Origin of the sequence: Streptomyces sp. NPDC057428 (assembly GCF_042803195.1) — a bacterium.
Taxonomy (GTDB): domain Bacteria; phylum Actinomycetota; class Actinomycetes; order Streptomycetales; family Streptomycetaceae; genus Streptomyces.
The window spans coordinates 1-113,302 of sequence record NZ_JBHVCT010000009.1 but is presented as its reverse complement, the minus strand read 5'-3'; the positions used below and the strand labels follow the sequence as shown (position 1 = coordinate 113,302).

105 protein-coding genes and 4 pseudogenes (1 of these 109 cut by a window edge) are annotated in these 113,302 nt (G+C 70.5%); 55 read left to right on the top strand and 54 right to left on the bottom strand.

The features are described from left to right. From ACFU5K_RS06160 to ACFU5K_RS06135, 6 genes are all read left to right on the top strand, one after another. Positions 1–126, top strand: partial view of an ROK family protein gene (locus ACFU5K_RS06160; protein ID WP_384057501.1) — the final stretch only. The gene continues 1,074 nt to the left of window position 1, outside the view; 126 of the gene's 1,200 nt are visible here — the last part of the coding sequence; its start codon lies off the left edge, out of view; it ends in the stop codon at positions 124–126. 119 nt (positions 127–245) lie between these two features. Further along, the gene (locus ACFU5K_RS06155) at positions 246–1,355 is read left to right on the top strand and encodes a sugar ABC transporter substrate-binding protein (RefSeq protein WP_384057500.1); all 1,110 of its coding nucleotides are present in this window, start codon (positions 246–248) and stop codon (positions 1,353–1,355) included. 197 nt (positions 1,356–1,552) lie between these two features. Continuing rightward, positions 1,553–2,341: an ATP-binding cassette domain-containing protein gene (locus ACFU5K_RS06150; RefSeq protein ID WP_384057498.1), complete on the top strand. Its 789-nt coding sequence runs from the start codon at positions 1,553–1,555 to the stop codon at positions 2,339–2,341. Then, entirely contained in the window at positions 2,338–3,615 is a 1,278-nt protein-coding gene (locus ACFU5K_RS06145; protein WP_384057497.1) for a sugar ABC transporter permease, read from the top strand. The genes ACFU5K_RS06150 and ACFU5K_RS06145 overlap by 4 nt, the downstream gene beginning before the upstream one ends. Before the next feature lie 173 nt (positions 3,616–3,788). Next, a complete protein-coding gene (gene dxs / locus ACFU5K_RS06140; protein ID WP_384057495.1) occupies positions 3,789–5,702 on the top strand; it encodes a 1-deoxy-D-xylulose-5-phosphate synthase in 1,914 nt (637 codons plus the stop codon). Between the two features lie 145 nt (positions 5,703–5,847). Further along, positions 5,848–7,350 (top strand): amino acid permease, encoded by a 1,503-nt coding sequence (locus ACFU5K_RS06135; RefSeq protein WP_384057493.1) that lies wholly within the window; start codon positions 5,848–5,850, stop codon positions 7,348–7,350. 5 nt (positions 7,351–7,355) lie between these two features. Here the strand turns inward: ACFU5K_RS06135 and ACFU5K_RS06130 are convergent, their stop codons facing one another. Both ACFU5K_RS06130 and ACFU5K_RS06125 read right to left on the bottom strand, forming a co-directional pair. After that, positions 7,356–7,769 (bottom strand): NTP pyrophosphohydrolase, encoded by a 414-nt coding sequence (locus tag ACFU5K_RS06130; protein ID WP_384057491.1) that lies wholly within the window; start codon positions 7,767–7,769, stop codon positions 7,356–7,358. Positions 7,770–7,789: 20 nt separating this feature from the next. Continuing rightward, positions 7,790–8,854, bottom strand: a complete 1,065-nt coding sequence (locus tag ACFU5K_RS06125) for an LCP family protein (RefSeq protein WP_384057489.1) — start codon at positions 8,852–8,854, stop codon at positions 7,790–7,792. A gap of 189 nt (positions 8,855–9,043) precedes the next feature. Between ACFU5K_RS06125 and galE the strand changes: the two genes are divergently transcribed. The 6 genes from galE to ACFU5K_RS06095 all read left to right on the top strand — a co-directional run bounded on the left by galE (position 9,044) and on the right by ACFU5K_RS06095 (position 18,602). Beyond that, the gene (galE, locus tag ACFU5K_RS06120) at positions 9,044–10,048 is read left to right on the top strand and encodes a UDP-glucose 4-epimerase GalE (RefSeq protein ID WP_384057488.1); all 1,005 of its coding nucleotides are present in this window, start codon (positions 9,044–9,046) and stop codon (positions 10,046–10,048) included. Positions 10,049–10,192: 144 nt separating this feature from the next. Then, the gene (locus ACFU5K_RS06115) at positions 10,193–11,302 is read left to right on the top strand and encodes a hypothetical protein (RefSeq protein ID WP_384057486.1); all 1,110 of its coding nucleotides are present in this window, start codon (positions 10,193–10,195) and stop codon (positions 11,300–11,302) included. 231 nt (positions 11,303–11,533) lie between these two features. Then, on the top strand, positions 11,534–13,333 hold the full coding sequence (locus ACFU5K_RS06110) for a stealth family protein (RefSeq protein WP_384057484.1): 1,800 nt from the start codon (positions 11,534–11,536) through the stop codon (positions 13,331–13,333). Next, a complete protein-coding gene (locus tag ACFU5K_RS06105) occupies positions 13,330–14,286 on the top strand; it encodes a hypothetical protein (protein ID WP_384057483.1) in 957 nt (318 codons plus the stop codon). The genes ACFU5K_RS06110 and ACFU5K_RS06105 overlap by 4 nt, the downstream gene beginning before the upstream one ends. Next, a complete protein-coding gene (locus ACFU5K_RS06100) occupies positions 14,283–17,156 on the top strand; it encodes a stealth conserved region 3 domain-containing protein (RefSeq protein ID WP_384057479.1) in 2,874 nt (957 codons plus the stop codon). The genes ACFU5K_RS06105 and ACFU5K_RS06100 overlap by 4 nt, the downstream gene beginning before the upstream one ends. A 54-nt stretch (positions 17,157–17,210) precedes the next feature. Beyond that, entirely contained in the window at positions 17,211–18,602 is a 1,392-nt protein-coding gene (locus ACFU5K_RS06095; RefSeq protein ID WP_384057476.1) for a GDSL-type esterase/lipase family protein, read from the top strand. A 91-nt stretch (positions 18,603–18,693) separates the two neighbouring features. On the opposite strand, the gene ACFU5K_RS06090 is transcribed toward ACFU5K_RS06095, so the two are convergent. The 5 genes from ACFU5K_RS06090 to ACFU5K_RS06070 form a co-directional block, all read right to left on the bottom strand. Then, complete coding sequence (locus tag ACFU5K_RS06090; RefSeq protein ID WP_384057473.1) at positions 18,694–20,823, bottom strand: 3-hydroxyacyl-CoA dehydrogenase NAD-binding domain-containing protein; 2,130 nt, start codon at positions 20,821–20,823, stop codon at positions 18,694–18,696. After that, positions 20,820–22,049: a thiolase family protein gene (locus ACFU5K_RS06085; RefSeq protein ID WP_384057470.1), complete on the bottom strand. Its 1,230-nt coding sequence runs from the start codon at positions 22,047–22,049 to the stop codon at positions 20,820–20,822. The genes ACFU5K_RS06090 and ACFU5K_RS06085 overlap by 4 nt, the downstream gene beginning before the upstream one ends. Before the next feature lie 271 nt (positions 22,050–22,320). After that, a complete protein-coding gene (locus ACFU5K_RS06080) occupies positions 22,321–23,598 on the bottom strand; it encodes an HRDC domain-containing protein (RefSeq protein ID WP_384057468.1) in 1,278 nt (425 codons plus the stop codon). A gap of 115 nt (positions 23,599–23,713) precedes the next feature. Next, the gene (locus tag ACFU5K_RS06075; RefSeq protein WP_033300087.1) at positions 23,714–24,376 is read right to left on the bottom strand and encodes a response regulator transcription factor; all 663 of its coding nucleotides are present in this window, start codon (positions 24,374–24,376) and stop codon (positions 23,714–23,716) included. A gap of 219 nt (positions 24,377–24,595) precedes the next feature. Beyond that, entirely contained in the window at positions 24,596–25,255 is a 660-nt protein-coding gene (locus ACFU5K_RS06070; RefSeq protein WP_384057464.1) for a DUF3000 domain-containing protein, read from the bottom strand. Between the two features lie 158 nt (positions 25,256–25,413). On the opposite strand from ACFU5K_RS06070, the gene hemE reads away from it, so the two are divergent. Further along, positions 25,414–26,457 carry a uroporphyrinogen decarboxylase gene (gene hemE, locus ACFU5K_RS06065; protein ID WP_384057511.1) on the top strand — a complete coding sequence of 348 codons (1,044 nt, stop codon included), beginning with the start codon at positions 25,414–25,416 and terminating at the stop codon, positions 26,455–26,457. A gap of 10 nt (positions 26,458–26,467) precedes the next feature. Here hemE and ACFU5K_RS06060 read toward each other — a convergent pair whose 3' ends face one another. Both ACFU5K_RS06060 and ACFU5K_RS06055 read right to left on the bottom strand, forming a co-directional pair. After that, positions 26,468–27,862: an FAD-dependent oxidoreductase gene (locus tag ACFU5K_RS06060; RefSeq protein WP_384057461.1), complete on the bottom strand. Its 1,395-nt coding sequence runs from the start codon at positions 27,860–27,862 to the stop codon at positions 26,468–26,470. Between the two features lie 55 nt (positions 27,863–27,917). Next, complete coding sequence (locus ACFU5K_RS06055; RefSeq protein ID WP_384057459.1) at positions 27,918–28,892, bottom strand: DUF4349 domain-containing protein; 975 nt, start codon at positions 28,890–28,892, stop codon at positions 27,918–27,920. A 127-nt stretch (positions 28,893–29,019) separates the two neighbouring features. Here ACFU5K_RS06055 and hemG point away from each other — a divergent pair, with 127 nt between their 5' ends. Next, a complete protein-coding gene (hemG, locus tag ACFU5K_RS06050; RefSeq protein WP_384057457.1) occupies positions 29,020–30,495 on the top strand; it encodes a protoporphyrinogen oxidase in 1,476 nt (491 codons plus the stop codon). 4 nt (positions 30,496–30,499) lie between these two features. Then, positions 30,500–31,213, top strand: a complete 714-nt coding sequence (gene hemQ, locus ACFU5K_RS06045; RefSeq protein WP_384057454.1) for a hydrogen peroxide-dependent heme synthase — start codon at positions 30,500–30,502, stop codon at positions 31,211–31,213. Between the two features lie 306 nt (positions 31,214–31,519). Here hemQ and ACFU5K_RS06040 read toward each other — a convergent pair whose 3' ends face one another. From ACFU5K_RS06040 to ACFU5K_RS06030, 3 genes are all read right to left on the bottom strand, one after another. Beyond that, positions 31,520–32,290 (bottom strand): TIGR04222 domain-containing membrane protein, encoded by a 771-nt coding sequence (locus tag ACFU5K_RS06040; protein WP_384057451.1) that lies wholly within the window; start codon positions 32,288–32,290, stop codon positions 31,520–31,522. Between the two features lie 185 nt (positions 32,291–32,475). Beyond that, positions 32,476–33,501 (bottom strand): TIGR04222 domain-containing membrane protein, encoded by a 1,026-nt coding sequence (locus ACFU5K_RS06035; protein WP_384057449.1) that lies wholly within the window; start codon positions 33,499–33,501, stop codon positions 32,476–32,478. 5 nt (positions 33,502–33,506) lie between these two features. Next, the gene (locus tag ACFU5K_RS06030) at positions 33,507–34,799 is read right to left on the bottom strand and encodes a DUF692 domain-containing protein (protein ID WP_384057446.1); all 1,293 of its coding nucleotides are present in this window, start codon (positions 34,797–34,799) and stop codon (positions 33,507–33,509) included. A 152-nt stretch (positions 34,800–34,951) separates the two neighbouring features. Here ACFU5K_RS06030 and ACFU5K_RS06025 point away from each other — a divergent pair, with 152 nt between their 5' ends. Beyond that, complete coding sequence (locus tag ACFU5K_RS06025) at positions 34,952–36,145, top strand: RNA-guided endonuclease InsQ/TnpB family protein (protein WP_384057443.1); 1,194 nt, start codon at positions 34,952–34,954, stop codon at positions 36,143–36,145. Positions 36,146–36,332: 187 nt separating this feature from the next. Here ACFU5K_RS06025 and ACFU5K_RS06020 read toward each other — a convergent pair whose 3' ends face one another. Both ACFU5K_RS06020 and ACFU5K_RS06015 read right to left on the bottom strand, forming a co-directional pair. Further along, a complete protein-coding gene (locus tag ACFU5K_RS06020; protein WP_384057509.1) occupies positions 36,333–37,085 on the bottom strand; it encodes a DUF4142 domain-containing protein in 753 nt (250 codons plus the stop codon). Between the two features lie 175 nt (positions 37,086–37,260). Continuing rightward, a complete protein-coding gene (locus ACFU5K_RS06015; RefSeq protein ID WP_384057441.1) occupies positions 37,261–38,031 on the bottom strand; it encodes an aminoacyl-tRNA hydrolase in 771 nt (256 codons plus the stop codon). Between the two features lie 73 nt (positions 38,032–38,104). Here ACFU5K_RS06015 and ACFU5K_RS06010 point away from each other — a divergent pair, with 73 nt between their 5' ends. Further along, entirely contained in the window at positions 38,105–38,782 is a 678-nt protein-coding gene (locus ACFU5K_RS06010; protein WP_384057438.1) for an AIM24 family protein, read from the top strand. A 120-nt stretch (positions 38,783–38,902) separates the two neighbouring features. Here the strand turns inward: ACFU5K_RS06010 and ACFU5K_RS06005 are convergent, their stop codons facing one another. Beyond that, positions 38,903–39,547: a dihydrofolate reductase family protein gene (locus ACFU5K_RS06005; RefSeq protein WP_384057435.1), complete on the bottom strand. Its 645-nt coding sequence runs from the start codon at positions 39,545–39,547 to the stop codon at positions 38,903–38,905. A 204-nt stretch (positions 39,548–39,751) separates the two neighbouring features. Between ACFU5K_RS06005 and ACFU5K_RS06000 the strand changes: the two genes are divergently transcribed. From ACFU5K_RS06000 to ACFU5K_RS05990, 3 genes are all read left to right on the top strand, one after another. After that, positions 39,752–40,120 carry a YciI family protein gene (locus ACFU5K_RS06000; RefSeq protein WP_384057432.1) on the top strand — a complete coding sequence of 123 codons (369 nt, stop codon included), beginning with the start codon at positions 39,752–39,754 and terminating at the stop codon, positions 40,118–40,120. Next, positions 40,117–41,373, top strand: a complete 1,257-nt coding sequence (locus ACFU5K_RS05995; RefSeq protein WP_384057430.1) for an RNA polymerase sigma factor — start codon at positions 40,117–40,119, stop codon at positions 41,371–41,373. Before ACFU5K_RS06000 ends, ACFU5K_RS05995 begins: the two co-directional genes overlap by 4 nt. Positions 41,374–41,522: 149 nt before the next feature. After that, positions 41,523–41,702 (top strand): hypothetical protein, encoded by a 180-nt coding sequence (locus tag ACFU5K_RS05990; protein WP_384057428.1) that lies wholly within the window; start codon positions 41,523–41,525, stop codon positions 41,700–41,702. Between the two features lie 34 nt (positions 41,703–41,736). Here ACFU5K_RS05990 and ACFU5K_RS05985 read toward each other — a convergent pair whose 3' ends face one another. The 4 genes from ACFU5K_RS05985 to zapE form a co-directional block, all read right to left on the bottom strand. After that, positions 41,737–42,669 (bottom strand): polysaccharide deacetylase family protein, encoded by a 933-nt coding sequence (locus ACFU5K_RS05985; RefSeq protein WP_384057508.1) that lies wholly within the window; start codon positions 42,667–42,669, stop codon positions 41,737–41,739. 144 nt (positions 42,670–42,813) lie between these two features. Then, on the bottom strand, positions 42,814–44,190 hold the full coding sequence (locus tag ACFU5K_RS05980; RefSeq protein WP_384057425.1) for an alkaline phosphatase PhoX: 1,377 nt from the start codon (positions 44,188–44,190) through the stop codon (positions 42,814–42,816). Positions 44,191–44,325: 135 nt separating this feature from the next. After that, on the bottom strand, positions 44,326–44,751 hold the full coding sequence (locus tag ACFU5K_RS05975) for an OsmC family protein (protein WP_384057423.1): 426 nt from the start codon (positions 44,749–44,751) through the stop codon (positions 44,326–44,328). Positions 44,752–44,833: 82 nt separating this feature from the next. After that, on the bottom strand, positions 44,834–45,925 hold the full coding sequence (zapE, locus tag ACFU5K_RS05970; RefSeq protein ID WP_384057420.1) for a cell division protein ZapE: 1,092 nt from the start codon (positions 45,923–45,925) through the stop codon (positions 44,834–44,836). A gap of 59 nt (positions 45,926–45,984) precedes the next feature. Here zapE and ACFU5K_RS05965 point away from each other — a divergent pair, with 59 nt between their 5' ends. The 4 genes from ACFU5K_RS05965 (at position 45,985) to msrB (ending at position 49,227) form a co-directional block, all read left to right on the top strand. Continuing rightward, positions 45,985–46,755: a pyrimidine reductase family protein gene (locus ACFU5K_RS05965; protein WP_384057417.1), complete on the top strand. Its 771-nt coding sequence runs from the start codon at positions 45,985–45,987 to the stop codon at positions 46,753–46,755. A 158-nt stretch (positions 46,756–46,913) separates the two neighbouring features. Further along, positions 46,914–47,366 carry an indole-3-glycerol phosphate synthase gene (locus ACFU5K_RS05960; RefSeq protein ID WP_384057414.1) on the top strand — a complete coding sequence of 151 codons (453 nt, stop codon included), beginning with the start codon at positions 46,914–46,916 and terminating at the stop codon, positions 47,364–47,366. Between the two features lie 49 nt (positions 47,367–47,415). Then, positions 47,416–48,810 carry a UDP-N-acetylmuramate--L-alanine ligase gene (murC, locus tag ACFU5K_RS05955; protein WP_384057411.1) on the top strand — a complete coding sequence of 465 codons (1,395 nt, stop codon included), beginning with the start codon at positions 47,416–47,418 and terminating at the stop codon, positions 48,808–48,810. A gap of 9 nt (positions 48,811–48,819) precedes the next feature. After that, on the top strand, positions 48,820–49,227 hold the full coding sequence (msrB, locus tag ACFU5K_RS05950; protein WP_327113231.1) for a peptide-methionine (R)-S-oxide reductase MsrB: 408 nt from the start codon (positions 48,820–48,822) through the stop codon (positions 49,225–49,227). Between the two features lie 143 nt (positions 49,228–49,370). On the opposite strand, the gene ACFU5K_RS05945 is transcribed toward msrB, so the two are convergent. After that, positions 49,371–51,560: an MMPL family transporter gene (locus ACFU5K_RS05945; protein ID WP_384057408.1), complete on the bottom strand. Its 2,190-nt coding sequence runs from the start codon at positions 51,558–51,560 to the stop codon at positions 49,371–49,373. Positions 51,561–51,600: 40 nt separating this feature from the next. Beyond that, positions 51,601–52,149, bottom strand: coding sequence for a TetR/AcrR family transcriptional regulator (locus ACFU5K_RS05940; RefSeq protein WP_384057406.1), 549 nt, complete (start codon positions 52,147–52,149; stop codon positions 51,601–51,603). A 285-nt stretch (positions 52,150–52,434) separates the two neighbouring features. Here ACFU5K_RS05940 and ACFU5K_RS05935 point away from each other — a divergent pair, with 285 nt between their 5' ends. Continuing rightward, positions 52,435–54,015: an IS1182 family transposase gene (locus ACFU5K_RS05935; RefSeq protein ID WP_384057403.1), complete on the top strand. Its 1,581-nt coding sequence runs from the start codon at positions 52,435–52,437 to the stop codon at positions 54,013–54,015. Positions 54,016–54,081: 66 nt separating this feature from the next. On the opposite strand, the gene ACFU5K_RS05930 is transcribed toward ACFU5K_RS05935, so the two are convergent. After that, positions 54,082–54,558 (bottom strand): hypothetical protein, encoded by a 477-nt coding sequence (locus ACFU5K_RS05930; protein WP_384057401.1) that lies wholly within the window; start codon positions 54,556–54,558, stop codon positions 54,082–54,084. 123 nt (positions 54,559–54,681) lie between these two features. Then, on the bottom strand, positions 54,682–57,093 hold the full coding sequence (locus tag ACFU5K_RS05925; protein WP_384057399.1) for a GTPase-associated protein 1-related protein: 2,412 nt from the start codon (positions 57,091–57,093) through the stop codon (positions 54,682–54,684). A 196-nt stretch (positions 57,094–57,289) separates the two neighbouring features. Between ACFU5K_RS05925 and ACFU5K_RS05920 the strand changes: the two genes are divergently transcribed. The 5 genes from ACFU5K_RS05920 to ACFU5K_RS05900 all read left to right on the top strand — a co-directional run bounded on the left by ACFU5K_RS05920 (position 57,290) and on the right by ACFU5K_RS05900 (position 61,837). Beyond that, on the top strand, positions 57,290–58,126 hold the full coding sequence (locus ACFU5K_RS05920) for an alpha/beta fold hydrolase (protein WP_384057396.1): 837 nt from the start codon (positions 57,290–57,292) through the stop codon (positions 58,124–58,126). A 141-nt stretch (positions 58,127–58,267) separates the two neighbouring features. Further along, positions 58,268–58,393, top strand: coding sequence for a hypothetical protein (locus ACFU5K_RS05915; protein WP_384057513.1), 126 nt, complete (start codon positions 58,268–58,270; stop codon positions 58,391–58,393). Between the two features lie 242 nt (positions 58,394–58,635). Continuing rightward, on the top strand, positions 58,636–59,664 hold the full coding sequence (tdh, locus tag ACFU5K_RS05910; protein ID WP_384057394.1) for an L-threonine 3-dehydrogenase: 1,029 nt from the start codon (positions 58,636–58,638) through the stop codon (positions 59,662–59,664). Between the two features lie 44 nt (positions 59,665–59,708). Continuing rightward, positions 59,709–60,902, top strand: a complete 1,194-nt coding sequence (locus ACFU5K_RS05905; protein WP_384057391.1) for a glycine C-acetyltransferase — start codon at positions 59,709–59,711, stop codon at positions 60,900–60,902. A 29-nt stretch (positions 60,903–60,931) separates the two neighbouring features. Next, positions 60,932–61,837, top strand: a complete 906-nt coding sequence (locus tag ACFU5K_RS05900; protein WP_384057388.1) for a LysR family transcriptional regulator — start codon at positions 60,932–60,934, stop codon at positions 61,835–61,837. 4 nt (positions 61,838–61,841) lie between these two features. On the opposite strand, the gene ACFU5K_RS05895 is transcribed toward ACFU5K_RS05900, so the two are convergent. Beyond that, positions 61,842–62,393, bottom strand: a complete 552-nt coding sequence (locus ACFU5K_RS05895) for a hypothetical protein (protein ID WP_384057386.1) — start codon at positions 62,391–62,393, stop codon at positions 61,842–61,844. Between the two features lie 46 nt (positions 62,394–62,439). Beyond that, complete coding sequence (locus ACFU5K_RS05890; RefSeq protein WP_384057384.1) at positions 62,440–62,826, bottom strand: VOC family protein; 387 nt, start codon at positions 62,824–62,826, stop codon at positions 62,440–62,442. An 85-nt stretch (positions 62,827–62,911) separates the two neighbouring features. Here ACFU5K_RS05890 and ACFU5K_RS05885 point away from each other — a divergent pair, with 85 nt between their 5' ends. Both ACFU5K_RS05885 and ACFU5K_RS05880 read left to right on the top strand, forming a co-directional pair. Beyond that, positions 62,912–63,535, top strand: a complete 624-nt coding sequence (locus ACFU5K_RS05885; RefSeq protein WP_384057382.1) for a nucleoside/nucleotide kinase family protein — start codon at positions 62,912–62,914, stop codon at positions 63,533–63,535. Between the two features lie 89 nt (positions 63,536–63,624). Then, entirely contained in the window at positions 63,625–64,755 is a 1,131-nt protein-coding gene (locus tag ACFU5K_RS05880; RefSeq protein WP_384057380.1) for a M24 family metallopeptidase, read from the top strand. Positions 64,756–64,812: 57 nt separating this feature from the next. Here the strand turns inward: ACFU5K_RS05880 and treZ are convergent, their stop codons facing one another. Beyond that, positions 64,813–66,570 (bottom strand): malto-oligosyltrehalose trehalohydrolase, encoded by a 1,758-nt coding sequence (gene treZ, locus ACFU5K_RS05875; protein ID WP_384057377.1) that lies wholly within the window; start codon positions 66,568–66,570, stop codon positions 64,813–64,815. Positions 66,571–66,772: 202 nt separating this feature from the next. Between treZ and ACFU5K_RS05870 the strand changes: the two genes are divergently transcribed. Beyond that, positions 66,773–68,167, top strand: a complete 1,395-nt coding sequence (locus tag ACFU5K_RS05870) for a GH1 family beta-glucosidase (protein WP_384057375.1) — start codon at positions 66,773–66,775, stop codon at positions 68,165–68,167. A 228-nt stretch (positions 68,168–68,395) separates the two neighbouring features. Beyond that, a complete protein-coding gene (locus tag ACFU5K_RS05865; protein ID WP_384057372.1) occupies positions 68,396–68,962 on the top strand; it encodes a DUF1707 and FHA domain-containing protein in 567 nt (188 codons plus the stop codon). A gap of 98 nt (positions 68,963–69,060) precedes the next feature. On the opposite strand, the gene treY is transcribed toward ACFU5K_RS05865, so the two are convergent. After that, entirely contained in the window at positions 69,061–71,466 is a 2,406-nt protein-coding gene (treY, locus tag ACFU5K_RS05860) for a malto-oligosyltrehalose synthase (protein WP_384057369.1), read from the bottom strand. A gap of 96 nt (positions 71,467–71,562) precedes the next feature. After that, entirely contained in the window at positions 71,563–73,725 is a 2,163-nt protein-coding gene (gene glgX / locus ACFU5K_RS05855) for a glycogen debranching protein GlgX (protein WP_384057366.1), read from the bottom strand. A gap of 380 nt (positions 73,726–74,105) precedes the next feature. Between glgX and ACFU5K_RS05850 the strand changes: the two genes are divergently transcribed. Both ACFU5K_RS05850 and ACFU5K_RS05845 read left to right on the top strand, forming a co-directional pair. Continuing rightward, positions 74,106–75,338 carry an SAV2148 family HEPN domain-containing protein gene (locus ACFU5K_RS05850; RefSeq protein WP_384057363.1) on the top strand — a complete coding sequence of 411 codons (1,233 nt, stop codon included), beginning with the start codon at positions 74,106–74,108 and terminating at the stop codon, positions 75,336–75,338. A 78-nt stretch (positions 75,339–75,416) separates the two neighbouring features. Further along, entirely contained in the window at positions 75,417–76,130 is a 714-nt protein-coding gene (locus ACFU5K_RS05845; RefSeq protein WP_384057360.1) for a 3'-5' exonuclease, read from the top strand. Between the two features lie 81 nt (positions 76,131–76,211). On the opposite strand, the gene ACFU5K_RS05840 is transcribed toward ACFU5K_RS05845, so the two are convergent. The 7 genes from ACFU5K_RS05840 to ACFU5K_RS05810 form a co-directional block, all read right to left on the bottom strand. Next, positions 76,212–76,568 (bottom strand): DUF4333 domain-containing protein, encoded by a 357-nt coding sequence (locus ACFU5K_RS05840; RefSeq protein WP_384057358.1) that lies wholly within the window; start codon positions 76,566–76,568, stop codon positions 76,212–76,214. Between the two features lie 98 nt (positions 76,569–76,666). Further along, on the bottom strand, positions 76,667–77,179 hold the full coding sequence (locus tag ACFU5K_RS05835) for a hypothetical protein (RefSeq protein WP_384057356.1): 513 nt from the start codon (positions 77,177–77,179) through the stop codon (positions 76,667–76,669). Between the two features lie 61 nt (positions 77,180–77,240). Then, positions 77,241–77,738: a hypothetical protein gene (locus ACFU5K_RS05830; protein ID WP_384057354.1), complete on the bottom strand. Its 498-nt coding sequence runs from the start codon at positions 77,736–77,738 to the stop codon at positions 77,241–77,243. A 58-nt stretch (positions 77,739–77,796) separates the two neighbouring features. Further along, on the bottom strand, positions 77,797–78,093 hold the full coding sequence (locus tag ACFU5K_RS05825) for a hypothetical protein (protein ID WP_384057351.1): 297 nt from the start codon (positions 78,091–78,093) through the stop codon (positions 77,797–77,799). After that, the gene (locus ACFU5K_RS05820) at positions 78,059–78,667 is read right to left on the bottom strand and encodes a hypothetical protein (RefSeq protein ID WP_384057349.1); all 609 of its coding nucleotides are present in this window, start codon (positions 78,665–78,667) and stop codon (positions 78,059–78,061) included. Before ACFU5K_RS05820 ends, ACFU5K_RS05825 begins: the two co-directional genes overlap by 35 nt. A 39-nt stretch (positions 78,668–78,706) precedes the next feature. Then, positions 78,707–79,114: a hypothetical protein gene (locus tag ACFU5K_RS05815; RefSeq protein ID WP_384057346.1), complete on the bottom strand. Its 408-nt coding sequence runs from the start codon at positions 79,112–79,114 to the stop codon at positions 78,707–78,709. Between the two features lie 97 nt (positions 79,115–79,211). After that, positions 79,212–80,078 carry a phosphotransferase enzyme family protein gene (locus ACFU5K_RS05810; RefSeq protein WP_384057343.1) on the bottom strand — a complete coding sequence of 289 codons (867 nt, stop codon included), beginning with the start codon at positions 80,076–80,078 and terminating at the stop codon, positions 79,212–79,214. A gap of 125 nt (positions 80,079–80,203) precedes the next feature. Here ACFU5K_RS05810 and ACFU5K_RS05805 point away from each other — a divergent pair, with 125 nt between their 5' ends. The 4 genes and pseudogenes from ACFU5K_RS05805 (at position 80,204) to mgt (ending at position 84,598) form a co-directional block, all read left to right on the top strand. Then, positions 80,204–81,142: a carbohydrate ABC transporter permease gene (locus ACFU5K_RS05805; protein WP_384057341.1), complete on the top strand. Its 939-nt coding sequence runs from the start codon at positions 80,204–80,206 to the stop codon at positions 81,140–81,142. Then, the gene (locus ACFU5K_RS05800; protein WP_384057338.1) at positions 81,139–81,978 is read left to right on the top strand and encodes a carbohydrate ABC transporter permease; all 840 of its coding nucleotides are present in this window, start codon (positions 81,139–81,141) and stop codon (positions 81,976–81,978) included. The genes ACFU5K_RS05805 and ACFU5K_RS05800 overlap by 4 nt, the downstream gene beginning before the upstream one ends. Then, positions 81,978–83,276, top strand: coding sequence for an ABC transporter substrate-binding protein (locus tag ACFU5K_RS05795; protein WP_384057336.1), 1,299 nt, complete (start codon positions 81,978–81,980; stop codon positions 83,274–83,276). Before ACFU5K_RS05800 ends, ACFU5K_RS05795 begins: the two co-directional genes overlap by 1 nt. Before the next feature lie 79 nt (positions 83,277–83,355). After that, positions 83,356–84,598, top strand: a pseudogene (gene mgt, locus ACFU5K_RS05790) (macrolide-inactivating glycosyltransferase). Between the two features lie 83 nt (positions 84,599–84,681). Here mgt and ACFU5K_RS05785 read toward each other — a convergent pair. Beyond that, positions 84,682–85,083 (bottom strand): hypothetical protein, encoded by a 402-nt coding sequence (locus tag ACFU5K_RS05785; RefSeq protein WP_384057332.1) that lies wholly within the window; start codon positions 85,081–85,083, stop codon positions 84,682–84,684. Between the two features lie 897 nt (positions 85,084–85,980). On the opposite strand from ACFU5K_RS05785, the gene ACFU5K_RS05780 reads away from it, so the two are divergent. From ACFU5K_RS05780 to ACFU5K_RS05760, 5 genes and pseudogenes are all read left to right on the top strand, one after another. Then, positions 85,981–87,129 (top strand): S8 family peptidase, encoded by a 1,149-nt coding sequence (locus tag ACFU5K_RS05780; RefSeq protein WP_384057329.1) that lies wholly within the window; start codon positions 85,981–85,983, stop codon positions 87,127–87,129. Positions 87,130–87,232: 103 nt separating this feature from the next. Further along, entirely contained in the window at positions 87,233–87,781 is a 549-nt protein-coding gene (locus ACFU5K_RS05775) for a DUF1697 domain-containing protein (RefSeq protein WP_384057326.1), read from the top strand. Then, a pseudogene (locus ACFU5K_RS05770) lies at positions 87,774–87,949 on the top strand (DUF4440 domain-containing protein); the annotation flags it as partial. The gene ACFU5K_RS05775 and the pseudogene ACFU5K_RS05770, both read left to right, overlap by 8 nt. Before the next feature lie 597 nt (positions 87,950–88,546). Beyond that, positions 88,547–89,461 (top strand): S1 family peptidase, encoded by a 915-nt coding sequence (locus ACFU5K_RS05765; RefSeq protein WP_384057323.1) that lies wholly within the window; start codon positions 88,547–88,549, stop codon positions 89,459–89,461. Between the two features lie 126 nt (positions 89,462–89,587). Then, positions 89,588–89,860: a hypothetical protein gene (locus ACFU5K_RS05760; protein WP_384057320.1), complete on the top strand. Its 273-nt coding sequence runs from the start codon at positions 89,588–89,590 to the stop codon at positions 89,858–89,860. On the opposite strand, the gene ACFU5K_RS05755 is transcribed toward ACFU5K_RS05760, so the two are convergent. From ACFU5K_RS05755 to ACFU5K_RS05690, 14 genes are all read right to left on the bottom strand, one after another. Then, a complete protein-coding gene (locus ACFU5K_RS05755; protein WP_384057318.1) occupies positions 89,857–90,621 on the bottom strand; it encodes a sirohydrochlorin chelatase in 765 nt (254 codons plus the stop codon). The two genes, ACFU5K_RS05760 and ACFU5K_RS05755, sit on opposite strands and share 4 nt — an antisense overlap. 6 nt (positions 90,622–90,627) lie before the next feature. Then, positions 90,628–91,506 (bottom strand): ABC transporter permease, encoded by an 879-nt coding sequence (locus ACFU5K_RS05750; protein ID WP_384057315.1) that lies wholly within the window; start codon positions 91,504–91,506, stop codon positions 90,628–90,630. Then, a complete protein-coding gene (locus ACFU5K_RS05745) occupies positions 91,493–92,284 on the bottom strand; it encodes an ABC transporter ATP-binding protein (protein WP_384057312.1) in 792 nt (263 codons plus the stop codon). Before ACFU5K_RS05745 ends, ACFU5K_RS05750 begins: the two co-directional genes overlap by 14 nt. A gap of 49 nt (positions 92,285–92,333) precedes the next feature. After that, positions 92,334–93,449, bottom strand: a complete 1,116-nt coding sequence (locus ACFU5K_RS05740) for an aliphatic sulfonate ABC transporter substrate-binding protein (protein ID WP_384057309.1) — start codon at positions 93,447–93,449, stop codon at positions 92,334–92,336. Between the two features lie 273 nt (positions 93,450–93,722). Beyond that, positions 93,723–95,060, bottom strand: a complete 1,338-nt coding sequence (locus ACFU5K_RS05735) for a sulfate adenylyltransferase subunit 1 (protein WP_384057306.1) — start codon at positions 95,058–95,060, stop codon at positions 93,723–93,725. A 2-nt stretch (positions 95,061–95,062) separates the two neighbouring features. After that, positions 95,063–95,998 carry a sulfate adenylyltransferase subunit CysD gene (cysD, locus tag ACFU5K_RS05730; protein ID WP_384057304.1) on the bottom strand — a complete coding sequence of 312 codons (936 nt, stop codon included), beginning with the start codon at positions 95,996–95,998 and terminating at the stop codon, positions 95,063–95,065. After that, positions 95,995–96,564 carry an adenylyl-sulfate kinase gene (cysC, locus tag ACFU5K_RS05725; RefSeq protein WP_384057301.1) on the bottom strand — a complete coding sequence of 190 codons (570 nt, stop codon included), beginning with the start codon at positions 96,562–96,564 and terminating at the stop codon, positions 95,995–95,997. Before cysC ends, cysD begins: the two co-directional genes overlap by 4 nt. Further along, the gene (locus tag ACFU5K_RS05720; protein ID WP_384057298.1) at positions 96,564–97,280 is read right to left on the bottom strand and encodes a phosphoadenylyl-sulfate reductase; all 717 of its coding nucleotides are present in this window, start codon (positions 97,278–97,280) and stop codon (positions 96,564–96,566) included. Before ACFU5K_RS05720 ends, cysC begins: the two co-directional genes overlap by 1 nt. Then, a complete protein-coding gene (locus ACFU5K_RS05715) occupies positions 97,277–97,456 on the bottom strand; it encodes a hypothetical protein (RefSeq protein WP_384057296.1) in 180 nt (59 codons plus the stop codon). Before ACFU5K_RS05715 ends, ACFU5K_RS05720 begins: the two co-directional genes overlap by 4 nt. Beyond that, positions 97,453–99,150, bottom strand: a complete 1,698-nt coding sequence (locus ACFU5K_RS05710; protein WP_384057293.1) for a nitrite/sulfite reductase — start codon at positions 99,148–99,150, stop codon at positions 97,453–97,455. Before ACFU5K_RS05710 ends, ACFU5K_RS05715 begins: the two co-directional genes overlap by 4 nt. A 113-nt stretch (positions 99,151–99,263) precedes the next feature. Beyond that, a complete protein-coding gene (locus ACFU5K_RS05705) occupies positions 99,264–99,347 on the bottom strand; it encodes a putative leader peptide (protein WP_349817346.1) in 84 nt (27 codons plus the stop codon). Between the two features lie 132 nt (positions 99,348–99,479). Next, the gene (locus tag ACFU5K_RS05700) at positions 99,480–100,073 is read right to left on the bottom strand and encodes a GNAT family N-acetyltransferase (protein WP_384057291.1); all 594 of its coding nucleotides are present in this window, start codon (positions 100,071–100,073) and stop codon (positions 99,480–99,482) included. 46 nt (positions 100,074–100,119) lie between these two features. Then, positions 100,120–101,412, bottom strand: coding sequence for a GAF domain-containing protein (locus ACFU5K_RS05695; RefSeq protein ID WP_384057288.1), 1,293 nt, complete (start codon positions 101,410–101,412; stop codon positions 100,120–100,122). A 257-nt stretch (positions 101,413–101,669) separates the two neighbouring features. After that, positions 101,670–103,307: an acyl-CoA dehydrogenase family protein gene (locus ACFU5K_RS05690; protein ID WP_384057285.1), complete on the bottom strand. Its 1,638-nt coding sequence runs from the start codon at positions 103,305–103,307 to the stop codon at positions 101,670–101,672. Between the two features lie 17 nt (positions 103,308–103,324). Here ACFU5K_RS05690 and ACFU5K_RS05685 point away from each other — a divergent pair, with 17 nt between their 5' ends. After that, positions 103,325–104,455, top strand: a complete 1,131-nt coding sequence (locus ACFU5K_RS05685; protein ID WP_384057283.1) for a YihY/virulence factor BrkB family protein — start codon at positions 103,325–103,327, stop codon at positions 104,453–104,455. 9 nt (positions 104,456–104,464) lie between these two features. Then, the gene (locus ACFU5K_RS05680) at positions 104,465–105,226 is read left to right on the top strand and encodes a helix-turn-helix domain-containing protein (protein WP_384057280.1); all 762 of its coding nucleotides are present in this window, start codon (positions 104,465–104,467) and stop codon (positions 105,224–105,226) included. Here ACFU5K_RS05680 and ACFU5K_RS05675 read toward each other — a convergent pair. The 3 genes and pseudogenes from ACFU5K_RS05675 to ACFU5K_RS05665 form a co-directional block, all read right to left on the bottom strand. After that, positions 105,163–105,558 carry a VOC family protein gene (locus ACFU5K_RS05675; protein ID WP_384057277.1) on the bottom strand — a complete coding sequence of 132 codons (396 nt, stop codon included), beginning with the start codon at positions 105,556–105,558 and terminating at the stop codon, positions 105,163–105,165. The genes ACFU5K_RS05680 and ACFU5K_RS05675 overlap by 64 nt on opposite strands. 99 nt (positions 105,559–105,657) lie before the next feature. Then, a complete protein-coding gene (locus tag ACFU5K_RS05670) occupies positions 105,658–107,190 on the bottom strand; it encodes a 3-hydroxyacyl-CoA dehydrogenase (RefSeq protein ID WP_384057275.1) in 1,533 nt (510 codons plus the stop codon). Positions 107,191–107,286: 96 nt separating this feature from the next. Beyond that, positions 107,287–107,646, bottom strand: a pseudogene (locus ACFU5K_RS05665) (hypothetical protein); the annotation flags it as partial. 98 nt (positions 107,647–107,744) lie between these two features. On the opposite strand from ACFU5K_RS05665, the pseudogene ACFU5K_RS05660 reads away from it, so the two are divergent. Continuing rightward, positions 107,745–107,912: pseudogene (locus tag ACFU5K_RS05660) on the top strand (LysR family transcriptional regulator); the annotation flags it as partial. Positions 107,913–107,983: 71 nt separating this feature from the next. Continuing rightward, positions 107,984–109,210, top strand: coding sequence for an acetyl-CoA C-acetyltransferase (locus tag ACFU5K_RS05655; protein ID WP_384057272.1), 1,227 nt, complete (start codon positions 107,984–107,986; stop codon positions 109,208–109,210). Between the two features lie 87 nt (positions 109,211–109,297). Here the strand turns inward: ACFU5K_RS05655 and ACFU5K_RS05650 are convergent, their stop codons facing one another. Then, positions 109,298–110,080 carry a chaplin gene (locus ACFU5K_RS05650; protein WP_384057269.1) on the bottom strand — a complete coding sequence of 261 codons (783 nt, stop codon included), beginning with the start codon at positions 110,078–110,080 and terminating at the stop codon, positions 109,298–109,300. Between the two features lie 275 nt (positions 110,081–110,355). On the opposite strand from ACFU5K_RS05650, the gene ACFU5K_RS05645 reads away from it, so the two are divergent. From ACFU5K_RS05645 to ACFU5K_RS05620, 6 genes are all read left to right on the top strand, one after another. Continuing rightward, entirely contained in the window at positions 110,356–110,760 is a 405-nt protein-coding gene (locus ACFU5K_RS05645) for a rodlin (protein ID WP_384057266.1), read from the top strand. A 221-nt stretch (positions 110,761–110,981) separates the two neighbouring features. After that, entirely contained in the window at positions 110,982–111,215 is a 234-nt protein-coding gene (locus ACFU5K_RS05640) for a chaplin (protein WP_384057264.1), read from the top strand. A gap of 175 nt (positions 111,216–111,390) precedes the next feature. Continuing rightward, positions 111,391–111,687: a hypothetical protein gene (locus ACFU5K_RS05635; protein ID WP_384057261.1), complete on the top strand. Its 297-nt coding sequence runs from the start codon at positions 111,391–111,393 to the stop codon at positions 111,685–111,687. A gap of 186 nt (positions 111,688–111,873) precedes the next feature. Further along, positions 111,874–112,284: a rodlin gene (locus ACFU5K_RS05630; RefSeq protein ID WP_384057257.1), complete on the top strand. Its 411-nt coding sequence runs from the start codon at positions 111,874–111,876 to the stop codon at positions 112,282–112,284. Between the two features lie 169 nt (positions 112,285–112,453). Next, a complete protein-coding gene (locus ACFU5K_RS05625; protein WP_384057254.1) occupies positions 112,454–112,666 on the top strand; it encodes a hypothetical protein in 213 nt (70 codons plus the stop codon). 128 nt (positions 112,667–112,794) lie between these two features. Beyond that, positions 112,795–113,202, top strand: coding sequence for a rodlin (locus ACFU5K_RS05620; protein ID WP_384057251.1), 408 nt, complete (start codon positions 112,795–112,797; stop codon positions 113,200–113,202). Positions 113,203–113,302: the final 100 nt, after the last annotated feature.

Sequence of the window (113,302 nt, the reverse complement as noted above, 5' to 3'; positions counted from 1 at the left end):
GTGCTCCCCGGTGCGCTCGGAGCGCGGGCCGAGGTGCTGGGCGCGCTCGCCCTCGTGCTCAGTGAAATGGGTGATTCGACCCTTTTGGAGAGCACCCTTCCCTCGGCGACGCCCGCCTTCACTTAGATAACGAATGGCACCGTTGTCATCTCGTTAAGTATTTACTCCTTGACGCTGGCGGCGCGGCCGAGTTGACTTCCAGCCACCTCGGCCGCAACGTCGCGGCCTCGTCAGGGAGGTTCGAAATGAACACGCGTATGCGTCGTGCCGCCGTTGCCGTTGCAGCCACCACCATGGCCGTCTCGCTCGCTGCTTGCGGGAGTGCCAAGGAGTCGGGCGACAAGGCCTCCACGGACTCGGGCAAGAAGGGCGACGCGGTCAAGATCGGCCTGCTCCTTCCCGAGAACGTCACCGCCCGTTACGAGAAGTTCGACAAGCCGGTCATCGAGAAGAAGGTCAGCGAGCTGACCGGCGGCAAGGCGGAGGTCGTCTACGCCAACGCCAAGCAGGACGCCACGCTGCAGGCGCAGCAGGTCGACACCATGATCACGAACAAGGTCGACGCGCTCATCATCGACGCCGTCGACGCCAAGGCCATCGAGAACAGCGTGAAGAAGGCCAAGGACGAGGGGATTCCCGTCGTCGCCTTCGACCGCCTCGCCGAGGGCCCGATCGACGCCTACACCTCCTTCGACAACGAAGAGGTCGGCCGCGCGCAGGGCAAGGCCCTGCTGGAGGCGCTGGGCGACGCCGCCAAGCCCACCATCGTGATGATGAACGGCGCGATCACCGACCCGAACGCCGCGCTCTTCAAGAAGGGTGCCAAGTCGGTGCTCGATGGCAAGGTGACGTACGGCAAGGAGTACGACACCAAGGAGTGGAAGCCGGAGAACGCCAACGCCAACATGGAGGGTGCGATCACGGCCCTCGGCAAGGACAAGATCGCCGGCGTCTACTCCGCCAACGACGGCATGGCGGGCGGCATCATCCAGGCCCTCAAGTCCGCCGGTCTCTCCAAGCTCCCGCCGGTCACCGGCCAGGACGCCGAACTCGCCGGCGTGCAGCGCATCGTCACCGGTGAGCAGTTCATGAGCGTCTACAAGCCCTACCCGCAGGAGGGCGTCGTCGCCGCGGAGATGGCCGTCGCGCTCGCCAAGGGCGAGAAGCTCGACACCATCGCCACGTCCAAGATCGACAATGCCGGCACCAAGGGCATCCCGACGGTCATCGTCCCGGTCATCTCGCTGACCAAGGCGAACATCAAGGACACCGTCATCAAGGACGGCATCTGGACGCTCGACGAGATCTGCTCGGCCAAGTACAAGGACGCCTGCGCCGCCGCGGGCCTGAAGTAGGCCCCAGCCGTCCGGCAAGGCCCTCCAGGGCCGGGCCGGGCGGCACCCCGAGCCTGTCCGGCGCCCGGTCCACCAACTGTCCCGCTACCGGGCCGGGCGCCGGACGGAATGCTTCGGCTCTTCTCTCACTCTTCTGCTCAACCACCGCGCCTCCCCCCAGAGGTGCGGTATCCCCGCCGGGTCAGGCGGCGAAGGAGATGGTTCACGTGTCCGCTACGCCCGTGTTGGCGTTGCGAGGGGTCTCCAAGCGATTCGGTGCCGTCCAGGCGCTCACCGACGTCGAGCTTGAGGTCCACGCCGGTGAGGTGGTCGCCCTGGTGGGTGACAACGGCGCCGGTAAATCAACGCTGGTGAAGACGATCGCAGGTGTGCACCCCATCGATGACGGAGTCATCGAGTGGGACGGCCGCCCGGTCCAGATATCCAAGCCGCACGATGCCCAGAACCTGGGGATCGCGACCGTCTACCAGGACCTCGCGCTCTGCGACAACATCGACGTCGTCGGCAACCTCTACCTCGGCAGGGAGCTCCGCAGGTTCGGAATCCTCGACGAGGTCGAGATGGAGCGCCGCTCGCGCGAGCTCCTCAGCACGCTGTCGATCCGCATCCCCAGCGTCCGCATCCCGATCGCGTCCCTGTCCGGCGGTCAGCGCCAGACGGTCGCCATCGCGCGTTCGATGCTGGGCGAGCCCAAGCTGGTCATCCTCGACGAGCCCACCGCCGCGCTCGGCGTCGAGCAGACCGCACAGGTCCTCGACCTCGTCGAGCGGCTGCGCGAGCGCGGCCACGCGGTCATCCTCATCAGCCACAACATGGCCGATGTGAAGGCCGTTGCCGACAAGGTCGCCGTGCTCCGGCTCGGTCGGAACAACGGGGTCTTCGACGTGAAGACGACCTCGCAGGAAGAGATCATCTCCGCTATCACGGGCGCCACGGAGAACGCCGTGACCCGTCGTGCGGCGCGCAACGCGGAGGCCCAGAAGTGACAACCGACAAGACGTCCACCGCAGTGGTCAACCCGGAGGCGGCCAAGGGCGCCGACACCGTGGTCGACCCCCGGCTGCTCGTCCGCGAGCAGGGCCTCGCCGGATACCTCACCGAGTTCAAGCGCAAGATGCGCGGCGGTGACCTCGGCTCGATCCCGGTGATCCTCGGCCTGATCATCATCGCCGTCGTCTTCCAGAGCCTGAACTCCGAGTTCCTCTCCGCGAAGAACGTCAGCGACATCGCGGTCACGATGGTGGCCACGGGCATGATGGCCGTCGGCATCATCTTCGTGCTGCTGCTCGGCGAGATCGACCTCTCGGTCGGCTCGGTCAGCGGTGTCGCCGGCGCGGTCGTGGCCGTGCTCAGCGTCACCCACGGGGTGAACGAGTGGCTCGCCGTCCTCATCGCGATCGCCAGCGGCGCGGTCATCGGCGCGATCCACGGCTTCTTCTTCGCACGGATAGGCGCCCCCGCCTTCGCCGTCACACTCGCCGGTCTGCTCTTCTGGCTGGGCTTCATGCTCCAGCTGCTCGGCGACACCGGCACCATCAACCTGGACAGCGACGGCGTCATCGGCAAGCTGACCACGTACTACTTCGCGGACGTCGCCGCCGCCTACGGCCTCGCGGCCGTCGCGGTGATCGGCTACTTCCTCTCCGCCTTCCTGGACACCCGCCGCCGTGAGGCCGCGGGCGTCCCGTCGCGGCCCCTCGTCGACATCGTGGTGCGCACCGTCATCCTGGCGCTGTTCTCCTTCGGCGCCGCGTTCATGTTCAACCAGTACCGAGGCCTCCCGCTGGCCCTGGTCCTCTTCCTCGTCGTCCTGGTCGGCACGGACTTCGTCCTGCGCCGCACCTCCTACGGCCGCAAGATCTTCGCGCTCGGCGGCAGCGTCGAGGCGTCCCGCCGTGCGGGCATCAACGTCACCGCGATCCGGATCTCGGTCTTCGCCATCGCCGGCACCTTCGCGGCGATCGGCGGCCTGTTCTGGGCCTCCAAGATCGCGGCGGCCAACCAGGGCTCCGGCGGCGGTGACCTCCTGATGAACGTCATCGCGGCGGCCGTCATCGGCGGCACCAGCCTCTTCGGTGGCCGGGGCCGCACCTGGAACGCCCTGCTCGGCGTCATGGTGATCGTCTCGATCCAGTACGGCTTGGCTCTCGAAGGCATCGCCACGCCGATCAACTACATGATCACCGGCGCTGTTCTTCTCATCACGGTCGTCATCGACTCCATCAGCCGCAAGACGCAGAAGACCGCAGGCCGCGCCTGACCTTCGCACCTGCGGACATGTGCCCGGCATCCTCCGTGATGCCGGGCACACGCGTATCCGGCGCGACCCGGCGCGGCAGGGCGGAATGCGCCGCCCGATGACCGGGCCCGCCGGCGGAACATTAGACTCGTCGGATCGACACGCTCGACCAGCTCTTACGCAAGGAGGCACGGGTGGACCTGCTGACCCGCATCGGGGGACCGCGCGACCTGGACCGGCTCGGCCTCGAGCAGCTCGACCAGCTCGCCGGGGAGATCCGCACCTTCCTCGTCGAGGAGGTGTCCAAGACCGGGGGCCACCTCGGCCCGAACCTGGGTGTGGTCGAGATGACCATCGCCCTGCACCGGGTCTTCGAGTCCCCGCAGGACAAGGTCCTCTTCGACACCGGTCACCAGAGCTACGTGCACAAGCTGCTCACCGGCCGGCAGGACTTCTCGAAGCTCAAGAGCAAGGGCGGACTCTCCGGATACCCGTCCCGCGCCGAGTCCGAGCACGACGTCATCGAGAACTCGCACGCCTCGACGGTGCTCGGCTGGGCCGACGGCCTCGCCAAGGCCAACGAGGTCCTGGGCAAGGACGACCACGTCGTCGCCGTCATCGGTGACGGCGCGCTCACGGGCGGCATGGCCTGGGAGGCGCTGAACAACATCGCCGCCGCCAAGGACCGCCCGCTCGTGATCGTCGTCAACGACAACGAGCGTTCGTACGCCCCGACCATCGGCGGCCTCGCGAACCACCTCGCCACCCTGCGCACCACCGACGGGTACGAGCGGTTCCTGGCCCGCGGCAAGGACCTCCTGGAGCGCACGCCGGTCGTCGGCAGGCCGCTCTACGAGACCCTGCACGGCGCCAAGAAGGGCCTCAAGGACTTCATCGCCCCGCAGGGCATGTTCGAGGACCTCGGGCTGAAGTACGTCGGCCCGATCGACGGCCACGACATCGAGGCCCTGGAGTCCGCGCTCCAGCGGGCCAAGCGCTTCGGTGGGCCCGTCATCGTGCACTGCCTCACCGAGAAGGGCCGCGGCTACACCCCCGCCCTCGAGGACGAGGCGGACCGCTTCCACGCCGTCGGCAAGATCCACCCGGACACCGGCCTGCCGATCTCCACCTCCGGCCTCGACTGGACCTCGGTCTTCGGCGAGGAGATGGTCAAGCTCGGCCACGAGCGGGAGGACATCGTCGCCATCACGGCGGCCATGCTCCAGCCCGTCGGCCTCGGCAGGTTCGAGGAGGCCTTCCCGGACCGCATCTACGACGTCGGGATCGCCGAGCAGCACGGTGCGGTCTCCGCGGCGGGCCTGGCCACAGGTGGGCTGCACCCCGTCTTCGCGGTCTACGCGACCTTCCTCAACCGGGCCTTCGACCAGGTCCTCATGGACGTCGCCATGCACAAGTGCGGCGTCACCTTCGTCCTGGACCGGGCCGGCATCACGGGCACGGACGGCGCCTCGCACAACGGCATGTGGGACATGTCGATCCTGCAGTGCGTGCCCACCCTGCGCATCGCCGCCCCGCGCGACGCCGACCAGGTCCGCGCCCAGTTGCGCGAGGCCGTCGCCGTCGACGACGCCCCCACCGTCGTCCGCTTCTCCAAGGGCGCCGTGGGCCCGGCGGTCAAGGCGGTCGGCACGGTGGGCGGCATGGACGTCCTGCGCTCGGCGGGTACGGACAAGCCCGACGTCCTGCTGGTCTCCGTCGGCGCGCTCGCCCCGATGTGCCTGGAGATCGCCACGCTGCTGGACGCCCAGGGCATCTCCACGACGGTGGTCGACCCGCGCTGGGTCAAGCCCGTCGACGAGGCGCTCGCCCCGCTGGCCGCGGAGCACCGGGTCGTCGTCACCGTGGAGGACAACAGCAGGGCAGGCGGTGTCGGCTCGGCCGTCGCCCAGTCCCTGCGCGACGCGGACGTGGACGTGCCGCTGCGTGACTTCGGCATCCCGCCGGTCTTCCTCGACCACGCCTCGCGGGCCGAGGTCATGGCCGAGATCGGTCTGACGGCGCCGGACATCGCCCGCCAGGTCACCGGTCTGGTGGCCAAGCTCGACGGACGGTACGAGAGCCGGGCGGCCGAGCCCGTCCGCGACTGATCCACCGCACGGCCCGTTGGGCCGGTCGGCCGCTCCGCACGAGTGGTCCGACCGGCCCATTCGCGTGAAACAGGGCCGGGCGGAGCGTGCCGGGGCGGCCGGGTTCGAATCATGGCGTGCACGACGAGTGCGTGGAGGTACGCCGGTGAGCACGCAACATGACACGCCCCCCAGCGGAGGAGGGCTGTTCCGGACCAAGACGGTCGAACAGTCCATCCGCGACACCGAAGAGCCGGAGCACGCGCTCAAGAAGTCCCTCTCCGCTCTGGACCTCACGGTGTTCGGCGTGGGCGTCATCATCGGTACCGGGATCTTCGTCCTCACGGGCAAGGTCGCCAAGGAGACGGCGGGCCCCGCCACCGCCCTCGCCTTCGTCGCGGCGGGCATCGTCTGCGCGCTCGCCGCGCTCTGCTACGCCGAATTCGCCTCCACCGTGCCTGTGGCCGGATCCGCGTACACCTTCGCCTACGCCTCGCTCGGTGAGCTGGTCGCCTGGATCATCGGCTGGGACCTGGTGCTGGAGTTCGCGCTGGGCACGGCGGTGGTCGCGGTCGGATGGTCCGGCTACATCAGGTCGCTGCTGGACAACGCCGACTGGACGCTGCCCGACGAACTCTCCGGCCCTGACGTGGCGAGCGGCTTCGGGTTCGACATCCTGGCCTTCGCACTGGTGCTGGTGCTGACGGTCATCCTGGTCCTCGGGATGAAGCTGTCGGCCCGGGTGACCACGGCCGTCGTCGCCATCAAGCTCGCCGTCGTCCTCATCGTGATCATCGCCGGCCTCTTCTTCATCAACTCGGCCAACTACTCGCCCTTCATCCCCGAGGCCCAGAAACAGGAGGGCGGCTCGGGCCTGAACGCCCCGCTGGTCCAGCTGATCTTCGGCTACGAACCGACGAACTTCGGCGTCATGGGGATCTTCACCGCGGCGTCCGTCGTCTTCTTCGCCTTCATCGGCTTCGACGTCGTGGCCACCGCGGCCGAGGAGACCAAGCTCCCGCAGCGTGACATGCCGCGCGGCATCCTGGCCTCGCTGATCATCTGCACCCTGCTCTACGTCGCGGTGTCCATCGTGGTCACCGGCATGCAGAACTACACCGAACTCTCCGTCAGCGCCCCGCTCGCCGACGCCTTCAAGGCGGTCGGGCACCCCTTCTACGCCGGAGTCATCAGCTTCGGTGCGGCGATCGGCCTGACCACGGTCTGTATGATCCTGCTGCTGGGCCAGACCCGCGTGTTCTTCGCGATGAGCCGCGACGGACTGCTGCCGCGGTTCTTCTCGGTGACGCACCCGCGCTTCGGCACCCCGTACCGCCCGACGATCCTGCTCGGTGTGATCATCGCGATCGTCGCCGGCTTCACCAGCATCAACGAGTTGGCGACCCTGGTGAACATCGGGACGCTCTTCGCGTTCGTCGTCGTCGCCCTGGGCGTGATCGTCCTGCGCCGGACCCGGCCGGAGCTCCACCGCGCCTTCCGCACGCCGTGGGTGCCCGTCCTGCCCATCGTCTCGGTGGCCGCCTCGGTCTGGCTGATGCTGAACCTGCCGGCCGAGACCTGGCTCCGGTTCGCGATCTGGATGGCGATCGGCGTGATCATCTACTTGGCGTACGGGCGCCGCAACAGCCGCATGGTCAAGGGACGCTGAGCCGGTCAGTTCCGACGCGACCACGGCGGCGGACGTACCGCACGCGGGCCCGCGCACCTCGCCCCGAACGCCTCGACCCGTTGCCGCAGTCCGCGGTCGGCGGTGACCACCACACAGTCGCGCCGGCCGGCCCGGTCGTCCGCCCAAGCCGCGACCAGGGCCACGACCAGGTCGTCACCGCTGCCCGGAGCCGCCTCCACGCGGACTCCCGGCACGGACACGACCGCACGGGCAGCGCCCTCCACGACGAGCACCAGCTCGGCGGGACCGGGGACGCCGGGCGGCCCGTCGACGGCGTACGGGACCAGCGAGTCCCGCAGCCGTTCGGCCGCACCGCGCCGGTCCCGCCACCACCGGTCCGGGACGGACCCCACGACGTTGGCGGCGTCGATGATCACCAGAGCCCGTTCGTTCGTCACCCCGCCAGGGTGACACGCGCTCAGCCCCCGGTCGCGGGGGACTTCTTCGCGGACTCCGGGATCGCGGCGCCCGACCGGATCGCCTTCCAGAGGTCGCCGGCCTGCGGCTGCGCCGCCACCACGCGGTTGGGGTCCCGCTTGTCGTACGCGACCGGAAGCATGATCGTCTCCATGGACGAGGGGTCGACGCCGTTCATCGACCGGGCGAACTCGGTGAGGGACGTCAGTGAGGCCAGCCCCTCGTCGGTGGTGAGCGACTTGGTCGCCGAGTTGGCGATCTTGAAGGCCGTCGTCGGACTGCCCAGCAGGTCCTGCGACTTGATCTCGGTCAGCAGCGAGAACAGGAACTGCTGCTGCAGCCCGATCCGGCCCAGGTCACTGCCGTCCCCGATGCCGTGCCGGGTCCGGACGTAGGAGAGGGACTCGGTGCCGTCGAGCTTGTGCGTACCGGCGGTCAGCTCGAGCCCGGACGCCTTGTCGTGGATCGGCTCCTCGACGTCGACGGTGACGCCGCCTATGGCGTCGACCAGGTCCTTGAACCCGGCGAAGTTGATCTCCATGTAGTGGTCGATGCGGACCCCGGACATCTTCTCCACCGTCTTCACCACACAGGCCGGACCGACCTGCGAGTACACGGAGTTGAACATGACCCGCTCGGCGGAGGCCATCGTCGAACCGTCGGACTTGGCGCACTCGGGCCGCGTCACCAGGGTGTCACGCGGGATGGACACGGCGACTGCCTTGGTCCGGCCCTCGGGTATGTGCACCACCATCGCGGTGTCGGAGCGCGCCCCGCCGATGGCGCCGCCCCCGCCCAGCTCCTGATTCTCCGCCCCGGCGCGCGAGTCGGAGCCGAGGACGAGGAGGTTCTGGCCGGCGGTGGGCAGCTTCTCCGGGCGGTCCTCACCGAGCGCCTTGTCGATGTCGACACCCTTGATGTTGCCGTCGAGGTCCTGGTACATCCAGTAGGCACCGCCGCCGGCGGCGAGCAGCAGGACCAGCAGGACCCCAAGCGTGATCTTGAGGCCGCGGCGGCGTTTGCGCGGCTTGGGCGCCCGTCTGGAGGGAGTGCTGTCGTGGCTCATCGTGCGTGAGTCCTCAATCTCGTTGCCCGGGGCGGACAGGGGAGTGCGTGGGACTCGGGTGGGGGGTGTGACCGGTCCGTAAAACGTCGACTGACCGAGCACTATAGAACAGGCAAGCGCTAGAACGTGTGAACCGGGTGAACGGATGCCCGGTGATGCGTGGAACGTGTGCCGATCTACTATTCGCGCATGACTTGGTTGATCACGGGTGGGGCGGGCTTCATCGGGGCGCACGTCGTCAGGGCGATGACGGAGGCCGGCGAGCGGGTTGCGGTGTACGACGATCTTTCGACGGGTGACCTTTCCCGTGTTCCCGCGGGCGTCCCGTTCGTGCACGGATCGACGCTCGACGGAGATGGCCTGCGACGCGCCATGGCGGAACTCTCCGTGCGAGGGATCGTGCACCTTGCGGCGAAGAAGCAGGTGGGGGAGTCAGTGGAACGTCCGCTGTACTACTACCGCGAGAACGTGCATGGTCTCCAAGTTCTTCTGGGCGCTGCTGCGGACAGCGGAGTTCGCGCGTTCCTCTTCTCCTCGTCCGCAGCTGTCTACGGCATGCCCGACGTCGAACTGGTGACGGAGGACACGCCCTGCGCCCCGATCAATCCGTACGGCGAGACGAAACTCGCCGGCGAGTGGCTGGTCCGCGCGGCGGGAAGGGCGCACGGAATGGCGACCGCTTCGATGCGTTACTTCAACGTAGCCGGCGCGGCGACGCCGGAGTTGGCCGACACCGGTGTCTTCAACCTCGTTCCGATGGTCTTCGAGAAGCTCACACGGGGGGAGGCCCCGTTGATTTTCGGCGAGGACTACGACACCGCGGACGGCACATGCGTGCGGGATTTCATCCACGTCGACGACATCGCTTCGGCGCACCTCACCGCGGCGCGTGCCCTGCTCGTCCGGGAAGCCGGTACTGACCTGACCGTCAACATCGGGCGCGGTGAGGGCGTGTCGGTTCGCGAGATGATCAACCTCATCGGTGAGGTGACCGGGTACGGCGCCGATTCCGCTCCAGTCTCGGTCGCGCGCAGGCCCGGTGATCCGCACCGGGTGGTCGCCTCGGCGGCACGCATCCGAGCCGAGCTCGGGTGGTCAGCCCGCCGCGATCCGCGGGACATGGTGACCTCGGCCTGGGCGGGCTGGTGTCTCCGGCACCCGACGGCACGACGGGGACAACGCCAGAAGGCCTGAGAGGCCGCCGTGAACGACACGTGGAGCTTGTGGCAAACTTTCGCATCGTCGAGTTGCCGGCCATCCGATGGTGCGGAATCGGCCTGGTGTCGGCGAGTGGTGGTCGCGCCGGACGGCGACGCAGGGAAGAAACGAAGGAACTTGATGCGAACGAGGGCGGGGCGGGGCGCTGCGCGGACGGACGCCTCTGCGCTCGCCGGGCGCGCGGGGGAGTCATTCCGTCTGGTCGGCGAGCACGGGGTGCAGCTCTTCATGGGCAAGGACAACCGGCTGACCGCGTTCGCCCGCGCGGAAGGCGGACTCGTGCGCTGGACGCAACGTCGGGCCGGGGTGGCGGACTGGGGCGAGCCCGAGCTGTTGCCCGCTCCTCGGCTGACCCACCTGTCGATGACCCAGGGAGCCGACGGGTTCGTGCACTTCGTGGGCAGGCGCGTGTCGGCTGACGGTAATTCCGTGGCGGTCGTGCAAGCCGTCCAGTACCAGACGGGCCGCCCTCTCACCCAGTGGCACACGATAGGCAATCCGCACAAGGACCCGGAGCGGGCCCGTTCGGTGACCGGTCCCGGTGCTGCGGTGAGTGCTGTGGGGCGTCTCCACGTTTTCCTGGCAAGGGCCGACGGCGGTGTGATGATGCGGCAGGAGGCGGCCAACGGCCGGTGGCCTGCCTGGAAGGGCCTGAAGGGGCAGCTGGCGCAGGAAGGCGCGGTGGCCGTGGCATCGGCTTCCGGCCGCATCGAACTGCTGGTTCCGGACACCGCGGGCCGCGCGATGCGCTGGCGGCAGTCCGAGCCGGACGGTGAGCTGGAGCGGTGCCCCAATATCCACATCGCGCCGACGCCAGGCACGCTGACCGGGCTCGAGACGGCAGTCGACCGCATCACCTATTACTGGGCCGACGCCGCTACCGGGGGCGTCTTCGCCCATCGCCCCGACAGCTGGGTCATCCCCCTCGGCGGAGGGCCGGTCAGTGGGCGCATCCAGGTGCTGCGCATGGCGCTTGACGGCTACGACTGCACGGTGCTGGCCTACCGAAGTGCCGACGGCGACGTGATGCTGGCGGCGTGCGCGACGGAGAACGAGTCTGCGGGCCTCTGGTGGGCTCCGACCGGTGAACGGTGTATGGGGCCTCCGGCTCTGATCCGGGACGTGTACGGGCGCCTGGTCATCGCCGTACTCGGCGAGGAAGGCGATCTGCGCATTGCCGAGCAGGCCCCGGCGTCGGGCCTGGTCATGGGCCCCTCGGTGCGCGTCTGACGAGCAACATCTCGACTCTTTCCGTTTCCACAGGCGGCGCAGCCTGCCGATTGCATGTGTGTAACAGATAAGTCGGTCCATCGATCAAAGATGGACATTGAATGTTCAAGCTGTGAATATTCTGTGGCGCCCACCTGTCTCCGGTGATGGGGTCGTGGAGCAGGGTCTGCTCTACGGATGAAGGCGCGGGGCTCAATTGCCCCCTGGGTGTATGGATGGTGCGGTAGTTCTGTGGCCGGCGTGACTAACCCTGAGACCAGTGCACTCGTTTCCACCTACCGGTCACTCGTTCCCGTCCGGGCGCGACGTCGCATCGTCAGCCGAGTGCCGGTCCCTCTGCGCAACGTGGTCATGCACCTCCTGGCCACCTTCGACTCCGCTCGCTCCGCAGTCGTCGTAAGGGCTCTGGGCGGCCGTCGCAATCCCGCCCGGCACAGCCTGGACGCTTCGCTGCGTGTGGTCCGCATCCAGGGCAAGCACGTCCGGGCCGCCGTGGTCAAGGGTGCCACCGAGTGGGCGGCGCGGGCGAGGAGCCTGCACATGGTGGTTGCCATCCTGGAGGACGCGGAGATCGAGTACTTCGCGGTCCGCGGTACCGGCAAGGACATTCCATGCGTCGCTGTGTCGTCGCGGTACCGCGGTGACGTCGAGGAGGTCCTGCAGATCGCTTTCGGGCGCAACCCCGGCTACGTCCGTGACGTCTCAGGCGGGCAGTTGCGGCCCGGAGCGTCGGCGAGGACCTGGAACAGGCTCCGGTCGAGCGAGGTCCTCCGGCTGACCTGGAACGTCTGCGACCCGACCGGGGGACTGGTCTTCGGTCCGGAATCAGGCTGTGACCTGGAGTTCTGGGCGGAGAGGGACGGCCAGCTGGTGGCTCCCAGGCCCAACGCCGTGGTCACGGAACTGCCTGCGGATCCGGAGTTCCGCGTCGTGGAGCAGAGGGTGTTCAGTGCGGTCCCCAACCCCTACCACACCGGCTACGCCCGTACGGTTTCCGAGTTCACGGCCCGGCTCCCAGGCGACCACATGTACCCGATCGACGTCGTCTACACGTGGGTCGATGACGCGGACCCGGTCTGGCGCGCGGGCAAGGACGCCGTCCGGCGCTCCCGCACACCCGACACGACGGAGCGACTGCACGAACAGGCAGACAACGATGCCCGGTACACCAGCAGGGACGAGCTCAGGTTCTCCCTGCGCTCCATCCACCAGTACGCACCGTGGGTGCGGAACATCTACCTGGTGACGGCAGGTCAGGCTCCCGGCTGGCTGAACACGGAGCACCCGGGTCTGCGTGTCGTGGACCACCGCGAGATATTCTCCGACCCCAATGCGCTGCCGACGTTCAACTCCCACGCGATCGAAAGCCAGTTGCATCACATAGGTGACCTGGCGGAGCACTTTCTCTACCTCAACGACGACGTCTTCTTCGGTAGACCGGTCGGACCTGGCCACTTCTTCCACCCCAACGGCCTGACTAAGTTCTTCACCTCGAAGGCCCTCATCCCGTCCGGGCAGATCACCCCGGACGACCTGCCGGTCAACGCCGCCGGGAAGAACAGCCGGGGACTGATCGCCCAGCAGTTCGGCACCGTCATCTCCCAGAAGATGAAGCACACGCCCCACGCGCTCAGCCGTTCTGTGCTCGCCGAGATCGAGCAGACCTACGAGCGGGCCCACTGGGTGACACAGCACTCCCGGTTCCGTTCACCGCACGACATCCCCATCGCTTCCTCGCTCCACCACTACTACGCGTACCACCAGGCCCGTGCGACCCTCGGCAACCTTCGGTACGTGTACGTCGACATCGGTGACGCGCTGGCCCAGCGGAGGCTGGACCGGCTGGTGGCCCGGCGTGACTTCGACACTTTCTGCATCAATGACACCATCGTCCCGGCCGACCCGGACGCGCAGGAGCGAATGGTGAAACGTTTCCTCAACGACTACTTCCCCGTCCCGAGCCCCTTTGAGCTCCCCGGAGCCGAAGGCCTGCCGACGCGGCGCACCGCAGAACTGGGAGCAAGCCGATGATGCCCCGCCGAAGGCACCTTGCAGCCGTACGCAGCCGACTGACCACACGTGCGTTCCCGCTCCGCGCCTGGCTCATGCGACGTTTCTTCGTGCCCCTGCGCTCCCGCCGGGCGGCACGTCTCGTCTATGCGGCGGTCCTCGACGGCCAGACGGTGAACCTGCACGCCGTACTCCCGGATGCGGCGCGTCTCCCCGAGGAGGCCGAACTGCTCATCAGGCGCGGACGACGACGGTACGAGAGTCCGGCACGCGTGTACGAGGACCGCGACGGCCGCCTCCTCATGGATGCCGCGGTTCTGCTGGGGGCGGAGGCCGGTGGCGTACCCGTGGACGACGGGCGCTGGAAGGTCGTGCTGACCACCCGGACGGGGCGCAGGTCCACCCGTTTCCCGCTGCTTCTTCTCGAGCCGCCGAAGCCGTACGGCGGGCCGACCATGCCCATGTCCGTCTCGCCGGTCAGCGGCAGGCGGTACCGGTTGGGGCGCACGGTCACGGGTCACCTCCGGGTGGTCAGTTCCCGGGCCCGGCCGTCCGCCGAGGTCGTGAAGGTCAAGCTCTTCCACACGGGGCTCATCGTCGACTTCCGGGTCCTCGGGGCCGAAGCCGTCGAGCCGTGGACCGAGTTCATTGCCTCCGGCCGCAGGATCCAGCAGCCGGTCACCGAAGTCGGCGACGGGATGTGGCGCACGGTCGTGCCGCTGGAACAAATGACGCCGGAGCGCAGGGCGACCGAACACTGGGACGTCACCTTCTGCGCGCCGGGCATGCGCAGCATGCGCCTCGGGCGACGCCTTCACGACGTCCGTAATCCGCTCCGAGTATTTGCCATGACGCAGGCGAGTGTGGCTCCGCGGGGCCAGAGCCCCCTGCTGGTCCACCCTCGCTACACACCTGCGGGCAACTTCCGCGTGACGTGCAGCCGTATGCCTGAAGCCGGGCGGAGAAGCACATGAAGATCACCTTTCTGCTGACCACTGCTGACGCCGTGGGCGGTACGGAGCGGGCGGTGTTCAACCAGGCGGCGGAACTCGCCGAGCGCCATGACGTCCGGGTCCTGAGTGTCTTCAAGAGCAAGGCCGAACTCTTCTTCTCACCTGACGAACGCATCCGGGTGGATTACCTCGTCGACATGACCGCGCCTGTCCAGCGCCCGCTGCGCAGAGCGGATCTCGAGGACTCGGTATACGCGGCGTTGGCGGCGCAGCCGAGCAGCCTGGTCGACCGCGCCTGGGAAGCGGCATTCAACAGGCTGTCCGACGTCGAACTGGGCCTCGCGCTGGAGCACACCGACACCGACGTCCTCATCACCACCACCCCGGCGCTCATGGCCCTGGCCGTGCAGTTGGCGCCCGCTGCGGTGATCACCGTGCACCAGGAACATCGTGTCTCGGAGCTGCGTGGCACGAGTGGAGAGCCCCTTCTGCGTTACTCGGCACGCCTTGACGCCCTCGCGGTGCTCAGCGATCGCACCCGGGACTGGTTCGCCGAAACGCTCGGAGCGACCGCCCCGCGTATCGAGGTGGTGCCCAACGCACTGCCGGCCGGTTTCCGGCCACGCTCGACGCTGGAGACCAGGACCGTCGTGACAGCCGGCCGGCTGGTGGGCGAGAAGCAGCTCGATCACGCCCTTGAAGCATGGGCGCTGCTTGCGCCCCACCACCCCGGCTGGACCCTGAAGATCTTCGGGGACGGCCCCATGAGCGGGGCGCTGCGACGGCAGATAGCTCAACTGGGGCTGCAGGACTGTGTCCAGCTGAACGGGAACTCGCCGCATCTCGCGGAGGAGTGGGCGAAGGCCAGCATCGCGCTGATGACATCGAAGAACGAGGCGTTCCCACTCGTCCTGATGGAGGCGCAGGCGGCGGGCGTCCCCGTGGTGTCGTACGACTGTCCGAACGGTCCCAGTGAGATCATTCTTGACGGGCAGTCGGGTGTCCTGGTGCCGCCGGGCGACGTGGAGGCACTGGCGGGGCGGCTGCACCAGCTCATGACGGACGGCCCGTTGCGCCACCGGATGGGCGCGGCGGCGGCTGAGTCGATCACCAGGTTCGCGCCGCCCCTGGTCACCGCACGCTGGGAGTCCTTCTTCCAGGGCCTGGTCGGCGAGCGGGAACACGGCGGTCGGGCTGCGGCGAAGGCCGACCGGTTGGCGCTGCACGCCGCGTACAGCGGCCCGGACGGCGCCGCGACGGCGGCCGCCCCCGCACCGCCGAGCCAGATCCGGTCCGGCGCACACCGGCAGCAGGAACAGCAGGTCGCCAAGCGCAGGCCCGAGCTGGTGAAGGACGGCGGGCAGTTGTGCCGCGTCACCGACTCGGAGTCGCCCTTCGACATCGTGCAGGCCAACCTTTCCCTCGCCGCAACGGCGCTCGAGGCCGCGGACGTCCCCTACCTCGTCGTGAGGGACACGATGGTGCGGCAGACCGTGGCCGTGCACGGTTCGTACCGCGAGACGGTACTCAAGTCGCTGGCCAGCCAGTACCGGCACGAGGGCGTCTACGCCGGTCTCCTCAACGACCGCCAAAACCCCGTCGTCACCGTTCTCGCAGGGCTGCTCGGGGAGTACACCGACCAACAGTGCTCGGGTGTCCGGATCTATCAGAACGTGGTGTCGACCTCGCGCACGCTGCGCCTGGGGGCGGTGTACGGGTGCACGATCTCCTTCTGGGACAACGACCCCGAAGAGAGCGACATCCTTGTGTCGCCCACTCGCACGCTGATCGGTGACCGCATCTCCCAGCATTCCATGCGGCAGACGACGACAGTGCTCTCCGGGCGAACCTACCCGACCATCGCTCCGTTCGCGGAGGCGCTCCACGGAGACGTGGGGTTCCCCGTGGACGCCGTATACACCTGGGTCGACGGCTCGGATGTCCAGTGGCTGGAACGGAAGAACCAGGTGCTCTCATATCTGGGCCTGGAGACGGTGGACGCGGCAGCCAGCGCCGCCCGGTTCCGTAGCCGGGACGAGCTCCGTTTCTCGCTCCGGTCCATCGACATGTATGCCCCATGGATCCGGAACATCTACATCGTGACGGACCGGCAGGTCCCCTCCTGGCTGGACCAGTCCCACCACCGGGTACGAGTCGTGGACCACACCGATATCTTCGGCGACCAAGGTGCGCTGCCCACGTTCAACTCGCACGCCATCGAAAGCCGGCTCCACCACATCGACGGACTTGCCGAGCACTTTCTCTACTTCAACGACGATTTCTTCATCGGCCGTACCGTACTGCCGAGTCTTTTCTTCCTGGGTAACGGCCAGGCGAAGCACTTTGTGTCGCCGACAGCAGTACCCATGCTGCCGCCGCTGGCTAGCGACGACTTCAACATCAGTGCCGCCAAGAACAATCGCGAGCTGATCGCTGCCCGCTTCGGTCAGACACTCACGCACTCTTTCCTGCACGCGCCGTACGTGCTCCGCAAAAGCGTGATGGAGGATTTGGAGCGCGCCTACCCGCAGCAGGTCGCCCGGACCTCCGCGAGCAGGTTGCGCAGCCACAGTGACGTGTCCATCGCTTCTTCGCTCCACCACTACTTTGCCTTCCACACAGGCAGAGGTGTGCCCGGAACCATTTCGTGCGGCTTCGTCAATGTCGGTCTCAGTGAGCACAGGGCCCGTCTGAACAGGCTGCTGACCAGTCGCCCCAACGATGTCTTCTGCCTCAATGACTTCCATGACGGTGACGTGCCCGAGGAGGAACAGGACGCGATCCTCGCGGCGTTCCTCCCCAGTTACTTCCCTGTCGCCAGTCAGTTCGAGTACGGCGCGCCACGTAATCAGCGTTACCACGCCGGCCTTATTCCGGAGTGGCCGCTCTAGAGGAGAAGTGGTACCCGACTGGAACTCGAAGGGCGACGGGGCGAGGAGAGGTAAATGAGCAAGCTCTGCATCATTGGCAATTCAGTGGCCGCATCGCGGCAGGCCGAGGAGCGGCCGTTGGCTGGGTGGGGGCAGTTTCTGGGTGACTTCCTGACTCCGCATTTTGAGGTACGCAACTACGCGCGCGACGCGATGACGGCTCGCGCCTACTACACCGACCGTTTTGTTTCGCTGCTGAATCTTCTGAGCCCCGGAGACGTCGTCGCCATCGATTTCGGCGGGGTCGAACAGCGAATTGATAATCCGATCCGCTACCACGGGTACCGTGAGTTCAAGGAGTTCCTGTACCTGTACCTTGCCGCTATACGGCAGGAGGGATCGATTCCGCTCCTCATGACCCCGGTCGCGCGCTGCGTCTTCGAGCCTGACGGATCGGTGGCCGAAACCCGCGACGGCTACCCGCAGCTGATCCGGGAGGTGGCGGCCGAGACCGGTACACCTCTCGTGGACCTCAATCAGCTCACCACAGGGATGCTTCAGGAGTTGGGGCCGCAGCGTGCGAGGCAGTTCTACCGCTGGGTCGACGCGGGTGAGCACCCGAATCATCCCGACGGTCTCATCGACGCCTCCCACTTCAATGAGTCGGGCGCCCGCGAGGTTGCGAGACTTGTTGCGATCGGCCTGGACAACGCGGTCGGTCTCCCGTTCGGGATGGTCGACCGGGCGGCCGTGTCCGTCCCCTCCGCGTACCCGCCGGTCGCTTCCGAGTTCACGGTCGAGGCCCCGGAATACGCCCTACACAGCGAGGCACGCGTCGGTTCCGCCCCTGTGTTCAGCGGCCCGCGCAGCGGACAGGTCGTGAGCGGCCTGCAGAAGTTCTCGGGCACGGCGGACCCTGGGACCTCGTACATCCTGTTCTTCGAGCGCGGTACGTACATCGGAGGTACGCACGTCGGCGCCGGGGGTAAGTGGATCTGGCGAAGAGTCTTCAAGTGGGCGGCGGGAGAGCAGCTGATCCATGCAGTCGGTCTCACCGAGCACGGGGTGTCTCCGGCGGCGGGTGTGGACTTCACTGTCGTCGACACCGTCGAGCCTCCCGTGGTACTGGGTCCGCGGGAGGAGAAACTGAGCGGTCCCCGGCCCCGGTTCTCCGGAACCGCGATGCGGGGTGCCTCTCAGGTGGCGATCATGGAGAACGGGCGGATGATCGCGAGTGCCCCGGTCCAGAAGGACGGCACGTGGAAGGTCGCGCATGCGCACGACTGGAAGCCCGGAACCCACATCCTGGAGTTCGTCACCGTCTTCAGCGCTCTTCACTCGGCTCCGACCCAGCACAGGCTGCGCGTACACGGGATACCCGAAGGCAACTGGATCAGGGAGTCGACGATGTCCAGGGAGCCGTGTGCCGACAAGTGCGAGCACCTTCCGTTCGCCGGCCGGTGGTAGCGACATCTGACCCTGCGGATGTGATGCACGCGCGCGGGCCGCACAGAAAGAGATCCTGTGCGGCCCGCGCGTCGTTCGTCGGGTCGGGGTGTTACGCCGGCACGCTCGCCACGCCCGGCTCCAGGAACCGCTTGCCGTTGACGCGCTCCGAGACGCCCTCACGGTCCAGGTACGGCGTGATGCCGCCCAGGTGGAAGGGCCAGCCCGCGCCGGTGATCAGGCAGAGGTCGATGTCCTGGGGCTCGGCGACGACGCCTTCGGCGAGCATCAGGCCGATCTCCTGGGCGACCGCGTCCAGAACCCGGTCGCGGACCTGCTCCTCGCTCAGGACGGTGTCGCCCTGCTTGAGGAGGGCGGCGACCTCCGGGTCCAGCTCGGGCTTGCCGGAGTCGTAGACGTAGAAGCCGCGCTTGCCCGCCTTCACGACCGCCGCGAGGTTCTCGGAGACCGTGAAGCGGTCCGGGAACGAGCGGTTCAGGGTCTCGGAGACGTGCAGGCCGATGGCCGGGCCGACCAGCTCCAGCAGCACCAGCGGGGACATCGGCAGGCCGAGGGGCTCGATGGCCTTCTCCGCCGTCCCGACTGGGGTGCCCTCGTCGATGATGTTCTGGATCTCGCCCATGAAGCGGGTGAGGATGCGGTTGACGACGAACGCCGGGGCGTCCTTCACCAGCACCGCGGTCTTCTTCAGCTTGCGGGCCACGCCGAAGGCCGTGGCCAGCGAGGCCTCGTCCGTCTGCTCGCCGCGGACGATCTCCAGGAGCGGGAGGATCGCGACCGGGTTGAAGAAGTGGAAGCCGACGACCCGCTCGGGGTTCTTCAGCTTCGACGCCATCTCGGTGACCGAGAGGGACGAGGTGTTCGTGGCGAGGATCGCGTGCGCCGGGGCGACCGCCTCGACCTCCGCGAACACCTTCTGCTTGACACCGATCTCCTCGAACACGGCCTCGATGATGAAGTCGGCGTCGGAGAAGCCCTCCGCCTTGTCCAGCACACCGGAGACCAGGGCCTTGAGGCGGTTGGCCTTGTCCTGGTTGATGCGGCCCTTGCCGAGCAGCTTCTCGATCTCGGCGTGGACGTAACCCACGCCCTTGTCGACGCGCGCCTGGTCGATGTCCGTGAGGACGACCGGGACCTCCAGGCGGCGCAGGAAGAGCAGCGCGAGCTGGCTGGCCATCAGGCCCGCGCCCACCACGCCGACCTTGGTGACCGGACGGGCCAGGGCCTTGTCCGGAGCACCGGCGGGACGCTTGGCGCGCTTCTGGACCAGGTTGAAGGAGTAGATCCCGGAGCGCAGCTCGCCGCCCATGATCAGGTCCGCGAGGGCCTGGTCCTCGGCGTCGAAGCCGGCGCCCAGGTCACCGTTCTTGGCCGCGGCGATGATCTCCAGCGCGCGGTAGGCCGCCGGGGCCGCACCGTGCACCTTGGAGTCGGCGATCGCCTTGCCGCGGGCGACGGCCTGGTCCCAGGCGTCACCGCGGTCGAGCTCGGGTCGCTCGATCGCGATCTCGCCCTTGAGGACGGCCGCGGTCCAGATCAGCGACTGCTCGAGGAAGTCCGCGCCCTCGAAGATCGCGTCGGCGATCCCGAGCTCGAAGACCTGCTTGCCCTTGAGCTGGCGGTTCTGGTTGAGCGAGTTCTCGATGATCACCGAGACGGCGCGGTCGGCGCCGATCAGGTTGGGAAGCAGCGCGCAGCCGCCCCAGCCGGGGACCAGGCCGAGGAAGACCTCGGGCAGGGAGAACGCGGGGATCGCGGTGGAGACCGTGCGGTACGAGCAGTGGAGCCCGATCTCGACGCCACCGCCCATGGCCGCGCCGTTGTAGTACGCGAAGGTCGGGACCGCGAGGCCGGAGAGGCGGCGGAAGACGTCGTGGCCGCCCTTGCCGATGGCCAGCGCGTCCTTGTGGTCCTTGAGGAGCTCGACGCCCTTGAGGTCCGCTCCCACCGCGAAGATGAACGGCTTGCCGGTGACACCTACGCCGACGATCGAACCCTCGGCCGCCTCCGTCTCGACCTGGTCGACGGCGGCGTTCAGGTTCGCCAGCGACTGCGGGCCGATGGTGGTCGGCTTGGTGTGGTCGAAACCGTTGTCCAGCGTGATGAGGGCGAAACGGCCCGCGCCGCCGGGAAGGTCGAGGTGGCGTACGTGCGCCTGCGTGACGACCTCACCGGGGAACAGCTCGGCCGCACCCTTCAGAAGCTCGGTGGTGGAGCTCACTTGCTGCCTCCGGCTGCGTTCTCGAAGTTCGGGTTCTCCCAGACGACCGTCGCGCCCATGCCGAAGCCGACGCACATGGTCGTCAGGCCGTAACGGACCTCCGGCTGCTCCTCGAACTGGCGGGCCAGCTGAGTCATCAGGCGGACGCCGGAGGAGGCGAGGGGGTGGCCGTAGGCGATGGCGCCGCCGTACTGGTTGACGCGCTGGTCGTCGTCGGCGATGCCGTAGTGCTCCAGGAAGGCCAGCACCTGCACGGCGAAGGCCTCGTTGATCTCGAAGAGACCGATGTCCTCGATGGAGAGGCCGGCCTTGGCCAGAGCCTTCTCCGTCGCCGGGATCGGGCCGTAGCCCATGACCTCGGGCTCGACACCCGCGAAGGCGTACGAGACGAGGCGCATCTTGACCGGGAGGCCCAGCTCGCGGGCGGTCTCCTCGGAGGCGAGCAGCGAGGCGGTGGCACCGTCGTTGAGCCCCGCGGCGTTACCGGCCGTCACGCGGCCGTGGGCGCGGAACGGGGTCTTCAGGCCGGCCAGGGACTCCATCGTGGTGCCCGGGCGCATCGGCTCGTCGGCGGTGACCAGGCCCCAGCCCGTCTCGCCGACGGCCGGGTCGGTGCGGCGCACGGAGACCGGCACCAGGTCCTGCTGGATCTTGCCGTTGGCGTACGCCTTGGCGGCCTTCTCCTGCGAGCGGACCGCGTACTCGTCGGCGCGCTGCTTGGTGATCGTGGGGTACCGGTCGTGCAGGTTCTCCGCGGTCATGCCCATGAAGAGGGCGGACTCGTCGACCAGCTTCTCCGACACGAGGCGAGGGTTCGGGTCCACGCTCTCGCCCATGGGGTGGCGGCCCATGTGCTCCACGCCGCCCGCGATGACGACGTCGTACGCGCCGAAGGCGATGGAACCCGCCGTCGAGGTGACGGCGGTCAGGGCGCCCGCACACATGCGGTCGATGGAGTAACCGGGCACCGACTGCGGCAGGCCCGCCAGGATGCCGGCGGTGCGCCCGAGGGTGAGGCCCTGGTCACCGATCTGCGTGGTCGCCGCGATGGCGACCTCGTCGATCTTCGCGGGGTCCAGGTCCGGGTTGCGGCGCAGCAGCTCCCGGATGGCCTTCACGACGAGATCGTCGGCGCGGGTCTCGTGGTAGATGCCCTTCGGGCCCGCTTTGCCGAACGGGGTGCGGACGCCGTCGACGAAGACGACGTCCCGGATGGTACGAGGCACGATGGCTCTCCTCCAGGGTGCGGGATGGCACTGCTGCGGGCGCACGCATCGGCACGCCACGCCCCTCATGCTACTTGCGGGTAACCAGACTGCCCACCCCCCACCGCCGGAGCGGCGAACGTCACACGTGTGGGGGCGGCGCCGGCGGCCCGGCGAGGCCGGGTAACTGGCGTGAATTCGATCCTCGCCGATGAGTCGTACCCGGCCGGGGGCTGCGACACGCGGACGCCCCCCTGCCGGATCGGCCAGAGGGGCGTGTGCGCCGCGTGGATCAGGCGGTGTCCGGGGCGAGGGCCCGCAGCAGCAGGGGGCCGACCTGTTCGATCTGCCAGCGGCGTGCGCCGTGTCCGGCCAGCGCGGCCTCGACCGTGTCCGGCGTCAGGGCCTTCGGCGGCTCCCAGCAGACCCGGCGCACCGTGTCGGGGGTGATCAGGTTCTCCTGCGGCATGTGGAGCCGCTCCGCGAGCTCCGACACCGCGGCGCGGGCCGCTGACAGGCGGGCCGCCGCGGCCGGGTCCTTGTCCGCCCACGAACGGGGCGGGGGCGGGCCGGCCGGGTGCTGGCCCGGCTGGGGCAGCTCGATCTCGGGCAGGGCCTTGGCCCGGTCGACGGCCGCCTGCCACTGTTCCAGCTGACGCCGGCCCATGCGGTGCCCGAAGCCGGGCAGGGCGGTGAGCGCCTGGACGTTCACCGGCAGCGCCAGGGCCGCCTCGATGATCGCCGCGTCCCCGAGCACCTTGCCGGGCGAGATGTCACGGCGCTGCGCCACCTGGTCGCGGGCGGTCCACAGCTCCCGTACGACCGCGATCTGACGGCGGCGGCGCACCTTGTGCATGCCGGAGGTCCGGCGCCACGGGTCCGTGCGCGGGGGAGCGGGCGGTGCCGACGCGATGGCCGCGAATTCCTCCAGGGCCCACCCGAGCTTGCCCTGCCGGTCCAGCTCCTCCTCCAGGGCGTTGCGCAGGTCGACCAGGAGTTCGACGTCGAGAGCGGCGTAGCGCAGCCAGGGCTCGGGCAGCGGGCGGGTGGACCAGTCCACCGCCGAGTGGCCCTTCTCCAGGGCGTAGCCGAGGACGTTCTCCACTATCGCGCCAAGTCCGACGCGTGGGAATCCGGCCAGCCGTCCCGCGAGCTCGGTGTCGAAGAGCGAGGTGGGGATCATGCCTATGTCGCGCAGGCAGGGCAGGTCCTGCGTGGCGGCGTGCAGGATCCACTCGGTACCCGTGAGGGCCTCGCCGAGACCGGACAGGTCGGGGCAGCCGACCGGGTCGATCAGCGCACTCCCGGCACCCTCACGGCGGAGCTGCACGAGGTAGGCGCGCTGGCCGTAGCGGTAGCCGGAGGCGCGCTCGGCGTCGACCGCGACGGGACCCGTGCCCGCGGCGAAGTCCGCGACGACCCGCGCCAGGGCGTCGTCCGTCGCCACCACCGGCGGAATGCCCTCGCGCGGTTCGAGCAAGGGGATCGGCGCCGGGGCGACGTCGTCCGGGGGAGCGCCCCCGGTGGTTCGCAGTGAGGTGTCTGCTGCGGTCTCTTGGGCGTCGGTCACATGCCAAGGGTATCTGTGTATGCGCGTCGCCCGTCGACGGAAGTTCCGTCGACGGGCGACCATGCGCGTAAACCGGCCGGATGTGCATCCGTGCAGGTACCGGCGGGCGAGGGGGTCAGTGGATGATGCCCGTCCGCAGGGCCACGGCGACCATTCCGGCGCGGTCTCCGGTGCCGAGCTTGCGGGCGATGCGGGCGAGGTGGCTCTTGACCGTGAGGGCGGAGAGGCCCATCGAGACGCCGATGGCCTTGTTGGACTGGCCCTCGGCGACCAGGCGGAGCACCTCCACCTCACGGCCGGACAGTTCGCGGTAGCCGCCCGGGTGGCTCGGGGAACCGGGAGGCCTGCGGTGCATTCGGGCGGCGTTGGCGCCGATGGGGGCGACGCCGGGGCGGGTGGGATGGCCGATGTTGGTACGGGTGCCGGTGACGACGTAGCCCTTCACGCCGCCCGCGAGGGCGTTGCGTACCGCGCCGATGTCATCGGCGGCGGAGAGGGCGAGGCCGTTCGGCCAGCCGGCGGCTCGGGTCTCGGACAGCAGGGTCAGCCCGGAACCGTCGGGCAGGTGGACGTCGGCAACGCAGATGTCGCGCGGGTTGCCGACGCGGGGGCGGGCCTCCGCGATGGACGACGCCTCGATGACGTCACGAACTCCGAGGGCCCACAGATGACGGGTCACGGTGGAACGGACGCGCGGGTCGGCCACGACGACCATGGCCGTCGGCTTGTTCGGGCGGTAGGCGACCAGGCTTGCGGGCTGCTCGAGGAGAACGGACACCAGGCCTCCTGGGGAGTGGCGGGACGGGCCGGCTCGGGGATGAAGCCGGGGCGAACCGTGCTTGAAGGGTCATTGACCTCTTCGGCAGCAGGCGCGTCCTCCTTTAGGGGAAGATCACGATTTCATGCGTAACAATTCGGGCAAATAGGACGAGCGATCGATTGTACGAAAAGAGAGCCGGTCTCTGTGCGACCGGCTCTCCGGGGAAGTGACGCAGTGTTATGAGACCTGGGGGCCCCGGCGCTGAGGCAGGGTCACCACCGCCGCGTCGGCCGTGCCCGACGGCGGGAGCCCCGCCAGCTGACAGAGCAGATCGGCCCACGCGACGAGGTGTGCCGCCATGTCCGGCACCCCACCGCGCGCCTCGCGCGGCGTCCACGAGGCCCGGATCTCGATCTGCGTCGCCGGACGGCGTGCGGAGAGCTCGCCGAAGTAGTGCGACCCGGCGCGGGTCACCGTGCCGCCGGCCTCGCCGTACGACAGGCCCCGGGCGTCCAGCGCGCCCGTCAGCCAGGTCCAGCACACCTCGGGCAGCAGGGGATCGGCGGCCATCTCGGGCTCCAGCTCCGCCCGCACGAGCGTGACCAACCGGAACGTGCCCTGCCACGCGTCGTGCCCGGCCGGATCGTGCAGCAGCACGAGACGGCCGTCGGCGAGATCCTCCTCGCCCTCCACGACCGCGGCCTCCAGGGCGTACGCGTACGGAGCGAGTCGCTTCGGCGGCCGCGTGGGCTCGACCTCGAGTTCGGGGCGCAGGCGGGCCGAACGCAGAGCGTCGACCGCGGACCGGAACGCGACCGGGACTGATTCGCCCTCCGCACTCCCCTCGCCGCCGGTGCCATCGGAATGATCGGAAAATTGTCCCTGAGCCGGAGCCATGCGGGGAAGAGTAGGCGGAACCGGAGCCCCGTGCAGGGAGGGACACCCATGCGGCGTCCGGCTCATTGCCGCTCCGTGCGAAGATTCCGTGTGTGAGTGTCAACGACCTTCCGCCAGAGCTCAGCTCCGTCCGATCAGGGGAGGGCCCGTCCTCGGGCCTGCAGACGACCCCCGCCCCCCACGAGTCGGCGTTCCTCAAGGCGTGCCGGCGCGAACCGGTGCCCCATACTCCGGTCTGGTTCATGCGTCAGGCGGGGCGATCACTGCCCGAGTACCTGAAGGTCCGCGAAGGCATCGCGATGCTCGACTCCTGCATGATGCCGGAGCTCGTCACCGAGATCACCCTGCAGCCCGTACGCCGCCACAAGGTCGACGCCGCGATCTACTTCAGCGACATCGTCGTACCGCTCAAGGCGATCGGCATCGACCTCGACATCAAGCCCGGCGTCGGACCGGTGATCGCGGAGCCGATCCGCACCCGCGCCGACCTGGCCCGGCTGCGCGACCTCACCCCCGAGGACGTCCCGTACGTCACCGAGGCCATCGGCATGCTCACCGCCGAGCTCGGCGCGACGCCGCTGATCGGCTTCGCCGGTGCGCCGTTCACGCTCGCCAGCTATCTCGTGGAGGGCGGCCCGTCCCGCAACCACGAGCGCACCAAGGCCATGATGTACGGCGAGCCGGAACTCTGGGCCGACCTGCTCGACCGGCTCGCGGAGATCACCGGCGCGTTCCTCAAGGTCCAGATCGAGGCAGGCGCCTCGGCGGTCCAGCTCTTCGACTCCTGGGTCGGCGCCCTGGCCCCGGCCGACTACCGCAGCTCCGTGATGCCGGCCTCCGCGAAGGTCTTCGACGCCGTCGCGTCGTACGGCGTCCCGCGCATCCACTTCGGTGTCGGCACCGGTGAGCTGCTCGGCCTGATGGGCGAGGCTGGCGCGGACGTCGTGGGCGTCGACTGGCGCGTCCCGATGGACGAGGGCGCCCGCAGGGTCGGCCCCGGCAAGGCGCTCCAGGGCAACCTCGACCCCGCAGTGCTGTTCGCGCCGACCGAGGCGGTCGAGGCGAAGACCCGTGACGTGCTCGACGCCGCCGCCGGTCTCGAGGGCCACATCTTCAACCTGGGTCACGGCGTCATGCCGACGACCGACCCGGACGCGCTCACCCGGCTCGTGGAGTACGTCCACGAGCGGACGGCGCACTGAGCTCCGGCCCTCAGCCCTTCCCCTGGTCCCGGAGGGCCGCCCGCACCGCCGCCACGGCCTTGCGGGCGGCCACCAGGACGGGGTCCCAGACCGGCGAGAACGGCGGGGCGTAGCCGAGGTCGAGTGCGGTCATGCCCTCTACGGTCATCCCCGCGGTCAGGGCGACAGCGGCGACGTCCACGCGCTTCGCCGACCCTTCGCGGCCCACGATCTGCACGCCCAGCAGCCGTCCGGTGCGGTACTCCGCGAGCATCTTCACCGTCATCGGCTGCGCTCCCGGGTAGTAACCCGCGCGGCCCGTCGACTCGATCGTCGCCGTGACGTAGCGCAGGCCGACGGCGCGCGCGTCCTTCTCGCGCAGCCCGGTCCTGGCGATCTCCAGATCGCAGACCTTGCTGACCGCCGTACCGACCACGCCGGGGAACGTGCCGTAGCCGCCGCCCACGTTGGCCCCGATGATCTGGCCGTGCTTGTTGGCGTGGGTGCCGAGCGCGATGTGCCGGGTGCGGTGCGCGACTAGGTCCAGCACCTCGACGCAGTCACCTCCCGCCCAGATGTCGTCCTGGCCCACCACTCGCATGGAAAGGTCCGTCAGAAGGCCGCCGTGCGGGCCCAGGGGCAGACCCGCCGCGCGCGCCAGCGTGGTCTCCGGCTCCACGCCGATGCCGAGCACGACCACGTCCGCCGGATAGGTCTTCCCGTTCGTCGCGACCGCGTTCACCCGGCCGTCCTCGCCGGTCAGGATGCCGGTGACCGAGGCTTCGTTGACCGTGGTGATGCCCAGGCCGTCCATCGCCTCGTGGACGAGCCGCCCCATGTCAGGGTCGAGGGTTGCCATCGGCTGGGTGCCGCGGTTGAGCACCGTCACCTCGAAGCCGCGCTTGAGCATCGCCTCGGCCATCTCGACGCCGATGTAACCGGCCCCGACGACGACGGCACGGCGCTCCGTGACCCGGTCGAGCGAGTCCAGGAGTGCCTGACCGTCCCCCAGGGTCTGCACCCCGTGGACGCCCGGCGCGTCGATGCCCGGCAGGTCCGGGCGGACCGGCCGGGCACCTGTCGCGATCACGAGCTTGTCGTAACCCGTCCAGTACGACTCACCTCGGGCGAGGTCCAGCGCGCGGGCCCTGTGCCCCCGGACGTCGATCTCCGTCACCTCGGTGTGGGTGCGCAGGTCGATGGCACGGTCCCGGTGCTCCTCCGGGCTGCGGGCGATGAGCCTGTCGCGCGACTCGACGTCGCCGCTCACCCAGTACGGGATGCCGCAGGCGGAGTACGAGGTGAACTCCCCGCGCTCGAAGGCGACGATGCTCAGCTCGTCCGGCCCCTTGAGCCTGCGGGCCTGCGACGCGGCGGACATGCCCGCCGCGTCGCCCCCCACGACCACCAGTCGCTCCGCCGCCATTGCAGGGTCCTTCCCTTCGCCGCCGTGTGCAGGTCCGGGGCCCACGCTACGGCGCTTACGGGGCGGACGGGGCCTGCGGGGCTTCCGAGGGCTCCTGAGACGTCATGCGGCGTCGTGGCAGCCGTCCCCGCACGAGCCGCCACAGCACCAGCAGGAACACTGCGGCGGCGAGGAAGGGAGCCGTGGCGCCGATCGCCACCGCGATCCACCGCAGCATGGTCACGAACGCGTCCCAGCCGCCCGCCAGCGCGTCCAGGAACCCGGTGTCCTCGTCCTCCGGGTCCGTGGCGTCCTCGTCAGGCTCGTTGAGTTCGAGCGTGACGGTCGCCAGCGAGGTGCGGTCCTTCAGCGACGCCTGCTGGGCGAGGAGCGACTCCAGGTCCGCCTGACGGCTGCTCAGTTCGCCCTCCAGAGCCACCACGTCCGTGAGCTTCTCCGCCTTGTCCATCAGGTCGCGGACCCGGGCGACGCTCGCCCGCTGGGTGGCGATCCTGCTGTCGACGTCGACCACCTGACCGGTGACGTCCTTCGCGTTCGACGTACGTGAGCGCAGCTTCCCGGAACCGGCGAGCCGGCTCAGCACCTCGTCGTACCTGTCCTGCGGCACCCGCAGGACCAGATGCGACGTGTCGTACCTGTCGTCGATCCGCTCCGTGGTCTCCTCCGCGACGAGGCCACCGGCCCCCTTCGCGGCGACCCGGGCCGCCGCGACCGCCTTCGGCACGCTCTTCACCTCGATGGAGAGCGTGGCCGTGCGGATGACGTGCACCGCCACCGCGGATCCGGGCTTCGGCGCGGAGCGGGCACCGTCGGCGGGCTTGCCCGCGGCCTCAGCGCCGGCGCCCTCGGCGCGGGGCGCGGCCGCCTTGCTGTCGGACGCGGAGTCCGACGCCCCGCTGCCGGCCGCGCATCCGGCGGTGGCCAGAAGGACGGCGAGGAGTCCGGCGGCAGCCAGCGCGTGCGGGCGGCGCCGGACGTGACGGACGGAACGGACGGGTGGATGACTGTCCGTGTGGCGGTCGATGTGCATGACGCGTCCCCCCAGGGCCGGTTGCAGATGTTGCCGGTTCGACGTGAGGGCCCTTGCGCGGGTTTCCTCCCGGTGGTTTCGAAGCGGTCACGTTCGGGACTCGGAAGTCGTTTGAGAGAGTGGACCCATGCAGCGTTCTCTTCAGCGCGATACCACACGCACCGGCCACGCCGTCGTCATCGGCGGCGGCATCGCCGGACTCGCCGCCGCTCACCGGCTGCTGGACTCCGGCCTCCGGGTCACCGTCCTGGAGGCGACCGGTCGGCTCGGCGGCAAGCTGATGACCGGGGAGATCGCCGGCACCCGGGTCGACCTGGGCGCGGAGTCCATGCTCGCCCGCCGTCCCGAGGCGGTCGGGCTCGCCGTCGCGGCCGGGCTCGGTGACCGCCTCCAGCCCCCCGCCACCGCCACCGCGTCCGTCTGGACCCGCGGTGCGCTGCGCCCGATGCCCAAGGGCCACGTGATGGGCGTGCCGGGTGATCCGGCGGCGCTCAGTGAACTGCTCTCGCCCGAAGGGCTGGCCAGGATCGCCGAGGAGCGCGACCTCACGCCGACGGCGGTGGGCGACGACGTCGCCGTCGGCGCGTATGTGGCCGATCGTCTCGGCCGGGAGGTCGTGGACCGGCTCGTGGAGCCGCTGCTGGGAGGGGTGTACGCGGGTGACGCCTACCGCATCTCGATGCGTGCGGCGGTGCCGCAGCTCTTCGAGGCCGTGAAGGAGGGCGGGCCGCTCCTCGACGGTGTCATGCGCATCCAGGAACGCGCTGTTGCCCGGCAGCAGACGGGGCCCGTCTTCCAGGGCATCGACGGAGGCATCGGCACCCTGCCGGACGCCGTCGCGGGCGTCGTGCGGGCGGGGGGTGCGGAGATCCTCATGGACACGCCGGTGCTGGGGCTGACCCGGACCGGGGACGGGTGGGACGTGCGCACGGACGGCGGGGTGATCGCCGCCGACGCCGTCGTGATGGCCGCCCCCGCCTGGTCCGCCTCCACCCTGCTCGCCGCCGAGTGCCCGGCCGCCTCCGTCGAACTGGCCGCTGTCGAGTACGCCTCGATGGCTCTGGTCACCATGGCCTTCCGGCGCACCGACGTCGCCGGGACCGAGGCACTGCAGGGGCGATCCGGGTTCCTCGTCCCGCCGGTCGACGGGCGCACGATCAAGGCCGCCACGTTCTCCAGCCACAAGTGGCGGTGGGTCGCGGACTCGGCGCCCGACCTCTTCGTGCTGCGTACGTCGGTGGGCCGGTACGGCGAGGAGCAGCACCTGCACCGTGAGGACTTTGAACTCGTCGACGTGTCCCTGAGCGATCTCGCCGCCGCGACCGGGCTGACGGCCCGGCCCGTCGACACCGAGGTCACGCGGTGGATCGGCGGACTGCCCCAGTACCCCGTGGGCCACTTGACCCGGGTCGCCCGGATCCGTGACGAGGTCGCGAAACTGCCCGGACTGCGGGTGTGCGGAGCGGTGTACGACGGGGTCGGGATCCCGGCCTGCATCGCGAGCGGGCAGCGCGCGGCGGACGAGATCGCGGCGGACTTCACCGGGGAGAGCGCCGGGACCCCCACCCGGGTTCGGGGCACGCGGAGCGAGGCGGGACAATAGCCGTATGAGTGCGCCAGAGAAGCTTCCGAACGCGGGTAAGAAGGCCAAGGACCTCAACGAGGTCATCCGCTACACCCTGTGGTCCGTCTTCAGGCTGAAGGACGTCCTTCCCGTCGACCGCGCCGGTTACGCCGACGAGGTCCAGGAGCTGTTCGACCAGCTCGCGGCCAAGGACGTCACGGTCCGGGGCACCTATGACGTGTCCGGTCTGCGGGCCGACGCCGACCTGATGATCTGGTGGCACGCGGAGACCTCGGACGAACTCCAGGAGGCGTACAACCTCTTCCGGCGCACGAAGCTCGGCCGCGCCCTCGAGCCGGTCTGGTCGAACATGGCGCTGCACCGCCCAGCCGAGTTCAACAAGTCGCACGTGCCCGCCTTCCTGGCGGACGAGACCCCGCGCGACTACATCAGCGTGTACCCCTTCGTGCGCAGCTACGACTGGTACCTGCTTCCCGACGAGGACCGCCGCCGCATGCTCGCGGACCACGGCAAGATGGCCCGTGGCTACCCGGACGTGCGCGCCAACACCGTCGCCTCCTTCTCCCTGGGAGACTACGAGTGGGTGCTCGCCTTCGAGGCCGACGAGCTGTACCGCATCGTCGACCTCATGCGTCACCTGCGGGCCTCCGAGGCGCGGCTGCACGTCCGTGAGGAGGTCCCGTTCTACACGGGGCGCAGGAAGAGCGTCGCAGAATTGGTGACCGGGCTCGCATAGCCAGCGTTTCCGGCCATCCCGACCCGGAAGATCAGTTGGCGGGCAACGGCGCGTGTGACGCCGCCCGTCGTTCCAGCGACACCGGGTCCGGTACCGGGTACACATCGGCCGACGGCCGGCGAACCGTCGTGATCCGCGGGGGAGTCATCCATACCTCTCCGCAGGCCACCGCTTCTCGCCGTGTCCGGCCGGTGTGTCCCGGACCGTATGCGTGCAGATGACGCAGGGCCGTCCCCGCTCGGGGCGGCCCTGCGTCATGTGCGGCTCTCGTCCGAGGAGCCTGCTACCGGGTCTGTGCTGCCCGTGTCAGGTCCGGGCCCCGCTGAGCAGGGCCGCCCGCAGCTCCGGGTCCTCGACGGCGCCCACGCCCCGTACGGCCACCGCCGCGAGCAGGTCGCGGTCCGCGCCGTGCGCCGGTGCCGGTAGTGAGTCCAGCCAGTGTTGTCCCGTCGGGGAGGCCCACGGGCTGTACGGGTGGTTCTCCAGCCGTGCGATGGCCAGGCACCCCAAGGTCAGCACGAGCGGCAGCGCGAACCACGCCGCCACCGGTCCCGCGTGTGTGGTCTCCTGACCGGGAATCAGGATGGCAGCGGCGGCCAGGGCCACCACGAGCACCGCGGTGCCGCGCACGGCCCGCACCGCCGATTCGAGGTCCGACCGGGTGCCGTGCGGCACGGCGAGGCCCGCCGCGACGAGACGGTCGGCGAGGGTGCGTACGGCGTCCGCGGCAGCCGCGGCCGCCCTGACCGGCGCTATGCGGGACTGCCCGTCCGGCCCGATCGCACGGATCACGGTGCGCTCGAGGTCGTCCCGTCCCTCCGGATCGACGACCGTCGCCCAGCCGGTGTGGGCGAGCAGCAGCCGGCGCCGCAGGTGCATGGAGACCAGGGCCAGATCTGCGACCCGGTGAGGTCCGCCGGCCAGGAACGCCGTCTCGTACGGGCTGAGTTCGGGGGATGTGGGCTTTCGCGTGGCGTGAGACGGCCGCTGGGCCGCGCTCGCGGTGACGAGACACAGCCGGATGCAGGAGACGCCGGCGGCGCCCCATGCGATCAGAAGAAGTACGACCCAGAGCATGACTGAGTTGTATGCGAAATCTCCAGAGAAGCGCCATAGGCTGTTCACGATTCGGGCGAACTTGGTCACAGCTGGTTATCGGTGGCTGAATCCTGATCCAGGCGGATTCGTGGGCCGGCACTCGGGCAGCGGCACCGCGCCGCTGCCCGAGCCCTCGTCCGGGCGCACGTCCCGCGTCCGTGCCGTCAGGAGCCGCCACCACCGCAACTGGACCCGCCACCACCGCCGCAGCTCGACCCGCTGCTGCAGCTCGACCCACCACCGCAACTGGACCCGCTGCTGCCGCAGCTCGACCCCGAGCTGCACGTGGAGCCCGTTCCGGAATCGCCGCCCCCGCCGGTGGAGCCCCCGCAGCCGCCGCCGGGACCCGCACTCGCGCACCACACCACGGGCACGAACACCGTCGCAGCGGCGGGCGACGCGGAGGCCGAGGACACCGACGAGGAACGCCCCGACGGCCGTTGCCTGGCGGCGGCCACCAACTGCCCCTGCAGCTCCGGGTCGGGGAGTGCGCTCAGGCCCCTCGTGGCCACCAGATGGGCCGGATCCGTCACATGGGCGTTGGCCGTCCGGTAGCTGTCGGCGGCCCTGCGCCCCGCCTTGGTGAGCCGCGCCTTGGCCGCCGCCGCAGTGGCCAGACCGACCACGGCCCCGGTCAGCAGGGCGGGCAGCACCTTCACGACGAAGGGGAAGGGAGTGTCCGCGTACCCGTCGTGCACCGCGTACTGAGCGACGGTCAGGGCGATGCTGACCGGGATGGCCACGATGCAACCGATCCCCAGAGCGAGTGCCCAGCCGCGGCGGGTCCGGCTCTCGCCCGGTGCGACCAGCAGGTCCCGCGCGGCCAGACCGTCGCCGATCTCCTGCACCGCCGGGTGCCGCATCACGGCCTCGCGCAGGGAGTGCAGGGCGCCGCTGGGCGCGGCGGCCAGTTCCTGGAGCACGGCGCGCTCCACCGCGTCACGGGCCTCGTACCGCCGGAGCGTGACGATGCCCGGACCACCGATGGCCAGCCGCCCGTTCGCGTGCATGCGGGTGAGCGCCATGTCCACCACCCTGGCCGGGCCGCCGCTGAGGAACGCCACCTCGGAGAGGTCGTGGACGTACACGGCGTTGTCGGTGCCGCGCCTGCCGACGCGGCGCGTCGCGACGACCAGGAGCACCGAGGCGACGGCGACGGCGAGGGTCAGCAGCAGAGCGAGTGTGTTCAAGACGGTCACCTCCCCAGAAGAGCGGTACGGGCGGCGCGGACCAGGCGGGTCCCGCGGCGCGGTCGGCGTGGGGCGGCGCGCTCTTCCCACCATCGCGTCAGCCTCCGCCGGGCGGCCTCGTCGGCCGGGTGGCCCGCCACCAGCAGCTGCTCGGCGAAGCCGAGGGCGTCGCGGCGGTAACCGGCGGACATCGGCCGGTTCCGGGCGTACGCGAGGAACTCCCGCCGGTAGCCGTCGCCGAGGATCTCGGGCAGCTCAGGGGCCACCTTGGCGACGACGTCGGCCCGCTTCGCGGCCAGGGCCCGGCTCTGCACCCCGAGGCGCAGGTGGTCGAAGCCGTCGGGCGCCGGGGTGCCGGCCACCAGTGACGAGAGCAGCGCGGTCTGCCCCAGGGCGGTCCGGCCGCGGGCACCAGCCGCGCGGGAAGCCGGCCCCGCCACCGGGGCCGGTCGCCGCCGCACCCGACGGGGGCCTGCGGCAGCCGCGGTGAGCGTCTCCCGGATCGCGGTCAGTTCAGCCGCCAGTCCGGCGTCCGGCGGGAAGTCGTCATCGCGCTCCAGCAGCACACCCGGCGGATCGACCCGGGACCGGAGCTCGGCCAGCACGTCCAGGACCGGTCGCGTCACCGGGTGGGCGTGGGTGTCGTGCCAGACGCCGTCCTTCTCGACGCCGCCCGCCACGTGGACGTAGGCGATGGCCTCCACCGGCAACTCGTCGAGGGCGGCCGCTGGGTCCTCGCCGCGGTTTACATGGTTGGTGTGCAGATTGGCCACGTCGATCAGCAGCCGTACGCCGGTGCGCTCGACCAGCTCCGCGAGGAACTGTCCCTCGGTCAGCTGGTCGCCGGGCCAGGAGATCAGCGCGGCGATGTTCTCCAGGGCCAGCGGGACGGGCAGCGAGTCCTGCGCGATCCGTACGTTCTCGCACAGCACCTCCAGCGCGTCCCAGGTCCGGGCCACGGGCAGCAGATGGCCCGCCTCCAGCGCCGGCGACGCGGTGAGGCTCCCCCCGGCCCGTACGAACGCGATGTGCTCGGTCACCAGAGGCGTGCCCAGCAGCTCGGCCCTCGCGGCCAGAGCGGCGAGACGGCCGGGGTCCGGGCGGTCCGCACCGCCCAGACCCAGCGAGACGCCGTGCGGGACGACCGTCACTCCGCGCTCCCGCAGGCGCACGAGGGAGTCCGGGGGATGGTCCGTGCAGATGTTCTCCGCGACCGCCTCGACCCAGTCGATCCCCGGCAGTGCCTCGATTGCCTCCGCGATCTCCGGCCGCCAGCCGATCCCCGTTCCCAGCTTCATCGGAGTCCTTTCGTGGATACCCCGGCCTTCAGGCCGGGGAGGAGACGAACCCCTGCGGAGCAGGGCAACGGCGAGGTTTCGCCGCCAGGCGAAAGGCCGTGCTCCGACCAGCAGGTTCGATCTTTACGCAAGCTGCTGCTAGTTTGTGAGCCATGGTCACCAGTCACGTGAAGCGGGCGTTCAAGTACCGCTTCTATCCGACGGATGCGCAGGCGGCGGAGCTGTCGCGCACCTTCGGATGTGTGCGGAAGGTCTACAACCTGGCGCTCGCCGCACGTACGCAGGCGTGGACCCGTCAGGAGCGTGTCAACTACAACCAGACGTCGGCGATGCTCACCGCGTGGAAGAAGACCGACGAACTGGCGTACCTGAACGATGTGTCGTCGGTGCCGTTGCAGCAGTGCCTGCGGCACCTGCAAGCCGGCTTCGCGAACTTCTTCGCCAAGCGGGCCGAATATCCGCGTTTCAAGTCCCGGAAGAAGTCCCGCCGGTCGGCGGAGTACACCACCAGCGGCTTCCGCTTCCAGGACGGCCGTCTCACTCTCGCGAAGATGAAGGACCCGCTGGACATCGTGTGGTCGCGGCCCCTGCCCGAGGGTGCTTCGCCGTCCACGGTGACGGTGTCGCAGGATCCGGCGGGGCGCTGGTTCGTGTCGGTGCTCGTCGAAGACCCCTCGGTGAAGGCGTTGCCCACCGTGGACGCGGCGGTCGGTATCGACGTGGGCCTCACCACCTTGATGACCCTGTCGACCGGGGAGAAGGTTTCGAACCCGAGGCATGAGCGTCGCGACCGGGCCCGTCTGGCGAAAGCGCAGCGGAACCTGTCCCGGAAGGCGAAGGGCTCCAACAATGGGGCGAAGGCCCGGCTGAAGGCCGCGAAGGTGTATGCCCGGATCGCCGACCGGCGTCGGGATCACCTGCACAAGCTGTCGACTCGACTCGTGCGTGAGAACCAAACGCTCGTGATCGAGGACCTGACCGTACGCAACATGGTCAGAAACCGTTCGCTGGCCCGCGCCATCAGTGATGCGTCGTGGGCCGAGTTCCGCACCATGCTGGAGTACAAGGCCGGGTGGTACGGGCGGGACGTGGTGGTCGTTGACCGCTTCTTCCCCTCGTCGAAGCTGTGCTCGAACTGCGGCACCATCGCATCGAAGATGCCCCTGCACGTGCGAACGTGGACGTGCGGCTGCGGCACGGTCCATGACAGGGACGTGAACGCGGCGAAGAACCTTCTGGCGGCCGGGCTGGCCGTGACAGTCTGTGGAGCTGGTGTAAGACCTCAACGGAGTTCTCCGGGCGGGCAGTCGGCGACGAAGCAGAAAACCCCACGGCGCGAGCCGTAGGAATCCCCTCCCTCAGGGAGGGGAGGATGTCAAGGTGTTCCCTCCCCGTTCTGTGCAGGGGTGATAGCCCCGCAGAACGGCGGCGAATCCGGGAAGGGGACGGTTCAGAGGTGGATTTGAGGTTTCCGGATGTGTCCGCCCCCTTCACGCCGTCACAGGGTCCCGATGCGGCCGGCCCGGGGCCGGACTACGGCTGCGGCAGGGGAGCCATGGTGGGGGGCACCGGGCGCGAGGTGAAGGACTGGTCGCCGCTCGGGGTCACCGGAACCGGGACCTGCGGGACGCCGCCGCCCGAGGACACGGGCGGCCCCGACGGGCTGGACGTCGCGGCCGCGGCAGCATCACGCGCCAGGCCGTCGAAGTCGACGAACCCGGTGCGCTCCAGCATGGTGATGTGGTCGAGCACCGTCTGGTTGGCGTCGGAGGCCAGCTGCCGGATCAGCGAGTTGCGTGTCGTGTGCCTGACCTGGGCTATCAGGGCGAACACCTTGCCGTGCGCGGCTCGCAGGAGGTTGGCGAACTTCTGCTCGTACTCCTGGCCGCTCGCCGCCGTGAGCTCGTCGAGCCAGCCCCGCTGCTGCTCCGAGGGCTGGTTCGGGAGCTCGACGCCGAGCTTGGAGGCCACGTCGCGGGCCCGCCGGTCCAGGTCCGTGTGGCCCACCACCAGGTGGTCCCCGGCCTGCTTCACGCCCTCGCTCGGTGCGCGCTCGATGGCCTGCTGCCCCGCCGGCAGCTCCCAGAGCCCGGCGAGGCGCACCTTGACCAGGAAGTCCCGGTCGGTGGCGGAGAGCGGGCCCCACTGCGTGGCGACGCTGGACGCGTTCAGATTGGCCTCGCCCGTGCCCGAACGGTCGGCGTAGGACCAGACGGGAAAGGCGAGCGCGCCGAGCGTGGCGACCAGCGCGGCGATGATGAGGGCCGTTCCGTTGATGCGGCGCAACAAGATGTTCTCCCGGGCCGGTACGTGACAGCGTCGAATCAACCGCCAACTGAAGCTTCGATCAACCTACTTGGCGGTAATGCCGTTGTGGCAGTACGGGGAGATACGTATTCGGGCGCAGGAATGTTCAACAGGGCGGCGAAAGATCCGGCACTGCACCGGCCCGGCCCGCAGGTCAGCGGCGCAGCGCCGGGTGATCGGCGACGACCGTGCAGGACCCGGGGGCGACCTCCGTGAACCCGGCGTCGCGTACGACCGGCAGTCCGCTCGCCGTGAGTTCGCGCCAGCGGACGGCATCCGGCGTCGCGACCGAGAGCGGGAAGCCCGCCTCGCGCCAGGCCTTTCGCTCCGTGTCCGACAGCTCCCACCAGGCGAGCTGCGCCCCGTGCCCGGCCTGTGCCATCGCCTTGCCCGCCGACATGCCGACCTCGGGGTTCATCCAGAGCACGGGACCTGCCGGGTCGGGCGCGGCCGGGGGCTCGGGGTCGTCCAGATCGGTGCCCGACACCTGCAGCTTGGCCAGCTCCTTGGGCCAGCCGTCCAGCGGTACCGGCGGGAAGACCCGCACCTCGGCGTGCTCGCCGGTGACCGTGATCCCGGGCAGCGCGGACGCCTTGCGCCACTCCGCTCCGCGCGCCCGCCGCACCACCTTGCGGATCCGGGCGTCCTGCCAGTCACGCATGGCCCGTGCCCACTCGCCCTCACCCTCGCTCCCGGTCTCGCCCTCTGCGAGCGACCGGACGTCGGAGAGGATCGTGAGCACGGCGCGGGCGGCGGTCACCAGGGCGTCGTTGCGCCCCGGGGGATCCGTCTTCTCGATGTGCACCACCAGCGGCAGGACGAACTGCGGGGCCTCGTCGCGAGACGTCGGCTCCGTACGGAACGGGCTGTCGGCGGCTGCCGGGGGCTGCGCGGGAAGGGGTCCGGGAATGCTGTCGCTGCTCACGCCCCCAGTCTGCCAGGCGCGCGCGAGGACCCGTTCTTGGCGGAACGCAAGGCTCCGGGTGAGGATGCACGGCATGAAGAGCGACCTTTTTTCCAGCGAGCACATGGCACAGCCGGCGACGGCCCCGGGCATGACCCTGCAGAACGCCAAATCCATCAAGTACGCCGTCAACGGTGAGATGCACGCGCGTCAGGGATCGATGATCGCGTTCCGTGGCAGCCTCACGTTCGAACGCAAGGGCCAGGGCATAGGCGGCATGCTCAAGCGCGCCGTCACCGGTGAGGGCCTGCCGCTGATGGCGGTCTCCGGCCAGGGCGAGGCGTGGTTCGCCCACGAGGCTGCGAACTGCTTCATCGTGGACATGGAGCAGGGCGACGTCCTGACCGTCAACGGCCGCAACGTGCTCTGTTTCGACGCCACCCTCGCGTACGAGATCAAGACCGTGAAGGGCGCCGGGATGACCGGCGGCGGACTCTTCAACAGCGTCTTCAGCGGGTACGGCAAGCTCGGCCTGATCTGTGACGGCACCCCCATCGTGATCCCTGTCACCGCGCAGCAGCCGGTCTACGTCGACACGGACGCGGTCGTGGGCTGGAGCGCTCAGCTGTCCACCTCGCTGCACCGCTCGCAGAGCTTCGGCTCGATGGTGCGCGGCGGCTCCGGCGAGGCGGTGCAGCTGATGCTTCAGGGCGAGGGCTTCGTGATCGTCCGCCCCAGCGAGCTCAAGCCGGAAAAGCCGTCGGCCCACTGACTCCTGCGAGGGAGTGGGCCGGCGCTGCCCCGTCCTGCTCCTGGTCCTCGTCCGCTCGACGGTCCGCCCCAGCGCCGCCCGGGAGGTGAAGCACCAGGCCGGGGCGGCCCTGAGGACCGGTCATTTACGCCAGAACAGGTGGTGCGTCATGCCGCTCGGGCTGGGCACGACGTCCAGGTGGAACCGGTCGAGCAGCTCATCCGGTGACTCCCAGAGTCGCACTCCGGACCCGAGCCGCACCGGCGAGACCGCCACGTGCAGGGTGTCGACGAGGTCGGCGTCGAGGAACTGCCGGATGGTGGTGGCCCCGCCGCCGACTCGGACGTCCTTGCCCTGCGCCGCCTCCCGGGCCTGTTCCAGGACCGTGGCAGGGTCGCCGTCGACGAAGTGGAACGTGGTGTCGGAGAGCGTGAACGAAGGACGCTCGTGGTGGGTCATGACGAACACCGGGGTGTGGAACGGGGGCTCGTCACCCCACCAGCCGCGCCACTCGTGGTTCTGCCAGGGCCCGCGCTGGGGACCGAACTTGTTGCGGCCCATGATTTCGGCGCCGATGTTGCGGGGGTAGTCCCGCGTGAGGTAGTCGTCGAGACCCCGGCTGCCTCCCGGTGCGGTGCGCATCGGCCAGCTCGCCGTGGCGCCGGCCCAGGAGAACAGCCTCTCGGGGTCGACGTGACCGAACGGCCTCTCGAGGGTCTGGTCCTCACCGGCAGCGATCCCGTCACTCGAGACGGTGAAGTTCTGGACTCTCAGCAGCTGGGCCATGTGTTCCTCCTGTGACGGCGACAACGATGGTGATACCTGGATTGGATCTCACCGTGTGGTCGGAGCCGGTCGACGGATCTTGACCCGTACCGGCAGAATCAACTGATCTGCTGAACCCGCCGTCGGGATGTCAAGGCCGGCCGGCCCGCGACGACCACCCGATGACGGGGCCCGACCGGGCGCCGCGACGGTGAGGAGTTGGACATGAAGTTCCTGCTGATCATGCACATGAACCCGGCCATCATGGAGGAACTGACCGACGCCGAGCGCCAGGAGATCATGGACGGCCACGGCACATTCATGAAGACCATCCGCGAGTCCGGCGAGATGACCGGCACCGCTGCGCTGGCCGACCCGTCCCAGAGCTCGGTGGTCCGCGTCCGCGACGGTGTGCCGGTCGTCACCGACGGTCCCTACCTGGAGGCCAAGGAGTTCCTGGGCGGCTACTACCTGATCGACGTCGCGAGCAGGGAACGCGCTCTGGAGCTGGCCGAGATGATCCCGGACGCCCGGTTCAACGGCCTGGGCATCGAGGTCCGCCAGGTGATCTTCTCCGGAGGCCAGAGCGCGTGAGCGCCGACCGCGCCACCGTCGAGGGCCTGCTGCGCGCGCTCGCGCCGCAGGCCCTCGGCGCGTTGGTGCGCCGGTACGGGCAGTTCGACCTGAGCGAGGACGCCGTGCAGGAGGCGCTGCTCGCCGCGGCGACACGCTGGCCGGCCGAGGGCGTCCCGGACAGCCCGCACGGCTGGTTGACCACGGTCGCCGCCCGCCGTCTGGTCGACCACATGCGCAGCGAACAGGCCCGGCGCCGGCGCGAGGACGCGGTGGCCGCCCGGGAGCCGGACCGGACGTGGCCCGGCCCCGGCGAGGACACCCCGGCCGACCGGGACGACACGCTGACCCTGTTGTTCCTGTGCTGCCACCCGGCGCTGAGCCCGGCCTCGCAGGTCGCGCTGACGCTGCGCGCGGTCGGCGGCCTGACCACCGCGGAGATCGCCCGCGCCTACTTCGTGCCGGAACCGACCATGGCGGCCCGGATCAGCCGGGCCAAGCAGCGGATCAGGACCACCGGCAGCGAGTTCATCATGCCGGTCGGGCAGGATCGGGCGGAGCGACTGCGGGTCGTGCTGCACGTGCTGTACGTGATCTTCAACGAGGGCTACACCGCCAGTTCCGGAGACCGGCTGCGGCGCGACGACCTGGCCGCCGAGGCGATCCGGCTGACCCGTCTGCTGCACCGGCTGCTGCCGGACGACGGCGCGGTGGCCGGCCTGCTGGCCCTGATGCTGCTCACCGACGCCCGCCGGGCCGCCCGCACCGGCCCGCACGGCGAGCTGATCCCACTCGACGAGCAGGACCGCTCGCGCTGGGACCGCGGTCGCATCGCCGAGGGCGTCGCGCTGGTCACCAGCGCGATGACCCGCTCGACACTCGGCCCCTACCAGTTGCAAGCCGCCATCGCCGCGCTGCACGACGAGGCGCCCAGCACCGGCGAGACGGACTGGCGTCAGATCAACACGCTGTACAAGATCCTGGAGAGGCTCTCGCCGAACCCGATGGCCGGCCTGAACCGGGCGGTGGCGGTCGCCATGATCGACGGACCGCGGGCCAGCCTGGTCCTGCTGGACGAGCTGGCCGCGGACGACCGGATCACCGACCACCACCGGCTGCACGCGGTCCGCGCACACCTGCTGGAGATGGCCGGCGACCATCCGGCGGCCCGGGATCACTACCACCGTGCCGCCCGCGGTACCACCAGCCCGACCGAGTGCCGCTACCTGGAAACCCGCGCCGCCCGACTGGTGCCACCTTCCGCCTCCGGCTGACCCTTCCCGCGCCACCCCGGCCGAGCTCTGCCACCGCCGTCGGAGGGGTGCGTGTCCCGGTCCTCCTCCCGACCGGAGCCCATCGCCGCCGGGGTGGCGTCCCCGACGTCCCGGATCGCCGCCGTGCGCGACTGAGTACCCTCGTAGGCATGGACGATGAGTACTGCGAGACCCCCTCGCCGGCCCCCGCACCCGCGGACACGGGCCCGCCCTACGCCGAGTGCGTGCTGTGCCGGAAACCGACCGAGTACCCGGAGTCGACGAAGGGCAGCACCCTCTGCCCCGTTTGCGCCTGGCAGCAGGCGGAGCGTTACGCGTGCCCCGGCTGAGCCGTGCGGGCGGGACCGTCCACGCGGGGCGTCCTCAGCCGCGCATCAGCTCCGAGACCTTCACGAAGCGGTAGCCGCGCTTACGGAGCTCCGGCACGATCCGCCGTACGGCGACATCGGTGACGGGCGCCGCGCTGCGGGTGCAGTGCATGACCACCAGCGACCCCGGCTCCACCTCCGCCAGAACCTGTTCGGCCACGGCGTCGGCGTCCGTCGCGAAGGCGTCCCCGCTCACCACGTCCCACTGCACGGCGGTCACCCCGGTCGGAGCCAGGGCCTTTCGCGAGACGTCGTCGTAGCAGCCACCGGGGAAGCGGAAGTAGGGCACGACGTTGCGCGCGCCCGTCTTCCGGATGGCGGTGAACGCCTTCTCCACGTCCCGCCGCATGTCCTCCTCCGCCACGGTCGGCAGCCCGTAGCAGGGGGAGGAGAAGGCGTAGTGGCTGTAGGAGTGGTTGGCGATCTCGAACAGCGGGTCGGTGCCGATCGCGCGGGCCTGGGACGGGTACTCCTGCGCCCACCTGCCCGTCATGAAGACCGTCGACGGCACCGCGAGCCGGCGCAGGGACGCGATCAGCCCCGGATTGTCGAAGTGCTCACCCGCTGCCGCACGCGGTCCCTGATCGGCCGTCATGTCCGCGTCGAAGGTGAGGGCCACGACCTTGTCGGGGCCGTCCGCCCCTGCGGCCCGGGGAGAAGGCCCGTCCCTCCGGCGCTCGAAGACCGGTGTGAGACCGCCGGGTCCCGGGGCGAGCACGGGAGGCCCGCTCCTCGCGGCCGGCTTCGGAGTCCGCGACGGGGAAGCGGAGGCCGTCGCGGACTCCTCGCCGGATCTCTGTCCGGGTTCCTTCCCGGATTCCCGTGCCGGTGACGGAGCTGCTGCCGGTGTAGCCGCCGTCCCGGCACGAGTGCCCTCAGGGCCTCCGCAACCGATCAGCGCCGCACCCAGTACGACACACGCGGTCATCGCACGAACAGATCTGATCATCCGAGGAAACTACTCGAAGGGTAATCAGATAATTACGAGGCGCTCCGGGCTGGACCGCATCACCGGCTCACCGGATCGCCCGAGGGTGCGGTTCCACCCCCGGCGATCCGGGTCAGGGCATGATCAGCGCCAGGGTCCCGTCACGGCGAACGTGGTCCCCGGCGTGTAGCAGTTCACGAACATCGTCCGGCCGTCCGGCGAGAACGTGACCCCGGCGAACTCACCCCACTCCGGCTCCTCGGGCGTCCCGATGTTCTGCCGCCCGCGAGCCATCGCGTAGACCTCGCCGCGCCGCGTCACCCCGAGCACGTGCTGGGCGCCGCCGCCGTCCTCGCAGACCATCAGCCCGCCCCCTGCCGCCAGGCAGATGTTGTCGGGGGACTCGCCCGGCAGCTGTACGTCGGTGTCCGGGCCGAAGACGATGACGAGCGTGAGCCGGCGCCGCTTCGGTTCGTACCGCCACACCTGGCCGAAGTGATCGCCCGCCGATCCCTCCGCACTGTGCGCGAAGCTGGAGACGAAGTACACCGAGGACCCGCCCCAGTAGCAGCCCTCCAGCTTCTGGGCGTGGGTGATCCCCTTGGGGCCGAAGTCCTGGAGCCGGATCGGCGTGCCGGCGGCCTGTGGGTCCGGTACGGGGACCCACTCGATGCGGTCGAAGGTCGCACCGGTGTCCTGGACGGCGGAGAGATCGGGCACCCCGGGCACCCGCATGGCCTCCAGCGTGCCCCCCGCGCGCAGTGAGCCGGTCCCGCCGAGCGGTTTCTTCGGCAGGAAGCGGTAGAAGAGCCCGAACGGCTTCTCGAACGCGTCCTCGGTCTCGTACACGATGCCGTTGTCCGGATCGACGGCGATCGCCTCGTGCTGGAAACGGCCCATGGCGGTCAGGGGCACGGCCCCCGTGCGGCGCGGATCGGCGCCGTCCACCTCGAAGATGAAGCCGTGGTCCTTCGTGTAGCCGTTGGTGCCTGCCCGGTCCTCGGTCTCCTCGCAGGTCAGCCAGGTGTTCCAGGGGGTAGGGCCGCCGGCGCAGTTGACGGCCGTACCGGCGATGGCGACGCGCTCGCCGCGAACGTCACCGTTCGCGTCGAGCTCGATGGACGTACAGCCGCCCTTGCCCATCGGGTCGTAGGTCAGGCCCTCGACCGTGGGAACGCCGATCTTGCCGGTGACCCGGTTCTCGTGGTTGCGCACGAGATGGACCCGGCCGTGGCGGCCGGCGAAGGCCGACATGCCGTCGTGGTTGCTGGGGACCAGGCCCTCGCCGGAGCGGAGTGGCTCGCCCTCCCTGGAGAGGACGCGATAGCGGAAACCTTTCGGCAGATCCAGCAGCCCGTGCGGGTCCGGCACGAGGGGGCCGTAGCCGCTGTGGCCCCGGGCTTCCGCGGTGCCGGCGAAGAGTTCGGTGAAGGCCCCGGTGAAGGCTACGGAGGCCGCGGTCGCGGCGCTGCCGGCCAGGACCTGTCGTCGTGTCGCGAGTCGTCGTGGTGTGGATGACATGAGGCAACTCCCTGTTGGCGGACAGGTGAAGTGACCCGCATGTGTGTACCACGCGCCGAGGCGCGCGGGAACCATGCGGGCCACGGTGCCCCTTGTGTCCCCGGGGCTGAAGAGGCCCCTGGGACGGGAGTGAGGTCAGGCCAGCGACGCGGTGAGCGTGATCGTGGTGCCCGTGAGCGCCTGGCTGACCGGGCAGTTCGCCTTGGCGTCCTCGGCGGCCTTCACGAAGCCCGCCTCGTCGAGGCCGGGGACCTCGCCCTCCACGGTGAGGTGGATGCCGGTGATGCCGGTGCCGGGCTGCAGTGTGACCTCGGCCTGCGTGTTCAGCCGGGTCGGCGGCGTGCCCGCCGTCGTCAGGCCGTTGGACAGGGCCATCGAGAAGCAGCTGGAGTGCGCGGCGGCGATGAGCTCCTCCGGGCTGGTCTTGCCGTTCGCCTTCTCCGCGCGGGACGGCCACGAGACCGCGAACTCCCCGACGCCGGAGGAGTCGAGGGTGACGACACCCTTGCCCTCGAGCAGGTTGCCTTCCCAGACCGTGTGCGCCTGACGAGTGGTAGCCATAATGGATCCCTTCGAACGGTGTGCGAGGTTACGCGGGTGCGGGACACGCCCTGAGGCGGCCTCACACCCGTCGCCCCCGAACCTACTGCGCCACAAGAACCTTTGCGTCGCGCGCCAGCGCCGTCAGCCGCGAGATGGCGCGGAAGTACTTCTTCCGGTACCCGCCGTTCAGCATCTCGTCACTGAACAGCCGGTCGAATGCCAGGCCCGAGGCGAGCACCGGGATCTCGCGGTCGTACAGCCGGTCGGCGAGCACCACCAGGCGCAGCGCGGTGGACTGGTCGGGCACCGGTCCGACGTCGGTGAGGCAGACCGCCGTGATCCCGTCCGTCAGCGCGCCGTAGCGGCTCGGATGGACCCGTGCGAGGTGGTCGAGGAGGGCCGGGAAGTCGTCCAGCGAAGCACCTGCGGTGGCGTACGCGGCCCGGGTCACGGAGTCGTCGGAGTACGGCGGCGGGGCCTCGGGCAGTCCGCGGTGGCGGTAGTCCTCGCCGTCGATCCGCAGCGGCCTGAAGTGCGCGGACAGCCCCTGGATCTCGCGGAGGAAGTCGACCGCGGCGAAGCGGCCCTCGCCCAGCTTGCCGGGGAGCGTGTTCGAGGTGGCGGCCAGGGCGACGCCCTGCTCGACGAGCCTGCTGAGCAGGGACGACACCAGGACGGTGTCGCCCGGGTCGTCCAGTTCGAATTCGTCGATGCACAGGAGCCGGTGTCCGCCCAGCGTCTGTACGGTCTGCTGGAAGCCCAGCGCGCCGACCAGGTTCGTCAGCTCGACGAAGGTGCCGAACGCCTTGAGCGAGGGGTCGGCCGGAGTGGCGTGCCAGAGCGAGGCCAGCAGGTGCGTCTTGCCGACGCCGTACCCGCCGTCGAGATAGACGCCGCGCGGCCCGGTCGGTGCCGCGTGCTTCTTCCCGAACCACTTGCGCTTGCCCGAACCCGTCGCGTGCGCACCGCCGAGCCCGGCCGCGAAGGAGCTGAGCACACCGACGGCCTCGGTCTGGCTCGGCTGGTTCGGGTCCGGCACGTACGTATCGAAGCGCACCGAGTCGAAGCGCGGCGGGGGCACCATCTCCGCGACCAGCCGGTCGGCGGGGACGCGCGGCTCGAGAGCGCACAGGGACTGCGGGGCCGTTTCGGCTATGGGGCTCTGCCCCGGCACGGCTGTGGAGGACGACACAACTCTCCACCTTAAGGCCTCTCCCGGAAGGCCTCCGGCGCCGTGCCAGACTGCCGGGCATGCGACGCCTGCTCCCTGTGACGGACCTGACCACCCAAGCCGCTGCCGCCGATCGCGAGTGGACGCTCGAGGAACTGGCCGGCGCCTACGCCTACCCGGAGGGCGACCGCCCCTGGCTCCGGGCCAACATGGTGTCCACCCTCGACGGTGCCGCCCAGCACGACGGGCGGTCCCAGGGCATCTCGTGCGCCGCCGACATGCGGATCTTCGGAACCCTGAGGGGGCTGGCCGACGCCGTGGTCGTCGGCGCGGAGACGGTGCGTCTGGAGGGCTATCGCCCCGCACGGGCCCGCGAGGCCTTCGCCGCCCGGCGGGCCGCGGCGGGGCAGGGCCCGGCCGCGGCCGTCGCCGTCGTCAGCGCGAGTCTCGACCTGGACTTCTCCCTCCCGCTCTTCGTCTCGCCGCTGGTCCCGACCTTCGTGATCACTGGGACGGCCGCACCCTCGGAGCGGGTCCGCGCGGCCAGGGAAGCCGGGGCCGAGGTCCTGTTCGCCGGGGACGGCGCCGCTGTCGAGCCCGCCCGCGCGGTGGCGGAACTGGCCGCCCGAGGGCACACCCGTCTTCTCACCGAGGGGGGACCGCGGCTGCTCGGGCAGTTCGTGGCGGCCGGTGTGCTGGACGAGCTCTGCCTCACCCTGTCACCCCTGCTCACGGCGGGGGATGCGCAGCGGATTGCCGGGGGGCCTGCGGTCGCGGTGCCGGAACGTTTCTCTCTCGTGTCCCTGCTGGAGGAATCAGGGTTCCTCTTCACCCGGTACGGGAAGATCTGACACTGAACGGAATATCTCGTTCCGGTTAGCTCCTGGTGGGCACACTAAGTCCTGCTACCCCGTGCAATTGCGGGGAAGGATGGTTTCAGCGAAAGCGGCCGTCCCAGTGGCCGACAAGATGAAGCGGAAGGGCGCCCGTCGTGTTCACAAGCGTTTTGATGATCGAGAAGCCCCTCACTCCCGAGGACGTGGAGTTCGTCACCACCCTCCACGGCGAGGAGCGGATCTCGTTCGTCGTCTTGATGCAGCCCCGCAGTGACCAGGCCGACGTGCTGCTGAGAGCGATCGACGACGTGGCGATCGGCGAGCTGAGGGAGGCCGTCCGGGAGGGGGAACAGCCGGAGGGCAAGGAGGCCCGCGAGCCGGCGGAGATGGCGCTGGAGTACTCGCTCCGGGAGCTGCGCGAGGCCGGCTCGGAGGCCGTCGGCCAAGTGGTCGAGGACCATCCCCTGGACAAGCTCAAGACCGTCGTCGACGACTCGGGGGCCGACGAGGTCATCGTCATGACGGCGCCTCACTACGTCGAGGAGTTCTTCCACCGCGACTGGGCGTCCCGGGCCCGTCACAAGGTCGGCGTACCGGTGCTCAAGCTCTTCGCGCACAGCGAATAGGCTTGGGGCGGACCCTACCCACGTCAGCCACACCTCGGGAGACTCACGCATGGCACCCGGTATTCCTGCCGCCCTGGAACGGCCGCACTTCATCGGCATCGGCGGAGCCGGAATGTCGGGCATCGCGAAGATCCTCGCCCAGCGCGGGGCGAAGGTGGCGGGCAGCGACGCCAAGGACTCCGCCACCGCCGTGGCGCTGCGCGCACTGGGGGCGACCGTCCACATCGGGCACGCGGCCGGGCACCTGGCCGACGACGCGACATCGGTGGTCGTGTCCAGCGCCATCCGCGCCGACAACCCCGAGCTGGTCCGCGCCGCCGAGCTGGGCATCCCCGTCGTGCACCGCTCCGACGCGCTCGCTTCCCTGATGGACGGGCTGCGCGCCATCGCGGTCGCAGGCACGCACGGCAAGACGACCACCACGTCCATGCTCGCCGTCGCCCTGTCGGAGCTGGCACTCGACCCGTCGTACGCCATCGGCGGCGAGCTGGAGGGCCCCGGCACCAACGCCACGCACGGCGGCGGTGACATCTTCGTCGCCGAGGCCGACGAGAGCGACCGCAGCTTCCAGAAGTACGACCCCCAGGTCGCGATCGTCCTCAACGTCGAGCTGGACCACCACGCGAACTACGCGTCGATGGACGAGATCTACGAGTCCTTCGAGAGCTTCGTCGGCAAGGTCGTCCCCGGCGGCACGCTGGTCATCGCCGCCGACCAGGCCGGGGCCGTCGAGCTGACCGAGCGGGTCCGCGGCGCGTCCTCCCTCGACGTGGTCACCTACGGCGAGTCCGAGACCGCCGACGTGCGGGTCCACAAGATCACCCCGCGTGGCCTGACCAGCGAGGTCACGGTCGTACTCAACGGCAAGTACCTCACCTTCACCGTCTCCGTGCCGGGCCGCCACTACGCACTCAACGCGGTCGCCGCCCTCGCCGCGGGCGTCGCCCTCGGCATCCCCGCGCACAACCTGGCCTCGGCCATCGGCAAGTACACCGGTGTCAAGCGCCGCCTCCAGCTCAAGGGCGAGGCGGCCGGTGTCCAAGTCATCGACTCCTACGCGCACCACCCCACGGAGATGACCGCCGACCTGGAGGCCATGCGCGGCGCGGCCAAGGACGCCCGCCTCCTGGTGGTCTTCCAGCCCCACCTCTTCTCCCGCACCAAGGAGCTCGGGACCGAGATGGGCCAGGCCCTCGCCCTCGCCGACGCCTCCCTCGTCCTGGACATCTACCCGGCCAGGGAGGACCCGCTCCCGGGCGTCACGAGCGAGTTGATCATCGAGGCCGCGAAGGCCTCGGGCGCCGATGTCACGGCGATCCACGACAAGGCCGCGGTCCCCGCCGCGGTCGCGGGAATGACGAAGCCGGGCGATCTGGTTCTCACCATGGGAGCGGGCGATGTCACCGACCTCGGCCCGCAGATCCTGGACCACCTGTCGAGCTGAGGAGCCACCGTGTCGTACGACGTCGAGAAGCCTGACGAGCAGTGGCGGGCGGAGCTGACCCCCGCCGAGTACGCGGTGCTGCGCAAGGCCGGCACCGAGCCCGCCTTCGTGGGTGAGTACACCGATACCAAGACGGCGGGCCTCTACTCCTGCCGTGCCTGTGGTGCGGAGCTGTTCCGCTCCGACACCAAATTCGAGTCGCACTGCGGCTGGCCTTCCTTCTACGACCCGAAGGACACCGACGCCGTCGAGCTGCTCCGTGACGACAGCCTCGGCATGGCCCGCACCGAGGTGCGCTGTGCCCGCTGCGGTTCACACCTCGGACACGTGTTCGAGGGTGAGGGCTACCCGACGCCGACGGACCAGCGGTACTGCATCAACTCGATCTCGCTGACACTGGCGCCCGACGAGGCCTGAGAGACGCGAGAAACCCCGGCGGCGGAGGCCGGCCGGGGCACCGCACGACGCCGCCCGCCAGGAGACGCACTCCTGGCGGGCGGCGGTGAGTTCCGGTCACGCGGGTGGGGGCCGCTTGTGGCCCCTCCGCGACCGGTCCCGGCTCACACCTTCGTGAGCTCCGCCGTCGGCCGTTGCACCGGGATCACCTGCTGGAGCCGCTCGCCCTCGATGTCGAGGTCCGGCAGGATCCGGTCCACCGGACGGGGCAGCCACCAGGCGGCACGCCCCAGCAGGTGCATGACCGCAGGTACGAGGGTCATGCGGACCACGAAGGCGTCGACGAGCACGCCGACGGCCAAGGCGAAGCCGATCGACTTGATGACCGGGTCGTGCATCAGCACGAAGCCGCCGAAGACGGCGGTCATGATGATCGCCGCCGCCGAGACCACTCGCGCGTTGTGGCCGACACCGCTGACGACCGACTCGCGGGCGTCGCTGCCGTGGACGAAGTCCTCCCGCATCCGCGAGACGAGGAAGACCTCGTAGTCCATGGCCAGCCCGAACAGGATGCCGATCAGAAGGATCGGCAGGAAGCTGACCAGCGGTCCGGGGGTGTCGAGGCCGACCAGATTCGCCAGACGGCCCTGCTGGAAGATGGCCACGGTGATGCCGAACGTGGCGCCGATGGTCAGCAGGAAGCCCAGCGCCGCCTTGACCGGTACCAGGATCGAGCGGAAGACCAGCATGAGCAGCAGGACAGACAGCCCGACCACGAGCAGCAGGTAGACCGGCAGGGCGTGGGCGAGCTTCTCGGAGACGTCGATGCCGACCGCGGTGGCACCCGTCAGTGCCACGGACGCCCCTCGCACATTCTCCACCCGGTCGCGGATCGCGTTGACGGTGTCCTCCGTCGCGGCATCGGTCGGACCCGTCCTCGGAATCACGGCCAGCAGCGCCGTGGTGCCCCGCTCGTTCGTCTGCGGAGGGGCGACGGCGAGTACTCCGTCGGTCTTCGTGATCAGCCCGGCCGCCTCCTCGGCCGCGGCGCCGGTCGCCTCCGGGGTGTCGCCCGAGACGACGGCGATCAGCCGTCCGTTGAAGCCTTCCCCGAATCCCTGGGTGGTCAGGTCGTACGCCTCGCGGTTGGGGGAGCCCTCGGCTTCGGTGCTCGCGTCGGGCAGCGCCAGGCGCATGTCCTGCAGGGGGAGGGCCAGTGCGCCCAGGCCGATCACGCCGACGAGCAGCAGGGGAACGCGTAGCCGCGCCACGACCCGGCCCCAGCGGAAGCCGAACCCGGTGCTGGCACCGGGACCGCCGTGCGCCTCGGCGGATGCGGCGCCCGAGGTCCTGTCCAGGTTCCTCTGCTTGCGGGGCAGTACCCGTACTCCCGCGAAGCCGAGGACGGCCGGGAGGAGTGTGAGGGACACCAGCACCGCGAGAGCGACGGTGGCCGCCGCGGCGAGGCCCATCACCGTGAGGAAGGGCACCCCGGCGACGGCGAGCCCCGCCAGTGCGATGACGACGGTGGCGCCCGCGAAGACCACGGCGGACCCGGCTGTACCGGCCGCGCGGCCGGCCGCCTCCTCACCGTCCATGCCGTCCGCGACGTACGTGCGGTAGCGGGACGTGATGAACAGGGCGTAGTCGATGCCGACGGCCAGGCCCAGCATGAGCGCCAGGATCGGTGCGGTGCTCGTCAGCTCCACGGTGCTGCTGAGCGCGAACAGCCCGGCCATGCCGGCCGCCACACCGACCAGTGCGTTCAGGAGTGTCATGCCCGCCGCCACCAGGGAGCCGAAGGTCAGGATGAGCACGAGTGCGGCGACCCCGACCCCGATGACCTCGGTCGAGCCGACCTCGGGTACACCGCGCATGATCTCGCCGCCGTGCTCCACGCGCAGGTCGTCGACGGACGCGCCCGCCTTCGAGAATGCCTCGCGCTGGGCGTCGGTGATGCCGTCGACCCCTGTGGCGAACTGCACCTGGATCAGCGCGTAGCGGCCGTCGCGCGAGATGGCCTTGGACACGAAGGGGTCGATGGCGGCGAGGACGCCGGGGACCTTCGCGGCCTCGCCGGTCACGGGAGCGACCGTCTCGGGCGTCAGTTTCCCGCCCTCGGGCGCGGCGACGACTATGGTCCCGGTGGCACCGCCCGCCTGCGGGAACTCCCGGGACAGGGAGTCCAGGGCCTTCTGCGACTCTGTGCCCGGAATCGAGAACTTGCTGGTCGTGGGCCCGTTGAAGGCCGCCGCTCCTCCTCCGAGCAGGGCGAGAAGCAGGAGCCAGAGCGCGAGGACGCGCCCCCGGCGCCGGAAGGAGAGCCGGCCGAGCCGGTAGAGCAGGATGGCCATGCGATAGAGGCGTCTTTCTCTTCGAACGGGACGACTTCTGTCAGCTGACGGGATGCCCGAGGGTTCTCAGCGCGCCCTGCACCAGTGCGGCGCGCATCTCGTCCGGGGCGACGTCCACGTCGGCGGCGACCGTGACCGCCACGCCGCCGATCACCATCTGCGCCGACACGCGCGCCGCCGGTTCCCGCGAACGGCCGGCCAGCGCGTCCGCGAGCTGGTCGACCGCCTGGGGGATGACGGCCAGGACCGGGTGGCCGAGCATGTCGGGCAGCTCGGCGAAGATGATCTTTATCTCCTGGCGGAAGCGCATCGCCAGGCCCACGTAGACGGCCACGGCCGCTTCCGCGGCCCGGTCGTCCTCCAGCGGCGCCAACTCGTCCCTCATGGCGGAGAGGCTCTCGGCCGGAGGGGTCAGCAGCTCCGTGAGGATCGCGTCCTTGCCGGCGAAGTGATAGAGCAGGGACGCCTTGGAGCAACGCGCTTCGACGGCGATGTCGTGCAGCGAGGTCCCCTTGAAGCCGTGCTCGGCGAAGAGGCGCAGCGCCGAGTCGAGAATCTGACGGCGCATCGGGGAAGGCTGACGGGGCATGCGGACACCGTAGCTGACCGATCGGTCAGAACTGGCCGATCGGTCAGCTGTTTTCTGTGAGCCACGCCACTTTCGGGCGGTTGCTGTGGTGGGGGAAGCGGAAAAGGGCGCCTGGCTGCTACCCCCGGCTCGACCGGTGGACGGACGAAGACCCCCCCAGTGGAACTGGAGGGCCTTCGGTGACTTCGGTCCGGGTGGGGCCGGGGGACGGTACGGCTCTAGAAGACCGCTGAAAATATTGGGTTCTGGCCCCGCTCTGGGTGGAGTGGGGCCAGTCTTGTGTTCATGCAGGGGGAATGGGCTGGGGAGAGCGTCGGCGAGGACGTGTGGGAGACGTGCCGGGAGTTGATCCCGGCCGGGAGCGTGTTCGCTTTCCTGGCTGAGCATCGCGAGGTCATCTTCCCCGGTGTGATGTTCGCCGACATGTATCCCTCGACGAACGGGCGTCCGTCGCTGCCGCCGCAGGTGCTGGCCGCCACGGTGGTGCTCCAGAGCCTGTACGGGCTCTCTGACTTCGAGACGGTGCAGGAGCTGCGCTGTGACCTGCGCTGGAAGGCCGCGTGCGGACTCGGGCTGCATGACACCGCCTTCGATCCGTCGCTGCTGACGTATTTCCGGCGCCGGCTGCAGCGCTCCAGTCACCCGAACCGGCTGTTCTCCAAGGTCAGGGAGGTCGCCGCGGCCACCGGTGTCCTCAAGGGGAAGCAGCGCCGGGCGCTGGACTCCACGGTGCTGGACGACGCGGTCGCCACCCAGGACACGGTCACTCAGCTGGTCGCCGCGATCCGCCGGGTGATCCGTGAGGTCCCCGGTGCCCAGCAGGTCGCCGAGCGGTGGTGCACCGCCCACGACTACACCGACCCGGGCAAACCGAAGATCGTCTGGAACGACGAGCAGGCCCGCGCCAATCTGGTCGACGCCCTGGTCACGGATGCGGTGAACCTGCTGGGCCGCCTGCCTGATCAGGAGCTGGGAGAGGCCGCGGCGCACGCGGTCGGGCTTCTCGCGCTGGTCGCCGGGCAGGACGTCGAACCCGTCGACGGCTCCGACGGGCGGGACGGGCGGTGGCGCATCGCCCGTCGCACGGTCTACGACCGCACCGTTTCCACGGTCGATTCCGAGGCCCGGCACATCCACAAGAACCGCTCCCGTCACCAGGAGGGTTTCCGTGCCCATGTGGCGTTCGAGCCCGAGGAAGGGCTGTTCACCGAGGTCGCGCTGACCGCCGGCAGCGGGGCAGGCAACCACGAGGCCGCCGTCGCCCAGGACCTCCTCGCGGACGAGGAGAGCCCGGTCACCGTCTTGGGTGACGCCGCTTACGGCACGGGCGAGTTACGCGAACACCTGCAGGGACAGGGCCATGACCTGGTCCTCAAACCACCGCCCCTGCGGCCGGCCGTTCCCGGCGGGTTCACCGCCGATGACTTCGACGTCGACACCACAGCCGGGCAGGTCACCTGCCCGGCCGGACACACCGTCCCCCTCGGCCAGGTCCGCCAGGGCGGCGAGCGCCAGGCCCAGTTCAAGAAACTGTGCGCCGGCTGCCCGCTACGGGAGCGCTGCACGAAGTCCAAGACCGGCCGGGTCTTCACTGTCCACGCCAAGTACGACCTGCTCAAAGCCGCCCGCGACGAAGCCGCTACCAGACCCGGCTGGCAGACCGAGTACCGGCGCTGGCGGCCACCGGTCGAACGAGCCATCGCCTGGCTCGTCGCACGGGGCAACCGCAGAGTGCCCTACCGAGGCGTCCTGAAGAACGACACCTGGCTCCACCACCGCGCAGCAGCCCTCAACCTCCGCCGACTCATCCACCTCGGACTCACCCGAACCGGCAGCACCTGGCGACTCATCCCGGCCACCACATAGCGAAGGGGCCGCCCGACACGCGGCCGGACAGCCCCCACAACAAGATTTTCAGCGGTCTTCTAGGGCCTATTCCTCGTCGGCCCCGGACTCCGCTGTGGCCTCGGCCCGCAGCAACGGGTGCGCGACCCCCGGGAACACCCGGGCCCGCACGACCTCCTCGGCCGCCCCGCCCTGCACCACGGTCTCCGCGACGCCCCACGGGCGCCCGGCGAGACGGACGGTCAGCGTGTACGAGGACGAGCAGCCCATGCACTCGTACCGGTCCGCCCAGACCTCGACGTCGGTCACGCTGCCCGGGTAGCGCTTCACGTGCATGTGCCGGGCGTGGCAGTGGCCGCAGGTCTCGCCCGGCTCGCACGTGCCCCCGCAGGGGCAGGGCACGTCCAGCGACTCGGCGGGCTGCCAGCGCTGGACGAGCATGGCGTCACGCGTGGCGCCCATGTCCTTCATCGCCTTCAGATTCCGCGCGGCGACGTTGTACGACTCGCCGGTCGCGGCCATCCGGTCCCGGATCACGTCCTTGCGTCCGCGGTTCGTCGTCATCCTGTTCCTCCCGGGGTGTCACGCAGCCCGTCAGGAGGCACACGAGATCAGAGCCCCCAACGGTACCCGCCCCACGGGGGCCGGCGTACCCGCACCGAACACGTGCGAACGGGCGCCGCGAGGTCAGCCCCGGCGCACCCGGCCCGCGATGCGTTTGCCGAGGCGGCCCAGGGAGCGGGGCGGGCGGTTCCAGGTGCGGAAGGTCTCCAGGGTGCGGCTGCTCCCCTCGCGTTCCACCGCCTGCTCCGCCGCCGCCAGCCCCTCCGCCGACAGGGCCCGGACGGCCGGGCGCAGCACCTCGTCGAGCAGGGCGGTGCGGGTCCGGGTCCAGGGGGCGCCCGCGTGCGGATGGGCGTTCCACACGGTGAAGCAGTCCGCCACGTACGCGGGGTCGGTGGCCAGTAGCGCCCGGACCTCTTCGCGGCGGGCGGCCGTGCCGTACGCCGCGATCAGGTCCTCGTCCCCGCTGTGCACGAACGCGTACAGCTCGGCCTCCGGCCGGTCCGGTGCCAGCAGCCGTTCCGCCAGGGCCCCGTAGGCATGCGCGAGCGTCGAGGGCGCCACCGGTTCGGCGCGGCTGCGCAGCGCTCTGGCGTGGTCGGCCCAGCCGGGTTCAGCCGATCCGGAGCGGATGTCGCGCGCGAAGTCCAGGAGCATCAGACAGGCGCGCACCCGGGCGTCGATCTGCTGCGGGAAGCCGCGCAGCAGATCATGGGCGAGCTCGGCGGCGTCCGCGTCACCGGCGGGGGCCGCGAGCGCGGCGTCGACCAGGCGCACCCAGGTGCCGGCGGTCCGGTGGGCGTCGGACGTCGTCTCGTCCAGCAGCGACCTGGCCTCGTCCGCCGACGGGGTGTCCTCGCCCCACACCAGGCCCACCGCGGTCCGCAGCACCAGCGGCTCGGCGAAGGGGGACATGCCCGCCGCGCGCAGCACGGTGTGCAGGACGGCCACCCGCCCGGTGCCCCTCGCCCTGGCACCGGGCGCCTCGGCGCACATGCGCAGATGCGGCAGGGCCTGGGTTCCGGTGAACGGCAGTGCGACCCGGGACAGGAGGTCCTCGGTCGCCGCGGGGTGGTCCGGCGCGAGCCGGTCCAGCTCGCCCAGCAACGCCGTACGTACGTCGAACTGCTCGTCCAGCAGCTCCAGCAGCGCGGGACACACCTCGGCCCCGCCGTCGTCGAGCAGGGCGCGGGCCAGGCGGCGTACGGCTTCGGGTAGCAGTTCCGCGGAGTCGAGGCCCAGCAGCCGTACGAGCCGTAGCACCTGCACGGTCCGCGCGACACCGCGGGGCGCGGCGGAGAGCTCGGCCAGCAGTTCGCCGCCCAGCTCGTCGACGAGAGCGGCGAGCGCACGCTCCCCGTCAGGGCCCTCGAACACCGAGCGCGCGGGAGGCTCCAGGGTCACGTCGTCGCCCCGTACCGCCTCGGTCACCAGGAGGGCGGCCAGCGGTGCGGTCACGGATGCGGGGCAGCGGCCGTCCAGCGCCGTCAGCAGCCGGAGCGCCGCGGCGCACTCCGCCGCAGTACGGTCGTCGGCGGGTGCGGTCAGCGCGTCGGTCAGCTGCCGGGTGCGCTTCTCGTCCAGCGCGTACGGCCGCTCGGCCGCCCAGTCGGCCGCCGCAGCACGCTCGTTGGAGCCGAGCGCGATACCGGCGCCCAGTGCCGTCACCGCGAGCGGGCCTGCGGCGAAGGGCTCGCCCGGCAGCTCGGCCGCGTCGTGGAACAGCTCCGGGGCCCTGCTGCGCCAGATGCGGGCGGCGGTCCCGGCCCAGGCGTCGTCCACCACCGCGGCCGGCCGCGGTCCCGAAGCGGCGTGCACGCGGAAACGGGGGTCGCTGATGTCCGGCGCGTCCTCCGGCAGGACACCGACGACGTGGTGCGCGGTGCGCCCGGGATGACGGGTGTACGTGGTGAAGCTCAGCCGCTCGGCGTGCTCCCGGGGCAGTGCGGCGGCGGCCAGCGCGACCCATCGGGCCACATCGGCGCTCTGCCGTTCCACGAGGACGACCCGGGGCGCAGAGAGGTCCTCGCTCGCCCGGCGCAGGTCGGCCAGGACGGCAGCGAGCCACGGGCTGCGGGACACCGCGAAGTCGCCGAGGCCCTCCCGGGTGAGCCCCCGCGAGGGGCCGTGTCCGGCGAACAGCGAGGTCAGCGGATCGGGCGGGGTACGGTCCGGTGCCGCGGAGAGCCATCCCGGCGCGCCCCACGCCGCGACGGGGAGCACCCCGCCGGGTATCGGCGTACCGGGCGTCAGATGCACGGCGTGGGCGTGGAACCGTCCCGGTCCTGTGGCGACCGCGCGACTGACGAGATGGCTGCCGTCTGAGAGTGCGACGAATCCGAACGCGACCGGAAGCGAGCGGAGTTGGGCATCGGAGAGCCGGTCGGGAGTGCCTGCCGGAGCCTCGTAGGACAGAAGCGGAGCGGCTTCGGCACGGACCGGCCCCGGTATCGCGGGGTCGGTGGCGGCGAAGCGGCCACCGGTCTCCCCGTCGCCGGACGCGACGGAGGTGTAGTGCAACTGCGGGAGGCTCATGCGTAGGCCCTCATCGTCCCTGCCACGTGCGTCCCCGTCCCACGCACCGGCCACCGCTCGCCGCCCTGTTGGGGCGGCCCGGCCCGGCGGAGCGACGACCCCGGCGGGGAGCCTTCCGTAGTCGTGCGGGCGACGCTATCAAGGCCTGACGCCCCGTTGGGCCGCGCGCGGCACGACGACGCTCTAGGTTGGACGTATGACCGAGGCGGCGCTTTCCGCGGGAGTGGTGGAGTACGAGGACACGGGCGGCGACGGGCCCGTGGTGGTCCTGCTGCACGGCGTCGCCATGAACGGCTCGCTGTGGCGGCACGTGGTTGCCGGACTCCGCCCGCACTACAGATGCGTCGTGCCCACGCTGCCTCTCGGTGCGCACCGGCGGCCCATGCGTCCGGACGCCGATGTGACGGTCCCCGGGGTCGCCCACCTGGTGGCCGAGTTCCTGGAGGTACTGGACCTCCGTGACGTCACCCTGGTAATGAACGACTGGGGCGGGGCACAGGCCCTCGTCGCGGACGGCCGCGACGGGCGGATCGGCAGGCTCGTGATCACGTCCTGCGAGTCGTTCGACAACTATCCGCCGGGTCTCCCCGGCCGCAACCTGCTCGCCGCGGCGAAGATGCCCGGCGGGCTGCGGCTGGCCTTCGCCCTGCTGAAGCTGAAGCCGATGCGCAGGCTGCCCGTGACGTGGGGCTGGATGAGCAAGCGGCCGGTACCGCACGAGGTGATGGACGACTGGTTCCGGCCGCTGTGGACCTCCGCCGCGATCCGGAAGGACCTCAGGGCGTACGTACTCGGGGTGCCACCCAGGGACGAACTCATGAGGTGGGCGGACGCGCTGCGCACGTTCGACCGCCCGGCGCTCGTCGTGTGGGCGTCCGAGGACAGGGTCATGCCCCCGGAGCACGGCCGGAGACTGGCGCGGATGCTGCCCCAGGGCGAACTCGTCGAGATCGCCGACAGCTTCACCCTCATCCCCGAGGACCAGCCGCAGCGGCTGAGCGAAGCCATCAGGGCGTTCGTACCACTGTCCTGACGGGGCGGGGAAAGGCGGGGGAGGCGCGTCCGGGCGGGCAACGGTGCGGCCGGCGGGTTGCGGGCACGCGGTCCCCACCGGCCGGACGGGTCGCCGGTCCGTGCAGAGCGGGCCGAGAACATCAGTGGTCTCGAACGGGTGATGGCCGACTGGACCCCGGAGGAGGTCGCCGGGTTCGCCGCGTACCTCAAGCGCCTCAACAGCGACATCGAGAACCTCGACGGCCGGCCCTGGCCCGCCCGTGACGTGGGCCCCTGCCGCCCCTGACCTCGGGCGGCCCGCGTACGCCGTCCCGGCCACGGCCTGAAGCTGATCTACGGCCGCGCTTAAGAAATCCTCGATGGACCTGAGGCTCTGGATGCGGCACATTTCTTGGTGACGGCAGAGAGTCCGGTGGCAGGCGCTCCGTTCTGTCCCGTCCGCCGTACCCCCGCCACCCGGGCCGCAGGCCGACTTCGGCATCTCCGCGTCCGGGCACTCACCATGCACCAGGACAGGGAGCCGCACCCGTGAAGGCACTCGTGAAGCACAAGGCCGAACCCGGACTCTGGCTGATGGACGTGCCGGAGCCCGAGACAGGGCCCGGAGACGTGCTGATCAAGGTCCTCCGCACCGGGATCTGCGGCACCGACCTGCACATCCGCAACTACGACGGCTGGGCCCAGCAGGCCGTGCGCACCCCGCTGATCCTCGGGCACGAGTTCGTCGGCGAGGTCGCCGGGATCGGCGCGGACGTCGTCGACATCAAGGTCGGCGACCTGGTCAGCGGCGAAGGCCACCTGGTGTGCGGCAAGTGCCGCAACTGCCTCGCCGGCCGCCGGCACCTGTGCCGCTCCACCCTCGGGCTCGGCGTCGGCCGGGACGGGGCGTTCGCCGAGTACCTCGCGCTGCCCGCCTCGAACGTCTGGGTGCACCGGGACAAGGTCGACCTCGACATCGCCGCGATCTTCGACCCGTTCGGCAACGCCGTGCACACGGCGCTGTCCTTCCCGCTGGTCGGCGAGGACGTGCTGATCACCGGAGCCGGGCCGATCGGCATCATGGCCGCCGCCGTCGCCCGCCACGCGGGTGCCCGCAACGTCGTCATCACCGACGTGAGCGAGGCGCGGCTGGAGATCGCCAGGAAGGTCGGGGTGGACCTGGCCCTGAACGTCGGCACCGAGACCGTCGCCGACGGCCAGCGCCACCTCGGCCTGCGTGAGGGCTTCGACATCGGCCTGGAGATGTCCGGGCGCCCCGAGGCCATGCGGGACATGATCGCGAACATGACGCACGGCGGACGGATCGCGATGCTCGGCCTTCCCGCGGCGGAGTTCCCGGTCGACTGGTCCCGCATCGTCACCTCGATGCTCACGATCAAGGGCATCTACGGCCGCGAGATGTACGAGACCTGGTACGCCATGTCCGTACTCCTGGAGGGCGGGCTCGACCTCGCCCCGGTGATCACCGGACGGTACGGGTACCGCGACTTCGAAGCCGCATTCGATGACGCCGCGAGCGGTCTCGGTGGCAAGGTACTGCTCGACTGGGCCTCCTGAAGCTCCTCGCACGCACCCCCGTAACCATCTGGGAGACATCCTCAATGTTCGATTCCGTACGCGACGACCTGCGCACGACCCTCGACGAGATCCGCGAAGCCGGGCTCCAGAAGCCCGAGCGGGTCATCGGCACCCCGCAGTCCGCCACCGTCGCCGTCACGTCCGGTGGCCGCGCCGGCGAGGTCCTCAACTTCTGCGCCAACAACTACCTCGGCCTCGCCGATCACCCCGAGGTCGTCGCCGCGGCCCACGAGGCGCTGGACCGCTGGGGCTACGGCCTGGCCTCCGTCCGCTTCATCTGCGGCACCCAGGAGGTCCACAAGGAGCTGGAGCAGCGGCTCTCGGCCTTCCTCGGCCAGGAGGACACGATCCTCTACTCCTCCTGCTTCGACGCCAACGGCGGAGTCTTCGAGACCCTGCTCGGCCCCGAGGACGCGGTGATCTCCGACGCCCTCAACCACGCCTCCATCATCGACGGCATCCGCCTGTCCAAGGCCAAGCGCTACCGCTACGCCAACCGCGACATGGCCGACCTGGAGCAGCAGCTCAAGGAGGCCTCGGGGGCACGGCGCCGCCTCGTCGTCACCGACGGTGTCTTCTCCATGGACGGATACGTCGCCCCGCTGGCCGAGATCTGCGACCTCGCCGACCGCTACGGCGCCATGGTGATGGTCGACGACTCGCACGCCGTCGGATTCGTCGGCCCGGGCGGCCGGGGCACCCCCGAACTGCACGGCGTCATGGACCGCGTCGACATCATCACCGGCACGCTCGGCAAGGCCCTGGGCGGCGCCTCCGGCGGTTACGTCGCGGCCCGCGCCGAGATCGTGGCCCTGCTGCGCCAGCGCTCGCGCCCGTACCTCTTCTCCAACTCGCTCGCCCCGGTCATCGCCGCCGCCTCCCTCAAGGTCATCGACCTGCTGGAGTCCGCGGGCGACCTGCGCGAGCGGCTCAACGCCAACACCGCGCTCTTCCGCTCCCGGATGACCGAGGAGGGCTTCGACATCCTGCCCGGCGACCACGCCATCGCCCCCGTGATGATCGGGGACGCGGCGAAGGCAGGCCGGATGGCGGAGCTGCTCCTCGAGCGCGGTGTGTACGTGATCGGGTTCTCCTACCCCGTCGTCCCGCAGGGGGCCGCGCGCATCCGCGTCCAGCTCTCCGCCGCCCACTCCACCGAGGACGTCCACCGGGCCGTCGACGCCTTCGTCGACGCGCGCAAGGCGCTGGAGGCGTAACAACTCCCGCGACCAGGGACAATGGGGGCATGATCGATGCACGGCGGCTGCGCATCCTGCGTGCCGTGGCCGACCACCGTACGGTGACTGCCGCGGCCGCCGCGCTCTACCTCACCCCCTCGGCGGTCTCCCAGCAGCTCGCCGCCCTGGAACAGGAGACCGGCCACCGGCTCGTCGAGCGTGGTGCGCGCGGCGCCCGGCTGACGACGGCGGGCGAGATCCTGCTGACCCATGCCAACGCGGTGCTCGCGCAGTTGGAGCGGGCCGAGGCGGAGCTCGCCGACTACGGCGCGGGTGTGGCCGGCACCGTCACCGTCGCCGCGTTCGCGACGGGCATCGGACTCGTCCTCGCGCCCGCGATCGCCGAGCTGTCACGCACCGCCCCCGGCATCCGGGTGCGGGTGCAGGACGCGGAGGGTGACGCCAGCGTGCCGATGGTGCTGGACCGCCAGGTCGATGTGGCGGTCGCCGTCGAATACCGCGGCGCCCCCGGCGAGGACGACCGGCGGCTGACCCGGGTGCCGCTGTACTCGGAGCCCTTCGACGCGGTGCTTCCCGCCGGCCACCCCCTCGCAGGGCAGGAACAGGTGGCCGTCGGGGACCTCGCCAAGGACGCCTGGATCGGCCCCTACCCCGGCAACCCCTGCCATGACGTGGTGGTCCTGGCCTGCGAGCTCGCCGGATTCGCACCCCGGCTGGAACACTCGTCGGACGACTTCCACGCGGTGGTCGCGCTGGCCGGGGCGGGCGCCGGGGTGGCGCTGGTTCCCCGTTCGGCGCTGCGCGGCACCGAGCCGGCCGATGCGGTGGTGCGCCCGGTCGAGGGCGTCGCCCCGACCCGGCGGGTCTTCGCCGCTGTGCGGCACGGGGCCGAGGGCCATCCGCTGATCAAGCCGGTCCTGGACGCGCTGGCGGCGGCGGCCGGACCGGCGTAGGACCTCACCCCGCGTCGACCACCTGGACGCCGGGGGCGAAGTGAGCGACCGCGGCGGACAGCGCGTCCCGGTCGAGGCGCCAGCCGCTGACGGCCCGTGAGGCCAGGGCCACGTCGGCGGGGACTTCGGGCGCCAGCGCCCGCATCGTGGCCCGGGCGGCCCGGCCCTGACCGGGGCCCGGCAGCGGGCCTGCCTCCGGGCGGCGGGCGACCCCCACCCAGGGGATGCCAGCGGCCGAGTGCTGCCGCCAGAGGACGACAGCCGTGATGTCCTCCCAGGGAACATGGGCCGTGGTCGCCTGGTAACGCGCGGGCGATCCGCCGAGCAGCACCCCGGTCCCGTCGACCCGGAAAGCCACCTTGCGGCTCACGGTCGTGAAGGCAAAGAAGACTCCGCCACCGCCGAACAGGACAAGTCCCAGGACCCGCTGGACCAGCGTGAAGTCGGCCAGCGCCAGGAACACGGTGAACAGGGCTGACCCGGCCAGCACCCCCAGACTCCTGCGGTCCACGCCGTACCGCGCCTCGTACACCGGAGCCGCGCTCTCTGCTGGCATGCGGCGATTATGGCGAGTTGAGGTGCCGTTCGGGAAGAGCGAGGACTCACGCGGGCTCCAGCAGGTCCCACCGGTTGCCGTACAGGTCCTCGAAGACGGCGACCGAGCCGTACGTCTCGTGCCGCGGCTCCTCCAGGAAGCGGACCCCGGCCGCCAGCATCCGCTCGTCGTCGCCCGCGAAGTCCTCCGTGTGCAGGAAGAAGCCGACGCGACCGCCCGTCTGCGCCCCGACGCATCCCAGCTGGGCGTCGTCCCTGGCCTGGGCCAGCAGCAGTCCCGTGCCCGTCGTGCCGCGCGGCCGCACGACCACCCAGCGGGTGCCGTCGCCCCGGTCCGTGTCCTCCACCAGCTCGAATCCGAGGGCGCCCGTGTAGAAGGACAGGGCTTCGTCGTAGTCGCGGACGACCAGCGTGACCAGGGCGATGTGGGACATGGGGATCCTCGTCCTCGGAGTGGGGGAGAGATTGGTTATACGTAACACTAACGCGGGCCCGGCTCGGACGGGGACAATGCGCGCCATGGACACGAGTGACATCGCTCTGGCGGACCGGGCCCGGCGCCTCGCAGCGGACGGCGACCGCCGCATCCTCGGCATCGCCGGCCCACCCGGTGCGGGGAAGTCCACCATGGCGGCCCGGATCGTCGACGAGCTGGGCGGTCTTGCCGTGCTCGTGCCGATGGACGGATTCCACCTGGCCGGGGCGGAACTCGAACGCCTCGGGCGGAGCGGCCGTAAGGGTGCTCCCGACACCTTCGACGCCTCCGGCTACGCGGCGCTCCTTGCGAGGCTGAGGAATCCGCGGGAGCCCGGCCCGGTCTACGCACCCGCCTTCGACCGGGCCCTGGAGGAGCCTGTCGCCGGTTCGGTGTGCGTCCCCCGTGAGATCCCGCTCGTCGTGACCGAGGGCAACTACCTGCTCCTCGACGAGGGCCCCTGGGCCGCGGTGCGGGGGCTGCTCGACGAGGTGTGGTTCGTGGACGCCGACCCGCGCGAGCGGGTGAGCGGCCTTGTGGAGCGGCATGTGCGGTTCGGCAAGTCACGCGCCCACGCCGAGCGATGGGTCGCCGGCTCCGACGAGCGCAACGCCCGGCTGATCGAGCGGTACCGCGACCGCGCCGACCTCGTCGTACGACGTCAATGATCCCCGGCGCCGAACCGTGCACCACGCTCGCGTGCGGCGGGGCTGACGGGCAGGATGCTGTGTGCCGCATCGCCCCGCCAGGAGGTCCCATGCCCAGCTCCGCCCAGCCCGCGCCCTTCACGGCCGAGGACTACCGCGCCCGGATGGCCCGCGCGGCGGCGTCCGCCGACGCCGCCGGACTGGCGGGGCTCCTCGTCGCCCCCGGCCCCGACATGGTCCACCTCACCGGCTACCGGCTGCCCGCCGACACCGAGCGCCTCACCATGCTCGTCCTGCGCGCGGGACACGATCCCGTCCTCGTCGTACCGGCACTGGAGGCGGCGGACGCGGCACGCGCCCCGGGTGCGCCCGCCCTCACCCTGCGCGAGTGGACCGATGCCGCCGATCCGTACGCGCTGACGGCCGCGCTGCTCGACCGCAAGGGCCGGTTCGGGATCAGTGACAACGCCTGGGCGCTCCACCTGCTGGCGCTCGGCAAGGACCTCCCCGACGCCTCCTACGTCTCCCTCACCGACGCCCTGCCGATGCTCCGCGCCGTCAAGGACGCGGCCGAGCTGGAACGGCTCGCGGCGGCAGGGGCGGCCGCCGACGCCACGTACGAGGAGATCCTGAAGGTCCGCTTCTCGGGGCGCCGGGAGAGCGACGTGGCCGCCGACCTCGCGGCCCTCCTGAAGCAGCACGGCCATTCCCAGGTCGACTTCACCGTGGTCGGCTCCGGACCGAACGGCGCGAACCCGCACCACGAGGCCGGCGACCGGACCATCGGGACGGGCGACATGATCGTCCTGGACTTCGGCGGACTGAAGCACGGCTACGGCTCCGACACCTCCCGCACGGTCCACGTCGGTGAACCCACCGCTGAGGAGCAGCGTGTCCACGACGTCGTGCGGGAGGCGCAGGAGGAGGGCTGCCGTGCGGTGCGGCCCGGGGTGGCCTGCCAGGACGTCGACCGGGCGGCCCGCGCCGTCATCACGGAGTCCGGCTACGGCGAGCACTTCATCCACCGCACCGGCCACGGCATCGGCGTCACCACACATGAGCCGCCCTACATGATCGAGGGCGAGGAGCAGCCGCTCGTGCCCGGGATGTGCTTCTCCGTCGAGCCGGGCATCTATCTCCCGGGCCGCTTCGGCGTCCGCATCGAGGACATCGTGACCGTCACTCAGGACGGGGGCAGGCGGCTCAACACCACCTCACGTGAGATGGCGATCGTGGAGTGACGGCCCGTCCGGCGTCACCCCGCTTCGGTCCGGCGCGCCCCAGGGTGACCGCGCTGTTCAGTCGTCGGCCACCACCACGCAGGATTCCGGCGGAAGGTGCAGCAGCCCGTCCACGCCCGGAGCCCCGACCGGATCCCAGGCGGCCAGCACCCGGACCGCACCCCGGCGCCGTCCGGCACCCAGCGGGATCGCGGCCGGCTTCCCCGACAGGTTGACCGCGATCCGCAGCTCGCCCCGCCGGCAGACGAGCCAGCGTGCCGCCTCGTCGAACGCCACCCTCACCGACGCGAGATCGGGGTCGGAGAGGTCGGGCAGGGCGTGGCGCAGGGCGATCAGCTCGCGGTACCACGCCAGCAGCCTGGTGTGCGGCTCCCGCTCCGGTTCGCTCCAGTCGAGGCAGGACCGTGCCCAGGTGTCCGGGTCCTGCGGGTCAGGGATCTCCTCCTCGGTCCAGCCGTGCTCCGCGAACTCGCGGCGCCTGCCGTCGCGTACGGCGCGGGCGAGATCCGGATCGGTGTGGTCGGTGAAGAACTGCCACGGTGTCCGGGCGCCCCACTCCTCGCCCATGAAGAGCATCGGGACGAACGGCCCGGTGAGCACCAGCGCCGCCGCACACGCCTGGAGCCCGGCCGGGAGCGTGGCGGCGAGCCGGTCGCCGAGGGCGCGGTTGCCGATCTGGTCGTGTGTCTGGGCGTAGCCCACGAAGCGGTGGGCGGGCGTCCGGGTGACGTCGACGCGGCGGCCGTGCGTACGGCCCCGGAAGCTGGAGTACGTGCCGTTGTGGAAGAACGCGCTGGTCACCGTCTTGGCCAGGGCTGCCAGCGGAGCCCTCGCGAAGTCGGCGTAGTAGCCCTGGGATTCGCCGGTGAGAGCGCTGTGCAGCGCGTGGTGGAAGTCGTCGTTCCACTGGGCGTGCAGACCGATGCCGCCCTCGGTGCGGGGCGTCGTCGTCCGGGGGTCGCAGAGGTCGGACTCCGCGATCAGCCCGAGCGGCCGCCCGAGCTCCGAGGCCAGGGCGTCGACAGCGGTGGAGAGCTCCTCCAGGAAGGTGAGTGCGCGGCCGTCCGCCAGGGCGTGCACGGCGTCCAGGCGCAGGCCGTCCAGACGGTAGTCCCGCAGCCAGGCGAGCGCGCTGCCCAGCAGGTAGGCCCGGACCTCGTCCGACCCCGGTGCGTCCAGGTTGACGGCCGAGCCCCAGGGTGTGTGGTGCGTATCGGTGAAGTACGGGCCGAAGGCCGGGAGGTAGTTGCCCGAGGGGCCGAGATGGTTGTGGACCACGTCCAGGACGACCGCGAGGCCCATTCCGTGCGCCGTGTCGACAAAGCGCTTCAACGCGTGCGGGCCGCCGTACGGCTCGTGCACCGCCCAGAGCGACACTCCTTCGTACCCCCATCCGTGGGTTCCCGGGAACGGGCAGACGGGCATCACGGACACATGGGTGATGCCGAGGTCCACGAGATGGCCGAGCCGCGCGGCCGCGGCGTCGAAGGTGCCCGCGTCCGTGAACGTGCCGACATGGAGTTCGTACAGGACGGCGCCGGGCAGGCCCCGCCCCGCCCACGTGGTCCGCCACGCGTAGGCGTCCTGGTCGACGACCGCGCTCTCGCCGTCCGGTCCGTCCGGCTGGCGCCGGGAACGGGGATCGGGCAGCACGGGTCCGCCGTCCAGCGAGAAGCCGTACCGGTCGCCGTCCGCGGCCTCCGCCTCGGCGGTCCACCAGCCTGCCCGCAGCGGGTCAGGCTCCATCGGGCCGCGCCCGCCCGCCGTGCACAGCACCACGGACCCGGCCTCGGGGGCCCACACCTCGAACTGCATTCACCACTCCTGTCCATGAACGTGATGCCTCACCGGAGGCCCCATGATCGGCGGATTTCGCACGCACGGCCCCGGGACACTGGAGCGAGCCCGCACTTGGCGATTAAGGTCTGGCCCTGATCATTGCCCTACCAGGTTCTGCCCATTCGCGGCGAGCCCGGGCAGTAGTACAAGGTCCCCCTTACGGCTGCTGGAGGCCGAGATGACCGTGCCGACGTTCCCACCCGGATTCCTCTGGGGTGCCTCCGCCTCCGCTTTCCAGACGGAGGGGGCCTTCGACGCCGACGGGAAGGGGCCCTCCGGCTGGGACGCCTTCGCCGCCCAGCCCGGCCGCATCAAGGACGGCACCGACACCACCCGGGGCACCGGCTTCCACGAGCACTACCGCGAGGACGTCGCCCTGCTCGCCGGACTCGGCGCCGACGCGTTCCGCTTCTCCATCAGCTGGCCCCGTGTCGTGCCCGGCGGAAGCGGCTCTCTCAACCCCGCCGGGCTGGACTTCTACGACCGGCTAGTCGACGAGCTCTGCGCGCACGGGATCACCCCGGCCCCGACCCTCTACCACTGGGACACCCCGCTCCCGCTCGACGAGGCGGGCGGCTGGCTCAACCGGGACACCGCCTACCGCTTCGCGGAGTACGCGGGCATCGTCGCGGAGCGCCTCGCCGACCGGGTACCCATGTGGATCACCATCAACGAGCCGGCCGAGGTCACCATGCTGGGCTACGCGCTCGGCGAGCACGCCCCCGGCCGCACCCTCCTCTTCGACGCCCTGCCGGCCGCGCACCACCAGCTCCTCGCGCACGGCCTTGCCGTGAGGGCGCTGCGCGCCGCGGGAGCGGGCAACATCGGCATCGCGCTCTCCCACTCGCCCGTCTGGACGGCGGGGGACTCGGACGAGGACCGCACGGGCGCCGAGCTCTACGACACCCTGACCAACTGGCTGTTCGCCGACCCGGTCCTCACCGGCCGCTATCCCGACGAGGGCTTCGCCGCCCTCATGCCCGGTCCCGTCGAGGACGACCTCAAGGTCATCTCGGCCCCTCTCGACTGGTACGGCGTCAACTACTACAACCCGACCCTCGTGGGTGCCCCGCGGCCCGAGGCGCTCGACTCCTTCTCGGGGTACTCCATGCCCGAGGGACTCCCCTTCGGCATCAGGGAGATCGAGGGGTACGACACCACCGACTTCGGCTGGCCCGTCGTCCCCGAAGGGCTCGCCGAGACGCTCGGCGGGCTGCGTGACCGTTTCGGCGACCGGCTGCCGCCCGTCTACATCACGGAGAACGGCTGCGCGGTCGACGAGCCCGTCGCCGACGGCCGCCGCATCGCCTTCCTGGAGGGACACCTGGAGGCTCTGCGGACGGCCATCGACGCGGGCGTCGACGTACGCGGCTACTTCACCTGGTCGCTGACCGACAACGTCGAGTGGACCGAAGGGGCCAGCAAGCGGTTCGGCCTGGTCCACATCGACTACGAGACGCTGCGGCGCACCCCCAAGGAGTCGTACGCCTGGTACCGCGACGTGATCAGAGCCCAGCGCACCGCGGGCACGCCGGAGGCGGCGCTCACCCCAGGTGGACACGCTCCTGCGTGACGCGGTGGCCTGCGCGGGCGAACGCGGCGGCCACCGGGGCGTCGCCCCGGTCGGGCGCTCCCTCGGCGCGAGCGGTTCGCCCGCGCCGCCGGTACGTGCACGCGCCCCGGCCGGTGCGGGACAACCCAGGCGCAGGGGACGGGATTTGCAGTCTCCGACGCAGGTCAGGGCCACCGATACCGGGGTTCTTCTGGACACCTCCGGCCTGTCGGCCCGACAATCGGCAGTGTGACGTCCTCCTTCGAGTCCCACACGTACCCCGCGCGGTTGTCCGACGCCCAGCGCGACCGTGTCCTCGGTGTGCTCAGGGACGGCGCCGCCCAGGGCAAGCTCTCCCACGACACTTTCCTGCGGCGCATGGAACTCGCCCTGGTCGCCCGGCGCCCCGAGGACCTGGCGGCGCTGACCTCAGACCTGGATTCCGGTGGGCGCTGGACCCGCGGCCTCTTTCGCGCCGTGGGCGGCGTCTCCGCCTTTCCCGCACGGGTGCGCAGGGCCTGGCAGTCGGAGCGGCTGCCCAAGCTGATGCTGCCGATGCCGGGGCCGCACCCCCTGCTCATCGGCCGCGACCCGGGCAACGGACTCCGGCTCAGCCACGAGACGGTGTCACGGCTGCACGCCGAACTCACAGCGCACGCCAGCCGGTGGATCCTGCGCGACCTGGGCTCGACGAACGGCACCTGCGTCAACGGACAGCGGGTCGTCGGATCGGTCGTGGTGCGCGACGGCGACCAGGTGAGCTTCGGCCGGATGACGTTCCGGCTCACCGTCTCGCCCCCCGTCCCACCAGCCTGAGAGCGCGCCCCGCGCCGGCGGGCGGGCCACGACCGGCCGCAACACCGCACGAGCCTGCGGGCGCCGGGGCACACCGCCCCGAGTCCGCTCCGGCCGGCTCAGCCGCGTCCGGGAGAGACCTGACCGCCCGCCCTCACGAGCAGCGCCACTGGGCGCTCGGCGAAGAGCTCCGCAACCGGGACATCGGGGCCGGTGAACTCACCGCCCGGTGAGAGGAGGTCGGTCCACGGACCCTCGCCGGGCAGCGTCAGCACGGTGTCGCGCCAGCCGCCCTCCTCGTCGAGCCGAAGCGCCAGCCGCGTCACCGCGGTGACCACCTCGCCGGACCGGCAGAACGCCAGGCAGTGGGCAGCCGCCGGGCCCCGCGCGGACACCGGGGCGTAGGTACCGGACTCGCCGAAGACCTCGGGGCGTTCCCGGCGCAGTCGCAGCGCGGCCACGGTGAGCGCCGCCTTCTCGTCACCGCCTCCCGAAGGCCTGCTGAACGGCCGCCGGTTGTCCGGGTCGACGAGCGCGATGTACTCCCGCTCCGTGCCCTGGTACAGATCGGGCACGCCCGGCATCGTCAGGTGCACCAGCGCCGCTCCGAGGACGTTGGCCCGCACGAAGGGCGTCAGCTCCTGCGCGAACCGGGTCATCAGCGCCCGCGCCTCGCCCGCCTCGCTTCCGGGACCCGCCGCGACGAAGTCGGTCACCGCACGCTCGTACGCCGGATCCGGCTCGGTCCAGCTCGTGAACAGGCCAGCCTCGCGCACGGACTTCAGCAACGCCGGCTCCAGCCTCCCCGCCATCTCACCCACTGCCAGGCCGGCGCAGCCGTACGCGGACTGCCAGGCCTGCCAGGCCAGCTGCGGGTCGGGTGCCGGCACGGTCGCCGCCCTGGACAACTGCTCCACCAGTGACGACCACCGTTGCGGGCACTCGGACAGGACCGCGATCCGGGCCCGCACGTCCCCGCTCCGCTTGGTGTCGTGCGTGGTCAGGACCGTGCCGGTACCGGGCCAGTCCCGGCTGATTCGGGCCGCGAAGGCGTGGAACTCCTCCGGGCTCACCGCCGGCTGCCCCGGGTCGCCGCCCACCTCGGTCGCCGAGATCAGCGGGACGTAGCGATAGAACGCCGTGTCCTCCACCGACTTGGCGTGGAGGGCTGAGGCCGTCTGTGCGAACCGTGCGCAGAACGAGGCGTGTTCCGGCCCGTCGCCCAGCCGTCCCAGCGCGAGGTCCCGCACCACGTCGACCGCGTCCGCCTCCTGGGGTACGGAGAACGCCGCCTTGGCATCGCGTACCGCCTCGGCCGGCAGCGTCGACTCCGCGACCTCCGTGAGCGGCCCTCCGGCCGTGACGTACGGCCGGTAGACGGGGACCCGCACCAACAGCTCGCGCACCGCCGTGTGCAGCGCCCACGGTGCGTGGTCGCGGGTGGCGGGACTCCCCGCGCAGACCTGGACGGCGAGACGCGTCAGCCACTGCGTCTCGGCGGCCAGTTCATGGGTGACCACGCGGTACGCCGCCCTGCGGACGGTAGCGGTCCAGTAGCCGCCCCGGTCGCCCGCAGGGCCCGCGAAGTCCCGGTAGCGGCCGAGCAGGTCCGCCGCGCCCATCGGATCGGTGAACAGGCCGTCGATCCGGTGCAGCGCGTCGTACCCGGTCGTTCCCGCGACCGCCCACGCGGCGGGGAGGACTTCGGCTCCGGTGAGGATCTTCTCGACCACCGTCCAGCGTCCGCCGGTGGCCTCGCCCAGCTGCCCCAGATACGCCTCGGGATCGGCCAGTCCGTCCGGATGGTCGATGCGCAGCCCCTCGACTACCCCGTCGCGGACCAGTTCGAGGATCTTGCCGTGGGTGGCGGCGAAGACCTCGGGATGCTCCACCCGGACGCCGATCAGGTCGGAGATGGTGAAGAAGCGCCGGTAGTTCAGTTCGGTCCTGGCCAGCCGCCACCAGGCGAGACGGTAGTGCTGGGCCGCCAGCAGCTCGGGCAGCGGGAGGTCCGCCGTGCCTTCGCGCAGCGGGAACTCCAGGTCGGCGTAGCGGAGCACGGGCGTCCCGTCGTCCCGGGAGGCCCGCTCGAAGCCGGCGCTCTCCTCGCCGACGCGCCCCGCGAGCACCGGCAGCAGGACCTTCCCGCCGCCGGCCTCCCAGTCGATGTCGAACCAGCGGGCGTACGGGGAGTCCGGGCCCTCGCGCAGCACCTCCCACAACGGCAGGTTGTGGCGGGGTGCGGCGGCCATGTGGTTCGGCACGATGTCCAGGACCAGCCCGAGGCCGTGGGCCCTCGCCGCGGCGGACAGTTCCCGCAGCCCCTCCTCACCGCCGAACTCGGCCCGCACCCTGGTGTGGTCCACGACGTCGTAGCCGTGGCCCGATCCGGGCACGGCCTCCAGGACGGGCGACAGGTGCAGATGGGAGACGCCGATCTCGGCGAGATACGGCACGGCGTCCGCGGCGGCGGCGAACGGGAAGTCCGGTTGGAGCTGCAGCCGGTACGTGGCGGTGGGCGTCATGGAGTGGTACGTACCCAGCCGGGCGGCTCTCTCCCACCTTCTCGGCCACCCGGCACCGGCCGACGGCCTCCGCCCCGCCCCCGGCACTCCATCGGCCTACGCCGGGCGTTTCAGCACACTGAGACTCCGGCCGAGCAGAGTCACCCGCTCACCCGCGGACACCTTGGGCCCCGCACCCGGCGGCACCCCGTCCGGTACGGCCGTGTCCACGACGACCTGCCACTGCTTGCCGTGGTTCATCGGCACGGCGAACTCCAGGGTCTCGGCACCCGCGTTGAACATCAGCAGGAACGAGTCGTCGGAGATCCGCTCACCCCGGGGGCCGGGCTCGGAGATCGCGTGGCCGTTCAGGAAGACCGTCATCGCCTTGGCGTGCGCGGCCTGCCAGTCCCGCTGGGTCATCTCCTCACCCCTGGGGGTGAACCACGCGATGTCGGACAGCTCGTCGTGCGTGCCCTCCACCGGACGGCCGTGGAAGAAGCGCCTGCGCCGGAAGACCGGGTGGTCGCGCCGCAGCCAGACCATCGCCCGGGTGAACTCCAGCAGGCTCGTGTCCGAGCCTGCGCCGGCGTCGTTGTCGTCCTTGTCCTCGGTGCGCGTGGCGGCGGCCGGGTCGGGCCAGTGGACCCAGGAGAGCTCGTTGTCCTGGCAGTAGCCGTTGTTGTTGCCCCGCTGGGTCCGCGCGAACTCGTCGCCGTGGCTCAGCATCGGCACCCCCTGGGACAGCATCAGCGTGGCGATGAAGTTGCGCATCTGACGGCTGCGCAGCTCCTGGATCTCCTTGTCATCGGTCTCGCCCTCCGCGCCGCAGTTCCACGAGCGGTTGTGGCTCTCGCCGTCCCGGTTGCCCTCGCCGTTGGCCTCGTTGCGCTTCTCGTTGTACGAGACGAGGTCGTGCAGCGTGAAGCCGTCGTGGCAGGTCGTGAAGTTGATCGAGGCGAGCGGGCGCCGGCCGTCGTCCTGGTAGAGGTCCGATGATCCCGTGAGCCGTCCGGCGAACTCTGCGAGCGTCCGGGGCTCTCCCCGCCACAGGTCGCGGACGGTGTCCCGGTACTTGCCGTTCCACTCGGTCCACAGCGGGGGGAAGTTGCCCACCTGGTAACCGCCCTCGCCCACGTCCCACGGCTCGGCGATCAGCTTCACCTGGCTGACGACCGGGTCCTGCTGCACCAGGTCGAAGAACGACGACAGCCGGTCGACCTCGTGGAACTGGCGCGCGAGCGTGGCCGCCAGGTCGAAACGGAAGCCGTCCACGTGCATTTCCGTCACCCAGTACCGCAGCGAGTCCATGATCAGCTGCAGGACGTGCGGGGACCGCATGAGCAGGGAGTTCCCTGTGCCCGTCGTGTCCATGTAGTACTTCTGGTCATCGGCCAGGCGGTAGTACGAGGCGTTGTCGAGCCCGCGGAAGGAGAGCGTCGGGCCGAGGTGGTTTCCCTCCGCCGTGTGGTTGTAGACCACGTCGAGGATCACCTCGATGCCCGCCTGGTGCAGCGCCTTGACCGCCTGCTTGAACTCCAGCACCTGCTCGCCCCGGTCGCCCCACGACGCGTAGGCGTTGTGCGGCGCGAAGAAGCCGATGGTGTTGTAGCCCCAGTAGTTGGCAAGGCCGGCGTCGGCCAGCCGGTGGTCCTGGACGAACTGGTGCACCGGCATCAGTTCGATCGCCGTCACCCCCAGTTCGGTCAGGTGGGCGATGATCTCCGGATGCGCGAGCCCCGCGTACGTGCCGCGCAGTTCCTCGGGCAGACCCGGGTGGAGCATCGTCAGGCCCTTCACATGGGCCTCGTAGATCACCGTGCGGTGGTAGTCCGTACGGGGGCGGCGGTCGTCGCCCCAGTCGAAGTAGGGATTGACCACGACCGAGCTCATCGTGTGGGGCGCCGAGTCGAGGTCGTTGCGCTCGTCCGGCTTGCCGAACGGATAGCCGTACACCGCCTCGCCCCACTGGATCTTCCCGGAGATCGCACGGGCGTACGGGTCGAGGAGCAGTTTCGCCGAATTGCACCGCTGCCCGTGCTGCGGCTCGTACGGGCCGTGCACCCGGAAGCCGTAACGCTGTCCCGGCATCACTCCGGGCAGATAGGCGTGACGGACGAAGGCGTCGGTCTCGCGGAGTTCCACCGCCGTCTCCGAACCGTCGTCGTGCAGGAGGCACAACTCGATCCGGTCGGCAGCCTCGGAGAAGACCGCGAAATTGGTTCCGGCGCCGTCGTAGGTGGCACCGAGGGGATAGGCGTGTCCCGGCCAGACCTGCATAGATAGGACTCTTCCACTTCTGATCCGGGTGCTGGGGGTTTTCGCCCCGATACTCCCCGAAAGACGGTCCTGTACCTAGTACGTCGGCCGGTGCGGCCGGGTCCCGTCGGCACGATCCCACCGGGCCGGTCAACCTGGGACACCTCGGTGTCGCCCGGACAGGGGTCACGGGCCGCCCGACAACTCCTCCGTCCGGTATGCGGCATGCGAGAGGGTGCACAATCACTATGAACCATCTCACTCCACCCGATCTCGCCGCAAGGAACAAGCCTGATTTCTCGAGGAGTTGAGTGAGGAGCCTGTGCATCCTGCTGCACCGGCTCCCGCTTGCGGAGTACCCTTCCTTGATCGTTGGTGGGGGAGTGGAAGGCGGTACGCGGGTGAGCTCGGGAGGATTCGAGCTGCCCCCAGGTGACGCAGGTCACGAGGGGGAATCGACCGATGCCCAGCCGGGGGCGGTCTCCCTCGCACAGCCCATGGAGATCGGCGCCGAGCTGGACTGGGACGCGGACTCCTGGAACGAGGTGCGTACGCGTGCCCAGCGGGCGGGGCGTGCGTACATCTGGCTGAATCTGGTGGAACAGCGGCTGCGTGCCGTGGTCTCCGCGGTCATCCGGCCGATCTACGAACCGGTGCACGGTGAGGACTGGGTGGTCGCCGCCGCGGGACCAGCGGGTCAGGAGTGGGTGCAGCGCGCGGTCGCGGTCCGCGAGGTCTCCCGCCGTAAGGGCTATCTGCTCGACCCGGCCGACGACAACGTCCTCAGCTTCCTCACGCTGCCGCAGCTCCGCGAGCTGATGGTCCAGCACTGGCCCTGCTTCGAGCCGTACTTCGACGACCGCCGGGAGGTGGAGCTCGCGCTGGACGAGCTGGAGGTGGCGCGCAACGTCGTCTCCCGCAACCGCGCGCTGAACGAAGCGGTCCTCGCGCAGGCGGAGCGGGCCTCCGCTCGGCTCCTGGAGATCCTCGGCAGCGGGGCCGCCGTCCCCTCCGCCGACCGGCTGCCCGTGGACGCGGTGGAGGAACTCGTCGGCGACCGCTACGCCGACGTGGTGTCCGTCCACCCCGACCGGGTCCGGCTGCAGCGCCAGCTCCCCGCCGAGGACCTGTTCGGCGGCGCCCGGCGGCTGGACGCGATCGGCATCGGGCTCAACCTCCTCACGCAGAACTTCTCCGGGCGCCGCCTGGTCCGCCTCGCCGAGTCCGGCTGCCGGGTCCGGCTGCTCTTCATCAACCCGGCGAGCAGCGCGGTCAAGCGCCGGGAGCGCGAACTGGGCCTCAAGAAGGCCGAGCTGAGCCGCTCGGTGGAGATGAACATCCTCCACATGCGACGGGTCCGCTCCAAGCTCCGCGACCCCGGCGCCTTCCAGATCCACGTCTTCGACGAGACGCCACGCTTCACGGCCTATCTGGTGGACGGCGACGGGCCCGACGCGGTCGGAGTCGTCCAGCCCTATTTGCGGCGCGCACGCGGCATGGAGGCGCCCGTGCTGGTGCTGCGGGGCGGCGGGCGCGCGGTGGTCCGGGCGGGGCAGGACAGCGAGCACGGTCTCTTCGAGACCTACCGCGAGGAGTTCGAGTCGGTCTGGACGGACTCACGGCCCGTCTCCTGACACCCCCTCCTGCGTTGTCAGTGGTGCGTGCGAGGGTGGTCGTCACTTGGGGGGAAGCACCACAGAAGGAGGTACGGGATGAGCTGGATCAGCGGCCCGTTGATGTCGTTCGACCTGGAGACCACGGGGACGGATGTCGAGACCGACCGTATCGTGACGGCAGCGGTCGTCCGGCTGGAGGCGGACGGATCCGTCTCGGAGGAGCGGACCTGGCTGCTGAATCCCGGTGTGGCCATACCCGAGCAGGCATCGGCGATCCACGGCATCTCGACGGAACGCGCCCGCGAGCACGGGCTGCCGGCCGCCTCCGCGATCGAGGAGATCACGAGGGCGGTCGCCGACGGGCTGCGCTCGGGGACGCCGCTGGTGGTGATGAACGCGCGCTACGACCTGTCGCTGCTCGACCGTGAGTGCCTGCGGTACGGGGTCGAGTCGGTCAGTGAGCGGCTGGGCGACGAACCTTCACCCGTCATCGATCCGTTGGTGATCGACAAGCACGTCGACAGGTACCGGAAGGGGAAGCGGGCCCTCCACGCGCTGTGCGCCCACTACGGGGTGTCGCTCGACGACGCGCACGACGCGAGGGCGGACGCTGTGGCCGCCGCCCTCGTGGTGCGACGCATGGGGGAGAAGCACGAACCCGTCGGAGTCATGCCGTTGGAGGACCTGCACGGTCTCCAGGTGCACGCGGCAGCCGAGCAGTCGCTCTCCCTGCAGGCCTATCTGCGGCGCACGGCGGATCCGGCGGCCGTCGTCGAACCGGCCTGGCCGCTCATCCCTCGTATGCGATGACTCCGGCCGTCACCGCTGTCCGGTAGGGACCCTGTTCGCCGGTGTGGCCGACCCGACGTCGTGGCCTCGGAGGGCCGGAGGTCAGTTCCTGGCCGGGGAAGCCGTTTCGTCGGCCTCGATGTCGAAGTTGATCTTGCCTCCCTCGACCGAGGTGACCTTGACCGACACACCGAGCGTGCTGCCCTCCTTCGCGGTGAGCGTGCAGCGGGTGGTGGTGCCGACCTTCCCGGCAGGGTCCTCGGGGCAGGCGATGTCCGGCTTCGGCTGGCCCGTTGTACTGGCGAGCTTCTCGGCGACCGTGTTGGCCAGCTTGCCCGAGGACAGCTTCGGATCGGAGCTTCCGACGCTGACCGACCCGGAGCAGCCGGCGTGCAGCACGCCGGCTGCCGCGGCGGAGAGGCTCCATGTCGCTGCTGTGTTCAGGCGGACTATGGGCATGGGGGGAATCCATTCCGGGTGATCATGAGAGGAAGATGCCGGAATCATACGCAGCACCGTACTGCCGGGAGGTCGAAGAAGAATCGACGGCCGCCCGCTCAGAGCTTGCCGAAGATCACCCCGCGCCAGGTCCAGCCCGCTTCGACGGCGGTGTTCCGCAAAGGGCCGGTCAGCTGAGCGCTGTCGAAACTGAACGTCTCCAGCGCTTCGAGGCGGCCGTTCTCCCCTCGTTGGAGAGACCACCGGCGGGAGACGGTCCTGCCCGCGCCGCGCCCGTACTCCGCCGAGGCCTGGAGCCGCGGAGGATTCCCGACGCGGGTGACCTCCCACTGCTCCTCGACGGCACGTACCTCAGGGACATCCTCGGCCAGGCGCATCCGGATCCGGATGGCGTGCGTCAGCCGGGACCCGATGAAGAAGGTCTGCCAGGCGGGCTCGGCGAGCCGCCACTCCGCCACCAGATCGGCGCCGTGCGCTGCGCCGTCGTTGATGATGTACGGGACATCGGGCCCGTTCAGACCGAGCAGGGCTGTCCGCAACTCCTCGGCCGGTCGTGGCACGACCCCGTCCTCGGGGCGCTTGGTCCCGGTCAGCATGTCGAAGAATCCCATGAGGTCAACCTATGAGGGGTCGGATTGCGGGTGCAAGGAAGGCCGTCCCGGCGGGGACATCCTAGGAAGCCGCGTCGGCGTCCGGGCGGACGGTGCGCACGAAGTCCCTGAAGTCCTCCAGGACGGCGAGGTGCTGGGACGCGGTCACGGTCAGGATCAGACGGATCACCGCCCGCTTGCTCGGGTCCGTGACGTCCAGCAGGGACAGGTAGACCTGTGACTGCACGAGGTCGCGGAGCGAGCCGCCGGCGACGGCCGAGAGTGCCAGGGTCTGGGTGAGGCCAGGAGCATCCGCGGAACCGACCTCGCGGCGTTCCACGACCGCGACCGACGCGGCGGACCGGCGCAGGTTCTCCACCGATTCGTCGGCGATCTCGGGGAGCGTCGCCTCGTCCGGGCGGAACTCGCCGTCGATCGTGATATTCGCGGTGAATCCCTCATCCGGATGCGGGTGCAGCGCGACGAACGCCGAGCCCGGCGCGCCCACTCCGTCCGGCGGTGTGGCGCGCCAGCCGTCCGGCAGTTCGAACGCGATCGGTACGGGCAGGGTGGTGGTCATCCCAGTTTCTCCTTAGGGCAACGGTGTGCTTGCGGCAGCGGGTCCGTGGTCATGAGTGTCAGAAGATGCTGCCGATTCCGTCGCCTACCCAGTTCGCCGCATCGCCCACGGTATCGACGACCTTCCCCGGGTCGACGGTGAACTCGAAGCCAACGGCGCCACCGAGGGCAGGGGAGATGCCCACCTTCGGGCCGAAGTGCCATACGCCGTTGGCGTCCTGGCTGGCGTTCAGACTGGCCTCCGCGCCGGGACCGGCCCAGCCCTCGGCCGTGGCACCCGCACCGATTCCCCCGACGTCCGCGCCCGCGCCGACGCTACCCCTAGCTCCGGCGAAGGCCTCGGCGCCCACGTTCACCCCGTCCAGGCCCGCTTGCGCGTTGACACCGGCCCTCGGCGCCCGCCATGGCCTCCGCCCGCCCGTACACCCCCACAGGGCCGGCGTCGGCGGTGCCGTTTGCCGAACCCTCGCCACCCGCGAAGGCACCGGCCTCGGCCTGGACGCCCTCATTGGTGATGCCGGCGGCCGCCGAGGCCTTGGCGCCCGCATAGGCTTCGGCCTCTCCGGCCAGTTCGAACGGACCGTTGGTGAGCGTGCCCTCAGCTTTGGCGCGGCCCAGGTCGGCGTGTGCCTCCGCCTCGGCCAGCTTGCCCTTCCCGATGTTCGGACCGCTGGCCTCCGCCCCGGCTCCCGGTCCGGACGCCTCGGAGTCGGCCTCGGAGGTCCATCCGTCCTTCTTGCCGGGCTTGGGGTCGAGCTTACCGGCCTTCGCTAGATCGCCCTCGGCCTGCGTGTTGAACCCGCCGATGCCGATACCGTCGAAGGAGACATCGCGCGTCGCGCGGGACAGCGCCCGCTTCACGCTCTGGTCGGCGGCGTCGACGGCCTTGACCGCCTTGGCTATCTCGCCGGTCCAGCCCTGCGCCTTCACCCGGGCATCGGCCGGCGGTCAGCGTCATGGCGGTCCCCGTCACATCCCGTCGAAACTGCTGGGGAGCCGTACGGAGTTCGCCTGGGCGCCGTTGGCGAGGTCCTGGTTGTGGAGGATCTCCTTCGCGCCCTTCAGCCCGTTCAACTCCTGCTGCAACCGTGCCATCAGCCGGTTCGCCTGCCCCTGCCAGGCGCCCAGGGCGTCGGAGACGCCCTGGTCCGAGGCCCAGGCGGAGAGGCCCTTCAGCCCGGTGTCCTGCTTGATGAGGGGTCTCGAGGGAGCCGTGGACGGGGCGAGGAAGGGCGTCTGTACCGTTCCACTGCCGGCCGCCATGCGCCCGGCTGCCAGGGTGTCGGGCATCAGATGCCCTTCCATGTCCGTCGACGCGCGCTTCTTGTCGCTCGCCGAGCTCGCGAGCTTCTGCTCGCCGCCTTCTCCGATTCCCATGGGCAACCCCCGTTGCAATCAACACTGTTCGGCCTCATGGCCAAGAGGCATAGTACGGATGGATCATCGGGCACCGGACCAGCACCCCCCCGCCCGCTCAGAAGGGGTACCAGCGCACCTCGGGGTCGTCCTCGCGCAGCGAAGCCACTCTGCGGCCGAACTCCGTCAGCGCCTTGGGGTTCACCGCGGCGTGCTGGGAGACCCAGGCGCAGCTCGCCGTCTCCCGGGCGCCGCGCAGCACCGCGCATCCCTCCCAGGCGCGCACGTCCCAGCCGTACGCCTCGGTGAAGGCGTCATAGGTGTCGGCGGGCAGGCCGTAGCGGTCGCGGGAGAGCGCGAGGACCACCAGATCGTGCTCGCGCAGATCGGCGGAGAACGTCTCCAGGTCGACCAGGACCGGTCCGGCGGGGCCGATGTGGACGTTCCGGGGAAGGGCGTCACCATGAATGGGGCCCGGCGGCAGGTGGGGGGCCAGGGCGGCCGCCGCCTTCGCGAAACCGTCGCGTCGGTCCCGCAGGTAGTCGGCGTCGGCGGGATCGATCGCGTCGCCCGCGAGTTGAAGCCAGCGCTCGACCCCGCCGAGCAGCTCGCGGCGCGGGAGCGTGAAGTCATCAGGTGCGGGCAGGGCGTGCACCTGTGTGAGCAGCGGAGCCAGGTCGCGTGGCAGCGGCGGGCGTACGGCGTCCGGCAGCCGGTGCCAGAGCGTCACAGGGTGCCCCTCAACCAGCCGGGCGTCCGGTTCGGCGGCACGCACGGCCGGCACGCCCGACGCGGCCAGCCACCGGGCCACGGCCACTTCGCGAGCGGCCCGCTCCAGCAGCTCCGGATGACGGGTCGCGTCCCTGCCGACCTTGACCACCACGTCACCGTCGGCGAACACCGCGTTCTCGCCCAGCGCGAGGAGCTCGGCGCCGCCCGGCAATCCGGCGGCGGTCAGAACCTCGCGTGCGCGCATCTCGTCCATGGCCGGATTTTCTCATCCCCGCAGGCCACCTTGACGAACAGTCGGCCCGTCAGCACGATGACGGAGGCCGCCCAGGCGGCCATACGGGTATGAATCCGATCCAATCGGGCAGAGGGGGCGAATTCATGGTATTGGCGACCGCAACGACGCGGTCCGGGCGCAAAGTCCCACAGGAAGGGCCGCGCGTGCGCCCCGGACGGGACGCGGCGACGTGGTTCCTGGTACTGCCCGCGCTGATCCCGATCCTGATCCTGAGCGTCGGTCCCCTGCTGTACGGCATCGCACTGGCCTTCACGGACGCGCAGTCGGGCCGCACCCGCGCCACGCAGTTCGTCGGCGTCCTGAACTTCCAGGACCTGCTGCACGACGGCCTGTTCTGGGAGTCCTTCCGGATCGGACTGCTGTGGGCGGTCGGCGTCACGGTGCCGCAGTTCGTCCTCGCCCTCGGCCTCGCGCTGCTGCTCGACACGAACCTCCGGATGCGCTGGCTGGCCAGGGCGCTGGCGATCATCCCCTGGGCGATGCCCGAGGTGGTCGTCGGCATCATGTGGCGCCTCGTCTACAACCCCGACGCGGGCATCCTGAACGAGACGATCCGCGATCTCGGGCTCGGTGACGGCGGGGACTGGCTGACCGGACTCGCCACCGCGCTGCCCGCCGTGATCGTCGTCGGCATCTGGGCCGGCATGCCCCAGACCACCGTCGCTCTCCTCGCGGGCCTCCAGAACACGCCGCACGAACTCCATGAGGCGGCCGCCCTGGACGGAGCCGGCGCCTGGCGCCGCTTCCGGACCGTCACCTGGCCCGCCCTCAGACCGGTGGCACTTGCGATCAGCGCCCTGAACTTCATCTGGAACTTCAACTCCTTCGCCCTGGTCTACGTCCTGACCAGCGGCGGACCCGGCGGACGCACCCGGCTGCCGATGCTCTTCGCCTACGAAGAGGCTTTCCGCTACGGACAGTTCGGCTACGCCGCCGCCATGGGGTGCGTGATGGTCGCCGTCATCTCGGTGATCCTCGCGGTCCACCTCGCCGGCCGGCTGAGGGGAGGCGAGGACGCATGAGCCTGCGTACGGGCAGAACCGCGCGCGCCGGGCAGTACGCCGCGCTCCTGTGCTACCTCGTCTTTCTGGCCTTCCCCTTCCTGTGGCTGATCTCCACCGCCTTCAAGCCGGCCCGGGAGCTGGGGTCGCTGCACCCGACCTGGATCCCCCGGGACCCGACCCTGGACAACTTCCGGCAGGCCTTCGACGAACAGCCACTGCTCGGAGCGGCGGCCAACTCGCTCACCGCCGCCGTCTGCGCGGCAGTGATCGCCGTGGTCATCGCCACACCCATGGCCTACGTGATGGCGCGTCACCGGGGACGGCTGTCCACGTCCGCCACCGGGTGGGTCGTGATCAGCCAGGCGTTCCCCTTCGTCCTGGTGATCATTCCGCTCTTCCTCGTACTCAAGAACCTGCATCTGATCAACTCACTGTGGGGGCTGATCCTGGTGTACGTCGTCTGGTCGCTGCCCTTCGCCCTGTGGATGCTGGCCGGATACGTCCGTGCCGTGCCGCCCGAACTGGAGGAGGCGGCGGCGGTCGACGGGGCCGGGAAGGCGCGCATCCTCCTCTCGGTCACCGCGCCGCTGCTGGCCCCCGGGATCGTCGCCACCGCACTGTTCGCGTTCATCACCGCGTGGAACGAGTTCTTCTTCGCCCTCGTGCTCCTCAAGACCCCGGAGAAGCAGACCTTGCCGGTCGTCCTCACTCACTTCCTCGGCGCGGAAGGGGTGGCCGACCTGGGTCCGCTCGCCGCGGCCGCGTTCCTCGCCACCCTTCCCTCACTCGTCCTCTTCGCGGTCATCCAGAAGCGGATCACGGGCGGCCTGGCGGCCGGGGCGGTGAAGCACTGATGCGCCGGCTCCGCGCGGTGGCCACGGTGTTCGCCACCGCGTTCGCCCTCCTGCTCTCCGGATGTTCCGGCGACGACGGAGGCGGCACGGACGGCGACGGCACGGTCCGGCTCAGCTTCCAGTCGCTCGCCTGGCAGAAGGAGTCGGTGGAGGCCAACCGGCAACTCGTCCGCGAGTGGAACGCCGGCCACCCGGACGTCCAGGTCGACTACGTCCAGGGCAGCTGGGACAACGTCCACGACCAGTTGCTCACCTCCTTCGAAGGCGGTGAGGCGCCGGACATCATCCACGACGCCTCCGACGACCTAGCGGACTTCGCGTACGGCGGCTACCTCGCCGACCTGCGCACCCTCCTGCCCGGCAGGCTGACCGAGGACATCCCGGAGCAGTCCTGGGCGACCACCACCTTCGGCGACGGCGTCTACGGGGTCCCGTTCCTCCAGGAGCCCAAGGTCCTGATCGCGAACAAGAAGATCCTCGACTCCTCGGGCGTACGAATCCCGACCCCTGAGGAGCCGTGGACCTGGACCGAGTTCCGGCAGGTGACCGCCGAGCTGACCGGGAAGGGCAGGTACGGCGTCGCCTGGCCGCTCAAGGAGCCGGTCTCCGTCACCCTCAACCTGGGCCTCTCGGCCGGCGGGCAGCTCTTCCACCGCGGCGCGGACGGCAAGGTGGCGATCCGCTTCGACGAGGGGGACGGGGTCATGCCGCGTACGGTCCGCGACCAGGTCGGCTCCGACGGCAGCGCGGCGCGGACCGCACTGGGCATGGGAGGTTCGGACACGCTCCCCGGCTTCTTCGGCGGCAGGTACGCCATGGTCCCGCTGGGCTTCTCCTACCGCCAGCAGGTGGTCGAGCAGGCTCCCGAGGGCTTCGAGTGGACGGTTCTGCCCACGCCTTCGGGCAGCGGAGGGCTCGCCCAGGGCGTGAGCCCGCAGACCCTCTCCGTCGCGGAGGAGAGCCCGCACAAGCAGGAGGCCGCACAGTTCATCGACTTCATGCTGCGCCCGGCGAACATGGTGCGTCTGGCCAAAGGCGACTGGATGCTGCCGACCGGCACCGAGGCCCTGGCCGACCCGGCCCTGCATGTGGCGGAGAACGGCTGGGCGACGGGGACGTCCCTGGCCCGAGCACTGCGTCCGGCCCCCGCGCAGTCGGTGCGCGGGTACCCCGAGTGGAAGGACAAGGTCGCCACCCCAGCACTGCAGGAGTACTACAGCGGGGCGATCGGCGCCGAGGAGCTGGAGAAGCGTCTGGTCGACGACGGCAACAGGGTGCTCGACCGATACCAGCGCTGATCCGAGACGGACCGCTGCCGGTGCTGATCCGAGTCCGGCGGCGACTTTCGGCTTCGTGGGTCCGGCCGCACCGTCGCACCTGAAGCAGCTAGACGAGACGTATCGTCTCGCTTATCGTCGGAGTCATGACACCGACTCCGCGTGCCCACATCGCCATGTTCTCCATCGCCGCCCACGGGCACGTGAACCCGAGCCTCGAAGTGATCCGGGAACTCGTCGCTCGTGGGCACCGTGTCAGTTACGCCATCCCGTCCTCCTTCGCCGAAAAGGTCGCCGCCAGCGGGGCCGACCCGGTGATCTACACCTCGGTGCTGCCCACCTCGCCGGAGGGCTGGGGCAGCGAACCCATCGATCACTTCGAGCCGTTCCTGGAGGACGCCGTCCAGGCACTCCCGCAGCTGGCCGGTGCGTTCGACGGCGACGAGCCGGACCTCGTCCTGCACGACATCACCGCGTACCCGGCCCGGGTCCTCGCCCACCGTTGGGGCGTGCCCGCCGTCCAGCTCTGGCCCAACCTGGTCCCCTGGGAGGGCTATGCCGAGGAGGTGGGGGAGCCCGCGACCGCCGCACTGAAGCAGACCGACCGGGGCCGCGCCTACTACGCGCGCTTCGCGGACTGGCTCGCCGGGAACGGCCTCGGCGACCTCTCGTCCGACGACTTCGTGGCCCGGCCGCGCCGAGGTCTGGTGCTGATCCCGGAAGTGCTCCAGCCGAACGCCGACCGCGTGGACCACGACAGGTTCACCTTCGTCGGAGCCTGCCAGGGTGAGCGCGCCGACCAGGGCGAGTGGAAGCGGCCGGCCGGCGTCGACAAGGTCCTGCTCGTCTCGCTCGGTTCGTCGTTCACGGGCGAGCCCGCGTTCTACCGCGCGTGCGTCGAGGCCTTCGGCGACCTCCCGGGCTGGCACGTCGTACTGCAGATCGGTGCCCACGTCGACCCCGCCGAACTCGGACACGTGCCGGCCAACGTCGAGGTGCACTCCTGGATTCCTCAGCTGTCCGTGCTGAAGCAGGCGGACGCCTTCGTCACCCACGCGGGCGCGGGCGGCAGCCAGGAAGGACTCGCCACCGGTACGCCGATGGTGGCGGTTCCGCAGGCCGTCGATCAGTTCGGCAACGCGGACATGCTCCAGTCGCTCGGAGTCGCCAGGCACCTGCCGAAGGAGGAGGCGGACGCCGCGGCTCTGCGCGCCGCCGTCCTCGCCCTGGTGGCCGACCCTGAGGTGGCCGCAGAACTCGCGCGCCTGCGGGAGCGGACGCGGGGGGAGGGCGGCGCGCGGCGGGCGGCCGACCTCATCGAGGCCGAACTCCCGTCCCGGTAGGTCCGCGAGCCGTGCGCCGCAGCGTTCCTCCGCGTGGGGTCACCGTCCGGTGGCGTGCTGGGGGCAATCCAGCCGCTGCGGAACTAGACTCCGTGGGAGCCCGAGCAGCTCCAGCTCGACGTCGACTTGCTCCTCTCGCAGATCGAGATGCTGGCGATGTCACTGTCGTAGTCCGCGCTGGCGGAGGACCCGGCCGCTGTGGTCAGCTGGGGATAGCTGTTGTTCGCCAGGTGGATCTGAACCTTGGCCGAATCGACCGCACCGTCGTAGGGGCGGCTGATCCAGGCCCAGCTGGCCCTGCCACTGCCCGGACAGTTGTCCACCTGGACCTGCGTCTTGCCGTAGCTGAAGTACTTGGTGCAGCCCTGCGTGGTCGGGCCTCCGTCGGCAGCAGCCGGCGAACCCGCGACGGCGGTCAGTGCCCCAACGCTGAGGATCATGGCCGTGCCGAACTTGAACAGCTTGCTGGGGCGACGCTCAGTCATTTGTTTTCCTCTGGTGTATCAAGAGTCACTCGGTGCTTCCACGGGCAAGCCGTTTCCGCGTTCCGGTCTTCGTTCGGAGCACGGCGTGAAAGGGTGACAGAAAAAACGTTTCTGCCGCCCGCGGCCAGTCATGCGAACCGCACTGGCGTGACCGCGATTGACTCGTCAAACGTGTGATTGACGAGGCAAGCGTACGTTTGTACTGATGCGCCGTCAATCTTGGTTGCCAGAAGAGTCGCAGGGCCCCGACGTCCCGGGCGGGGCCTACGGAGACCGTCGGAGTCACACGCGCCCGAGGGCTTGCGCCCGCTGACTGCCACTCAGCTGGTACTTCCGGCTGGACGCGTATGTGCCGTTCGAGGTTCGGGCTCCGGTCGGCTGCCCGCGTGACCGCGCCGAGAGGGTCGGCCGAGCCACGCCTCCGGGCGCGGTACGTGACCGAGTAGCGACTGTTCGCCGGTCGCGACGGCCGTACGGGCGGACTTTCTCTGCGCACAGGTGTGAGTGCGGGGTGTGCCGCAGGCGATCTGCGCCGACAGAGTCCTCACCATCTGATTGCCAGCCAACTCAACCACGTGCACGACCCGTTGTCCCACGACGGACCCGGGTGCCAGAGCCCCCGGGGTCCGAGTGCCGCCCCATGGGTGGGGGTGAGCCTGGCGGTGATGCCTGATATCACCTGGAGTGCGGCAGTTCTCTGTGGCGAAAGCTTGCCGACTGCGTGACGGCTGCATGAAGGTCTTGATCTGTGCGCGTCAATCGAGCAGTGTTTCGATCCAGCCCCCGGAGATCATCCGGCCGAGGGTCAATCCCCCCACAAAGAATGACGAGGAGACCCCTCTTCATGGCAACTCACAAGCGCGCAGGGTCGCTCAAGCTACCGCGTCGATAACGGCAGTGGCGGCCGTAGCCGGCGTCACCCTCTTCACCACCCAGTTCGCCGGAGCCGCTCCCGCTCCCGCGATGGGCACCGTCTACGGCGCCGACGCGGCCTCGGCCGTCTCCGGCAGCTACATCGTGATGCTGGACAAGAAGACGGACAAGGCCGAGCTCGCCCAGGAGTACGGCGGCAAACTGAAGCGGAACTACAGCTCCGCCATCAACGGGTTCTCCGCCAGCGGCCTTTCGGACACCGAGGCCAAGCGCCTCGCTGCCGACCCGGCGGTGGCCAAGGTCGTCCAGAACAAGAAGTTCCACATCGACGCCACGCAGGAGAACCCGCCGTCATGGGGCCTGGACCGGATCGACCAGGCCGAGACCGCCGGGGATGGCGCCTACACCTACCCCGACGCCGCGGGTGACGGCGTCACCGCCTACGTCATCGACACCGGTGTCCGCATCACCCACAGCGACTTCGAAGGCCGGGCCACCTCGGGATTCGACGCCGTGGACAACGACGAGGACGCAGACGACGGCAACGGACACGGCACGCACGTGGCCGGGACCGTCGCCGGTGCCGCGCACGGCGTGGCGAAGAAGGCCAGGATCGTGGCCGTCAGGGTCCTGGACGACGCGGGCTCGGGCACGACCGAGCAGGTAGTCGCCGGTATCGACTGGGTCACCGCGAACCACAAGGGGCCGTCCGTCGCCAACATGAGCCTGGGCGGGGGCGCCGACCCGGCGCTCGACGCCGCGGTCCAGAAGGCCATCGCCTCCGGCGTCACCTTCGCGGTCGCCGCCGGCAACGAGTCGAGCGACGCGGGGGAGGGCTCGCCCTCCCGCGTCACCGAGGCCATCACCGTCGCCTCGTCCACGAAGGGGGACGAACAGTCCTCGTTCTCCAACTTCGGTTCCGTCGTGGACATCTACGCCCCCGGCTCGGACATCACGTCCGCCTGGAACACGAGCGACGACGCCACGAACACCATCTCCGGGACGTCCATGGCCACCCCGCACGTCGTCGGCGCGGCTGCCGTGTACCTGGGCGGGCACCCGGACGCCACCCCTGAGGCGGTCGCCTCGGCACTCACCGGGGGAGCCACCCCGGACGCCATCAGCAACGCGACCGACGGAACGGCCAACAAGCTCCTGAAGATCGTCGAGTAGCGGGGCGCGAAGGCCGCCGCGCCCTCCCCCACGGGGCACGGCGGCCCTTGCCGTCGGCAGGGCCTTCCGGCCCGACGCGGGCCGGAAGCCCTAGGGTGGGGGCATGGGCACGATGTACGCGGCGCTGCTGCGCGGGGTCAATGTCAGCGGCCACCGGCGGGTCCCGATGGCGGAACTCCGGACACTGCTCGGAGAACTCGGGCACGAGGACGTCGCGACCTACCTGCAGAGCGGAAACGCCGTGTTCCGCAGTGCGACGGGCGACGAGAACACCCTGGCCGCCGGGCTCGAGCGGGCGATCGAGAAACGGTTCGGCTTCCCGGTCGACTGCCTCGTGCGTTCGGGCGCCTATCTCGCGGGCGTCGCGGACGGCTGTCCCTTCCCCGCCGCCGAGCTGGAACCCAAGCAGCTGCACGTCACCTATTTCGACCAGCACGTCGACGCCGCCCGTTACGCCCCGCTCGACGCCGAGGCGTTCCGCCCCGAGGAGTTCCGGCTGGGTGAGAGGGCCCTCTATCTGTACGCACCCGAAGGGCTCGGCCGCTCCAAACTGGCCGTCGCACTGGGTCGCCCCGCACTCAACCGGGGCCTCGTGGCGACGAGCCGAAACTGGAACACCGTGGTCAGACTTGTGGAAATGACGCGTGACTGAGCCCTCGCCCGCCGTTGCCTCGGCCATCGAGGGCGAACTCCGTCGTCCCGATCCCGCGGTCCTGACCTCCGCGGACCAACTCGTCGCACTGCTTCGCCCCGACTTTCCGGGAGACCGGTACCGGTGGGCGGCTGTGGAAAGCGGGACACGGTCATCGCCATGCTCTCGCCGTTCATCGGCGATCCTTTCTCGATGATCCGTTCGCCGAGGTCTGAGCGTCCGCACCTGGAGCCGCTCGGTCACCCTCTCTGCACATGCCGCGCCCGCGTCGCAAGAGTGCGTCCTCGGTCCGATTCGCGCGCCGGGCGCGGCCGGTTCTCGCCGGAAAGTCTGATTCCGGCCAACTGGGGTGCCCGGGCAAAACGCTGGTAAAGAGCCTGAACGGACAGGGTGCCGAAGGCTCCGCTCCGGGCTGCCGAGGACTTCGGGCGCCCGGCTCCCGGGCCGTCGTGGTGTGTGTGAACGCGATGGGCGTAGACAGGAACCGACGTCCGCTCGCCGCTTCACGCTTTGCTGCAATTCGCTGGCCCGCTCCGTTCGATGAGCGGACGCCGACGTTCGGAAGGCACCTCCACGCATCGCGGGGTTCACGGTCCGTTCTCCGCCACGGTCCGGAAGGGGGCCTTGCCACCGGCCCAACCGGAGCCGAGTATTCGGGGCGTGCGGTTGGCAGGTCCACGACCAGACCCACCTGGCCGCGGAGAACCGCACAGCACTCGGTCCGCCCACCCAGCTGACCGGACACCCCCCAATACGGAGGATCCTGTGACCTTCAAGCGCTTCGCCCCCCTCGGTTCGCTCTCCAGACGCGCTCGCCTCATCGCCGCGACCTCAGGTCTGGTCACCGCCGTGGCGCTTGCGGCCCCCACCGCCGTGGCCCAGGCCGCATCGGACACCGTGACGAAGGCGGAACTCACCACGGCCAGTTCGGCCGTACGCGGCGCCGACATCGCCGGCACCGCGTGGTACACCGACGCGAGCACCGGCAAGCTCGTCGTGACCGTCGACAGCACGGTCAGCGCCGCCGAGATCGCCACGATCAAGAAGTCGGTCGCCGACTCGGGCGCGAAGGCCGACGTCAAGCACACCGACGGCACGTTCAACAAGCTCATCGCGGGCGGACAGGCCATCTACGCAGGCGGCGGACGCTGCTCGCTGGGCTTCAACGTCCGCAGCGGGAGCACCTACTACGCGCTGACCGCCGGGCACTGCACCGAGATAGGCAGCACCTGGTACACCAACTCGGGCCAGACCACCCTGCTCGGCACCCGGGCCGGCACCAGCTTCCCCGGCAACGACTACGGGCTGATCCGGCACTCGAACTCGGCCGCCGCCGACGGCCGTGTCTACCTCTACAACGGCAGCTACCAGGACATCACCTCCGCCGGTAACCCCACCGTGGGGCAGTCCGTCAAGCGCAGCGGCTCCACCACCGGCCTCCACAGCGGAACAGTCACCGGACTCAACGCGACGGTCAACTACGGCGGCGGCGACATCGTCTCCGGTCTGATCCAGACCAACGTCTGCGCCGAGCCCGGCGACAGCGGCGGCCCGCTCTTCTCCGGCACCAGGGCACTCGGTCTCACCTCGGGCGGCAGTGGCAACTGCAGCTCGGGCGGCACCACGTTCTACCAGCCCGTCACCGAGGCGCTGAACGCCTACGGCGTCAGCGTCTTCTAGGCACCCACCCCTTCCCGACGGGCCGCGCTCCCCGAGCGCGGCCCGTTGCCGCGTCACCGCAGAGGGGACGCGGGGCGCTGATCCATGACCTTGCGCAGGTGACACCGGGCCCGTGATGCTGGGGCGGTGCCAGGACAGCGCAAGCGGAAGCGTCAGCAGCGGGCAGGGACGTCAGCCGATCCAGGAGACGGGCACTGGCAGGTGGTCTTCGAGACCCAGGACGAGTTGGAGTGGCGTACTCACCTGAGGGATCTGCGTGCCCGTCCGGAACGGATCGACGCGGCCGGGCTCCGGATCGACACCCTCTGCGGACGCCTGACGCATCCGACCACCTACCGGTTGAGCCTGTTCATGTCCGGACCTGCGGGCGACCCCGGCCCGGACCGGGACAGCCCTTAGGCGCTCATCGACCCCGGCACCGCGACGCGCGCCACGTCGTACCGGGCGAGCAGCAGCCGGGCGAGCGCGGGGGACGGTCCCAGTACTCCGGCCAGCACATCGGCCCCGGCCTCCTCCGCGCCCGCGGCGATCCGGTCCGGAAGACGGCCGGGGGCGATCACGTACGGGGCCACAGCGACCCGGCCGATGCCGTCGGCCCGGAGCGAGCGCACCACGTCGGCGGTACCCGAGAAGCCCTCGGCAGTCACAGCGGAGGCGAACGCAGGCCGCACGGCGCACCAACCGGTGTGCCGCAGCTCCCGCGCGATTTCAGCGATCACTGCGCTCGCCTCCGGGTCCGTGGAACCCGCCGACGCCAGGACGAGCCCGGTCGTGGACCTGTCGGCGGGCGAGAGTCCCGCTTCGGCGAGCCGCTCCTCCAGCGCCGCGTTCAGCAGGGGTGACGGGCCGAGGACCCCCGCCTGGGTGATCCGCAGCCTCGGGAGCCGGGTCCGTGCCTCGTGCAGCACGGCGGGAATGTCCGTCTTGGCGTGGAAGGCGCGGGTCAGCAGCAGCGGTAGCGCGACGACCTCGTGCGCCCCCTCCGAGGCCAGACGCTCCAGGACCCGGGGCATGGACGGGGCGTTGAACTCCAGGAAGCCCGTCTCCACGCGCAGGCCGGGCCGCAGCGACCGTACCCGCGCGGAGAGCGCGTGCACGGTCGCCGCGTGCCGCGGGTCACGGCTGCCGTGGGCGACGACGAGGAGCACGGGTGAAGGCATCGTCGCTCAGCCCTTGACCAGGAGACCGCGGCTGCGCAGGACGCGCCGCTCCAGCGGACTGAAGATCAGCAGGTCGATCGCGATGCCGACGAACAGGATGAGCAGGATGGCCAGGAAGATCCCCGGCATGTCGAAGTTGTTCCGGCCGTTCTCCAGCAACTGACCCAGGCCAAGGCCAAGATCGGGCGAGGACGCGATGATCTCGGCGGCCATGAGCGAGCGCCAGGAGAACGCCCAGCCCTGCTTGAGGCCCGCCAGGTAACCCGGCAGCGCCGCCGGCAGGACGATGTGGACCGTCCCCCGGAGCCCCGTCGCCCCGATCGTGCGGCCCGCGCGCAGGAACAGCGGCGGCACCTGGTCGACACCCGAGACCAGGCCGTTGGCCACGGACGGGACGGCGCCGAGCAGGATCACCGCGTACATCGTCCTGTCGTCCAGGCCCAGCCAGATGATGGCCGGCGCCACCCACGCCACCGACGGCAGGGACTGCAGCCCGGACAGGATCGGGCCGATCGCCGCCCGGACCACCTTCACCCTGGCCACGAGCAGACCGAGCGGTGTGCCGATCGCGACGGCCATCACGAAGCCGAGCAGACCACGCGACACGCTGGTCCAGATGACCTCCAGCAAGGTCCCCTGCGCCCACATCTCGGTCAGGCTGTCCCAGACCGCGGCGGGCGGCGGGAGCTTGTAGTCGTCGGTGACCTTCGCCCAGACGAGCAACTGCCAGACCAGGACCACGAGGACGATCGCGGTGACCGGCGGGAGGACCTTGTTGAGCAGGATGTCGCGGGCCGGAGTCCTGCGCACCTGTACGGCGTCGAGCGCGTCGAGGCCCGCTTCGAGACCGGCCAGGTCGTCGGCCTTCGTTTCAGTGCTGGCCATGTCGGCGGATCTCCCCACGCAGTTGTTCGGTGATCTCGACGGACAGCTCCGCGACGGCGGTGTCCTCGATGCGGCGCGGCTGCTCGATGTCCACCGTCCACTCGCGTGCGATCCGGCCGGGGCGCGACGACAGCAGGATGACGCGCTGCGCGAGCCGAACGGCCTCGCGCACGTTGTGGGTGACGAAGAGGAGCGACGCGTTCGTCTCGTGCCAGATCCTCGTCAGCTCGTCGTGCAGCACGTCCCGGGTGATGGCGTCCAGTGCCGCGAACGGCTCATCCATCAGTAGCAGTTGACTGTCCTGGGCGAGCGCGCGGGCCATCGCCACCCGCTGGCGCATGCCGCCGGAGAGCTCGTGCACCCGCTTTCCGTACGCCCCGCTCAGGCGCACGAGTTCGAGCAGCCGTTCGGCCTCCGGACGGCGGTCCGCCTTGGGCACCCCGCGCAGTCGCAGGGCCAGCTCGATGTTCTTGCCCGCGGTCAGCCACGGGAAGAGGGCGTGCTCCTGGAACATCAGGGCCGGCCGCCCGCCGGGGGTCTCGATGGACCCCGCGGTCGGGCGGTCGAGCCCCGCGACGAGGTTGAGCAGGGTGGACTTACCGCACCCGGAGGCTCCCAGGAGGGTGACGAACTCGCCCGGAGCGACATCGAGCGTGACGTCGTCCAGGACGAGCTGCTGTCCCGAGGGTCCGGCGAAGGACTTGGAGACATGCGTGATGCGAGCGGCGTACTCGACCGTTGCGCGGTCCGCGGCCTTGGTGAGGGTGGTGGTCGCCATGGTCGTCACCTCCTGGGAAACGTCAGGAATCCTGGTGCGGTCGGGTGGGCTACTTGGCGCCGAGACCGGCGTCGGCGACCTCGGGCCGTCCCGCGGCCTTCAGGATCTTGTTCAGCGGCCGCAGGTCGTAGATGCCGTTCAGGTCGGGCTTCTCCAGCAGACCTGCCTTCACCGCGTGGTCCGCCTGCGCCTGGAGCGTCGCGGCCAGCGGGTCGTCGGTGATCTGGATGGACTCCCACGCCGGATCGAGGACCTCGGCGGACAGGGCCTTGCCGCTCAGCTTCTCCAGAGCGCTGTTGGCCGAGGCCTTCGCCTTGTCCGGGTTGACGTTGATCCACTTGTTCGTGTTCACCGTTCCGCGCAGTACCGCCTCCACGACGTCCGGGTGCTCGGAGAGGAACTTCTGCGACACGATGATGTTCGTGATGACGAACTTGTCGTCCGGCCACAGCTTCGACTCGTCGAGCAGGACCTTGCCGCCCTCGGCGACCAGCTTGGATGCGGTCGGCTCGGGAACCCAGGCACCGTCCAGGGAGCCCGACTTGAAGGCGTCCGGGGTGACCTTGTTGTCCGAGCGCACCACGGAGACGTCGCCCTTGCCGCTCTGGGCGTCGATCTTCCAGCCCCTCTCGCCGATCCAGTTGAGGAAGGCCACGTCCTGGGTGTTGCCGAGCTGCGGGGTGGCGATCTTCTTGCCCTTGAGGTCGCCCAGGGTCTTGATCTTCTTCGGGTCGACGACCAGCTTCACGCCGCCTGAGGCCGAGCCGCCGATGATGCGCAGGCTCTGGCCCTTGGACTTGCTGTAACCGTTGATCGAGGGGGAGGGGCCGATGAAGCCGACGTCGATCGAACCCGCGTTGAGCGCCTCGATCTCGGAGGGCCCGGCGTTGAACGTCGAGGGCTTGACCGTGGTGCCGCCCAGTTCCTTGGCGATGAGGCCCTCCTGGATACCGACCAGGGCGGTGGCGTGGTTAAGGTTCGGGAAGTACCCGATCTTCACGGTGTCCGTGGAGAGCTTCTTCCCGTCGGCGGAGACGTTCGACTTCTCACCGTCGTCGTCCTTCGCCTCGGAGCCGTAGCCGCAGGCGGTGAGCGCCACGGCGAGCAGCGGCAGTGCGGCGGCAGCGGCCAGGCTGCGGCGGATCGTGGTATGGGTGGCTGGCACGGGAGGTTTTCCTCTCGTCGGCCCGGTTCTCACATCCCCCGGAAACCGGGTGGCGCGGCCGGGCGTTCGGCAGGTCTTCGTCTGAACTGGCGGTGCGGGTGGTACGAGCGGGCGCGCGGGCAGTGCGCGTACGTCATCACGAACATCGCCCGACCCCGCCCTGGCCTCCCCCGAGCCCTCGACTTCGCTCGACGAGGGGGCACCCCCACCCGACGGCGCCGCTGCCGACGCGGCCGCCCTCCTTCGCGAAGGTCGAGAAGAAATCGCTGATCATCAGAAGTCCCACTCCGTGTCCTCGGCGGTGGTGTCCGCGTCCGCCTCGGTGACGGCGGCGAACGACGCGCCCGCCATGCCGGCCGACAGCGTCGTGCCGTCGGCGGGGTCGATCAGCAGGAAGGAGCCGGTGCGCCGCGAGTCCGCGTAGGCGTCGAGCGCAAGGGGTACGGCGGCACGGACCACGACCCGGCCGATGTCGTTGGCCACGAGCTGCCCGGGCGCCGGGTGCTGGGACAGGTCGTCCAGCGTCAGGCGCGAGGGGATGTCCTTCACGATCGCCTTGACCGTGCGCGTCGTGTGCTTGAGCAGCACCCGCTGGCCCACGGTGAGCGGCCGGTCCGCCACGTGGCAGACGGTCGCCTCGACGTCCTGCGTCACCGCCGGCGAGTCGCCCACCGGAGCGATCAGGTCGCCGCGCGAGACGTCGATGTCGTCGGCCAGCCGGATCGTCACCGACTGCGGCGCCCAGGCGATGGGGACGCTCTCCCCGAGAGCGTCGATCCCCTCGATCGTCGTCGTGCGTCCGGACGGCAGGACGGAGACGGTCTCTCCCACCCGGAACACCCCGGCCGCGATCTGACCGGCGTATCCCCGGTAGTCCGGGTGTTCCGCGGTCTGCGGACGGATCACGTACTGCACCGGGAAGCGCGCATGGCACTCGGTGAGGTCGTGGCTGACGGGGACCGTCTCCAGGTGCTCCAGCACCGTCGGGCCGCCGTACCAGTCCATGTGGGCGGAGGGCTCCACGACGTTGTCGCCGGCCAGCGCCGAGATCGGGATCGCGGTGATCTCCGAGCCGCCGAGGGAGGCCGCGTACGTGGTGAACTCCTCGGCCATCGCGGCGAACACGGGCTCCGCGTAGTCCACGAGGTCCATCTTGTTGACGGCGAGCACGACGTGCGGGACGCGCAGCAGGGCGGCGACCGCCGCGTGACGGCGGGTCTGCTCGACCACGCCGTTGCGGGCGTCGACCAGGACGACGGCCAGCTCGGCGGTGGACGCGCCCGTCACCATGTTGCGGGTGTACTGCACATGGCCGGGGGTGTCGGCGAGGATGAAGCGACGCCGCGGGGTGGCGAAGTAGCGGTAGGCCACGTCGATCGTGATGCCCTGCTCGCGCTCGGCACGCAGGCCGTCGGTCAGCAGCGCCAGGTCGGGTGCTTCCTGGCCGCGGTTGGCGGAGGCCAGCGCGACGGCTTCCAGCTGGTCGGTGAGGACCGACTTGGAGTCGTGCAGCAGGCGTCCGACGAGGGTGGACTTGCCGTCGTCGACCGAACCGGCCGTGGCGAACCGCAGCAGGGTGGTGGCCGGCAACTGCTCTGTGGTGGTGGTCATGTCTAGAAGTACCCCTCGCGCTTGCGGTCTTCCATCGCGGCCTCGGACATCTTGTCGTCGGCGCGGGTCGCGCCCCGCTCGGTGAGCCGGGACGCGGCGATCTCGGTGATCACGGCGTCCAGGGTGGTGGCGTCGGAGTCGACCGCGCCGGTGCAGGACATGTCGCCGACGGTGCGGTAGCGCACCTGACGCGTCTCGGTCCTCTCGTGCTCCTTGGGACCGCCCCACTCTCCCGCGGTCAGCCACATGCCGGACCGGCTGAAGACCTCGCGCTCGTGGGCGAAGTAGATCTCCGGGAGTTCGATGCCCTCGCGCTCGATGTACTGCCAGACGTCGAGCTCGGTCCAGTTCGAGATGGGGAAGACCCGGACGTGCTCGCCGGGGGCGTGGCGGCCGTTGTAGAGCTGCCACAGCTCGGGGCGCTGGCGGCGCGGGTCCCACTGGGAGAACTCGTCGCGCAGTGAGAAGACCCGCTCCTTCGCCCGTGCCTTCTCCTCGTCGCGGCGGCCGCCGCCGAACACGGCGTCGAAGCGGTGCTGCTGGATGGCCTCGGTGAGCGGGACCGTCTGCAACGGGTTGCGCGTGCCGTCGGGCCGCTCGCGGAGCTTGCCCGCGTCGATGTACGCCTGGACGGAGGCGACGTGCAGACGCAGCCCGTGCTTCTCGACGGTGCGGTCGCGGTATTCGAGGACCTCGGGGAAGTTGTGCCCGGTGTCCACGTGGAGCAGGGAGAACGGGACGGGTGCCGGGGCGAACGCCTTCAGCGCCAGGTGGAGCATCAGGATCGAGTCCTTGCCGCCGGAGAAGAGGATCACCGGCCGCTCGAACTCACCCGCCACCTCACGGAAGATGTGCACGGCCTCCGACTCCAGGGAGTCCAGATGGCTCAGCGCGTACGGGTTGACGGTGCCTCCCGGCACGGTGGCGACGGTGCTCACGCCAGGCCCCTCTCGGTGAGCAGTGCGCGGAGCGCCGCTGCTGACTCCTGCACGGTCTGCTGGTGCGACTCGATCCGCAGATCCGGGGACTCGGGTGCCTCGTAGGGGTCGTCGACCCCGGTGAGGCCACTGAGCTCGCCCGCTGCCTGCTTGGCGTACAGCCCCTTCACATCGCGCACGGAGCACACCTCGACGGGTGTCGCGACGTGCACCTCCAGATAGGCGGTGCCCTCCCGCTGATGACGCTTGCGCACCGCGTCACGGCTGTCGGCGTAGGGCGCGATGACCGGGACGAGGGCCTTCACGCCATTGGCGGCCAGCAGTTCGGCGACGAAACCGATCCGCTGGACGTTGGTGTGCCGGTCCTCGCGGGAGAAGCCGAGGCCCGCGGAGAGCAACTCCCGGATCTCGTCGCCGTCGAGCACCTCGACCCGGTGCCCGTCCGCGCGCAGCCGCCCCGCCAGTTCGTACGCGATGGTGGTCTTGCCGGCGCTCGGCAGACCGGTCAGCCAGACGGTGGCCCCCGTCTCCGTCAAGCTCATCGATGTCTCCTGATCAGTCGTCATCAGCCGTGCAGTCCACACTCGGTCTTGCCGCGCCCGGCCCAGCGGCCGGCCCGGGCGTCCTCGCCCTCCAGCACCCTGCGGGTGCACGGCGCACAGCCGACGGAGGCGTAGCCGTCGTCGAGCAACGGGTTGGTCAGCACGCCGTGTTCGGCGACGTATGCGTCCACGTCGTCCTGCGTCCAGCGGGCGATGGGTGAGACCTTGACCTTGCGTCGCTTCTCGTCCCAGCCCACGACCGGTGTGCCGGCGCGGTTGGGGGACTCGTCGCGGCGCAGTCCGGTCGCCCAGGCCGCGTACGCGGTGAGTCCCTCCTCCAGCGGCTTCACCTTGCGCAGGGCGCAGCAGAGGTCGGGATCACGGTCGTGCAGCCGCGGGCCGTATTCGGCGTCCTGTTCGGCGACCGACTGACGCGGGGTCAGCGTGACGAGGTTGACGTCCATCACGGCGCTGACGGCGTCCCGCGTGCCGATGGTCTCCTCGAAGTGGTATCCGGTGTCGAGGAAGACGACGTCAACACCGGGCAGGACCCGGGAGGCAAGGTGGGCTACGACCGCGTCCTCCATGGAGGAGGTGACGCAGAAGGCCTTGCCGAAGGTGTCGGCGGCCCACTTCAGGATGTCGCCCGCGGAGGCCTCCTCGAGATCGCGCCCGGCCTGTAGGGCCGTATCCCTCAAGTCCTCGTCGGTGAGCCGGCCGGCTCGCAGAGTGTCCGTCATGTCCCGTCTCCTTCAACGTCGTCACGCCGCAGGCCTTGGGTCAACAGGCCCAGGAACTTCAGCTGGAACGCGCGATTGCAGGAAGCACACTCCCAGGCGCCGTGCCCCGCCTCGTGGGGGCGCAGGTCCTCGTCCCCGCAGTACGGGCAGTAGAAGGGCGCCGCTCGCTCGCTCATGACAGCGACTCCGCACTGGCGCGGGCCGCCCAGGTCGCGAAACGCTCGCCCTCCTCGCGCTCCTCCTGGAAGTTGCCGAGCACCCGCTCGACGTAATCCGGCAGTTCGGCCGAAGTGACCTTCAGGCCGCGGACCTTGCGGCCGAAGCCGGCCTCCAGGCCCAGAGCCCCGCCCAGGTGCACCTGGTAACCCTCGACCTGGTTTCCGTCGCCGTCGAGCATGAGCTGGCCCTTGAGGCCGATGTCGGCGGTCTGGATGCGGGCGCAGGCGTTGGGGCAGCCGTTGATGTTGATGGTGAGCGGCTCCTCGAAGTCCGGCATGCGGCGCTCCAGTTCGTCGATGAGCGCGGCGCCCCGCGCCTTCGTCTCGACGATCGCCAGCTTGCAGAACTCGATGCCCGTGCAGGCCATCGTGCCGCGCCGGAAGGGGGAGGCGTTCACCTGGAAGTCCAGCGCCTCCAGCCCGGCGGTCAGGGACGCGACCCGGTCCTGCTCGACGTCGAGGATGAGCATCTTCTGCTCGACGGTGGTGCGCACCCGGCCCGAGCCGTGCGCCTCGGCCAGATCGGCGATCTTGGCCAGGGTGGAGCCGTCCACCCGGCCGACGCGCGGCGCGAAACCCACGTAGAAGCGGCCGTCCTGCTGCGCGTGCACACCGATGTGGTCACGCCAGCGCGACGAGGGCCGGTCCGGAGCCGGCCCGTCCAGCATCGGGCGCTTGAGGTACTCGTCCTCAAGGATCTGGCGGAACTTCTCCGGCCCCCAGTCGGCCATGAGGAACTTCAGGCGGGCACGCGTCCGCAGGCGGCGGTAGCCGTAGTCGCGGAAGATGCCGACGACACCGGCCCAGACGTCGGCGACCTCGTCCAGCGGAACCCAGGCGCCCAGGCGTTCGGCGAAGCGCGGGTTGGTGGAGAGCCCGCCGCCGACCCACAGGTCGAAGCCGGGGCCGTGCTCGGGGTGGTCCACCCCCACGAAGGCGATGTCGTTGATCTCGTGCACCACGTCCTGGACCGGCGAGCCGGAGATCGCGGTCTTGAACTTGCGGGGCAGGTTGGAGAATTCCTTGCTGCCGATGTAGCGCTCGTGGATCTCGTCGACCGCGGGCGTGCCGTCGATGATCTCGTCCGCGGCGATGCCGGCCACGGGCGAACCGATGATCACACGGGGGCAGTCGCCGCACGCCTCGGTGGTGGAGAGTCCGACTGCCTCGAGCTTCGCCCAGATGGCAGGGACGTCCTCGATGCGGATCCAGTGCAGCTGGACGTTCTGACGGTCGGTGATGTCGGCGGTGCCGCGCGCGTACTCCTCGGAGATCTCACCGATGACCCGCAGCTGCGCGGTCGTCAGCCTGCCGCCGTCGATGCGCACGCGGAGCATGAAGTAGCGATCGTCGAGCTCCTCGGGCTCCAGCACGGCGGTCTTGCCGCCGTCGATGCCGGGCCGCCGCTGTGTGTAGAGGCCCCACCAGCGCATGCGCCCGCGCAGGTCGTTCGGGTCGATGGAGTCGAAGCCGCGCTTGGAGTAGATCGTCTCGATACGCGTCCGCACATTGAGACTGTCGTCGTCCTTCTTGAACTGCTCGTTCCCGTTGAGCGGCGTGAAGTGACCCATGGCCCACTGACCTTCACCACGGTGACGTCCGGCCCTGCGGCGGGGCGTGGCGGTAGCAGGCTTCTCAGGGATGGCGGCCATGGCTATACGTCCTTCGGGACTGTCAGGAGGGCGGCTCTGAACTGCACACCCGCGTAAGGCGCTGCGGTGCGCAGGGATGGAGCGGAATCAGGAGGTCGCGGTGCTGGAGACTCTCAGCGGACCGGACAGATGGCGCTGGACATGCGGCCGAGGTCGACGTGCCGCCGACTCACCAAGGCGATTCCAGTTCCGGACATGACGGAAGCGTGTCACGCGGATCTCGGGCCAGTCCACCACGATCCACCATGTGGACGAGATGGTCCCGCGATGCGAGACGAGCGCTGTCGATCACGCCATCGTGTCCACAGAGCGCTTCACGGCACGCGTGGTCAGGCGTGCGCACCGGGCCAGGGACCGGGGTTCGCCACCTCGGCCTCCCGCTCGATCCGGGTTTCTGTCAGCCTGAACCCGCGCCTGAGGTAGTTGTCCATCGCGTGAGGGCCGTCGTCCGAGCACGTGTGCAGCCACACCCGTTCGGTGGGCTTCCGTCCCGGATGGCGCTCGGCCAGGTCCCAGGCGCGAGCCACACCGTACGACAAGAGGTGTCCGCCGATGCGGCGGCCCCGGAAGGCCGGGATCAGGCCGAAGTAGGCGATCTCCACCGCACCGTCGCCCTGGGCGTCGAGCTCGATGAATCCGGCGGGCGTCCCGCTCTCGTACGCCACCCAGGTCTCCGCCCCCGGCCGCTCCAGGATCTCCTGCCACCGTGCGTACGAGAGGCCGAGCCGGTCCGTCCAGCGGACGTCCCCTCCCACGGCCGTGTAGAGGAACCGGCTGAACTCCGGCAGCGGCGTCTCCGAGCGGGTGACCACCACGTTGTCCGCCGGGGCGGCGGAAGGGCTCAGGTCGGCGGGAGAGGTCTGTTCCAGGTACCAGACGGTCACGTCACGGAGGGGGGCCGTGGAGGCCGCGGAGTCGCTCATGGCCGTCAGAGAACCACGGCCGGGGCCCCGCCCCCAAACCGGCGCCTCAGGCCGCCCCCGCCGACGTACGCGCCCTGACCACCACCGGGGCCGTGGAGCGGGGCAGCAGGTCGGCGGGCGTCTCCGGGTGCACCACCTCCACCACGATCCCCTCGCCGAAGCGGTAGGGGCGGTGGCACAGCACCTCCGCGAGATCCCGCCGCATCCGCGATATCTCGGCCCGCACCGTCACCGTCCTGGTCACGTCGCCGAAAACGTCCTGGGCCAGCTCCGCGGCGGTGCTCCCCTCGCGGCGCAGGGCGAGGGCGTACAGCAGCTCCGCGTGGCGGGGCGTAAGGCGGCGCGCCCACGCGCCCACCGGGCCCGTCACATGCACCATGAGGCCCCGCTCCCGGCTCAGGTCCAGCACCAACCGGCGGGGCGGACCGTCCTGTGTGCCCTCCGCGACCTGGACCAGCCAGCCGCCCGGCAGGGGCTCCACCCGGCACATCCCGAGCGCGGCCAGCCACACGGGGCCCGGGCGCAGCGACTTCGGCAGCGGCAGCCGGTCCACCGGCGGCATGCCGCTCACGGCGGCCAGCCAGCCGTGGGTGTCCACGACCAGGGCGCGGCCGCCCAGGCGGCACAGGATCGGCGCGGCCACGGACCGCAGCCGCTCGATCGCGACCAGATGTCTGGTGCGCAGCTCGCTCTCCGCGAGCGCCGCCACGGAGCCGACCAGAGCCAGCGTCGCCGGGTGGAAGGTGGAGGCCGGGCCGCTGACGTCGACGATGCCCATCAGCCGCCCGTCCCGGGGGTCCCGCACCGGAGCGGCGGCGCACGTCCATCCGTGCAGGGCACGGATGAAGTGCTCGGCTGAGTGGACCTGCACGGGGGTACGGACGGCGAGGGCCGTGCCGATCGCGTTCGTCCCGGTCGCCGACTCCGACCAGGCCGCCCCCTCCTCCAGGCAGATGTCCTTGGCGCGGCGCATCACGGCCGCATCGCCCTGACGCCACAGGACCCGGCCCTCGGTGTCGGTGACGACCATGATCTGTCGTGCCGCGTCCGCGATGGTCGCAAGCCCCTCACGCAGCAGGGGCATGACCTCGCCGAGTGCCGAACCGGTGCGCCGGTGCTCGATCTCCTCCGCCTCCAGGAGCCTGCTCTCCGGCGACTGCTCGGGATCGATCCCGCTGCGCAGCACCCGGTCCCACGACGCGTCGATCTCCGCGCGCGGTGCCACCGCCGTGCGCTCGCCCGTCAGCCGGGCCTCCCGCGCGCGGTGCACCGACCGCTCGGTGAGCGCGGGATACGGGGCGTCCTTCGGCCGCGGCGGTGGGACGGGCCTTGTGTCCATGAGAGTCCCCCAGCACAACGAGGGTCCCGCCCCGAAGGGGGACGGGAATCCTTGAGGGCCCATCCTGCCGTGCCGGAGGCACCGCCACGCCGCTCTCCGCGCAATGGGTGCAACCCCTTGCAACTCTGGTGACCGGACGCTGACCGTACGACGATGTCGAAACGCCGCCCGACGCGTCATCGACCCGCCGTGCGGTGTGCACAAGCGTGGGGGGTGGTGCCGTGTCGGCGCAGCACCACCCCCCGTCGTTTGCGCCCTCAGCCGGTCACGACCCGCGCCCGCTCCACGACCGGGGCAAGGTCCAGGCTGTGCGGCAGCGTCCCGAACGCCGTCCCCCAGTCCCGGCCCAGCCGTGATGCGCAGAACGCGTCGGCGACCTCCGGCGGTGCCCAGCGCAGCAGCAGGGAGCCCTGGAGCACGAGGGCCATCCGCTCCACCAGTCGCCGGGCCCCTGCCTCGGCACCCTCCAGATCGGCCATCCCGGTCAGCAGATCCTTGACCGCCGCGTCGAACCTGTGGTCCGCGCCGCGCGCCTTCCCGACCTCCCGCAGGAAGGCGTCCAGTGCCTGCGGCTCACGCCGCAGCGCCCGCAGCACGTCCAGGGCCTGCACGTTGCCCGAACCCTCCCAGATCGAGTTGAGCGGAGCCTCGCGCAGCAGCCGTGGCATGCCGGACTCCTCGACGTAACCATTGCCGCCCAGGCATTCCAGAGCCTCGCCGACCACCGCGGAGCACCGCTTCGTCACCCAGTACTTGGCGGTCGGCACCGCGATCCGCAGGAAGGCCCGCTCCGCGTCCGTGTCCGCGTCGTACGCCGCGGCCAGCCGCAGCGCGAGTGTTGTGGCCGCCTCGGACTCCAGTGCCAGATCGGCCAGGACGTTGCGCATGAGCGGCTTCTCGATCAGTGGCCCGCCGAACGCGCTGCGGTGGGCGCTGTGGTGCGTGGCCTGCGCCACCGCCTGGCGCATCAGCGCAGCCGAGCCCACCACGCAGTCCAGTCTCGTCGCCGCCACCATCTCGATGATGGTGCGGACCCCGCGCCCCTCCTCGCCGACCCGGCGGGCCCACGTCCCGTCGAACTCGACCTCGGCCGATGCGTTGGACCGGTTGCCCAGCTTGTCCTTCAGCCGCTGGATCGCGAACACGTTGCGCACGCCGTCCGGCAGGACCCGCGGCACGAGGAAACAGCCCAGACCACCGGGCGCCTGCGCCAGCACGAGGAACCCGTCGGACATGGGAGCCGAGCAGAACCACTTGTGCCCGGTGAGCAGGTACTCCCCGTCACCGGCCAGCGGCTCGGCCCGGGTGGTGTTGGACCGTACGTCGGTGCCGCCCTGCTTCTCCGTCATGCCCATCCCGAACAGCGCGCCCGCTTTCTGTGACGCGGGCCGCAGACCTTCCTCGTACACGTGCGAGGTCAGCAGGGGCTCCCACTCGGCGGCCAGCGCCGGATCGGTCCGCAGCGCGGGTACCGCGGCGTGCGTCATCGAGAGGGGGCAGCCGTGGCCCGCCTCAGCCTGCGTCCAGACCAGGAAGCCGGCCGCGCGCCGCACATGGCCGCCCGGCCTGCCCCAGGCATCCGTCAGCCCGGCCGAGACGGCGTGCCCCAGCAGCCGGTGCCAGGACGGATGGAATTCCACCTCGTCGACGCGGTTGCCGTAGCGGTCGTGCGTCCGGAGCGCCGGCGGGTTCTCGTTCGCCCGTGCGCCCCACGCCTGCGCCTGGGCGGAACCGGCGGACCGGCCGAGCTCACCGAGTTCCCGCCGCGCCTCGTCGAGGACCTCTGGGGCCAGGTGCCGCTCCACGGCCTCCGTCAGGGCGAGGTCGGCCGTGAAGACGTCATAGCCGGCCAGCGGCGGAACCTGGTTGGTCACTGTGTGGGTGCTTGCTGCCATGCCGCTACGGTAAGGACGTGCAGGCAGCAAATGAAACACCCGAGCGGCCACCGGGCCGGCTCCACCGGGCCCGAGTCCTCTACCGCAACGTCTCGAAGCGGCAGATGACATGGCAGTTGCTCAAGGACACGGTCAATTCGTGCATCGAGTACCGCATCCTCGGTCTGGCGGCGGAGGCGGCTTTCTTCACCCTGCTGTCACTGCCGCCGCTGCTGCTCGGGATGATCGGCCTGCTCGGATACGTCGACGCCTGGACCGACACCACCACGGTCGCCTCCATCGAGCGCAACATCCTCGGTGCCGTGCAGACGGTGCTGTCCGAGCGGGGTGTCAACGACATCGCCAAGCCCCTCATAGCCGACGTGACCACCGGCGCGCGTCCCGACGTCATCTCCATCGGCTTCGCGATCGCCCTCTGGTCGGGGTCACGTGCGGTGAACGTCTTCATCGACACCATCACCGTGATGTACGGCCTGGACGGCCACCGCGGCATCGTCAAGACCCGGTTGCTCGCCTTCCTGCTGTACGTGGTCGCGCTGCTGCTGGGCGCCGTGGTGCTGCCGCTGCTCGTGGTGGGTCCCGACCGGGTCGTGCACTTCGTCCCGTGGGGGACCGAGGTGCTCGCGGTCCTGTACTGGCCGCTGGTGATACTGCTGTCCATCGCGTTCCTGACGACGCTCTACCACGTGTCCGTACCGGTCCGCTCGCCGTGGATAGAGGACGTGCCCGGCGCCCTCGTCGCCCTCGGGATGTGGGTGGTCGGGAGCTTCCTGCTGCGGATCTACCTCACCAGCACGGTCGAAGGTCCCACCATCTACGGCTCGTTGGCCGCGCCGATCGCCGTCCTGCTCTGGATAGGCATCTCCGCCTTCGCCGTACTCGTCGGAGCCGCCGTCAACGCCGCGATCGACCGTGTGTGGCCCTCGCTGGCCACCGCCGCGGCCCGCGCCGCCAGCGACCGGATCAAGGCCGCCCAGGCCGCGGAGCTCGTCGCCCGTACCCAGGCCGCGAACTGGGACGCATACGCCGATGACGAGGACGAGGACGTGTGCATGCCGTCGGAGTTCCCCGAGCGCTGGTCGCGCTTCCTGCCCCCGGACGACGTGAAGTCGCGGCTGCACGGCAACCGTGACAAGGACGCCCCGTAGCCTGGAGGCATGGGCGCACGGTACGAGGAGCGGATGTCACGCTTCGGCGGCGCGGTCCTCTGGCACTGGTCCGGGCCGCGCGACCCGGCACGGCCCGTCCTGCCCGACGGCTGCATGGACCTGCTCTGGACCGGCGGCCGGCTGCTGGTGGCGGGCCCCGACACCCACGCGTTCACGCCCGCCGAGGCGCTCTCCGGCAGCTGCGCCGGCATCCGGTTCGCCCCCGGCACGGCCCCCGCCCTCCTCGGCGTACCCGCGCACGAGCTGCGAGACCGGCGGGTCGCCCTGGACACGCTCTGGCCCGGCGGGGAGGTCCGGCGGCTGACCGAGCGCACCGCCGAGACCGATGACCCCACCGACGCGCTGGAGCGCATCGCCCTCGGCAGGGCGAGCGGCGCCGAGCCGGCGGACCCGCTCACCGCCGCCGTCGCCTCGCAGTTGCGGCAGGGACGGTCCGTCGCCGCCACCGCCGAGGCCGTCGGGCTCGGCGCCCGCCAGCTGCACCGGCGCTCCCTGGCCGCGTTCGGATACGGCCCCAAGACGCTCGCCCGGGTGTTGCGGCTGCAGCGCGCCCTGGCCCTCGTACGCGCGGGAACGCCCTACGCCGAAGCCGCCTGCGCGGCGGGCTGCGCCGATCAGGCGCACCTGGCCCGGGAGATGCGGGACCTGGCCGGGACGACGCTCGGCGGCTACCTGGCGGCCACGGCTCACGACCGCTGGGCGGCGAACAGCGAGACCGCGCAGCCGTCGGGATCGAGGACGACGGCGTAGCGCTGCCCCCAGACCGCGTCCCACGGCTTCAGATGGCCCCGGTAGCCGGCGCCGGTCAGATCCGCGTAGACGGAGTCGACCTCGGACGGGCTGTCGCAGAGGAAGGCGAGGCCGAGGCGTTCGCCACCCTCGGACCCCTGCCATCCGGGATCGAAGGAACGGACGACGTCCTCGGTGTCCCACAGCAGGCGCTGCCCGCCCGGTAGGGCCACTTCGACGTGCGGAGCCGATTCGGCCCCTCCGGGGATGTCGAGGCCGAGCCGGCGGTAGAACGCCAGCGATGCGGCCAGGTCGGCGGTGGTGACGGAGATCGCGTCAAGTCGTGGAGTCATGGAACGACCGTATGCGCAGGGCCGGGACCGGGTCTTGAACGAAACGGTCACGGCCCCGCGCGGTGCAGTGCCGGATGCCAACCCCGGCGCGGCGGTGGTTCAGCCGCGGACGCAGGCGTCGGGTGACGTGCCGGGGTCCGTCAGGGGCAGGCCGAGCTGGGCGCGCTCGGTGAGCCAGCGGGTCGGCCGGTAACGGGCGTCACCGGTCGTGGCGTGCAGCGCCCGCTGGAGCTCCAGCATGCGCCCGGCCCCGACCCGGTCGCCCCAGGCGAGCGGCCCCACCGGGTAGCCGAGACCGGTCGTGACGGCGAGGTCGATGTCGGCCGGGGCGGCCAGCGAGCGCTCCGCGATCGAGGTGGCGACCGACACCACCGAGGCGAGCAGCCGCTGCGCGACCGAACCCGCGGTGTCCCGCACCACGGACACCGCGAAGGGCTCGCCGCCGTCCGCCGCCCGCGCCATGACCCCCCGCGCGTCCCGCGCCGCGGCAGGGTCGGCGGCCGGAGTCACCGCGAGCACCCGGCGGCGGCCGGCCGACGGCAGCGGGTCCGCCCCGAAGGTGCGCTCGGCGGGCAGTCCCAGCGACGCCACGGCCGCGGCCACCGTCGTGCCCCAGACCGGCACGAGGACGACGGCTTCGGCCGAGGGTGCGAAGCCGTCTTCGACCGTGGCCCCCGCCGCGGTCAGCGCGCTGCGCAGTGCCTCGCCGTCCTCGCCGGCCACGAACACCGGCCGGTCCGCGTCCCCCGTCACCGGCGGCTCCGGGGTCTGTGCGGGCGCGTCCGGGCCGTACGCGAACCAGCCCCGGCCGGTCTTGCGGCCGTGCAGCCCGGCCGTCACCCGGTTGGGGGTGAGGAAGGAGGGGCGGAGCCGGTCCTCGTGGCGGAAGCCGTGCCAGATCGAGTCGATGACGGCCGCCGTGACGTCGAGGCCGGTCAGGTCCATGAGTTCGAACGGGCCCATGCGCAGACCCAGGACGTCCCGGGCGATGCGGTCGATGCCCGCCGGGTCGGCGACCGACTCCTCCAGCAGCGCCAGCGCCTCCGTCACGAGGCCCCGGCCGGCGTGGTTGACCAGGAAGCCGGGGGCGTCGGCGACCGTGACCGCGCGGTGCCCGCAGCTCTCGACCAGCGAGGTCAGGGCCTGCGGGATCTCAGCCCGCGTCGCGGCGCCCGGCACGACCTCGACGATCTTCATCAGCGGGACCGGATTGAAGAAGTGCAGCCCCGCCAGCCGCCCCGGGTCACGCAGCGACGACGCGATCCGCGTCACCGAGAGGGAGGAGGTGTTCGTGGCGAAGACCGCGGAGGCGGGCAGGGCCTCCTCCAGCTTCCCGAAGACCTCCGCCTTGGTGTCGAGGTCCTCCCGTACGGCCTCGACGACCAGCCCGACCTCCGGGCCCGGCGCCCACGGGTCGTCCAGCGGGACGAGCAGGGCCAGAGCCGCCGCCGAGTCCCCGGCCGCCATCCGGCCCTTCTCCACGGCCCGGTCCAGCATGGACCGTACGAAGTCCACGGCGGCCGTCACCGCCTCGGGCCGCACGTCGCAGAGCTCGACGGTGTGCCCGCCCGTGACGGCCCACTGGGCGATGCCGCGGCCCATGGCTCCGGCTCCGACGATCCTGATACGCATGGCGATTACGTCCTCTCGGCAGGTGCGGTCGACAACAGCGAAGGTAGACGCCGGCCGCTCGGCGGCTACCGGCGGCCGGGGGGACGGGGCGGCCGATCAGCGGACGTAGACGCGGTCCGGGTCGACGTCCTCGCGCAGAAGCCTGAGCTCCGCCGCCGTGGGCGGGGGCACGCTGCCCACCGAGTCGGCCACCGCCAGGTCCCAGCCCGCCTCCGCCCGTACCTGGTCGACCGTCACCCCTGGATGCACGGCGACGAGTCGCAGCCCATCGCCGACCCCCGAGCGGGCCAGGATGCCCAGTTCGGTGATGACCCGGGTCACCCCGGCGCCCAGCGGGCGGATGCCCTCGGCGAGCGCCCCGTCGTGCACGAAGGCGGCGATCGCCTCCCTCATCGACATGACCTTGCTGGGCCCGCCGGCCGTATCCGCCCGCTCCACGGTGCTCCTCGGCGAGTGCGTGTTGGTCGCCCTCACCGTCTCAGCGCCCATTGATTGCTGTCCAATACCGAATTAAGGTCGAATCAAGACCGCTGGTCAATGAATGGATGACCCCGTTGGAGCTGCGCCATCTGACCGCCTTCACCGCCGTGGCCGATGAGCTGCACTTCGGCCGGGCCGCCAAGCGGCTGCAGATGGCCCAGCCGCCGCTCAGCCAGCAGATCCGCCAGCTGGAGAAGGAGCTCGGCGTCAAGCTCTTCGAGCGCAACACCCGGTCGGTGCGATATTGGACCGACTCATCGGTCCAGTGCGAAGGTCACGCCATACACCCCAACCCGCCGAAAGGTGTTCCGCCGTGCCCGACCCGACCGATGTCGTCATCTGCGAGCCGCTGCGCACACCCATCGGGCGCTTCGGCGGCGCCTTCGCCCGTCAGACGCCCGCCGCGCTCGCCGCACAGGTCATCGCCGAGGTCGTCGCCCGCACGGGCATCGACCCCGGGCGGGTCGACGAGGTGATCCTCGGACACGCCTACCCCTCGTCCGACGCCCCGGCCATCGGCCGGGTCGCCGCCCTCGACGCCGGGCTCCCCGAGACCGTCACCGGAGCCCAGACCGACCGGCGCTGCGGGTCGGGCCTGCAAGCCGTCCTCGACGCGGCGATGCAGATCCGGGCCGGCTTCAGCGAGATCGTCATCGCGGGCGGCGTCGACGTCATGAGCGCCGCCCCCTACTACACGCACGACGGACGCTGGGGCATCACGGGCCCCGGCCTTCAGCTCCACGACTCGCTGGCCAGGGGCCGCGTCACCGCGGGAGGCGTCAACCACCCCGTGCCCGGCGGAATGATCGAGACCGCGGAGAACCTGCGCCGCGCCTACTCCATCAGCCGGGCCGACCAGGACGCCCTCGCGCTGCGCTCCCAGGCACGGGCCGCCCGTGCCGCGCAGGAGGGGCGTTACGACGCGGAGACCGTCCCCGTCACCGTACGCACCCGTAAGGGCGAGACGGTCGTCAACGCCGACGAGCACCCCCGTCCCGACACGACCGCCGAGCAACTCGCCGCGCTGCGCCCCATCATGGCCCAGTCCGACCCGGAGGCGACCGTCACCGCGGGCAACGCCAGCGGCCAGAACGACGCGGCCGCCGCCTGTCTCGTGACCGGCGCCGCCACCGCCGAACGGCTCGGGCTCACCCCGCTCGTCCGCCTCGTCTCCTTCGCCCGGGCCGGTGTCCCCGCCGCGACGATGGGCATCGGCCCCGTCCCGGCCACGCACGCTGCCCTCGGCCGCGCCGGGCTCACCCTTGCCGACCTCGACCTGATCGAGATCAACGAGGCGTTCGCCGCCCAGGTCCTGGCCTGCACCCGGGAGCTGGGGCTCGGTGAGAAGGACCACGAACAGCGGATCAACGTCAACGGATCCGGCGTCTCGCTCGGCCACCCGGTCGGCGCCACAGGCGCCCGTATCCTCGCCACGCTCAGCCGCGAGATGCACCGCAGCGAGGCGCGCTACGGCCTGGAGACCATGTGCATCGGCGGCGGCCAGGGTCTCGCCGCGGTCTTCGAGCGCGTCACGGTCTGACCGGCCCCCTCCCCGCCCTTCCCCGCACACACGGAAGGGCCGTCCCGGCAGCGTCAGACTGCCCGGACGGCCCTTCGGTTCGCTCCGCTAGTTGCGCGAACCGCGGGTGCGGCGCATGAGCACCGTGCCACCCAGCAGCAGCGCCGCGCTCGCACCGGCGGCCAGGCCGATGTCGCCCGCGCCGGTCTGGGCCAGCTGCGTGCCTGGCGTGTTCGGACCGGGGTTGCCGGCCGGCGGCTGGTCCACCGGGGGCTTCGAGGTCGGCGGCACCGAGGTCGGCGGCTCGGAGGTGGGAGGCTCCTCCATGGGGGGCTCCTCGACCGGCGGCTCGTCGACCGGCGGCTCGTCGACCGGCGGCTCGTCGACCGGGGGCTCGTCGTCGACCGGCGGCTCGTCGACCGGGGGCCAGTCGACCGGCGGGTGCCCGTGGTCGTGACCGCTGTGGTTGGCACACGAGTTACCGAAGGCCGGGTTGAGCGCACCGACGACGTCAATGGTGTTGCCGCAGGCGTTCACCGGAACGTGGACCGGGAGCTGGCCGAGGTTGCCGGACGCGACACCGGGGGAGCCGACCGCGTGGCCCTCCGCGCTCGCGCCGGAGGAACCACCGCCGTGCTTGCCGCCCGAGCTGACGTTCGCGCAGGTGTTGCCGAAGGCCGGGTTCAGCAGGGCGATCACATTGACGGTGTTGCCGCAGAGGTTGACCGGGACGTGCACCGGGACCTGCACCGCGTTGCCCGAGCCGACACCGGGCGAATTGGCGGCGACACCGTCCGCCGATGAGTCGGCGTGCGCGTAACCGCCCGCGGCGGTCAGGATGCCCGACGCCGCCGCCATGACGATCATGCTTTTATTCAGAACCTGTCGCATTACATGCCCTTCTCCGGGAAATTCGCGCGGGCAGTGACCCTGATGGAGGTCATTCCATCGACGCGGACGACTCCATAACGACACGACGGTTGCGGGGGAAACTTGGAGAACGGTGCGAATTGTGTAATCACTCGAAAGGGTCACGCACGTGTGTTCGTCCAGCGGCGGATTTCTGGCATTCGGGTGAACAAGGACCGATGGGGGGAACCAAACGCCCGGCGCCGAGTTGATCAGTGCGCTCCGTCTCGGGGCACTCGGTACGAGAAGGGTTCATCGTGATCAAGAAGGTCCTGGCTACGGGTGCCGTCGCCGCCTCCATCCTCGGTCTCTCGGCGACCAGCGCCATGGCGATCGGCGACGACACGGGCACGACGTCGGTCAACGGCAACGGCGCCGAGTCGGAGTTCGGCAACAGCGAGACCAAGGGTGACCAGAGCCCGCAGCTCAGCCTGGTCCAGGGCTCGCTGAACAAGCCCTGCATCGCCCTGCCGGTCAAGGCCAACGCCGGTGCGCTCGTGGGTGTCCTCGCCGCCGTCGCGGTCCAGGACGTCAACGTCCTGTCCAACCCGCAGAACCAGCAGTGCACGGACAACTCCACCCAGGCCAAGGGTGACGAGCCGCTGTCACACATTCTGTCGGACATCCCGGTTCTCTCCGGGAACGGCGCCGGCAACCGCTGACCGGGGCGCACGTACCGGTCCGGGTCGCCGACACTCCTCCATCGTGCGGCCCGGGCCCGCAGCATTCGGGCGGTTTTCCGAGAAACGTCGCGCATAGCGTTTCGATGCCGCCCGCCGATCGTTACGGAATACAGCTACGAAGTCACGAGCGCGTCTGGACAAGCGCTCGTGCGGCACGAAAGACGTGTCCGCTCAGAACTTCGCTGCAGAAAGGGATGAAAGTGAAGTACACCAAGGTCGCCGCCGTCGCAGCCGGAACCCTCATGGCGCTCGGCGCCGCTGCCCCGGCCATGGCCGACTCCGGCGCCGAGGCCGTTGCCGTCGGTTCCCCGGGCGTCCTGTCCGGCAACATCGTGCAGGTCCCGATCCACATCCCGGTGAACCTCTGCGGCAACACCGTCAACGCCGTCGGTCTGCTCAACCCGGCGTTCGGCAACGCCTGCGTCAACGACTGAGCTAATGCTGGCCGAGCCGACGGCTCGTCATGAGAAGGCCCCGGACCGCTTTACCGGTCCGGGGCCTTCCCGCTGTGCCGGGTGGAATTCCGTCGGCGCGCAGTTTCCCCGCGTACGGCTCGGTCGTTGTGCCGTGCAGAGGCGGCGGATGCCGCCGCAGAAGGGATCTGAGAAAGTGAAGTACGCGAAGACCGTAGCCGTCGTCGCGGGTTCCGTGGCCGCCCTCGGGGCGGCCACGCCCGCGTCCGCCGCAGGCACCCCCACGGCCCCCCGGATCAGCCTCACGACCGGCGTGAACGAGCTGACGTCGGCCGTGCCGCAGATCCCCGACCAGGTGGTGAACCCCGTGGTGGACATGGTCGGCCGGACCGCCGAGTCGACCCGGGAGGATGTGGACGGGTCCGCGGGCACGGTGACGGATGTCGCCGACGGCGCCGCACCACTCCTCGGTGGGCTTCCGCTCGGCGGCTGACCGGAGCCGGGATGCCCGGCTCCCGTTGCGGCCCGCACCGTTCCGCAGGCCGGTTTTCCCTGGAATTCCATGGAGATGGGATCCGGGAAATCTTTCGAGTGAAATGGCGCAACCGAATCCCGCCGGGCGCAGTTGTTCAGAATGCTCCGGACAGGCGGGCAACGGATTAATCAGAAGGGCACGTCCATGATGAAGAAGATTCTGGCGACTGCGGCGGTCGCCGCCTCCGTCGCCGGTGTTTCCGCCGCCGCGGCCCCCTCGGCCATGGCGATCGGCAACGACAACGGCACGACGTCGGTCAACGGCAACGGCGCCGACCAGTACTACGGCAACAGCAGCACTCACGGCGACATGAGCCCGCAGATCGGCCTCATCCAGGGCTCGTTCAACAAGCCCTGCATCGCGCTGCCGGCGAAGGCCAACGTCGGCTCGCTCCTCGGGCTCGTCCCGGTCTCGGTCCAGGACGTCAACGTCCTGTCCTCCCCGCAGAACCAGCAGTGCACCGAGAACTCCACCCAGGCCAAGGGTGACGAGGCCCTGTCGCACATCCTCAGCGACATCCCCGTCCTCTCGGGCAACGGCGCGGGCAACAACTGACGCTGCGTCTTTCCGGCAGTCCCCGTGCGCGTTCTGGCCGGGGTCTGCCGCCTCCCGCCTCGTCGTAGTCCGTGAGGGTGCGCACGTGGGGTAGCCCGATAGTGCGGGTATTGGGCCGGTTGCCGCAGTAGCCGCCGACGCGCCTCGCGTGGCCGGGTAGGTGCGCCTCATGGACCCGTACGACAGTCATCATTCCCCCGGCCGTGATCGCCCGCCGCTGAGCCCCACCCCCATCTACGACCGACTGCTCGCCGAATGGCACGCGGCGTCGCGTGGGGAGGCCGGGCAGGGCCCCGTCGATGCTGCTTCCGGCCCGGGCTCCGGTACGCCCCGGCGCCGCCAGGACGCGGCCTTCGTCCCTGCCGCACGCAGCGCGGGGTAGCGACAGCCGGTAGGGGACGTCGACGTGGAAACCGGTACAACTCGTTCGAGTGGTGTAGCGGAACCAAACCGTCCGGTTTGAGTTAGTCAGAACGTTCCACAACGGGACGCTCCGAAAGGTGAAGCGCAATGAAGAAGATGATGGCCGGCGCCGCTGTGGCTGTGTCCCTGATCGGTCTCTCGGCCGCCGCGGCCCCCTCGGCCATGGCGATCGGCGATGACCACGGCACCACGACGGTCAATGGCAACGGCGCCGAGTCCAAGTTCGGCAACAGTGCGACCAAGGGCGACCAGAGCCCGCAGCTGAGCCTGGTCCAGGGCTCGCTGAACAAGCCTTGCATCGCTCTGCCGGTCAAGGCCAACATCGGTTCGCTGGTCGGCGCCATTCCGATCGCGGTCCAGGACATCAACGTCCTGTCCAACCCGCAGAACCAGCAGTGCGCCGACAACTCCACCCAGGCCAAGGGTGACGAGCCGCTGTCGCACATCCTGAACGACATCCCGGTCCTCTCGGGCAACGGCGCCGGCAACAGCTGAAGCCGCTGAGATGCGGGCGGTCCGGGGCGAACGCCCCTGTGACCGCCCGCATTTCGCTGTGCGGCACGCGCATGCGGCGATGCCCACCACTCGACGGGGG

Excerpts from the sequence above, each read along its gene's own strand:
- ACFU5K_RS05830 (WP_384057354.1), bottom strand. The coding sequence starts at position 77,738 with ATGACCACCACCCTGCCCGTACCGATCGCGTTCGAACTGCCGGACGGC.
- ACFU5K_RS06125 (WP_384057489.1), bottom strand. The coding sequence starts at position 8,854 with ATGAGCCACGACAGCACTCCCTCCAGACGGGCGCCCAAGCCGCGCAAA.
- ACFU5K_RS05945 (WP_384057408.1), bottom strand. The coding sequence starts at position 51,560 with ATGGCCATCCTGCTCTACCGGCTCGGCCGGCTCTCCTTCCGGCGCCGG.
- ACFU5K_RS05880 (WP_384057380.1), top strand. The coding sequence starts at position 63,625 with ATGCCCAGCTCCGCCCAGCCCGCGCCCTTCACGGCCGAGGACTACCGC.
- ACFU5K_RS05755 (WP_384057318.1), bottom strand. The coding sequence starts at position 90,621 with ATGCCTTCACCCGTGCTCCTCGTCGTCGCCCACGGCAGCCGTGACCCG.
- ACFU5K_RS05915 (WP_384057513.1), top strand. The coding sequence starts at position 58,268 with ATGGCCGACTGGACCCCGGAGGAGGTCGCCGGGTTCGCCGCGTACCTC.
- murC (WP_384057411.1), top strand. The coding sequence starts at position 47,416 with ATGGCACCCGGTATTCCTGCCGCCCTGGAACGGCCGCACTTCATCGGC.
- ACFU5K_RS05940 (WP_384057406.1), bottom strand. The coding sequence starts at position 52,149 with ATGCCCCGTCAGCCTTCCCCGATGCGCCGTCAGATTCTCGACTCGGCG.
- ACFU5K_RS05700 (WP_384057291.1), bottom strand. The coding sequence starts at position 100,073 with ATGAGCGACTCCGCGGCCTCCACGGCCCCCCTCCGTGACGTGACCGTC.
- ACFU5K_RS05735 (WP_384057306.1), bottom strand. The coding sequence starts at position 95,060 with ATGACCACCACCACAGAGCAGTTGCCGGCCACCACCCTGCTGCGGTTC.
- ACFU5K_RS05710 (WP_384057293.1), bottom strand. The coding sequence starts at position 99,150 with ATGGCCGCCATCCCTGAGAAGCCTGCTACCGCCACGCCCCGCCGCAGG.
- treZ (WP_384057377.1), bottom strand. The coding sequence starts at position 66,570 with ATGCAGTTCGAGGTGTGGGCCCCCGAGGCCGGGTCCGTGGTGCTGTGC.
- ACFU5K_RS05905 (WP_384057391.1), top strand. The coding sequence starts at position 59,709 with ATGTTCGATTCCGTACGCGACGACCTGCGCACGACCCTCGACGAGATC.
- ACFU5K_RS05715 (WP_384057296.1), bottom strand. The coding sequence starts at position 97,456 with ATGAGCGAGCGAGCGGCGCCCTTCTACTGCCCGTACTGCGGGGACGAG.
- ACFU5K_RS05795 (WP_384057336.1), top strand. The coding sequence starts at position 81,978 with ATGCGCCGGCTCCGCGCGGTGGCCACGGTGTTCGCCACCGCGTTCGCC.
- ACFU5K_RS05670 (WP_384057275.1), bottom strand. The coding sequence starts at position 107,190 with ATGCGTATCAGGATCGTCGGAGCCGGAGCCATGGGCCGCGGCATCGCC.
- ACFU5K_RS06010 (WP_384057438.1), top strand. The coding sequence starts at position 38,105 with ATGAAGAGCGACCTTTTTTCCAGCGAGCACATGGCACAGCCGGCGACG.
- ACFU5K_RS06025 (WP_384057443.1), top strand. The coding sequence starts at position 34,952 with ATGGTCACCAGTCACGTGAAGCGGGCGTTCAAGTACCGCTTCTATCCG.
- ACFU5K_RS05925 (WP_384057399.1), bottom strand. The coding sequence starts at position 57,093 with ATGAGCCTCCCGCAGTTGCACTACACCTCCGTCGCGTCCGGCGACGGG.
- ACFU5K_RS05980 (WP_384057425.1), bottom strand. The coding sequence starts at position 44,190 with ATGTCATCCACACCACGACGACTCGCGACACGACGACAGGTCCTGGCC.
- ACFU5K_RS05690 (WP_384057285.1), bottom strand. The coding sequence starts at position 103,307 with ATGGCAGCAAGCACCCACACAGTGACCAACCAGGTTCCGCCGCTGGCC.
- ACFU5K_RS05810 (WP_384057343.1), bottom strand. The coding sequence starts at position 80,078 with ATGGACGAGATGCGCGCACGCGAGGTTCTGACCGCCGCCGGATTGCCG.
- ACFU5K_RS05620 (WP_384057251.1), top strand. The coding sequence starts at position 112,795 with ATGAAGAAGATGATGGCCGGCGCCGCTGTGGCTGTGTCCCTGATCGGT.
- ACFU5K_RS05775 (WP_384057326.1), top strand. The coding sequence starts at position 87,233 with ATGGGCACGATGTACGCGGCGCTGCTGCGCGGGGTCAATGTCAGCGGC.
- ACFU5K_RS06155 (WP_384057500.1), top strand. The coding sequence starts at position 246 with ATGAACACGCGTATGCGTCGTGCCGCCGTTGCCGTTGCAGCCACCACC.
- ACFU5K_RS06115 (WP_384057486.1), top strand. The coding sequence starts at position 10,193 with ATGCGAACGAGGGCGGGGCGGGGCGCTGCGCGGACGGACGCCTCTGCG.
- ACFU5K_RS05695 (WP_384057288.1), bottom strand. The coding sequence starts at position 101,412 with ATGGACACAAGGCCCGTCCCACCGCCGCGGCCGAAGGACGCCCCGTAT.
- ACFU5K_RS05990 (WP_384057428.1), top strand. The coding sequence starts at position 41,523 with ATGGACGATGAGTACTGCGAGACCCCCTCGCCGGCCCCCGCACCCGCG.
- ACFU5K_RS05720 (WP_384057298.1), bottom strand. The coding sequence starts at position 97,280 with ATGACGGACACTCTGCGAGCCGGCCGGCTCACCGACGAGGACTTGAGG.
- ACFU5K_RS05705 (WP_349817346.1), bottom strand. The coding sequence starts at position 99,347 with ATGTCCGGAACTGGAATCGCCTTGGTGAGTCGGCGGCACGTCGACCTC.
- ACFU5K_RS06095 (WP_384057476.1), top strand. The coding sequence starts at position 17,211 with ATGAGCAAGCTCTGCATCATTGGCAATTCAGTGGCCGCATCGCGGCAG.
- hemG (WP_384057457.1), top strand. The coding sequence starts at position 29,020 with ATGCAGCGTTCTCTTCAGCGCGATACCACACGCACCGGCCACGCCGTC.
- galE (WP_384057488.1), top strand. The coding sequence starts at position 9,044 with ATGACTTGGTTGATCACGGGTGGGGCGGGCTTCATCGGGGCGCACGTC.
- ACFU5K_RS05675 (WP_384057277.1), bottom strand. The coding sequence starts at position 105,558 with ATGACTCCACGACTTGACGCGATCTCCGTCACCACCGCCGACCTGGCC.
- ACFU5K_RS05785 (WP_384057332.1), bottom strand. The coding sequence starts at position 85,083 with ATGACTGAGCGTCGCCCCAGCAAGCTGTTCAAGTTCGGCACGGCCATG.
- ACFU5K_RS05890 (WP_384057384.1), bottom strand. The coding sequence starts at position 62,826 with ATGTCCCACATCGCCCTGGTCACGCTGGTCGTCCGCGACTACGACGAA.
- ACFU5K_RS06060 (WP_384057461.1), bottom strand. The coding sequence starts at position 27,862 with ATGGCGGCGGAGCGACTGGTGGTCGTGGGGGGCGACGCGGCGGGCATG.
- ACFU5K_RS06070 (WP_384057464.1), bottom strand. The coding sequence starts at position 25,255 with ATGGCTCCGGCTCAGGGACAATTTTCCGATCATTCCGATGGCACCGGC.
- ACFU5K_RS05920 (WP_384057396.1), top strand. The coding sequence starts at position 57,290 with ATGACCGAGGCGGCGCTTTCCGCGGGAGTGGTGGAGTACGAGGACACG.
- ACFU5K_RS05805 (WP_384057341.1), top strand. The coding sequence starts at position 80,204 with ATGGTATTGGCGACCGCAACGACGCGGTCCGGGCGCAAAGTCCCACAG.
- ACFU5K_RS05680 (WP_384057280.1), top strand. The coding sequence starts at position 104,465 with ATGGGCGCACGGTACGAGGAGCGGATGTCACGCTTCGGCGGCGCGGTC.
- ACFU5K_RS05650 (WP_384057269.1), bottom strand. The coding sequence starts at position 110,080 with ATGCGACAGGTTCTGAATAAAAGCATGATCGTCATGGCGGCGGCGTCG.
- ACFU5K_RS05870 (WP_384057375.1), top strand. The coding sequence starts at position 66,773 with ATGACCGTGCCGACGTTCCCACCCGGATTCCTCTGGGGTGCCTCCGCC.
- ACFU5K_RS05900 (WP_384057388.1), top strand. The coding sequence starts at position 60,932 with ATGATCGATGCACGGCGGCTGCGCATCCTGCGTGCCGTGGCCGACCAC.
- ACFU5K_RS06005 (WP_384057435.1), bottom strand. The coding sequence starts at position 39,547 with ATGGCCCAGCTGCTGAGAGTCCAGAACTTCACCGTCTCGAGTGACGGG.
- ACFU5K_RS05845 (WP_384057360.1), top strand. The coding sequence starts at position 75,417 with ATGAGCTGGATCAGCGGCCCGTTGATGTCGTTCGACCTGGAGACCACG.
- ACFU5K_RS05745 (WP_384057312.1), bottom strand. The coding sequence starts at position 92,284 with ATGGCGACCACCACCCTCACCAAGGCCGCGGACCGCGCAACGGTCGAG.
- ACFU5K_RS06150 (WP_384057498.1), top strand. The coding sequence starts at position 1,553 with ATGGTTCACGTGTCCGCTACGCCCGTGTTGGCGTTGCGAGGGGTCTCC.
- ACFU5K_RS06105 (WP_384057483.1), top strand. The coding sequence starts at position 13,330 with ATGATGCCCCGCCGAAGGCACCTTGCAGCCGTACGCAGCCGACTGACC.
- cysC (WP_384057301.1), bottom strand. The coding sequence starts at position 96,564 with ATGACGACTGATCAGGAGACATCGATGAGCTTGACGGAGACGGGGGCC.
- ACFU5K_RS06000 (WP_384057432.1), top strand. The coding sequence starts at position 39,752 with ATGAAGTTCCTGCTGATCATGCACATGAACCCGGCCATCATGGAGGAA.
- ACFU5K_RS05930 (WP_384057401.1), bottom strand. The coding sequence starts at position 54,558 with ATGACGACGAACCGCGGACGCAAGGACGTGATCCGGGACCGGATGGCC.
- ACFU5K_RS06040 (WP_384057451.1), bottom strand. The coding sequence starts at position 32,290 with ATGCTCTGGGTCGTACTTCTTCTGATCGCATGGGGCGCCGCCGGCGTC.
- ACFU5K_RS06030 (WP_384057446.1), bottom strand. The coding sequence starts at position 34,799 with ATGAAGCTGGGAACGGGGATCGGCTGGCGGCCGGAGATCGCGGAGGCA.
- ACFU5K_RS05835 (WP_384057356.1), bottom strand. The coding sequence starts at position 77,179 with ATGGGATTCTTCGACATGCTGACCGGGACCAAGCGCCCCGAGGACGGG.
- ACFU5K_RS06055 (WP_384057459.1), bottom strand. The coding sequence starts at position 28,892 with ATGCACATCGACCGCCACACGGACAGTCATCCACCCGTCCGTTCCGTC.
- ACFU5K_RS06100 (WP_384057479.1), top strand. The coding sequence starts at position 14,283 with ATGAAGATCACCTTTCTGCTGACCACTGCTGACGCCGTGGGCGGTACG.
- ACFU5K_RS05800 (WP_384057338.1), top strand. The coding sequence starts at position 81,139 with ATGAGCCTGCGTACGGGCAGAACCGCGCGCGCCGGGCAGTACGCCGCG.
- ACFU5K_RS05840 (WP_384057358.1), bottom strand. The coding sequence starts at position 76,568 with ATGCCCATAGTCCGCCTGAACACAGCAGCGACATGGAGCCTCTCCGCC.
- ACFU5K_RS05935 (WP_384057403.1), top strand. The coding sequence starts at position 52,435 with ATGCAGGGGGAATGGGCTGGGGAGAGCGTCGGCGAGGACGTGTGGGAG.
- ACFU5K_RS05975 (WP_384057423.1), bottom strand. The coding sequence starts at position 44,751 with ATGGCTACCACTCGTCAGGCGCACACGGTCTGGGAAGGCAACCTGCTC.
- ACFU5K_RS05895 (WP_384057386.1), bottom strand. The coding sequence starts at position 62,393 with ATGCCAGCAGAGAGCGCGGCTCCGGTGTACGAGGCGCGGTACGGCGTG.
- ACFU5K_RS05750 (WP_384057315.1), bottom strand. The coding sequence starts at position 91,506 with ATGGCCAGCACTGAAACGAAGGCCGACGACCTGGCCGGTCTCGAAGCG.
- treY (WP_384057369.1), bottom strand. The coding sequence starts at position 71,466 with ATGACGCCCACCGCCACGTACCGGCTGCAGCTCCAACCGGACTTCCCG.
- ACFU5K_RS05630 (WP_384057257.1), top strand. The coding sequence starts at position 111,874 with ATGATGAAGAAGATTCTGGCGACTGCGGCGGTCGCCGCCTCCGTCGCC.
- ACFU5K_RS05960 (WP_384057414.1), top strand. The coding sequence starts at position 46,914 with ATGATCGAGAAGCCCCTCACTCCCGAGGACGTGGAGTTCGTCACCACC.
- ACFU5K_RS05815 (WP_384057346.1), bottom strand. The coding sequence starts at position 79,114 with ATGGGAATCGGAGAAGGCGGCGAGCAGAAGCTCGCGAGCTCGGCGAGC.
- hemQ (WP_384057454.1), top strand. The coding sequence starts at position 30,500 with ATGAGTGCGCCAGAGAAGCTTCCGAACGCGGGTAAGAAGGCCAAGGAC.
- ACFU5K_RS05965 (WP_384057417.1), top strand. The coding sequence starts at position 45,985 with ATGCGACGCCTGCTCCCTGTGACGGACCTGACCACCCAAGCCGCTGCC.
- glgX (WP_384057366.1), bottom strand. The coding sequence starts at position 73,725 with ATGCAGGTCTGGCCGGGACACGCCTATCCCCTCGGTGCCACCTACGAC.
- ACFU5K_RS05625 (WP_384057254.1), top strand. The coding sequence starts at position 112,454 with ATGGACCCGTACGACAGTCATCATTCCCCCGGCCGTGATCGCCCGCCG.
- ACFU5K_RS05885 (WP_384057382.1), top strand. The coding sequence starts at position 62,912 with ATGGACACGAGTGACATCGCTCTGGCGGACCGGGCCCGGCGCCTCGCA.
- ACFU5K_RS05985 (WP_384057508.1), bottom strand. The coding sequence starts at position 42,669 with ATGACCGCGTGTGTCGTACTGGGTGCGGCGCTGATCGGTTGCGGAGGC.